This window comes from Bacillus sp. LJBS06, assembly GCF_016924995.1.
Lineage (GTDB): Bacteria > Bacillota > Bacilli > Bacillales > Bacillaceae > Bacillus > Bacillus stercoris.
The window spans coordinates 3,087,501-3,202,843 of record NZ_CP070483.1 but is presented as its reverse complement, the minus strand read 5'-3'; the positions used below and the strand labels follow the sequence as shown (position 1 = coordinate 3,202,843).

Annotated in this window: 104 protein-coding genes, 1 tRNA gene, 2 rRNA genes, 4 pseudogenes and 2 riboswitches (2 of these 113 cut by a window edge); of the genes and pseudogenes, 72 read left to right on the top strand and 39 right to left on the bottom strand. The window is 44.3% G+C overall.

What is annotated here, in order from left to right; genetic code table 11:
* The 6 genes in view from JQX68_RS16300 to JQX68_RS16275 are tightly spaced (at most 28 nt apart) and all read left to right on the top strand, a layout consistent with a single transcriptional unit that may run on beyond the window.
* Positions 1 to 439 carry the 3' portion of a 2,3-dihydro-2,3-dihydroxybenzoate dehydrogenase gene (locus JQX68_RS16300; protein ID WP_147772483.1) on the top strand. The gene continues 347 nt to the left of window position 1, outside the view, so the window shows 439 of its 786 coding nt (coding positions 348-786); its start codon lies beyond the left edge, outside the window; it ends in the stop codon at positions 437 to 439.
* Positions 440 to 464: 25 nt separating this feature from the next.
* Positions 465 to 1,661 carry an isochorismate synthase DhbC gene (dhbC, locus tag JQX68_RS16295; protein ID WP_147772482.1) on the top strand — a complete coding sequence of 399 codons (1,197 nt, stop codon included), beginning with the start codon at positions 465 to 467 and terminating at the stop codon, positions 1,659 to 1,661.
* A 28-nt stretch (positions 1,662 to 1,689) separates the two neighbouring features.
* Entirely contained in the window at positions 1,690 to 3,309 is a 1,620-nt protein-coding gene (locus JQX68_RS16290) for a (2,3-dihydroxybenzoyl)adenylate synthase (RefSeq protein WP_069150227.1), read from the top strand.
* 27 nt (positions 3,310 to 3,336) lie between these two features.
* Positions 3,337 to 4,275 carry an isochorismatase gene (locus tag JQX68_RS16285; protein ID WP_147772480.1) on the top strand — a complete coding sequence of 313 codons (939 nt, stop codon included), beginning with the start codon at positions 3,337 to 3,339 and terminating at the stop codon, positions 4,273 to 4,275.
* A 19-nt stretch (positions 4,276 to 4,294) separates the two neighbouring features.
* Complete coding sequence (gene dhbF / locus JQX68_RS16280) at positions 4,295 to 11,431, top strand: non-ribosomal peptide synthetase DhbF (RefSeq protein ID WP_147772479.1); 7,137 nt, start codon at positions 4,295 to 4,297, stop codon at positions 11,429 to 11,431.
* 14 nt (positions 11,432 to 11,445) lie between these two features.
* Entirely contained in the window at positions 11,446 to 11,655 is a 210-nt protein-coding gene (locus JQX68_RS16275) for an MbtH family protein (protein WP_014665214.1), read from the top strand.
* Positions 11,656 to 11,697: 42 nt separating this feature from the next.
* On the opposite strand, the gene JQX68_RS16270 is transcribed toward JQX68_RS16275, so the two are convergent.
* The 3 genes and pseudogenes from JQX68_RS16270 to adeR form a co-directional block, all read right to left on the bottom strand.
* Positions 11,698 to 12,375 carry a YukJ family protein gene (locus JQX68_RS16270; protein WP_147772478.1) on the bottom strand — a complete coding sequence of 226 codons (678 nt, stop codon included), beginning with the start codon at positions 12,373 to 12,375 and terminating at the stop codon, positions 11,698 to 11,700.
* Between the two features lie 111 nt (positions 12,376 to 12,486).
* On the bottom strand, positions 12,487 to 13,623 hold the full coding sequence (ald, locus tag JQX68_RS16265; protein ID WP_147772477.1) for an alanine dehydrogenase: 1,137 nt from the start codon (positions 13,621 to 13,623) through the stop codon (positions 12,487 to 12,489).
* Positions 13,624 to 13,724: 101 nt separating this feature from the next.
* Positions 13,725 to 14,994: pseudogene (adeR, locus tag JQX68_RS16260) on the bottom strand (sporulation transcriptional activator AdeR).
* Positions 14,995 to 15,503: 509 nt separating this feature from the next.
* Between adeR and JQX68_RS16255 the strand changes: the two are divergent.
* The 9 genes from JQX68_RS16255 to JQX68_RS16215 all read left to right on the top strand — a co-directional run bounded on the left by JQX68_RS16255 (position 15,504) and on the right by JQX68_RS16215 (position 27,659).
* On the top strand, positions 15,504 to 15,797 hold the full coding sequence (locus JQX68_RS16255) for a WXG100 family type VII secretion target (protein WP_003220661.1): 294 nt from the start codon (positions 15,504 to 15,506) through the stop codon (positions 15,795 to 15,797).
* Positions 15,798 to 15,866: 69 nt separating this feature from the next.
* Entirely contained in the window at positions 15,867 to 16,106 is a 240-nt protein-coding gene (yukD, locus tag JQX68_RS16250; protein WP_147772476.1) for an ESX secretion system protein YukD, read from the top strand.
* A gap of 14 nt (positions 16,107 to 16,120) precedes the next feature.
* The gene (gene essB, locus JQX68_RS16245; RefSeq protein WP_128422377.1) at positions 16,121 to 17,467 is read left to right on the top strand and encodes a type VII secretion protein EssB; all 1,347 of its coding nucleotides are present in this window, start codon (positions 16,121 to 16,123) and stop codon (positions 17,465 to 17,467) included.
* Positions 17,468 to 17,527: 60 nt separating this feature from the next.
* Positions 17,528 to 22,015, top strand: a complete 4,488-nt coding sequence (gene essC / locus JQX68_RS16240) for a type VII secretion protein EssC (protein WP_147772475.1) — start codon at positions 17,528 to 17,530, stop codon at positions 22,013 to 22,015.
* A complete protein-coding gene (esaA, locus tag JQX68_RS16235) occupies positions 22,012 to 25,236 on the top strand; it encodes a type VII secretion protein EsaA (RefSeq protein ID WP_147772474.1) in 3,225 nt (1,074 codons plus the stop codon). Before essC ends, esaA begins: the two co-directional genes overlap by 4 nt.
* Positions 25,237 to 25,267: 31 nt before the next feature.
* Positions 25,268 to 25,723, top strand: a complete 456-nt coding sequence (gene essA, locus JQX68_RS16230) for a type VII secretion protein EssA (protein WP_095432020.1) — start codon at positions 25,268 to 25,270, stop codon at positions 25,721 to 25,723.
* Positions 25,724 to 25,785: 62 nt separating this feature from the next.
* On the top strand, positions 25,786 to 26,517 hold the full coding sequence (locus tag JQX68_RS16225) for a (S)-benzoin forming benzil reductase (protein WP_136653694.1): 732 nt from the start codon (positions 25,786 to 25,788) through the stop codon (positions 26,515 to 26,517).
* Between the two features lie 197 nt (positions 26,518 to 26,714).
* Positions 26,715 to 27,245, top strand: a complete 531-nt coding sequence (locus tag JQX68_RS16220) for an HD domain-containing protein (protein WP_003244444.1) — start codon at positions 26,715 to 26,717, stop codon at positions 27,243 to 27,245.
* 177 nt (positions 27,246 to 27,422) lie between these two features.
* Positions 27,423 to 27,659, top strand: a complete 237-nt coding sequence (locus JQX68_RS16215) for a YuzF family protein (protein WP_003220677.1) — start codon at positions 27,423 to 27,425, stop codon at positions 27,657 to 27,659.
* Between the two features lie 40 nt (positions 27,660 to 27,699).
* Here JQX68_RS16215 and JQX68_RS16210 read toward each other — a convergent pair.
* A pseudogene (locus tag JQX68_RS16210) lies at positions 27,700 to 28,091 on the bottom strand (DUF2283 domain-containing protein).
* A gap of 114 nt (positions 28,092 to 28,205) precedes the next feature.
* On the opposite strand from JQX68_RS16210, the gene JQX68_RS16205 reads away from it, so the two are divergent.
* The 7 genes from JQX68_RS16205 (at position 28,206) to pdeH (ending at position 33,888) form a co-directional block, all read left to right on the top strand.
* Positions 28,206 to 29,315, top strand: coding sequence for an AI-2E family transporter (locus tag JQX68_RS16205; protein ID WP_014665200.1), 1,110 nt, complete (start codon positions 28,206 to 28,208; stop codon positions 29,313 to 29,315).
* Between the two features lie 59 nt (positions 29,316 to 29,374).
* Complete coding sequence (locus tag JQX68_RS16200) at positions 29,375 to 29,596, top strand: spore germination protein (RefSeq protein ID WP_014665199.1); 222 nt, start codon at positions 29,375 to 29,377, stop codon at positions 29,594 to 29,596.
* Between the two features lie 72 nt (positions 29,597 to 29,668).
* A complete protein-coding gene (locus JQX68_RS16195) occupies positions 29,669 to 29,917 on the top strand; it encodes a YueH family protein (RefSeq protein ID WP_014665198.1) in 249 nt (82 codons plus the stop codon).
* Between the two features lie 71 nt (positions 29,918 to 29,988).
* Complete coding sequence (locus JQX68_RS16190) at positions 29,989 to 30,387, top strand: YueI family protein (RefSeq protein WP_103030928.1); 399 nt, start codon at positions 29,989 to 29,991, stop codon at positions 30,385 to 30,387.
* A gap of 96 nt (positions 30,388 to 30,483) precedes the next feature.
* Positions 30,484 to 31,035 (top strand): cysteine hydrolase family protein, encoded by a 552-nt coding sequence (locus JQX68_RS16185; protein WP_014665196.1) that lies wholly within the window; start codon positions 30,484 to 30,486, stop codon positions 31,033 to 31,035.
* Between the two features lie 15 nt (positions 31,036 to 31,050).
* On the top strand, positions 31,051 to 32,523 hold the full coding sequence (locus JQX68_RS16180) for a nicotinate phosphoribosyltransferase (RefSeq protein ID WP_014665195.1): 1,473 nt from the start codon (positions 31,051 to 31,053) through the stop codon (positions 32,521 to 32,523).
* Positions 32,524 to 32,658: 135 nt separating this feature from the next.
* Positions 32,659 to 33,888, top strand: coding sequence for a cyclic di-GMP phosphodiesterase (pdeH, locus tag JQX68_RS16175; RefSeq protein WP_014665194.1), 1,230 nt, complete (start codon positions 32,659 to 32,661; stop codon positions 33,886 to 33,888).
* On the opposite strand, the gene JQX68_RS16170 is transcribed toward pdeH, so the two are convergent.
* Positions 33,864 to 34,232 carry a YuzC family spore coat inner layer protein gene (locus tag JQX68_RS16170; RefSeq protein WP_014665193.1) on the bottom strand — a complete coding sequence of 123 codons (369 nt, stop codon included), beginning with the start codon at positions 34,230 to 34,232 and terminating at the stop codon, positions 33,864 to 33,866. The genes pdeH and JQX68_RS16170 overlap by 25 nt on opposite strands.
* A gap of 114 nt (positions 34,233 to 34,346) precedes the next feature.
* Positions 34,347 to 34,472, bottom strand: a complete 126-nt coding sequence (locus tag JQX68_RS16165) for a hypothetical protein (protein ID WP_128422565.1) — start codon at positions 34,470 to 34,472, stop codon at positions 34,347 to 34,349.
* Positions 34,473 to 34,693: 221 nt separating this feature from the next.
* Between JQX68_RS16165 and degQ the strand changes: the two genes are divergently transcribed.
* From degQ to JQX68_RS16135, 6 genes are all read left to right on the top strand, one after another.
* Positions 34,694 to 34,834, top strand: coding sequence for a degradation enzyme regulation protein DegQ (degQ, locus tag JQX68_RS16160; protein ID WP_003220708.1), 141 nt, complete (start codon positions 34,694 to 34,696; stop codon positions 34,832 to 34,834).
* Between the two features lie 184 nt (positions 34,835 to 35,018).
* Entirely contained in the window at positions 35,019 to 35,918 is a 900-nt protein-coding gene (comQ, locus tag JQX68_RS16155; RefSeq protein WP_103750156.1) for a ComX modifying tryptophan prenyltransferase ComQ, read from the top strand.
* On the top strand, positions 35,906 to 36,073 hold the full coding sequence (comX, locus tag JQX68_RS16150) for a competence pheromone ComX (RefSeq protein WP_003242801.1): 168 nt from the start codon (positions 35,906 to 35,908) through the stop codon (positions 36,071 to 36,073). The genes comQ and comX overlap by 13 nt, the downstream gene beginning before the upstream one ends.
* 14 nt (positions 36,074 to 36,087) lie before the next feature.
* Complete coding sequence (comP, locus tag JQX68_RS16145; protein WP_205440345.1) at positions 36,088 to 38,397, top strand: two-component system sensor histidine kinase ComP; 2,310 nt, start codon at positions 36,088 to 36,090, stop codon at positions 38,395 to 38,397.
* Between the two features lie 80 nt (positions 38,398 to 38,477).
* Positions 38,478 to 39,122, top strand: a complete 645-nt coding sequence (comA, locus tag JQX68_RS16140) for a two-component system response regulator ComA (protein ID WP_003220716.1) — start codon at positions 38,478 to 38,480, stop codon at positions 39,120 to 39,122.
* An 18-nt stretch (positions 39,123 to 39,140) separates the two neighbouring features.
* Positions 39,141 to 39,521: a hotdog fold thioesterase gene (locus tag JQX68_RS16135; protein WP_069150216.1), complete on the top strand. Its 381-nt coding sequence runs from the start codon at positions 39,141 to 39,143 to the stop codon at positions 39,519 to 39,521.
* 38 nt (positions 39,522 to 39,559) lie between these two features.
* On the opposite strand, the gene mnhG is transcribed toward JQX68_RS16135, so the two are convergent.
* The 7 genes from mnhG to JQX68_RS16100 are packed head-to-tail and all read right to left on the bottom strand — an operon-like array spanning position 39,560 to position 45,328.
* Positions 39,560 to 39,934, bottom strand: a complete 375-nt coding sequence (gene mnhG, locus JQX68_RS16130; RefSeq protein ID WP_014665188.1) for a monovalent cation/H(+) antiporter subunit G — start codon at positions 39,932 to 39,934, stop codon at positions 39,560 to 39,562.
* A complete protein-coding gene (locus JQX68_RS16125) occupies positions 39,918 to 40,202 on the bottom strand; it encodes a Na(+)/H(+) antiporter subunit F1 (RefSeq protein WP_003228814.1) in 285 nt (94 codons plus the stop codon). The genes mnhG and JQX68_RS16125 overlap by 17 nt, the downstream gene beginning before the upstream one ends.
* On the bottom strand, positions 40,202 to 40,678 hold the full coding sequence (locus JQX68_RS16120; protein WP_014665187.1) for a Na+/H+ antiporter subunit E: 477 nt from the start codon (positions 40,676 to 40,678) through the stop codon (positions 40,202 to 40,204). The genes JQX68_RS16125 and JQX68_RS16120 overlap by 1 nt, the downstream gene beginning before the upstream one ends.
* Positions 40,679 to 40,683: 5 nt before the next feature.
* Positions 40,684 to 42,165: a Na+/H+ antiporter subunit D gene (locus tag JQX68_RS16115; RefSeq protein ID WP_147772472.1), complete on the bottom strand. Its 1,482-nt coding sequence runs from the start codon at positions 42,163 to 42,165 to the stop codon at positions 40,684 to 40,686.
* A complete protein-coding gene (locus JQX68_RS16110; RefSeq protein ID WP_003220730.1) occupies positions 42,158 to 42,499 on the bottom strand; it encodes a Na(+)/H(+) antiporter subunit C in 342 nt (113 codons plus the stop codon). The genes JQX68_RS16115 and JQX68_RS16110 overlap by 8 nt, the downstream gene beginning before the upstream one ends.
* Positions 42,499 to 42,930 (bottom strand): Na(+)/H(+) antiporter subunit B, encoded by a 432-nt coding sequence (locus JQX68_RS16105; protein ID WP_014665185.1) that lies wholly within the window; start codon positions 42,928 to 42,930, stop codon positions 42,499 to 42,501. The genes JQX68_RS16110 and JQX68_RS16105 overlap by 1 nt, the downstream gene beginning before the upstream one ends.
* Complete coding sequence (locus JQX68_RS16100; RefSeq protein ID WP_136653688.1) at positions 42,923 to 45,328, bottom strand: Na+/H+ antiporter subunit A; 2,406 nt, start codon at positions 45,326 to 45,328, stop codon at positions 42,923 to 42,925. Before JQX68_RS16100 ends, JQX68_RS16105 begins: the two co-directional genes overlap by 8 nt.
* A 230-nt stretch (positions 45,329 to 45,558) precedes the next feature.
* Between JQX68_RS16100 and JQX68_RS16095 the strand changes: the two genes are divergently transcribed.
* Positions 45,559 to 45,774 carry a hypothetical protein gene (locus JQX68_RS16095; protein ID WP_041521413.1) on the top strand — a complete coding sequence of 72 codons (216 nt, stop codon included), beginning with the start codon at positions 45,559 to 45,561 and terminating at the stop codon, positions 45,772 to 45,774.
* 34 nt (positions 45,775 to 45,808) lie between these two features.
* On the opposite strand, the gene maeN is transcribed toward JQX68_RS16095, so the two are convergent.
* The 7 genes from maeN to maeL form a co-directional block, all read right to left on the bottom strand.
* The gene (gene maeN / locus JQX68_RS16090) at positions 45,809 to 47,155 is read right to left on the bottom strand and encodes a sodium/malate symporter MaeN (protein WP_147772471.1); all 1,347 of its coding nucleotides are present in this window, start codon (positions 47,153 to 47,155) and stop codon (positions 45,809 to 45,811) included.
* Positions 47,156 to 47,307: 152 nt separating this feature from the next.
* Positions 47,308 to 48,267 (bottom strand): guanosine ABC transporter permease NupQ, encoded by a 960-nt coding sequence (gene nupQ, locus JQX68_RS16085; protein ID WP_147772470.1) that lies wholly within the window; start codon positions 48,265 to 48,267, stop codon positions 47,308 to 47,310.
* Positions 48,268 to 49,314 (bottom strand): guanosine ABC transporter permease NupP, encoded by a 1,047-nt coding sequence (gene nupP / locus JQX68_RS16080; protein WP_014665180.1) that lies wholly within the window; start codon positions 49,312 to 49,314, stop codon positions 48,268 to 48,270. It abuts the gene before it with no gap.
* Complete coding sequence (nupO, locus tag JQX68_RS16075) at positions 49,307 to 50,839, bottom strand: guanosine ABC transporter ATP-binding protein NupO (protein ID WP_147772469.1); 1,533 nt, start codon at positions 50,837 to 50,839, stop codon at positions 49,307 to 49,309. The genes nupP and nupO overlap by 8 nt, the downstream gene beginning before the upstream one ends.
* Before the next feature lie 74 nt (positions 50,840 to 50,913).
* Complete coding sequence (nupN, locus tag JQX68_RS16070) at positions 50,914 to 51,993, bottom strand: guanosine ABC transporter substrate-binding protein NupN (RefSeq protein ID WP_147772468.1); 1,080 nt, start codon at positions 51,991 to 51,993, stop codon at positions 50,914 to 50,916.
* Positions 51,994 to 52,462: 469 nt separating this feature from the next.
* Entirely contained in the window at positions 52,463 to 53,170 is a 708-nt protein-coding gene (gene maeM, locus JQX68_RS16065) for a two-component system response regulator MaeM (protein ID WP_014477821.1), read from the bottom strand.
* Positions 53,163 to 54,764 carry a two-component system sensor histidine kinase MaeL gene (gene maeL, locus JQX68_RS16060; protein WP_014665177.1) on the bottom strand — a complete coding sequence of 534 codons (1,602 nt, stop codon included), beginning with the start codon at positions 54,762 to 54,764 and terminating at the stop codon, positions 53,163 to 53,165. Before maeL ends, maeM begins: the two co-directional genes overlap by 8 nt.
* Before the next feature lie 177 nt (positions 54,765 to 54,941).
* Here maeL and JQX68_RS16055 point away from each other — a divergent pair, with 177 nt between their 5' ends.
* Positions 54,942 to 55,499 (top strand): YufK family protein, encoded by a 558-nt coding sequence (locus JQX68_RS16055; protein ID WP_014665176.1) that lies wholly within the window; start codon positions 54,942 to 54,944, stop codon positions 55,497 to 55,499.
* Between the two features lie 213 nt (positions 55,500 to 55,712).
* On the opposite strand, the gene JQX68_RS16050 is transcribed toward JQX68_RS16055, so the two are convergent.
* The 3 genes from JQX68_RS16050 to JQX68_RS16040 all read right to left on the bottom strand — a co-directional run bounded on the left by JQX68_RS16050 (position 55,713) and on the right by JQX68_RS16040 (position 59,322).
* Complete coding sequence (locus JQX68_RS16050; protein ID WP_147772467.1) at positions 55,713 to 56,126, bottom strand: thiol-disulfide oxidoreductase DCC family protein; 414 nt, start codon at positions 56,124 to 56,126, stop codon at positions 55,713 to 55,715.
* A 20-nt stretch (positions 56,127 to 56,146) separates the two neighbouring features.
* Positions 56,147 to 58,021, bottom strand: a complete 1,875-nt coding sequence (locus tag JQX68_RS16045; protein ID WP_080478269.1) for a transglycosylase domain-containing protein — start codon at positions 58,019 to 58,021, stop codon at positions 56,147 to 56,149.
* A gap of 92 nt (positions 58,022 to 58,113) precedes the next feature.
* The gene (locus JQX68_RS16040) at positions 58,114 to 59,322 is read right to left on the bottom strand and encodes a multidrug efflux MFS transporter (RefSeq protein ID WP_346266181.1); all 1,209 of its coding nucleotides are present in this window, start codon (positions 59,320 to 59,322) and stop codon (positions 58,114 to 58,116) included.
* On the opposite strand from JQX68_RS16040, the gene JQX68_RS21780 reads away from it, so the two are divergent.
* Positions 59,225 to 59,428 carry a hypothetical protein gene (locus JQX68_RS21780; RefSeq protein WP_014665172.1) on the top strand — a complete coding sequence of 68 codons (204 nt, stop codon included), beginning with the start codon at positions 59,225 to 59,227 and terminating at the stop codon, positions 59,426 to 59,428. The genes JQX68_RS16040 and JQX68_RS21780 overlap by 98 nt on opposite strands.
* A gap of 75 nt (positions 59,429 to 59,503) precedes the next feature.
* A complete protein-coding gene (gene kapD / locus JQX68_RS16035) occupies positions 59,504 to 60,121 on the top strand; it encodes a 3'-5' exonuclease KapD (RefSeq protein ID WP_014665171.1) in 618 nt (205 codons plus the stop codon).
* A 26-nt stretch (positions 60,122 to 60,147) separates the two neighbouring features.
* Here the strand turns inward: kapD and kapB are convergent, their stop codons facing one another.
* The 3 genes from kapB to patB form a co-directional block, all read right to left on the bottom strand.
* Positions 60,148 to 60,534, bottom strand: coding sequence for a kinase-associated lipoprotein KapB (gene kapB / locus JQX68_RS16030; RefSeq protein ID WP_040081977.1), 387 nt, complete (start codon positions 60,532 to 60,534; stop codon positions 60,148 to 60,150).
* Positions 60,535 to 60,579: 45 nt separating this feature from the next.
* Positions 60,580 to 61,866, bottom strand: a complete 1,287-nt coding sequence (gene kinB, locus JQX68_RS16025; RefSeq protein ID WP_147772465.1) for a sporulation sensor histidine kinase KinB — start codon at positions 61,864 to 61,866, stop codon at positions 60,580 to 60,582.
* A 126-nt stretch (positions 61,867 to 61,992) separates the two neighbouring features.
* Entirely contained in the window at positions 61,993 to 63,156 is a 1,164-nt protein-coding gene (gene patB / locus JQX68_RS16020; RefSeq protein WP_147772464.1) for a cystathionine beta-lyase PatB, read from the bottom strand.
* Between the two features lie 86 nt (positions 63,157 to 63,242).
* Here patB and JQX68_RS16015 point away from each other — a divergent pair, with 86 nt between their 5' ends.
* Positions 63,243 to 63,503 carry a YugE family protein gene (locus tag JQX68_RS16015; protein ID WP_014665167.1) on the top strand — a complete coding sequence of 87 codons (261 nt, stop codon included), beginning with the start codon at positions 63,243 to 63,245 and terminating at the stop codon, positions 63,501 to 63,503.
* A gap of 26 nt (positions 63,504 to 63,529) precedes the next feature.
* On the opposite strand, the gene JQX68_RS16010 is transcribed toward JQX68_RS16015, so the two are convergent.
* Positions 63,530 to 64,351, bottom strand: coding sequence for an alpha/beta fold hydrolase (locus JQX68_RS16010; protein WP_014665166.1), 822 nt, complete (start codon positions 64,349 to 64,351; stop codon positions 63,530 to 63,532).
* 147 nt (positions 64,352 to 64,498) lie between these two features.
* Here JQX68_RS16010 and JQX68_RS16005 point away from each other — a divergent pair, with 147 nt between their 5' ends.
* The 3 genes from JQX68_RS16005 to yugI all read left to right on the top strand — a co-directional run bounded on the left by JQX68_RS16005 (position 64,499) and on the right by yugI (position 66,754).
* Positions 64,499 to 64,999: an Lrp/AsnC family transcriptional regulator gene (locus JQX68_RS16005; protein ID WP_147772463.1), complete on the top strand. Its 501-nt coding sequence runs from the start codon at positions 64,499 to 64,501 to the stop codon at positions 64,997 to 64,999.
* A complete protein-coding gene (locus JQX68_RS16000; protein WP_014665165.1) occupies positions 65,000 to 66,160 on the top strand; it encodes an aminotransferase in 1,161 nt (386 codons plus the stop codon).
* Positions 66,161 to 66,361: 201 nt separating this feature from the next.
* Positions 66,362 to 66,754, top strand: a complete 393-nt coding sequence (gene yugI / locus JQX68_RS15995; RefSeq protein ID WP_003228864.1) for a S1 domain-containing post-transcriptional regulator GSP13 — start codon at positions 66,362 to 66,364, stop codon at positions 66,752 to 66,754.
* Between the two features lie 76 nt (positions 66,755 to 66,830).
* Here the strand turns inward: yugI and JQX68_RS15990 are convergent, their stop codons facing one another.
* Positions 66,831 to 67,067, bottom strand: a complete 237-nt coding sequence (locus JQX68_RS15990) for a DUF378 domain-containing protein (RefSeq protein WP_147772462.1) — start codon at positions 67,065 to 67,067, stop codon at positions 66,831 to 66,833.
* A 229-nt stretch (positions 67,068 to 67,296) separates the two neighbouring features.
* Here JQX68_RS15990 and JQX68_RS15985 point away from each other — a divergent pair, with 229 nt between their 5' ends.
* The 5 genes from JQX68_RS15985 to JQX68_RS15965 all read left to right on the top strand — a co-directional run bounded on the left by JQX68_RS15985 (position 67,297) and on the right by JQX68_RS15965 (position 72,094).
* Positions 67,297 to 68,460 (top strand): iron-containing alcohol dehydrogenase, encoded by a 1,164-nt coding sequence (locus JQX68_RS15985; RefSeq protein WP_014665164.1) that lies wholly within the window; start codon positions 67,297 to 67,299, stop codon positions 68,458 to 68,460.
* Positions 68,461 to 68,564: 104 nt separating this feature from the next.
* Positions 68,565 to 69,737, top strand: a complete 1,173-nt coding sequence (locus JQX68_RS15980; protein WP_040081985.1) for an iron-containing alcohol dehydrogenase — start codon at positions 68,565 to 68,567, stop codon at positions 69,735 to 69,737.
* 110 nt (positions 69,738 to 69,847) lie between these two features.
* Complete coding sequence (locus JQX68_RS15975; protein ID WP_003243401.1) at positions 69,848 to 71,200, top strand: glucose-6-phosphate isomerase; 1,353 nt, start codon at positions 69,848 to 69,850, stop codon at positions 71,198 to 71,200.
* A 59-nt stretch (positions 71,201 to 71,259) separates the two neighbouring features.
* Entirely contained in the window at positions 71,260 to 71,631 is a 372-nt protein-coding gene (locus JQX68_RS15970) for a hypothetical protein (protein ID WP_069150207.1), read from the top strand.
* 58 nt (positions 71,632 to 71,689) lie between these two features.
* Positions 71,690 to 72,094 carry a YugN-like family protein gene (locus JQX68_RS15965; protein WP_147772461.1) on the top strand — a complete coding sequence of 135 codons (405 nt, stop codon included), beginning with the start codon at positions 71,690 to 71,692 and terminating at the stop codon, positions 72,092 to 72,094.
* Here the strand turns inward: JQX68_RS15965 and kbfO are convergent.
* Positions 72,091 to 73,077 (bottom strand): potassium channel protein KbfO, encoded by a 987-nt coding sequence (gene kbfO, locus JQX68_RS15960; protein ID WP_147772460.1) that lies wholly within the window; start codon positions 73,075 to 73,077, stop codon positions 72,091 to 72,093. The genes JQX68_RS15965 and kbfO overlap by 4 nt on opposite strands.
* The gene (mstX, locus tag JQX68_RS15955) at positions 73,074 to 73,406 is read right to left on the bottom strand and encodes a biofilm formation protein MstX (RefSeq protein WP_014665158.1); all 333 of its coding nucleotides are present in this window, start codon (positions 73,404 to 73,406) and stop codon (positions 73,074 to 73,076) included. The genes kbfO and mstX overlap by 4 nt, the downstream gene beginning before the upstream one ends.
* A gap of 46 nt (positions 73,407 to 73,452) precedes the next feature.
* On the opposite strand from mstX, the gene JQX68_RS15950 reads away from it, so the two are divergent.
* The 7 genes and pseudogenes from JQX68_RS15950 (at position 73,453) to JQX68_RS15920 (ending at position 78,565) form a co-directional block, all read left to right on the top strand.
* A complete protein-coding gene (locus tag JQX68_RS15950; RefSeq protein ID WP_014665157.1) occupies positions 73,453 to 73,716 on the top strand; it encodes a YuzI family membrane protein in 264 nt (87 codons plus the stop codon).
* 40 nt (positions 73,717 to 73,756) lie between these two features.
* Positions 73,757 to 74,434 (top strand): zinc metallopeptidase, encoded by a 678-nt coding sequence (locus JQX68_RS15945; protein ID WP_014477803.1) that lies wholly within the window; start codon positions 73,757 to 73,759, stop codon positions 74,432 to 74,434.
* A 43-nt stretch (positions 74,435 to 74,477) separates the two neighbouring features.
* Positions 74,478 to 75,767 (top strand): hemolysin family protein, encoded by a 1,290-nt coding sequence (locus JQX68_RS15940; protein WP_147772459.1) that lies wholly within the window; start codon positions 74,478 to 74,480, stop codon positions 75,765 to 75,767.
* Between the two features lie 126 nt (positions 75,768 to 75,893).
* On the top strand, positions 75,894 to 77,558 hold the full coding sequence (locus JQX68_RS15935) for a glycoside hydrolase family 13 protein (protein ID WP_147772458.1): 1,665 nt from the start codon (positions 75,894 to 75,896) through the stop codon (positions 77,556 to 77,558).
* Between the two features lie 25 nt (positions 77,559 to 77,583).
* Positions 77,584 to 77,717 (top strand): annotated as a pseudogene (locus JQX68_RS15930) (hypothetical protein).
* On the top strand, positions 77,677 to 78,075 hold the full coding sequence (locus tag JQX68_RS15925) for a secondary thiamine-phosphate synthase enzyme YjbQ (protein ID WP_014665154.1): 399 nt from the start codon (positions 77,677 to 77,679) through the stop codon (positions 78,073 to 78,075). The pseudogene JQX68_RS15930 and the gene JQX68_RS15925 overlap by 41 nt, the downstream one beginning before the upstream one ends.
* Before the next feature lie 235 nt (positions 78,076 to 78,310).
* Positions 78,311 to 78,565: a hypothetical protein gene (locus JQX68_RS15920; protein WP_014665153.1), complete on the top strand. Its 255-nt coding sequence runs from the start codon at positions 78,311 to 78,313 to the stop codon at positions 78,563 to 78,565.
* Positions 78,566 to 78,578: 13 nt separating this feature from the next.
* Here JQX68_RS15920 and JQX68_RS15915 read toward each other — a convergent pair whose 3' ends face one another.
* On the bottom strand, positions 78,579 to 79,316 hold the full coding sequence (locus tag JQX68_RS15915; protein WP_014665152.1) for a protein-glutamine gamma-glutamyltransferase: 738 nt from the start codon (positions 79,314 to 79,316) through the stop codon (positions 78,579 to 78,581).
* A 158-nt stretch (positions 79,317 to 79,474) separates the two neighbouring features.
* Here JQX68_RS15915 and mcpB point away from each other — a divergent pair, with 158 nt between their 5' ends.
* From mcpB to rhaA, 10 genes and pseudogenes are all read left to right on the top strand, one after another.
* A complete protein-coding gene (gene mcpB, locus JQX68_RS15910) occupies positions 79,475 to 81,463 on the top strand; it encodes a methyl-accepting chemotaxis protein McpB (protein ID WP_147772457.1) in 1,989 nt (662 codons plus the stop codon).
* A gap of 177 nt (positions 81,464 to 81,640) precedes the next feature.
* Positions 81,641 to 83,629, top strand: coding sequence for a methyl-accepting chemotaxis protein TlpA (gene tlpA / locus JQX68_RS15905; RefSeq protein WP_147772456.1), 1,989 nt, complete (start codon positions 81,641 to 81,643; stop codon positions 83,627 to 83,629).
* 122 nt (positions 83,630 to 83,751) lie between these two features.
* Positions 83,752 to 84,795: pseudogene (gene mcpA, locus JQX68_RS21990) on the top strand (methyl-accepting chemotaxis protein); the annotation flags it as partial.
* Positions 84,790 to 85,740 carry a methyl-accepting chemotaxis protein gene (locus JQX68_RS21985; protein ID WP_411151589.1) on the top strand — a complete coding sequence of 317 codons (951 nt, stop codon included), beginning with the start codon at positions 84,790 to 84,792 and terminating at the stop codon, positions 85,738 to 85,740. The pseudogene mcpA and the gene JQX68_RS21985, both read left to right, overlap by 6 nt.
* 112 nt (positions 85,741 to 85,852) lie before the next feature.
* Entirely contained in the window at positions 85,853 to 87,841 is a 1,989-nt protein-coding gene (locus JQX68_RS15895; RefSeq protein WP_147772455.1) for a methyl-accepting chemotaxis protein, read from the top strand.
* A gap of 137 nt (positions 87,842 to 87,978) precedes the next feature.
* Entirely contained in the window at positions 87,979 to 90,048 is a 2,070-nt protein-coding gene (locus JQX68_RS15890) for a bifunctional aldolase/short-chain dehydrogenase (protein WP_147772454.1), read from the top strand.
* 57 nt (positions 90,049 to 90,105) lie between these two features.
* Positions 90,106 to 90,882, top strand: coding sequence for a rhamnose catabolism operon transcriptional regulator RhaR (rhaR, locus tag JQX68_RS15885; protein ID WP_014665146.1), 777 nt, complete (start codon positions 90,106 to 90,108; stop codon positions 90,880 to 90,882).
* 4 nt (positions 90,883 to 90,886) lie between these two features.
* Positions 90,887 to 92,347 carry a rhamnulokinase gene (gene rhaB / locus JQX68_RS15880; protein WP_147772453.1) on the top strand — a complete coding sequence of 487 codons (1,461 nt, stop codon included), beginning with the start codon at positions 90,887 to 90,889 and terminating at the stop codon, positions 92,345 to 92,347.
* A 14-nt stretch (positions 92,348 to 92,361) separates the two neighbouring features.
* Positions 92,362 to 92,676: an L-rhamnose mutarotase gene (rhaM, locus tag JQX68_RS15875; protein ID WP_041521411.1), complete on the top strand. Its 315-nt coding sequence runs from the start codon at positions 92,362 to 92,364 to the stop codon at positions 92,674 to 92,676.
* Between the two features lie 26 nt (positions 92,677 to 92,702).
* Positions 92,703 to 93,977, top strand: a complete 1,275-nt coding sequence (gene rhaA, locus JQX68_RS15870; protein WP_205440344.1) for an L-rhamnose isomerase — start codon at positions 92,703 to 92,705, stop codon at positions 93,975 to 93,977.
* A 40-nt stretch (positions 93,978 to 94,017) separates the two neighbouring features.
* Here the strand turns inward: rhaA and iolU are convergent, their stop codons facing one another.
* Positions 94,018 to 95,004 carry a scyllo-inositol 2-dehydrogenase gene (gene iolU, locus JQX68_RS15865; protein ID WP_040082004.1) on the bottom strand — a complete coding sequence of 329 codons (987 nt, stop codon included), beginning with the start codon at positions 95,002 to 95,004 and terminating at the stop codon, positions 94,018 to 94,020.
* A gap of 181 nt (positions 95,005 to 95,185) precedes the next feature.
* On the opposite strand from iolU, the gene JQX68_RS15860 reads away from it, so the two are divergent.
* From JQX68_RS15860 to JQX68_RS15850, 3 genes are all read left to right on the top strand, one after another.
* Positions 95,186 to 96,352: an AI-2E family transporter gene (locus tag JQX68_RS15860; protein WP_040082005.1), complete on the top strand. Its 1,167-nt coding sequence runs from the start codon at positions 95,186 to 95,188 to the stop codon at positions 96,350 to 96,352.
* A gap of 92 nt (positions 96,353 to 96,444) precedes the next feature.
* Positions 96,445 to 97,275 (top strand): undecaprenyl-diphosphate phosphatase, encoded by an 831-nt coding sequence (locus JQX68_RS15855; protein WP_040082006.1) that lies wholly within the window; start codon positions 96,445 to 96,447, stop codon positions 97,273 to 97,275.
* Positions 97,276 to 97,381: 106 nt separating this feature from the next.
* A tRNA-Ala gene (locus JQX68_RS15850) sits at positions 97,382 to 97,454 on the top strand.
* Between the two features lie 90 nt (positions 97,455 to 97,544).
* Here JQX68_RS15850 and cdoA read toward each other — a convergent pair.
* Positions 97,545 to 98,030: a cysteine dioxygenase gene (gene cdoA / locus JQX68_RS15845; protein WP_041521410.1), complete on the bottom strand. Its 486-nt coding sequence runs from the start codon at positions 98,028 to 98,030 to the stop codon at positions 97,545 to 97,547.
* Between the two features lie 500 nt (positions 98,031 to 98,530).
* Here cdoA and JQX68_RS15840 point away from each other — a divergent pair, with 500 nt between their 5' ends.
* The 3 genes from JQX68_RS15840 (at position 98,531) to JQX68_RS15830 (ending at position 101,444) form a co-directional block, all read left to right on the top strand.
* Positions 98,531 to 100,063, top strand: coding sequence for an MFS transporter (locus JQX68_RS15840; RefSeq protein WP_147772450.1), 1,533 nt, complete (start codon positions 98,531 to 98,533; stop codon positions 100,061 to 100,063).
* 160 nt (positions 100,064 to 100,223) lie between these two features.
* Positions 100,224 to 101,072 (top strand): exo-glucosaminidase LytG, encoded by an 849-nt coding sequence (gene lytG, locus JQX68_RS15835; protein ID WP_069150145.1) that lies wholly within the window; start codon positions 100,224 to 100,226, stop codon positions 101,070 to 101,072.
* 108 nt (positions 101,073 to 101,180) lie between these two features.
* The gene (locus JQX68_RS15830; protein WP_003222348.1) at positions 101,181 to 101,444 is read left to right on the top strand and encodes a YiaA/YiaB family inner membrane protein; all 264 of its coding nucleotides are present in this window, start codon (positions 101,181 to 101,183) and stop codon (positions 101,442 to 101,444) included.
* A gap of 36 nt (positions 101,445 to 101,480) precedes the next feature.
* Here JQX68_RS15830 and ktrB read toward each other — a convergent pair whose 3' ends face one another.
* The 4 genes from ktrB to gbsR all read right to left on the bottom strand — a co-directional run bounded on the left by ktrB (position 101,481) and on the right by gbsR (position 105,147).
* A complete protein-coding gene (ktrB, locus tag JQX68_RS15825) occupies positions 101,481 to 102,818 on the bottom strand; it encodes a Ktr system potassium transporter KtrB (protein ID WP_014665135.1) in 1,338 nt (445 codons plus the stop codon).
* Between the two features lie 6 nt (positions 102,819 to 102,824).
* The gene (ktrA, locus tag JQX68_RS15820) at positions 102,825 to 103,493 is read right to left on the bottom strand and encodes a potassium uptake protein KtrA (protein ID WP_014665134.1); all 669 of its coding nucleotides are present in this window, start codon (positions 103,491 to 103,493) and stop codon (positions 102,825 to 102,827) included.
* Between the two features lie 73 nt (positions 103,494 to 103,566).
* A riboswitch (cyclic di-AMP (ydaO/yuaA leader) is annotated at positions 103,567 to 103,715 on the bottom strand.
* 146 nt (positions 103,716 to 103,861) lie between these two features.
* Positions 103,862 to 104,407, bottom strand: a complete 546-nt coding sequence (gene bslA / locus JQX68_RS15815) for a biofilm surface layer hydrophobin BslA (RefSeq protein ID WP_014665133.1) — start codon at positions 104,405 to 104,407, stop codon at positions 103,862 to 103,864.
* 197 nt (positions 104,408 to 104,604) lie between these two features.
* On the bottom strand, positions 104,605 to 105,147 hold the full coding sequence (gbsR, locus tag JQX68_RS15810) for a transcriptional regulator GbsR (protein ID WP_134976666.1): 543 nt from the start codon (positions 105,145 to 105,147) through the stop codon (positions 104,605 to 104,607).
* Between the two features lie 198 nt (positions 105,148 to 105,345).
* Here gbsR and betB point away from each other — a divergent pair, with 198 nt between their 5' ends.
* The 3 genes from betB to JQX68_RS15795 all read left to right on the top strand — a co-directional run bounded on the left by betB (position 105,346) and on the right by JQX68_RS15795 (position 108,712).
* Positions 105,346 to 106,818 (top strand): betaine-aldehyde dehydrogenase, encoded by a 1,473-nt coding sequence (gene betB, locus JQX68_RS15805; RefSeq protein ID WP_069840211.1) that lies wholly within the window; start codon positions 105,346 to 105,348, stop codon positions 106,816 to 106,818.
* Between the two features lie 16 nt (positions 106,819 to 106,834).
* Positions 106,835 to 108,043, top strand: coding sequence for a choline dehydrogenase (gbsB, locus tag JQX68_RS15800; protein WP_040082527.1), 1,209 nt, complete (start codon positions 106,835 to 106,837; stop codon positions 108,041 to 108,043).
* A gap of 87 nt (positions 108,044 to 108,130) precedes the next feature.
* Complete coding sequence (locus JQX68_RS15795) at positions 108,131 to 108,712, top strand: MOSC domain-containing protein (protein ID WP_147772449.1); 582 nt, start codon at positions 108,131 to 108,133, stop codon at positions 108,710 to 108,712.
* A gap of 5 nt (positions 108,713 to 108,717) precedes the next feature.
* On the opposite strand, the gene JQX68_RS15790 is transcribed toward JQX68_RS15795, so the two are convergent.
* The gene (locus JQX68_RS15790) at positions 108,718 to 109,206 is read right to left on the bottom strand and encodes a DinB family protein (RefSeq protein WP_040082017.1); all 489 of its coding nucleotides are present in this window, start codon (positions 109,204 to 109,206) and stop codon (positions 108,718 to 108,720) included.
* 168 nt (positions 109,207 to 109,374) lie between these two features.
* Between JQX68_RS15790 and JQX68_RS15785 the strand changes: the two genes are divergently transcribed.
* Genes JQX68_RS15785 through JQX68_RS15775 form a run of 3 tightly spaced genes read left to right on the top strand, consistent with a single transcriptional unit; the run spans position 109,375 to position 111,988 of the window.
* A complete protein-coding gene (locus JQX68_RS15785; protein ID WP_040082019.1) occupies positions 109,375 to 109,899 on the top strand; it encodes an NfeD family protein in 525 nt (174 codons plus the stop codon).
* A gap of 20 nt (positions 109,900 to 109,919) precedes the next feature.
* Positions 109,920 to 111,449 carry a flotillin lipid rafts scaffold protein FloT gene (floT, locus tag JQX68_RS15780; RefSeq protein WP_014665126.1) on the top strand — a complete coding sequence of 510 codons (1,530 nt, stop codon included), beginning with the start codon at positions 109,920 to 109,922 and terminating at the stop codon, positions 111,447 to 111,449.
* Between the two features lie 17 nt (positions 111,450 to 111,466).
* The gene (locus tag JQX68_RS15775; RefSeq protein ID WP_014665125.1) at positions 111,467 to 111,988 is read left to right on the top strand and encodes a GNAT family N-acetyltransferase; all 522 of its coding nucleotides are present in this window, start codon (positions 111,467 to 111,469) and stop codon (positions 111,986 to 111,988) included.
* 40 nt (positions 111,989 to 112,028) lie between these two features.
* Here JQX68_RS15775 and thiT read toward each other — a convergent pair whose 3' ends face one another.
* The gene (gene thiT / locus JQX68_RS15770; protein ID WP_014665124.1) at positions 112,029 to 112,607 is read right to left on the bottom strand and encodes an energy-coupled thiamine transporter ThiT; all 579 of its coding nucleotides are present in this window, start codon (positions 112,605 to 112,607) and stop codon (positions 112,029 to 112,031) included.
* A gap of 99 nt (positions 112,608 to 112,706) precedes the next feature.
* Positions 112,707 to 112,808: riboswitch (TPP riboswitch) on the bottom strand.
* Positions 112,809 to 113,274: 466 nt separating this feature from the next.
* Between thiT and JQX68_RS15765 the strand changes: the two genes are divergently transcribed.
* A 16S ribosomal RNA gene (locus tag JQX68_RS15765) occupies positions 113,275 to 114,823 on the top strand.
* Positions 114,824 to 114,993: 170 nt separating this feature from the next.
* Positions 114,994 to 115,343 (top strand): 23S ribosomal RNA (locus JQX68_RS15760); it runs 2,578 nt beyond the window's last position.
* The 16S and 23S rRNA genes sit together here, the layout of an rRNA operon.

Genomic DNA, 115,343 nt, shown 5'->3' with positions numbered 1-115,343 from the left:
TTCGACTGGCGTATTTAACGCCTCGCGTTCAGTCAGCAAATATATGATGGACCGGAGATCTGGTTCGATCGTAACGGTCGGATCAAATGCTGCGGGTGTGCCAAGAACATCTATGGCGGCATATGCATCTTCAAAGGCTGCGGCTGTGATGTTTACGAAATGCCTTGGCCTTGAGCTTGCAGAATACAATATTCGCTGCAACATCGTCTCTCCCGGATCAACGGAAACAGACATGCAGTGGTCATTATGGGCCGATGAGAATGGAGCGGAGCAAGTCATAAAAGGTTCACTTGAGACATTTAAAACAGGGATCCCGCTCAAAAAATTAGCCCAGCCTTCGGATATTGCGGATGCAGTGCTCTTTTTGGTTTCTGGCCAGGCAGGGCATATTACGATGCATAATTTATGCGTAGATGGCGGCGCGACGTTAGGCGTGTAACTGAATTTAAAGGAGGTTCATGAGAATGTTGGAACAAAACGTAATACCAGAAACAAAAGCGGAGCATTTGCTTCGTGAGTATCAGCCGGGTGCCTTTTTCTTAGCTTCTCCTCATCGCGTACTGTTAGCGAAAGGCATATGTGAAATCGTACCGGGGGCAGACGGGCAAAATCAAATGGAAACCCTTTCTGTCCGTATTGCTGAGACGCTGCGTCAGGCAAAGCGATCGGGGCAAAGCCGTCCGCTTGTTGTCGGGGCCGTTCCATTTGATCAAGTAAAAGCAGCGCGGCTCGTTGTTCCTGAAGAAGTTCGCTGGTCAGGACCGCTTCAATTTGACTATGCGGAGAAGGAGCAGCAATGTGAGCATACATATCACATAGAGCCTGTTCCGGCACCGGAGGATTATAAAAATGGTGTGGAACAAGGGCTGGCACGCATTGCCGATGGAATACTCAGCAAAATCGTTCTGTCCAGGTCGCTGCAGCTGACATCGCCTGAACCGATTCAGACGGATGAGCTGCTTCGCCATCTGGCTCAGCATAACACGCATGGCTACACATTTGCCGCAGACGTGTCCAGTCAGACGGAAACATCTCCCCGCCGAACATTGCTCGGTGCAAGTCCGGAGCTTCTCGTTTCAAGGATGGGAACTCAGGTCGTTTCCAATCCATTAGCCGGTTCAAGGCCGCGCAGTGATGATCCTGTTGAAGACCAGCGCCGGGCAGCTGAATTGCTTGCTTCCGAAAAGGATCTTCATGAGCACGCGGTTGTGGCTGACGCAGTTGCGGCAGCGCTAAGGCCTTTCTGCCGGACGCTAGAGGTTCCGGAGAAGCCTTCACTGATCAAAACAGAAACGATGTGGCACCTGTCCAGCGTGATTAAGGGAGAGCTTTCCGATCCATCTGTAACCGCACTTGAATTGGCGGCGGCACTTCACCCGACGCCGGCGGTCTGCGGAACACCGACTGATCTTGCAAGAGAAGCGATTCTCAGCATTGAGCCGTTCGACCGCGGTTTCTTTACCGGCATGGTCGGCTGGTGTGACGATGCGGGTGACGGAGAATGGATCGTGACGATCCGTTGTGCTGAGGCGGAAGATCGCTCACTCCGCCTGTATGCGGGAGCTGGTGTTGTTGCCGGATCAAAGCCAGAGGACGAGCTTCAGGAGACATCCGCAAAGTTTCGGACAATGCTTCGGGCAATGGGTGTGAATCACTTATGATCAGAATGAATTGCTGGAGGGATACAATATGCTGAATGGATTTACTCCTTGGCCTGAAGAGGTAGCTGAGATATATCGGAAAAACGGCTGCTGGGCCGGCGAGACGTTTGGAGATTTGTTAAGAGACCGGGCAGCCAAATATGGCGATCGCATTGCGATTACATGCGGGAACACCCATTGGAGCTATCAAGAGCTTGACACAAGGGTTGATCGTCTGGCTGCCGGATTTCAGAAGCTTGGCATTCAACAGATGGATCGTGTCGTGGTGCAGCTGCCAAATATCAAAGAGTTTTTTGAAGTCATTTTCGCGCTTTTCCGCCTGGGGGCGCTTCCAGTCTTTGCGCTGCCTTCTCATCGAAGCAGTGAGATTACATATTTTTGCGAGTTTGCTGAAGCGGCTGCATATATCATTCCCGATTCTTATTCTGGTTTTGACTACCGTTCACTTGCCAGACAGGTTCAAAGCAAGTTGCCGACGTTGAAACATGTCATTGTCGCGGGTGAGGCAGAGGAATTTTTGCCGCTGAATGATTTGCATACAGAACCTGTAAAACTGCCTGAAGTCAAATCTTCAGATGTGGCGTTCCTCCAGCTTTCTGGCGGGAGCACCGGGCTATCGAAACTGATTCCGAGGACTCATGACGACTACATTTACAGTCTGAAGCGGAGTGTCGAGGTCTGCTGGCTCGACGACAGCACGGTGTACCTGGCCGCTCTGCCGATGGCGCACAATTATCCGCTGAGCTCACCGGGGGTTCTCGGCGTATTATACGCTGGAGGAAGAGTGGTTTTATCTCCTTCTCCAAGTCCAGATGACGCATTTCCTTTGATTGAACGCGAAAAGGTCACGATAACCGCTCTTGTTCCGCCTCTTGCGATGGTATGGATGGATGCGGCATCCTCACGCCGTGACGATTTATCCAGCCTTCAAGTGCTGCAGGTCGGCGGTGCCAAGTTCAATGCTGAAGCCGCGCGAAGGGTAAAAGCTGTTTTCGGCTGCACGCTGCAGCAGGTGTTCGGAATGGCAGAGGGGCTTGTCAATTATACGAGATTGGATGACCCTGAGGAGATCATTGTCAATACCCAAGGAAAACCGATGTCCCCATATGATGAAGTGCGTGTTTGGGATGATCAGGATCGCGATGTAAAACCTGGTGAAGCAGGCCACTTGCTAACGCGGGGACCGTATACAATTCGAGGTTACTATAAGGCGGAAGAGCATAATGCTGCTTCATTTACTGAGGACGGTTTTTACCGTACGGGTGATATCGTCAGGCTGACACCAGACGGCTATATTGTCGTTGAAGGCCGTGCGAAGGACCAAATTAACCGTGGAGGAGAAAAGGTTGCGGCTGAAGAGGTAGAAAATCATTTGCTGGCGCATCCGGCTGTCCATGATGCGGCAATGGTCTCCATGCCTGATCAATTTCTTGGCGAAAGATCCTGTGTGTTTATTATTCCCCGGGATGAAGCCCCGAAATCCGCAGAGCTCAAAGCTTTTTTGAGAGAGCGCGGACTGGCGGCATATAAAATTCCCGACCGTATAGAATTTGTCGAATCCTTCCCGCAGACAGGGGTAGGAAAGGTAAGCAAAAAGGCCCTTCGTGAAGCCATTGCTGAGAAGCTTCTTGCAGGGGCAAAAAAATAAAACAACAATTTGAGAGGAAGTGTTCAAATGGCTATACCTGCCATTCAGCCGTATCAAATGCCGACAGCGTCTGATATGCCCCAAAACAAAGTATCATGGGTGCCTGATCCAAATCGGGCTGTCTTGTTAATACACGATATGCAAAACTATTTTGTTGATGCTTTCACAGCTGGAGCGTCTCCGGTAACAGAGCTTTCAGCGAATATACGAAAGCTGAAGGATCAATGTGTTCAGCTTGGGGTTCCTGTTGTCTATACCGCGCAGCCGGGAAGCCAAAATCCGGCTGACCGGGCGCTGCTGACAGACTTTTGGGGCCCGGGATTAAACAGCGGTCCTTATGAGGAGAAAATTATACCCGAGCTGGCACCGGAGAATGATGATCTTGTGCTGACAAAATGGAGATACAGCGCGTTTAAGAGAACGAACCTGCTTGACATTATGCGCAAAGAGGGACGCGATCAGCTGATCATTACCGGAATTTACGCCCATATTGGCTGTCTCGTTACAGCATGTGAGGCATTTATGGAGGATATAAAAGCCTTTTTTGTGGGAGATGCAGTTGCTGATTTTTCGTTAGAAAAACATCAAATGGCGCTGGACTATGCGGCTGGACGCTGTGCATTTACCGTGATGACTGACAGTCTTCTTGATCAGCTGCAGAACGCGCCGGCAGACGTTCAAAAAACGTCAGCAAACACCGGCAAAAAAGAAGTGTTTACATGTGAGAATATCCGTAAACAAATTGCTGAGCTTCTGCAAGAAACACCGGAAGACATTACAGATCAAGAGGATTTGCTCGATCGTGGTCTAGATTCGGTAAGGATCATGACATTGGTGGAACAATGGCGCCGTGAAGGGGCAGAGGTGACTTTCGTGGAATTGGCTGAACGCCCAACGATCGAAGAATGGCAGAAATTGCTCACAACCCGCAGCCAGCAAGTGCTGCCAAACGCGGATTATTTATAAAAGGAGGGTAAACAAACGGATGCCTGATACAAAAGATCTTCAATATTCTTTGACCGGGGCGCAAACTGGCATATGGTTTGCTCAACAGCTTGATCCGGACAATCCAATCTACAATACGGCAGAATATATAGAAATCAATGGACCCATCAATATTGCTCTTTTTGAAGAAGCTTTGCGGCACGTGATCAAGGAAGCGGAATCGCTGCATGTCCACTTCGGTGAAAATATGGACGGGCCATGGCAGATGATAAACCCGTCTCCGGATGTACAGCTGCACGTCATTGACGTCAGCTCTGAGCCTGATCCGGAAAAAACAGCATTAAACTGGATGAAAGCGGATTTGGCAAAGCCGGTTGATTTAGGAGATGACCCTTTGTTCAATGAAGCTCTGTTTATTGCCGGGCCTGATCGTTTCTTTTGGTATCAGCGCATTCACCATATAGCGATCGATGGCTTCGGTTTTTCACTGATAGCCCAGCGTGTGGCAAGTACATATACCAAGCTTATAAAAGGACAAACAGCTAAGGATCGTTCCTTTGGGTCTCTCCAAGCCATTTTGGAGGAGGATACAGATTATCGCGGATCAGAGCAGTATGAGAAGGATCGTCAATTCTGGCTGGACCGTTTTGCAGATGCACCTGAAGTTGTGAGCTTGGCTGATCGGGCGCCAAGAACATCTAACAGTTTTCTTCGTCATACGGCATATCTGCCTCCGTCTGATGTAAACGCGTTAAAAGAAGCGGCGCGCTATTTCTCAGGAAGCTGGCATGAAGTTATGATTGCGGTGTCAGCTGTTTATGTGCACCGTATGACCGGCTCTGAGGATGTTGTGCTCGGCCTGCCCATGATGGGAAGGATAGGTTCCGCATCACTGAATGTACCGGCTATGGTGATGAACCTTCTCCCTCTTCGGCTGACTGTCAGCTCTTCGATGAGCTTTTCTGAACTGATTCAGCAAATTTCCCGGGAAATCCGCAGTATTCGGCGACATCATAAGTATCGCCATGAAGAGCTTCGGCGTGATCTGAAATTGATAGGAGAAAATCATAGATTATTTGGCCCTCAAATCAATCTCATGCCGTTTGATTATGGTCTCGACTTTGCCGGGGCCCGGGGCATAACGCATAATCTTTCAGCCGGTCCTGTTGATGATCTATCAATCAATGTATATGACAGAACAGATGGCAGCGGGCTGCGAATTGATGTTGATGCGAATCCCGAGGTATACAGCGAGTCTGATATCAAGCATCATCAGCAGCGTATCCTGCAGCTGCTGCAAGCGGCTTCAGCTGGGGAGGACATGCTGATTGGGCAAATGGAGCTTTTGCTGCCAGAGGAGAAAGAACAAGTCATTCATAAATGGAACCATACGGAAAAATCCGAGAAGCTGGTCAGACTCCAGGACATGTTCGAAAAACAGGTAGTTCATACGCCAGAACGTATCGCTCTTATGTGTGATGACATTCAAGTCAACTATCGAAAGCTCAACGAAGAGTCAAATCGCCTTGCGCATCTGTTGATTGAAAAAGGCCTTGGTCCGGAGCAATTTGTCGCTTTGGCGCTGCCGCGTTCTCCAGAGATGGTGGCTTCAATGCTTGCTGTGCTCAAGACTGGTGCGGCGTATCTCCCGCTTGATCCGGAGTTTCCTGCCGACCGTATTTCTTACATGCTGGAGGATGCGAAGCCTTCATGCATCATAACGACTGAGGAAATAGCAGCCAGTCTGCCTGATGACCTGGCTGTACCGGAGCTAGTGCTTGATCAGGCTGTTACCCAGGAGGTTTTAAAACGCTATTCGCCTGACAATCCGAATGTATCGGTTTCTCTTGACCATCCTGCGTATATTATCTATACATCAGGATCAACCGGAAGACCGAAGGGCGTCGTTGTGACACAGAAAAGCTTAAGCAATTTTCTGCTGTCCATGCAGGAGGCATTTTCTCTAGGAGAAGAAGACAGGCTGTTGGCTGTGACGACTGTCGCTTTTGATATTTCAGCATTGGAGTTATATCTTCCGCTGATTAGCGGTGCGCAAATCGTGATCGCAAAGAAAGAAACGATCCGAGAGCCACAGGCATTAGCTCAAATGATTGAAAATTTCGATATCAATATCATGCAGGCAACACCGACACTATGGCATGCTTTGGTGACGAGTGAACCTGAGAAACTTCGGGGGCTTAGAGTGCTTGTCGGAGGTGAGGCGCTGCCGAGCGGTCTTTTGCAGGCGCTTCAAGACCTTCATTGTTCAGTCACGAATTTATACGGTCCGACTGAAACAACGATTTGGTCTGCAGCAGCTTTTCTTGATGAAGGGCTGAAGGGCGTTCCGCCGATTGGCAAACCGATTTGGAATACGCAGGTGTATGTGCTTGATAACGGTCTGCAGCCGGTGCCGCCGGGGGTTGTCGGCGAGCTTTATATCGCAGGAACCGGCTTGGCCAGAGGTTATTTCCACCGCCCTGATTTAACGGCTGAGCGTTTTGTTGCAGATCCATACGGACCGCCGGGGACTCGGATGTATCGGACCGGAGACCAGGCTCGCTGGCGCGCTGATGGGTCTTTGGATTATATCGGGCGGGCGGATCATCAAATCAAAATTCGCGGATTCCGAATTGAACTCGGAGAAATTGATGCCGTGCTTGCCAAGCACCCGCACATTGAACAGGCAGCGGTTGTCGTACGGGAAGATCAGCCGGGAGACAAACGATTGGCGGCTTATGTAGTCGCTGATTCTGCTATCGATATTGCCGAGCTTCGCCGTTATATGGGGGCCAGTCTTCCTGATTATATGGTACCGGCGGCGTTTGTGGAGATGGACGAGCTGCCGTTAACACCTAATGGCAAGCTTGACCGGAAAGCACTGCCGGCACCAGATTTCAGCACATCTGTCAGTGATCGGGCCCCGCGGACTCCTCAGGAAGAGATATTGTGTGACTTGTTTGCAGAGGTTCTCGGTTTGGCACGTGTCGGTATCGATGACAGTTTCTTCGAGCTTGGCGGTCATTCTCTTCTCGCAGCCCGACTGATGAGCCGCATTCGCGAGGTAATGGGAGCCGAACTTGGTATCGCCAAGCTCTTTGACGAACCGACAGTAGCCGGTCTCGCTGCCCATCTTGATCTGGCGCAGAGTGCACGTCCCGCTTTGCAGAGAGCTGAGCGGCCTGAAAAGATCCCGCTATCATTTGCCCAGCGCCGGCTATGGTTCCTACATTGTCTGGAAGGACCGAGTCCTACTTATAATATTCCGGTTACTGTCCGTTTGTCGGGTGAGCTGGATCAAGGAGTGCTGAAAGCGGCACTTTATGACCTCGTCTGCCGTCATGAAAGCTTGCGGACGATCTTCCCTGAAACACAGGGGACATCCTATCAGCATATTTTAGATGCCGACCAAGCCCATCCTGAGTTACATGTTACTGAAATTGCTGAGAAGGAGCTTTCTGATCGGCTTGCCGAAGCTGTACGCTACAGCTTTGATCTTGCAGCTGAACCGGCCTTTCGTGCCGAGCTTTTTGTGATCGGTCCTGACGAGTACGTGCTCCTTCTTCTCGTCCATCATATTGTCGGGGACGGCTGGTCCTTAACACCGCTGACCCGAGATCTTGGGACGGCTTATGCGGCTCGCTGCCACGGAAAAGCTCCCGAATGGGCGCCTCTTGCTGTGCAGTATGCGGACTATGCGCTTTGGCAGCAAGAACTGCTTGGAAACGAGAATGATCCAAATAGCTTGATTGCCGGACAGCTTGCTTTCTGGAAAGAAACCTTGAAGAACCTGCCTGATCAGCTTGAACTGCCAACCGATTATTCACGTCCGGCTGAGCCGAGCCATGATGGGGATACGATTCATTTTCGTATTGAGCCCGACCTTCACAAGCGCTTGCAGGAGCTGGCTCGCGCAAATAGGGTGAGCCTATTTATGGTGCTTCAATCCGGTCTCGCTGCTTTATTGACAAGGCTTGGGGCGGGTACCGACATTCCGATCGGCAGTCCGATCGCGGGACGGAATGATGATGCGCTGGGCGATCTTGTAGGGCTGTTTATCAATACATTGGTGCTCAGAACCGATACGTCCGGTGACCCAAGCTTCCGTGAGCTTCTTGACAGAGTGAGGGAAGTGAATCTGGCAGCCTATGACAATCAGGATCTGCCGTTTGAGAGACTTGTAGAGGTGCTCAATCCGGCTCGTTCGCGTGCGACGCATCCTTTGTTCCAAATCATGCTTGCGTTCCAAAACACACCGGATGCTGAACTGCAACTTCCTGACATGGAGAGCAGCCTGCGAATCAACAGTGTCGGTTCTGCCAAGTTTGATTTGACGCTGGAAATCAGTGAAGATCGCCTTGCTGACGGGACACCAAACGGAATGGAAGGACTGCTTGAATACAGCACTGATCTTTTCAAGCGGGAAACGGCTCAGGCTCTTGCTGACCGATTGATGCGCCTGTTGGAGGTTGCCGAGTCTGATCCTGACGAGCAAATCGGAAATCTGGATATTCTTGCGCCAGAGGAACGCAGCAGCATGGTGACAGATTGGCAAGGTGTATCTGAAAAGATTCCGCACGCATGTTTACCTGAGCAGTTTGAGAAACAGGCTGCTTTACGTCCTGATGCCATTGCCGTTGTTTATGAAGATCGGGCACTGAGCTATGCAGAGCTGAATGAAAGAGCAAATCGGCTTGCCCGCATGCTGATTAGTGAAGGTGTCGGGCCGGAGCAATTTGTGGCATTGGCACTGCCCCGATCATTGGAAATGGCTGTCGGACTACTGGCGGTGCTGAAAGCGGGAGCAGCTTATCTGCCTCTTGATCCGGATTATCCGGCTGATCGAATTGCTTTTATGCTAAAAGATGCACAGCCCGCGTTTATCATGACGAATACTAAAGCTGCAGAGCACATTCCGCCAGCGGACAACGTGCCGAAAATCGTACTAGATGATCTCAAACTGGAAAAGAAACTAAACACATACCCAGCTGATAATCCGGATAATACGGACCGGATCCAGCCGCTTACGCCTTTGAATACGGCGTATGTCATTTATACATCCGGCTCAACTGGTGTTCCAAAAGGTGTGATGATTCCTCACCAAAACGTAACGCGTTTATTTGCAGCGACCGAGCACTGGTTCCATTTCAGCTCAGACGATATCTGGACCATGTTCCATTCCTACGCTTTTGACTTTTCAGTGTGGGAGATTTGGGGTCCTCTGCTGCATGGCGGGCGTCTCGTGATCGTGCCTCATCACGTCAGCAGATCGCCAGAAGCATTTCTGCGCCTGCTTGTCAAAGAGGGTGTGACCGTTCTGAATCAGACACCGTCCGCTTTCTATCAGTTTATGCAGGCGGAACGGGAACAGCCGGATCTCGGACAGGCGCTCAGCCTGCGCTATGTCATTTTTGGCGGAGAAGCGCTTGAACTCAGCCGTTTAGAGGATTGGTATAACCGCCACCCTGAAAATAGCCCGCAGCTTATCAATATGTATGGTATTACAGAAACAACCGTGCATGTGAGCTATATCGAATTAGACCGAAGCATGGCAGCTTTACGGGCAAACAGCTTGATCGGCTGCGGCATTCCCGATCTTGGTGTATATGTGCTGGATGAGCGCCTGCAGCCGGTGCCGCCGGGGGTTGCCGGAGAGTTGTATGTATCAGGAGCGGGGTTAGCACGAGGCTATCTAGGCCGGCCTGGTTTAACATCTGAACGCTTCATAGCTGATCCATTCGGTCCTCCAGGCACTAGGATGTACCGCACTGGGGATGTGGCCCGCCTCCGCGCTGATGGTTCTCTTGACTATGTCGGCCGCGCCGATCATCAGGTGAAAATTCGGGGATTCCGGATTGAACTGGGAGAAATTGAAGCAGCGCTCATTCAGCATCCGCAGCTTGAAGATGCGGCAGTGATCGTTCGTGAGGATCAGCCGGGAGATAAACGGTTGGCAGCTTATGTCATCCCTTCGGAAGAAACATTTGATACGGCGGAACTGCGCAGATATGCTGCTGAGAGATTGCCGGATTACATGGTGCCTGCTGCCTTTGTGACGATGAAAGAATTGCCGCTGACACCGAATGGAAAGCTAGATCGTAAAGCGCTGCCCGCTCCGGATTTCGCAGGGGCAGTGACAGGACGCGGACCGAGAACGCCGCAGGAAGAAATTCTCTGTGACTTGTTTATGGAGGTGCTTCACTTGCCGCGTGTCGGCATTGATGATCGTTTCTTTGATTTAGGCGGACATTCCTTGCTTGCTGTACAGCTCATGAGCCGCATCCGCGAATCCCTCGGCGTTGAACTCAGCATCGGCAACCTATTCGAAGCGCCGACTGTTGCCGGGCTTGCTGAAAGACTTGAAATGGGATCAAGCCAAAGCGCTCTTGATGTTCTGCTGCCGCTCCGAACAAGCGGAGACAAGCTTCCTTTATTCTGTGTGCATCCGGCAGGGGGGCTCAGCTGGTGCTATGCCGGTTTGATGACGAATATAGGAACGGATTATCCGATCTATGGCTTGCAGGCACGGGGAATCGGGCAGCGCGAGGAGCTTCCGAAAACACTTGATGACATGGCGGCCGATTACATTGAACAAATACGAACGGTCCAGCCGAAAGGCCCGTACCATCTGCTGGGCTGGTCCCTGGGCGGGAATGTCGTTCAAGCGATGGCCACCCAGCTGCAAAATCAAGGAGAAGAAGTTTCCCTATTGGTGATGCTGGATGCCTATCCAAACCACTTCCTTCCTATAAAAGAGGCGCCGGATGATGAGGAAGCGCTTATTGCCCTTCTGGCGTTAGGCGGGTACGATCCAGACAGCTTAGGGGGCAAACCGCTAGATTTTGAAGCAGCAATTGAGATTCTTCGCAGTGACGGCAGTGCGCTTGCGAGCTTGGATGAAACGGTCATTTTAAATCTGAAAAATACGTATGTCAATTCTGTCGGCATTTTAGGCTCCTATAAGCCGAAAACCTTCCTTGGAAATGTTTTATTTTTCAGATCAACAATCATTCCTGAATGGTTTGATCCGATTGAACCTGATTCGTGGAAGCCTTATATTAACGGACAGATTGAACAAATCGACATCAACTGCCGTCATAAAGATTTATGTCAGCCGGAACCGCTAGCTCAAATCGGCAAGGTTCTCGCTGTCAAATTGAAAGAGTTACATCAATAAGGGAGGAGAAATAGATGGCAAATCCTTTTGAAAATGCGGATGGCACCTATTTGGTGCTGATCAACGAAGAAGGCCAATATTCCCTATGGCCCGGTTTTATAGATGTGCCGAGCGGCTGGACAGTCGTTCATGAACAAAAAGGGCGTGAAGCTTGTCTAGACTATATCCAATCACATTGGAGAGACATGAGGCCAAACAGCCTAAAGACTGTTGAAAATGTGTAATCGCATAAAAAGAGACTGCGGCAAGCAGTCTCTTTTTCTATTTTACGCAGACGTTTGGGTATGATCACAATCTCTGACCGGGTTTCCGTTTTCATCTGTACACCAAGATTGGGATAAAAACGCTAAAAACACAGCGGCCCACTGATCGGCAAACTGAATCAGAATGCCCCCGTCATGCCAAGAACCGTTGTCTTTTTTCCAGCGGGTATCCATTGCATTCCCTTGATTCATATGGATATTGTGCATGCCGTTGGTCGGGGTAAAGCCGAATATTTTATCTGCAGCCTGTTCAGGTCCGAATTTGGAACCGAATATATAAACCGGCGCTTTCTCATCTTGCGCTTTCTTCATATACGTTTCAATAAAATCATTTAAATCATTATCAGGCCCCGTGATTTCATGCGGCAAAGGCTTCATTTCTCCCGGGTCAAACAAATTGCCCCGCACGTAATCAAGCGCCACTTCACGGTTTCCCTCATTGATCCTTGTATATCCATACGGCATGTTCGGAAGGATGGTAATCGAGCTCGAATCAAACTGATCGTCAGCCAAATACAATACTTCAGATTCTTCAGAACTGGACATCACATTGATGGCGCACCTGTAATACGTATTCTCTTCACCGAGCACTTTGACTTGGAAATGAGGACTGTCATCATCGGTTTCACGCTTCATGTCTAAGACAATGCCTTTTAACACGCCATATTGCTGAACAGCCATATGAATCCTCCTTTATGATCAACTTCATAATCATAATTCGTGAAATGATCTCTTTTTCCTTTTAAAAGATAAAAAAAGCCTGCAGAAATCTTTCTGCAAGCTCAATGTGAATTAAGCGCCCGCCACAGATGATTCATCCTGTAAAGCTTTCTCGGCAGGAACATATTCATAGCCTAGATCCCTCGCTACAGCTTCATAAGTTACGTGTCCGTTTGCGGTGTTTAAACCCGCTCTCAGTGCCGCATTGTCTGCGAGCGCTTTTGCTGCCCCTTTGTTCGCGATTTGCAGCGCGTATGGAACTGTAACATTAGTCAGAGCGATTGTTGATGTGCGAGGAACAGCGCCCGGCATGTTCGCTACAGCATAGTGCACAACACCGTGTTTTTCATATGTCGGCTGGTCATGTGTAGTGATATGGTCGACCGTTTCGACGATGCCGCCTTGGTCGATTGCTACATCAACAATGACTGAACCAGGTTTCATTTGTTTTACCATTTCCTCAGTCACAAGAGTCGGAGCTTTAGCACCCGGAATTAATACTGCGCAAATGAGAAGATCCGCTTCCGCCACAGCATCAGCAATATTGACCGGATTAGAAATTAACGTTTTAATTTGATGGCCGAAGATGTCATCAAGCTGGCGCAGGCGGTCTGCGTTTAAGTCAATGATCGTCACATCTGCACCGAGTCCGACAGCCATTTTCGCCGCGTTTGTCCCGACCACGCCTCCTCCGATAATCGTTACTTTTCCGCGAGAAACGCCCGGCACCCCGGCAAGCAAAATGCCTTTTCCGCCTTTAGGTTTTTCTAAGAATTGAGCTCCGATTTGCGCTGCCATTCTGCCCGCAACCTCGGACATTGGCGTGAGAAGAGGCAATGTCCGGCCTTCACTAACCGTTTCATATGCGATGGCAGTTACTCCTTTATCCTTCAAGGCCTGTGCAAGCTCAGGCTCAGCTGCTAAATGAAGATACGTAAACAGCACAAGACCTTTGCGAAAATAAACATATTCTTCCGGCAGCGGTTCTTTTACCTTCATGACAATTTCGGCGTCCCAGACCTGTTTCGGATCAGCAATGATTTCCGCTCCTGCTGACTCATAGGCTTCATTTTCAAATCCGCTTCCAAGGCCCGCGCCTGTTTCAACCAGCACTCGGTGGCCGTTTGAAATGAGCTGTGAAACGCCTCCAGGTGTTAAAGCGACACGGTTTTCATTGTTTTTTATCTCTTTAGGAACCCCTATGATCATATCTGTCTCCTCCTGTATCTGTAATATTTTTAGTGTAGCTCGATATTTTGGAAAATTCTTTGTTTGATTAAGAAAATAAAAAAACATGGATTTGTGAAATTTCACAAATCCATGTGCCGAAGTTTAATATCTAAATAGATGGTGAATTTTTGATTCACATTTTTTAAATCAATTTCAGCGATTTGGCTGATTCGCTTGAGGCGGTAATTCAGCGTATTAACGTGTATATTTAACAGCTTGGAAGCCGTATTCACGTTACTGTCTGCTTCAATAAAGCGCTCTAGCGTCTCTACCAGATTTGACTGGTGATCACGGTCATATTGTTCCAGTTTGGAAAGCGAGTAATTATCATAGCCCGCCAGTTTCCGTTTTTCATATAAGACATCTAAGTATTGATAAATGCCTAACTCAGAAAAGCTGAAAAGATGTTTGGTCTCTTCTGCGAACCGTTCCTTCGCTTTTAAGACGGACAATGCCTCCTGATAGGAGCGGGAGACAAAAGAAATAGAGCTGTATATTCCGCCGAAAGCGATAGAAACGTCTTCTATTTTATACCGCTCCTTCAGCTGTTTTTGCGTACTGAAAGCAAACTGTTTTAAATCTTGAAAAGGATGATCTGTTTTGGGTGCGGTTAATATAATCAGTTCATTAGAATCTACGGTCGCCAGCAACACGTAAACCTGCTGGGTCGTTTCCTGTAAATATTGCAGCTGCTGTTCGATTTTTTCAGTCAGCTCACCGTTTATGCGGATGATCATAACGGAAAATTCTGAAGGAGCGGCCATTCCAAGCTTATGGAACCCATCCGCCATGTCGTCCTCCTGATGGATGTGTCCAGTCAGCATTTTCCAGAAAAATTCTTGGCTGCGTTCTTCATTTTTTGTTTTTCTGATTTGAAGTTTAAGAAGCTTGTTTCTCACTGCTTTTGCCGCCATTTGCAATGTCATCAGGTCATCATCAGACAATGTTTTTTGGATCTCAAGCGCCCATATGAAGCCAAGCACTTGGTTGTTTTTCCAAATCGAAATAGCGACGCGATTGCTCAGCCCGACTTCATCGATTTGCTTGACTCTGATCGGCTGGTCCGTTTTTAAGAGAGCAGGAATTGTCCCGTCTTTCCACAGCTTGTTAATCACCTTCTCCGGTACCCTTCTGCCAATAATGGTAGACGTCCGGGCAGGGTCTGTGCAGTCGCTGTGTGTACTGTAGGCAAGCAGCTTGTGGTTAACATCCTCTATGGTGATCGGGCACCGCAGAACATCGCTGATATGATCAGCCACATCTTCAAGTCTGTCAAAACTATATTTAAACGGATCATTCGGCATGGTCATAAATCTCCCTACTTTTTCGTGCTTGATTTCTCTTTGACATCTCATCCCCTTCCTTTTATTATGATTGTTGTTGTTTGTGAAAATCAACAACAAAGAAAAACACTTACATGAGAGAAACGTTCTATATACATGTGGCGGTGAATCGCCTTTTTCAAGTACAGTTGTATGCCTTATATGATACGAAAGCTTATTCTATTAATCTTCTAAGAGAGTCATCGGAGGCGGGACTGATTAAGGAAAGAAAAAACTGAACCTTTCAGAAATGGTGCTGTAGCATCAAATATTCTGAAAGGTTTTTTTTGGGAGTTGGAGAATCATTTGGGTCTTTTGGATTATTCGGAGGATGAAAAGAAGATTAAGAAAATAAACCTATTTACTTTACAATATATGTTATTTTTAAGTGGTTCGAGGTAAACCATTGGACTCATTTTGTAAAATTAAAACATATTTGTTTGACTATGCCGAAAAACTGTTTTTATAATAATGACGTTCTAAAAATAAGTGAATTAGCCCATATTTAGGCTGATGGCACAGGAGGTAATGAGGAATATGGCAGGATTAATTCGTGTCACACCCGAAGAGCTAAGAGCGATGGCGAAGCAATACGGCGTTGAAAGCCAAGAAGTATTAAATCAGGTTGATCGTTTAAACCGAATGATCTCTGATTTGAAAAGCATGTGGGAAGGTGCTTCAAGCGAAGCGTTCGCAGATCAATACGAGCAGCTCAAACCTTCATTTATCAAAATGTCAGATTTGCTTCAAGATGTGAATCAGCAGCTTGATCAAACAGCAAATACACTTGAGTCTACTGACCAAGACATCGCAAATCAAATCCGCGGATAACAGTATGAAAGGGAAGGAGCGCCTGATTCAGAAGAAGACGGCGCTCTTTCTATGTAAGGGTGATCCTAAATGTATATTGATATTACTATAGATTTGAAACATTATAACGGCAGTGTCTTTGATCTCAGATTGTCAGATTACCACCCGGTGAAAAAAGTAATTGATATTGCTTGGCAGGCCCAAAGCGTATCTTTGCCTCCGCGCGAAGGGCACTGGATCAGAGTGGTTAACAAGGATAAGGTGTTTTCCGGAGAATGCAAGCTGTCTGATTGCGGCATTACAAACGGAGACCGGCTTGAAATATTATGAAAGGATCTGGTTGAATGTCAGGTAAACAAAAATCGTATTTAGAAAACCAATTAGAAGCCGTTGCCGAGAAAACAGATGCCGGCTATACATTTACCTTTCAGCGGGAAAAAATAAAGCTTCTGGACGGTCTTGAAGCTAATGTGATCAAAGATGTAAATCCATTTTTTCATAAAGAGATCGACGTGACAGATGATGAGGTCATCATCACAATCCAACCTCCCTCCTCCTATAAAGCATTCCGCTTCATGAAAGCTAAGGATAAAAAAAGCAAATGGCAGTTTGCCTATCAGCTTGTTCAAGCCGTGCAGCAGCACAATTTGTCGAGGCTGAATGTGATTGTCGCTCCGGAAAACATTGTATTCGATAAAGGGCTGACGCCTTATTTTCTCCATTATGGAGTAAAAGAAAGCATCCCTCCTTACGAGCATGATGAGGAAAGAGTGTGGCGGGAGCTGAAAGCGGCAGCGGCTTTGGCGGTTGACGGCGCTTTTGCATTTGAAGACTATCTGAAATTCAATGAAACGCTGACGTTCTCCCCAGAGGCTAAAGCGATATTGGATGCGAAATCCTATGATGGCCTGCTTGAGCTGATTCAAGCCCATATTGATGAGCTCGAAGCCAAAGCAAAAACATACATACATATCCCGAAAAAGAAGTGGAACATCCAGCGATATATCGGCCTGGGGCTCATTGTTTTGCTTGTACCGGCCCTTATTTACTCGATGTACGCCTTATTTTTCGCGCAGCCAAAGCACCAGGCAATAGTGGACAGCAACCGCGCTTTCTTAAACAAGCAGTACAGTGAAGTCATCAGCACATTGTCCAAGTACGATGCGGAAAGCCTGCCTGAATCAGTGCAGTATCAGCTGGCGACGTCTTATGTTGAGGTCGAAAATCTGGGGAGTGCAAAAACTAAAAATATAGAAAATAATTTAGTCACCCTTCAATCAGACCCTCAGCATTTCTTGTACTGGATTGATTATGGTCGAGGAGAATACAAAGAAGCGATCAGTATCGGCCGTAAGCTTGAATACAATGATTATATTTACTTTGCCCTTGCTAAATATAAGCAGCAGCTTTTATCTGAGGATACAAATGATGAAGACATACAGAAAGAACTTGATTCAGTAAATAGTGAACTTGAAAAAGCGCAAAAAGAACGTCAAGACAATAAACAGTCTAATTCTGATACATCATTAGTCGATACTAGCGAAGAACAGACACAAACAGACGAAGAAAAACAACAAGCGGAAGAAAAAGCCGCAGCAGAGGAAAAAGCGAAAAAAGAAGAACAGAAGAAAAAAGAAGAACAAGAGAAAAAAGAAACAGAAAAGAAAGATGAGAAAAAAGATGACAAATAACGTGAGACATGAATCGCAGGTCATCGCATGTTGCTATTCGGCCGTTAGGGGGTTCGCCATTTGAGTCTATTATGGGTTTTTTACCAAAATAACGTTCAAAAATTAAATCTGTCTAACCTCCCGTCGTCTCATCCGGTGACCATTGGGCCTGATGTGAAAGATTCCGTTACGATCAGCGCCATTCCATTTAATAGCGGAGTCATTTCTCTTCAAAGAAAGGAATCCGGCGGCCAATACGAAGTTTTCCTGGGAAATGATTGTCTCGGCATGATTGAGACGGATACATCATTTACTCTTCAAACGGATCAGCAGGATATACGCTTGATATTGACGGGCAGTGAACCTGAGAAATCTGTTTATTTTACGGGAAACCGGGATGAAATTGTATGTTCCTCAGAAAAAACGAATGCAGATATTTATCTGAATCCGCAAGATTTTGCATTTGCAGAACAAAGCACGTTTTCTTTGCTTCGTGCCGGCGGCAACTGGTCGGTTCGCCCTGAAAGCGGAACGATCTTCTTGAACGGAGAGAAGATCAACGCCAATACGCCGCTTATGCCGGGGGATGAAATCTTCTGGAACTTCACCCAAATGAGTGTGACAGAACAAGACCTTTTAGAAATCGTTCATTTTGCCCAGTTTGAAACAGCGTTAACAGAAACAGTCAAACCGAGTACAGAGATGCAGAAAAAATATCCGCAATACAGAAGAACGCCGCGGATGGTGTACGATCTGCCGGATGACCGCGTTTCCTTTAGTTTTCCCTCTCAGGAGAGCGATCAAACCAACAGAGGGCTGTGGCTCGTCATCCTGCCTCCGCTTGTGATGCTGATCGTGATGGGCGTAGTCGCCATCATCCAGCCGCGCGGCATATTTATACTTGTTTCTTTGGCGATGTTTATGATGACTCTCATTACCTCGACAGTGCAATATTTTCGGGATAAGAATCAGCGGAAAAAACGCGAGGAAAAACGGGAGCGTGTATATAAGCTTTACTTAGACAATAAACGGAAAGAGCTTCAGGCACTTGCTGAGAAGCAAAAGCAGGTTCTTGAATTTCACTTTCCTTCATTTGAAAAAATGAAATACTTAACAAGTGAAATCAGTGACCGAATCTGGGAAAAATCACTTGAAAGCAAGGATTATCTTCAGCTGCGGCTTGGGACGGGAACAGTCCCCTCGAGTTATGAAATCAATATGAGCGGCGGAGACTTGGCGAATCGTGATATCGATGACCTCATGGAGAAATCACAGCACATGCAGCGTGTCTATAAGGACATCCGCAATGCGCCGGTTACGGTCGATTTGGCGGAAGGTCCGATGGGGCTTGTCGGTAAATCCCAAATTGTAAAAAATGAGATTCACCAGCTGATCGGACAGCTGTCGTTCTTTAACAGCTATCACGATTTGCGTTTCGTTTTTATTTTTCATGAAGAAGAGTATAAAGACTGGGAGTGGATGAAGTGGCTTCCGCAATTTCAAATGCCCCATATTTATGCAAAAGGATTTATTTATAATGAGCAAACGCGAGATCAGCTTCTGTCTTCGCTTTACGAATTGATCAGAGAGCGCGATCTCGAAGATGACAAAGAAAAACTGCAGTTCAAACCGCATTTTGTATTTGTTATCACGAATCAGCAGCTGATCTCTGAGCATGTCATTCTCGAATATTTAGAAGGACAGCATGAGCATCTGGGCATCTCGACAATTGTCGCTGCGGAAACAAAGGAGAGCCTGTCGGAAAACATTACGACCCTTGTCCGCTACATCAATGAGCATGAAGGCGACATTTTAATTCAAAAGAAAAAAGCGGTAAGAATCCCGTTCCGTCTCGATCATCATCAGCGTGAGGACAACGAACGGTTCTCACGCACGCTGCGGACGCTGAACCACCAGGTCGGCATCACGAATTCCATTCCGGAAACGGTATCGTTCCTGGAGCTTTTTCATGCGAAGGAAGTAAAAGAAATCGGCATTCAGCAAAGATGGCTGACGAGCGAATCGTCGAAGTCGCTGTCAGTGCCGATCGGCTATAAAGGGAAAGATGACATTGTGTATCTGAACCTTCACGAAAAAGCACACGGTCCGCACGGCTTGCTTGCCGGGACAACGGGATCTGGGAAAAGTGAATTTCTCCAGACCTACATTCTGTCACTTGCAGTGCATTTTCATCCGCACGAAGCGGCTTTCTTATTAATTGACTATAAGGGCGGAGGAATGGCGCAGCCGTTCCGCAACATTCCCCACCTCCTAGGCACGATCACTAATATTGAAGGAAGCAAAAACTTCAGTATGCGTGCGCTTGCTTCCATTAAAAGCGAGCTGAAAAAAAGGCAGCGTCTGTTTGACCAGTATCAAGTCAATCACATCAATGACTATACAAAGCTGTACAAGCAGGGGAAAGCAGAAGTGGCGATGCCTCACTTGTTCTTAATCTCTGATGAGTTTGCCGAGCTGAAAAGCGAGGAGCCAGATTTTATCAGGGAGCTTGTCAGCGCCGCACGTATCGGGCGAAGCCTCGGCGTTCACTTGATTTTGGCGACACAGAAGCCAGGCGGCATCATCGACGACCAGATCTGGAGTAACTCGCGCTTTAAAGTAGCGCTCAAGGTCCAGGATGCCACTGACAGTAAAGAAATTTTGAAAAACAGCGATGCCGCAAACATTACCGTAACAGGCCGCGGATATTTGCAGGTCGGAAACAATGAAGTCTATGAGCTGTTCCAATCTGCATGGAGCGGGGCGCCTTACTTAGAGGAAGTCTACGGAACAGAGGATGAAATCGCGATCGTCACAGATACGGGTCTGATTCCGCTTTCTGAGGTTGATACCGAAGATATTGCGAAAAAAGACGTTCATACTGAAATTGAAGCTGTCGTTGACGAAATTGAACGCATCCAAGATGAAATGGGAATCGAGAAGCTGCCAAGCCCTTGGCTGCCGCCGCTTGCGGAACGTATTCCGCGCACTCTTTTCCCTTCAGACGAAAAAGACCATTTCCACTTTGCATATGTCGATGAACCTGATTTGCAAAGACAGGCGCCGATTGCTTATAAGATGATGGAAGACGGAAATATCGGCATATTCGGCTCTTCGGGCTACGGAAAATCAATTGCAGCCGCGACGTTCCTGATGAGCTTTGCGGACGTGTACACACCTGAAGAGCTTCATGTCTATATCTTTGATTTCGGTAACGGAACGCTTCTGCCATTAGCGAAGCTCCCGCATACCGCGGATTACTTCCTGATGGACCAGTCAAGAAAAATTGAAAAGTTCATGATTCGAATCAAAGAAGAAATTGACCGACGTAAACGTCTGTTCAGGGAAAAAGAAATCAGCCACATCAAAATGTACAATGCGCTTAGCGAAGAAGAGCTTCCATTCATTTTCATCACCATTGACAACTTTGACATCGTCAAGGATGAGATGCATGAGCTTGAATCGGAATTTGTCCAGCTTTCCAGAGACGGACAGAGCTTAGGGATCTACTTCATGCTGACGGCAACGCGTGTTAATGCTGTCCGCCAGTCATTGTTAAATAACTTGAAAACAAAGGTTGTCCATTATCTCATGGATCAATCTGAGGGATATTCCATTTATGGCCGTCCGAAGTTCAATCTTGAGCCGATCCCGGGGCGCGTCATCATTCAAAAAGAAGAGCTTTATTTCGCCCAAATGTTCCTGCCTGTTGACGCTGATGATGATATCGGCATGTTCAATGGGCTGAAATCAGACGTTCAGAAACTTCAAGAGCGCTTTGCTTCAATGGAGCAGCCGGCACCGATTCCGATGCTGCCTGAGAGCTTGTCGACGAGAGAATTTTCTCTCCGCTTCAAGCTGGAACGCAAGCCTTTATCTGTACCGATCGGGCTTCATGAAGAAACAGTCAGCCCAGTCTATTTTGATTTGGGCAAGCATAAGCACTGCCTGATTTTAGGCCAGACTCAGCGCGGGAAAACAAACGTCCTAAAAGTCATGCTTGAACATCTGATTGATGATGAGACCGAAATGATCGGCCTGTTTGACTCGATTGATCGCGGCTTATCTCATTATGCGAAGGAATCAGATGTTTCATATTTGGAAACGAAAGAAGATATTGAGCAGTGGATTGAAACAGCAGAAGATATTTTCAAAACAAGAGAAGCCATGTATGTAGAAGCCGTCCGCCAAGGAGACGCGCACAATCTGCGATTCTCACAAGTGGTGTTGATGATTGACGGGATAACGAGATTCCAGCAGACGATTGATACGAGAATACAAGACCGTCTCGCTAACTTCATGAAATCATACGCTCATCTTGGCTTCAGTTTTATCCCGGGTGGTAACCACAGCGAATTCTCAAAAGGCTATGACTCCTTGACGACTGAGATGAAGCAAATCCGCCACGCGATTCTGCTGATGAAAAAATCTGAGCAAAATGTCATTCCTCTCCCGTACCAAAGACAGGAGCCTGAGATTCAGCCGGGCTTCGGATATGTTGTGGAAAACGGGAAGGAGCAAAAAGTTCAAATTCCTTTATGTTCTGCTGAAAGGGAGAGTGCTAGATGACAGAACAACGAAAAAGCTTGATCAAGTTAATATCCGCCGTCATCATCATTTTGCTGTTGCCGGTTTTGTTTTTCCGATTTATCGGAGACGATCCGACGAAAAAAGCAGTCAATTCCACCCGGCAAATCGCGGTGGTGAATGAAGACACTGGCGTATTGAGTGATGAGGTAAAGTCTGATGAAGAGGACAAATCCGCCCAGTTCGGCAAGGAAGTAGCGGCTGTTCTGGGTGAACGGCCTGATTATTCGTGGACGGTCGTAAACCGAAGCGCGGCTGAGACCGGTCTCGCTTCAAAGAAATACGATGCGATCGTCTATATTCCCTCAGACTTCTCAAAAAACATTTTGAGCTATGACAAAGACCATCCACAAAAAGCAACGCTGGAATTCAGCATTCAGGATAACCTGAATGCGGTCAACAAAGAAAAAGTTCAGCGTGAGCTTGAGGATGCCCAAAAGACAATGAACAAAAAAATGTCGGCCTTATACTGGAATTTTGTGTCGCAAAAAGTGGACAACATCAGAGGAGAATTTGACAAAATCGTCAATAAAGAATCTGAATTCCAGAATGTCATGTACAACTTTTACAAACCAAGCTCTAATGATTTAGCAGGTGAAATCAAACAGCAAAAAGACTTAATCGATGAGCTGAAGAAATCAATGAATGAAGCGCAAGGCACGACAAAAGAAAAAGCTTCTACAGCGGAGGAAGCAAAAAACACGCTGAAAGAATTCATTGATACAGTTGAAAGATATAAAGAATATCAAGAGAATCAGAAAAAGCTGCTTTTGGCAGCCCAGGATTCAACACAGCAGCAAATCCGGACAGGCCTGGACGCCATCCAAGCTCAGCAAAAGGCGAATCAGTTCAGCGAACGCATGAGCGGATTGGCAACTGGGATCAGCCAAGCGAAGACACAGCTCGGACAAACCAGCAATGTGCTGGCAAACGCCCAGCAAATCAGGGAGGGCCAAGTGCCTCAGCAGGAACTTGGCATGGCGAAGATCCAAAGTGATTTAATCGATCAATATCAGGCCGCATCAAGACAGGCAGCACTAAATCAGGTTTATGAATTGCTTGTCCCGGCACGTCAGGCATTGACAGTTGCGAAAGGGGACGACCCAGTCATAGACGATGGTTCTGACAACAATGATAAAGATAAAGACCCGAAAGAAGAAGATCCTGAAGAACTGAAAATCGATCTTGAAAAACAGCGTGAAGAACTGAAAAATATCGCTGCTGATATTCAGGATATTTCAGATAACCTAAAGGAGCCTGAAAAAGAGGATCCAACACCGGAGGACCCGGGTACTGAACCAGACGATCCGCCCACTGATAATCCAGAAAAACCTGATGACGGGGGCAGTACAAAGCCTGATGATACACAGGGCGACACAGGGAACGATAATAACAGCAGTGATGCCGGTAATGACGGACAAACGGACGGCGGTACTCAGGATCAAGAGCAGCAGCAGGGAACAGACGGTCAGGAGCAGACCGGCGGTGCATCAGACAGCGGAAAAACTGAAACAGGCGCTTCTGCCGAACAGACTGCATCATCTGATTCAGCCCTTCAATTGATCAAGCTGGCAAATGAAGACGGAACCGGAGATTCAGGAAATACCGGTAGCGGCGGAGATACGACGGAGCCTGGGGACCAAGATCAACCAGGAAACGGCGACATTTCTGATATTGCCAAAGCAAAAGAACAGCTCAGCAAAGCGTCTGAGCGAATCAAGCAGATTGAAGAACAGCTCAAAGAAAAAGAAACTGCCCATAATGAAGAGCTGAAAAAGAAGTTAGAGGAACTAAAAGAGCAAATGGACGGTCTCAATGATGAAATTGATGACCTGAAGGACAAAGTGAAAAAGCTCGAAGGTAAACTTGAAAATCTCGAAGCGAAACGGAAGCGGGAATTTGAAGGGATTTACAGTGCGATTCGCGAGCTTGAAAATAAAGATCAGCTTCAATTCTCAGGAGAAATCAATACAGAAAGCATCTCCGCTTTAATGAGATACTATAAATATTTGTCTGTTTATGACTCTGTATTATCAGGTACGATAGACAGTGCTGCAAAAGCCGGCGTTATTGACGGCCAGCAGGGCAACGTCAAATCCGTACTGGCTCTCTCACCTGAAGAATCAGCCAGCTGGGAAGCTCTCAAAAACAACACGATGCAAACTGATGAAGACATTAACAGCTTCATCGACGGAATGACCAAATTTGCGGACGACTACAGCGGCTATATCCGCGACTCTCAAGCAGGTGTTCTCGACGAACTAACGAACATCTCTGAAAGTGCCGCAAAAGCGACAGAACAGCTGGTAACGGGCGCAACGCAGGAATCTGCGACGTTCAGCAACGATGGACTGTCTGGCACAATGGCACTGAATGTCCAAGATACGGTTGGCCAGGAAGTGCTGCAAATGTCAGACATGATGGGTTCATTGTCTGATCGCCAGTCAGGCATCATTGATTACACAACCAATATGCAGCAAAGCGTCAATGATGTTCAAGCAAAAGCCGACACCTTAAACAACAACTGGGGGAAAAATGTCGCCTCCACGAAACTCGTGCGCAATGACGTATACGGCATACTCGGAAATACATTAGTAGACGGGCAAAACAATGGCTATGTGTATGATTACTTGGCGAATCCGCTTAAAATCAGCGGAGAGGTTCCGGAAGAGAAAACTCAGACGGTACCGCCGGTTGTCATCCTTGTCATTGTGTTGATCAGCAGTCTGTTAATCGGCTATTTTAGCTCGTATTACCAAAACGCGCCGCTTCTCGTCAAAGGAGCGCTATTCGGAATTCTGAATATCCTTGTCGGACTCATGATCAGCTTGTTCGGTTTGAATATTTATTCACTGCCGGACGATCAGACGATTAAGTGGTCAGTGTTTACGATTCTATTGCTGGTCGCAAGCTCTGCCTTCATCCGGACGGCGTTCAGATTCGGATCGATCCCTGGATGGGTTGCTTCAGCGGCAATGATTCTATTCTATGTTGCACCGCTTATTGATTTGATCATGCCGAACTTTACATTTGAAGATCCGGTTTCGAAAGTGTATATCGACATCCAGTACGGTACTGGGCACTTGTTTACAATGGGAATAACAGTTCTGCTAATCATTACGGTGATTGCCGCGGCTCTGCCGCTGATTATTCGGCTGATGGCTGAACACACAGCAGAAAGCGATGAAACGTATGAAGCGTAATCGCAGCATGGAAAAGGGGATCATGATTTGTATGCTCTCCTTTTCCCTTTTCATACCCTCTGCCGCCGCTGCCCAAACCGAAGAAAATACAGATGTCGCCCCAAACCAGTATCAGAAAAAAGACATCGAAATTGATACGAATTATTTACATGAAGATACCTACTATGAAGAGAAAACAGAACTGCCTGAGGAACAGAAGGATATCTCTTTTGATAAACCGAAGGACAAGGACGCCGAGCTGATAAAAGGTTTGTTTACATCAACAAATGCCCAGGATTCCAACACGATTGCGGCCCAGTCCAAACAGCTTGGAATTACATTTGCTGAAAAGCCAATGACAAAGGCGTCATCAACGGAAACAGAGAATGAACAAGAAACATCATCATTGCTGCTGCCGATGATCTATGTCGTACTGATCCTGCTCGGAATTGCAGGTATCGTGTTCCTCATCCCAAAAGTCACAGCGCAGGAAAACAAGAAAGCATAGGCCGCGTGCTTGTGTTGTGTAAAAGCGGTGCCGTACAATAATAACGGAAAAGGAGGTTTCCAATGGAACTTTATATCATCACCGGAGCGTCAAAAGGGCTGGGTCAAGCCATTGCATCACAGGCTTTAGAGAAGGGCCATGAAGTCCATGCCTTATCCAGAACGAAAGCGGATGTGTCTCACGAAAAACTGACGCAGCATCAAATAGACCTCATCAATCTTGAAGAAGCTGAACAGCAATTTGAAACATTGCTCTCATCCATCGATCCAGATCGTTATTCTGGTATTACCCTGATCAATAACGCCGGAATGGTAACGCCGATCAAACGCGCCGGCGAAGCGTCTCTTGACGAGCTTCAGCGCCATTATCAGCTGAACCTGACTGCACCCGTGCTTTTGAGTCAGATGTTTACAAAACGATTTGCTTCATACAGCGGCAAAAAAACGGTTGTCAACATTACATCAGGAGCCGCCAAAAATCCATATAAGGGATGGAGCGCGTATTGCAGTTCAAAAGCCGGGCTCGACATGTTTACGAGAACATTCGGATTTGAACAGGAGGATGAAGAGCTGCCAGTGCACATGATTTCGTTTTCACCAGGTGTGATGGACACTGAGATGCAGGCCGTCATCCGTTCTTCATCGAAAAAGGATTTCCACCACATTGAACGGTTCCGGAAATTAAATGAAACAGGAAGCCTTCGCAGTCCGGACTTTATTGCCGGCACGCTGCTTTCTTTATTAGAAAAAGGGACGGAAAACGGAAGAATTTATGATATGAAAGAGTTTTTGTAGAGCAGATATTTTCTGCTCTTTTTTTTATAAAAAAAGGCTGCAGCCAGAGCATTTATTGAACAGCGGCATATACTGACTGAAACGCTGCTTTTAGGGTATAACAATGATGATAAGAAGATCAAAATGATGTGACATAAGAATTGAGTTTCTCTGCAAATTATGTTAGGATTCTAAAAATATCTAAAGGAGGGGTTTCCATGAGAAAGGTTACATTAATGGATGTTTTCACCCATCCAATTGCACAAAAATATCTTCAGCGTTCCGGCGTGGCACATGCGATTGCCTGCGCTTATCATGCATACAGGCTGTCTGTGAAGGCTGACATCAATCCTGATTTAGCAGCAAAAGCAGCACTGCTTCATGACATCGGCCATTATGAATGGTATACAGACGGAAAGTGGGATTATGAGAAATACAAAAGAAATGACATCCATGCCATTAAAGGGGCAGAACGGGCGCATAAGCTTCTGATTCGGCTTGGCGAGGAACCGAAAGCGGCAAAAGAAATTGCCCTAGCCATTTTGCTTCATACAGATTCCTATTTGCCTGAAGGCGAATTAGATAAAAACACGCTGCAGCAGATTGTCAAAAAAGCGGACGAACTGGATGAAGAACCGGGTGGCCACCATCATTACCGCCAAATTGATCCTTCAACCGCACGAAAAAAAATAGAAAAGCTGGACCAATTAATCGACCAAGCCCAGGCATCCGTGATAAAGCCTGTATAAGTACGGAACAGCGGCCAGCTTTCTTCGCTGTCTCCGCTTCATCGACACTTCCTTTACACCCGCTTCCAAACGTATTCTCCTAAAATCTCCGCACCCCTTTGTTTTATCAGGGAAGCCTGTGTCATTATCCATAAGCGCGGCATAAGCTGAGATAAAACACACAAAGGGGATAAAAGTATGGTCAACCAAGGTAGTCCGCAACTGGTCTCTTTAGTCGATCCTTATGTCTATCAGACCATTAAAAAGCTCATCGGCTCAAGGTTCGTTATACAGACAGTACGAGATACGGTCAGAGGCAGACTGATCGATGTAAAACCTGACCATATCACAATTGAAGGAGCCCGAAATTCTGTTTGTTTGATCAGAATCCAGCACATGATTTCCGTCACGCCAGATTACAGTGAGCGGGTCTAACAGTGCTTGCGCATGAAAAATAGGCGTACACCGGGACGTCCTATTTTTCAGTTAAGCGCTGTAAAAACGCCACTGGAATACATTGTTCCGTCAAGGTCAAAACCGGCAAATTCCTGATAGTCACCATCTAAAAAACAGAAAGTGACGCCGTACACCGTATAGCAGGAACAGACTGAAGCATGCTGGCAGACCCGAAATTGATAACCGTCTGAATCTTTTACATACAGCCGGGATTTCCCGGCAAATGGGGCACAGAGGCGTGCTGCCTCACCAAAACATTCGAATCCGGCGATTTTGCCGTCTTGGCTGATATCCAGCAGGGGACAATCATTGACTCTGAGCTCCGCAGTCCGTACATTCCTGTTCTTTTTTCAAAGGAAGAACATAGATATAAGCCAGTTCTGAATCTGTATCGTATGTCACGGCCTTCATTCACCAACCTCCTTTCATTATATTAAGAGTTCTGATATGAGTTCATTTTTGTTACAATGATGGGGTATAAGTTCTTTTATCTGACAGACAAAGAAAAACTAGGAGGAACAAAGCTTGTTGAAATCAAAAGTCCATTTTTGGACATTGCAGATTTTATTTGTTTTGCTGATTATTTATGTAGCAACAAAAGTTTCATTTGTATTTCAGCCGTTCATTGTTTTTATCTCGACATTGTTTTTCCCGATGCTGATTGCGGGAATTTTGTATTTCATATTTAATCCGGTCGTCCGCCTGCTTGAGAAAAAAATTCCGCGGACATTATCCATTCTATTGATCTATTTACTGTTTATCGGTTTGCTTGCCTTCGTTTCAGCGTCAGTCGGGCCTGTCATCACATCCCAGGTGACCGGGCTGTTCAACAACCTTCCTGATTACATAAAACAGATTCAGGCGCTGACAAAGGATTTGTCTCATTCCCAATGGTTTACCTGGATGATGAATCAGGATTATGTATCAATATCAAAAATTGAACAGTCATTGACAAGCTTTCTCCAAAACCTGCCGCAAAATATCACGTCCAGTTTATCTGCGGTGTTTGGCGTTGTGACAAACATCACGCTTGTTATTATTACTGTTCCATTTATCCTTTTTTACATGCTGAAAGACGGACACCGCTTTCCGCATTTGGCGGTAAAAATTCTTCCGGCTTCTTATCGGACAGAAGGCTTAAAGATTTTTAAAGATTTATCAGATACGCTTGCGGCTTATTTCCAGGGACAGCTGTTAATCTGTCTTTTTGTCGGAACAGCGTGCTTTATCGGCTATTTAATTGCCGGACTGCCGTATGCCCTGATTCTTGGGATTGTTATGGCGATTACTAATATCATTCCTTATGTCGGGCCTTTTCTCGGTGCCGCGCCGGCTGTTATTGTCGGTTTTATGGACTCGCCGGCTAAAGCGCTGTTTGCGATTATTGTGGTTGTCATCGTTCAGCAGCTGGACGGAAACCTGCTGTCCCCTCTTGTAATCGGAAAACGGCTGAATACGCATCCGCTTACGATTATTTTGCTGTTAATCGGTGCGGGAAGCTTCGGCGGAATTCTCGGCATGATTTTAGCGGTGCCGGTTTATGCGGTAGTGAAGGCGTTCTTCCTGAATATTGTCCGCTTGATCAAACTGCGCCAGCGGTCACGCCTCGAAGAAAACGCAAAGCCCGCTGAATAGGCGGGCACCATTTGCGGCTCTTTGCATATGATGCTGTAAATCAATGCGGAGGTGGGGAAATGCCTGCGATTGTGGGGCCGATTTATATCATGTCAGTTTCGGGTAATGCTGCGGCAAGCTTTGGAGACGTATTTGCGATTTCGCCTAAAAGCGTCGCTCATTCAGGGGCGGGGTCAGGCGCATTTCAGCTTGGTGATTTTGTGAAGATTAACAACCAAACGAGTAAAACTCTCTTCAAAGATGCCGATATCATTGATGAAACAGTTTCGTTTAACGGGTAACAGCCTTTTCATAAGAGGCTGTTGCTTTTTTATTGTATAATATGGGTAGTCTTTGAATAGAGAGGTCATGTTATGAAAATCAGAAAAGCAAATATCAATACGCAAACCGAAATGATCACGGACGTGTATCTGCATGAAAACAGAAAAGAACTGCGCACGCTTGTAGCGGTCCCGCAGCTGGAGTGGAGCACGATCATTTCCTATGAAGAAGATAAAGCAACTCTGCCTGAACGGCTGGAAGCTTCGTTGCGCCGGCATACAGAGGAAGCCCCTGCTGGTGAGCTGGCAAAAAAAATCATTCATTGGGTAACAGAAATGTAAACCGCGTTTGAAAGTTTAGCTCCTGCCTGATCAGGTGATAATGAAAACAAACAAGACGGGAGGACAGGCTTTTGGGTGAAGATAAAATGGATCTCTATTTGCAGCAAGGAATGTATGGACCTTTGGAGACAAAGCCTGACGAGCGCCATTTGTTTTTAGGCTCTTTAAGAGAAAGAGTCGTTTTGGCATTGACGAAAGGACAAGTGCTTAGAAGCAAACCGTATAAAGAAGCGGAACACGAGTTGAAAAACAGCCATAACGTCACCCTTTTGATTAATGGAGAGCTTCAGTACCAGTCTTATTCTCCTTATATCCAAATGGCGAATCGATACGGAGTGCCCTTCAAGATTGTATCTGATCTTCAGTTTCATACGCCTTTAGGCCTCGTCATTGCGGCTGACATCGCTGTGAATCGTGAATTGATATATATTCAGGACGACATTTATAATCGGTCAGTGCTGAAATCTTAAGAGACAAACGGGCCGTTTGTCTTTTTATTCATGGCAATTCACTTACAACTGGAGATAAGATATAATGTTCTCATACTGATGGCGGGGAGGCCGGCTATGAAAAAAGCACTTATTTGTATTGATTATACGAATGATTTTGTGGCGAGTGACGGAAAATTGACCTGCGGGGAGCCCGGCAGAATGATTGAAGAGGCGATCGTCAATTTAACCGAAGAATTCATCACAAACGGTGATTACGTCGTATTAGCAGTAGATTCTCATGATGAAGGGGATCAATATCACCCCGAAACCCGTCTTTTTCCTCCGCATAATATAAAAGGCACGGAAGGAAAAGATCTGTACGGAAAGCTTTTGCCTCTATATCAGAAACATGAACATAAACCGAATGTTTACTACATGGAAAAAACGAGATATTCTGCTTTTGCGGGAACTGATTTAGAGCTCAAACTCAGAGAGCGGCAGATTGGCGAACTGCATCTTGCCGGTGTCTGCACAGATATTTGTGTGTTACATACGGCCGTTGACGCATACAACAAAGGTTTTCAGATTGTTGTGCATCAACAGGCTGTTGCCAGCTTTAATCAGGAGGGGCACGCATGGGCTCTTTCCCATTTTGCAAATAGCATCGGAGCGCAAGTGGCAGAGTAAGGAAGGGGAAAAACAGTGTTAGAGTACGGATTTAAAGATGACAGCCTGTCATTGCATACAGACCTTTATCAGATCAATATGGCGGAAACGTACTGGAGAGACGGCATTCATGAAAAGAAAGCGATTTTTGAGCTGTTTTTCAGAAGGCTTCCGTTTGAAAATGGCTATGCCGTATTTGCGGGCTTGGAAAAAGCCATAGAGTATCTGGAAAATTTCAAGTTTACGGATAGCGATTTGAGTTATTTACAAGATGAACTGGGGTACCAAGAAGATTTTATCGAATATTTGCGCGGCTTGACTTTTACAGGTTCACTTTACTCCATGAAAGAAGGAGAGCTTGTTTTTAATAATGAGCCGATTATGAGGGTGGAGGCGCCCCTGGTTGAAGCGCAGCTGATTGAAACGGCTCTGCTCAACATTGTGAACTATCAAACATTAATCGCAACAAAGGCTGCCCGGATTAAAGGCGTCATCGGTGATGAAGTTGCGCTTGAATTTGGAACAAGGCGGGCACATGAAATGGATGCGGCCATGTGGGGAGCGAGAGCAGCCTTAATCGGCGGCTTTAGCGCGACAAGCAATGTAAGAGCCGGAAAGCGCTTTAATATCCCGGTTTCCGGCACACATGCGCATGCGCTTGTGCAGGCTTACCGCGATGAATATACAGCCTTCAAAAAATACGCGGAAACGCATAAGGATTGCGTCTTTTTAGTCGACACGTATGATACGCTTCGTTCAGGCATGCCGAATGCGATTAGGGTTGCCAAGGAATTTGGCGACCGCATTAATTTCATTGGCATCCGCCTGGACAGCGGCGATTTGGCGTACCTGTCAAAAAAAGCCCGTAAAATGCTTGATGAAGCAGGATTTACAGATGCGAAGGTGATTGCTTCAAGCGATTTGGATGAGCACACCATTATGAATTTAAAGGCTCAGGGAGCGCGCATTGATGTCTGGGGTGTCGGTACGAAGCTGATCACTGCCTATGACCAGCCGGCTCTCGGCGCAGTTTATAAACTCGTTGCCATTGAGGAAGACGGGAAAATGGTCGACACGATCAAAATTTCATCCAATCCTGAAAAAGTGACGACACCGGGCAGAAAGAAAGTCTACCGAATTATCAATCAGTCCAACCATCATTCTGAAGGCGATTATATCGCGCTTTATGATGAGCAGGTGAATGATCAGAAGCGGCTCAGAATGTTCCATCCGGTCCATACATTCATCAGCAAATTTGTCACAAATTTTTATGCGAAGGATCTTCATGAGCTGATTTTTGAAAAGGGAATTCTTTGCTACCAAAACCCTGAGATTTCAGACATACAGCAGTATGTGCAGGATAACCTCAGCCTGCTTTGGGAGGAATATAAAAGAATCAGCAAGCCGGAGGAATACCCGGTTGATTTAAGCGAGGACTGCTGGAGCAATAAAATGCAGCGGATCCACGAAGTAAAAAGCAGAATTGAAGAAGAGCTTGAGGAAGAATAAATAAAAACTGGCCTTTCGTTCGCGAAGGGCCAGTTTTTTTATGAATATATTATTTTTCATGTTTAGACAATTTTCGTCAAAATATTTGATATACTTAGGGGTGAAAGCCGCGCGTATTGTAAGGGGGATTAATCAATGAGGGTGTTTGTTGCAAGACAGCCTATTTTTAATAGAAAAGAACAGGTTGTTGCTTATGAACTGCTGTATAGAGAAAGCGAAGAGAACGTATATAGCGCTAAAGACGGCGATCAGGCAACAACAGATTTGGTGATCAACAGCTTTTTAAACATCGGAATTGAGAAGCTGACGGAAGGAAAACGCTGTTTTGTTAATTTTACGGAAAGCCTGATGTTTTCGAATCTTCCCACCTCCTTCAATCCGAAACAGCTTGTCATTGAAATCCTTGAAGATATACCGATCACGCCGGCCCTCATTTCTAGATGCAAAGAATTGAAAAAAATGGGGTATATGCTGGCGCTCGATGATTTTTATGCAATAAACCCGCAAAATGAGGACTTATTGGAAAAGCTCATGAGCTATATTGATATATTGAAAATTGATTTTCTCAAAACAACACGAATGGAACGCAGAAAAATTTTGCAAACCTACAGCTGCAGCGGCTTAATTTTTTTAGCAGAAAAGGTAGAGACCCGAAAAGAATATAAACAGGCAGTTCAAGATGGCTTTCAATTATTCCAAGGCTACTTTTTCAGCGAGCCGCGCATCATCAGCGGGCATGACCTGTCGACTCATTTTTATTCTTACTATGAACTGCTTAACGAACTGAGCAAAGAGCAGCCTAACATAAAGCGTGTAACAGAGTACATAGAGCGGGATTTATCACTGTCCTATCAAATTTTAAAATTTTTAAACTCATCCCACAGCCGTTTGAGCCAGAAAATTGAAAGCATTCAGCAGGCCATTATGCTGCTTGGATTTAATGAAATCAAACGGTGGATCTATATTCTTTCCTTTAAGGATTTAAGCAGAAAAGGGCATTCCAGCAAGCACGAAATCATTAAGATTTCTTTGATAAGAGCAAAGCTTTGCGAGCTGCTGGCGAGGAAGGCATCCCGGCCGCAGCCTGCTTCTTATATGCTGATCGGAATGTTTTCTCTCATAGACACGCTCCTGCATAGAGAAATAGAGGAAATTGTACAAGAATTGCCTTTGAAAGATGAAGTCGGGCAAGCGTTATTAGGCCATCAAAACGACTACTACCAAATGCTTGAGCTTGTGAAATTAATTGAAAGCAACAACTGGGACACTTGCTCGGAATTAGGCAATCAACTGGACAAAGAAGAAGCGTATGAATGTTATCTTGAGGCTCTGGAATGGTGTCATAATCTTATGGACGCAAAATGATTGCGGTCCTCTGACCACCGCAAAGCAAGAATCATTCGGCTTTGCGTGCCGATAAGGCTGATATAGATGCCGTCGGGATTAAAGACCGTATCCACTTCATGCCGGACGCCCATTTGTTTGATCAGGCGCTTTATGGTTTGTTTATCGGACTGCTCGGCTGCGGTCAGAATGCGGCGCGAGAGCTCCCGCGAGCCCGCAATGCGGCTGAGCACCAGCTGAGCATCCGCAAAAATCCCTGCGGCCTGCTTCGCTGAACGGATAAAAGTATCTATATTGGAGGCAGGAGCGGGCGGACGGCGTATCTCATACGGATACACGTAAAACCAGGGATAACGATATCTCATGGGAGCACCTCACACAAAAGTGGTGTTTCTATATGTATAGATCCCCATTTGCTGAATATGACAAAGCGAAAAGACCACAACTTTAGCGTTGCGGTCTTTTTCGGTGTTTGTCGGTCAGGAAACGCCAAGAATCGCATATTCAATTTTGAAAATACGGTATGAAGGACTATAGTCTTGCTTAATAAAAATGTGAAACACGTTAAAATCAAGGGAATTAAGAATCTTTCTCAATTTGAGCAGAAATATCCGCTCTTGCCCATAGAAAAATAGTCCCGTTCTTGTTGTGATCTCTTTGAGTATAAGGACCTATTGATATTTGCGGTGTCACGCAGGATCTTTTTGCATACTTTTCGGTGAAAAATGAGCCGAAAGCAGATACACTATTAGTAACAGATCAAATACCTAGGACTCGTTCACCATACACAATTCATTGATCTTTCAAAAAAAGGAGTGTGGAAACGATGGAAAAGAAACTTGAAGAAGTAAAACAATTGTTATTCCGACTCGAACTTGATATTAAAGAAACGACAGATTCATTACGAAACATTAACAAAAGCATCGATCAACTCGATAAATACAATTATGCAATGAAAATTTCGTGAAAAAGACTTGGAAACAAGTCTTTTTTTTCGTTCTATCCATACAATTAATGGATAAAGTATTATATGATTGTTAAAAAACGAAAAACCTGCTGTCCTTTAAATGTTCCATTTAGTAAAATGGAATGGGAGGGGGGAAGTCGTTATTGAGCAGATATGTTTAGATTCTGTCCGGATCAAGGAGAAAATGAAGGAGATTGTGGAGCAAAACATATTTAACGAGGATTTGTCACAACTTCTTTACTCATTTATTGATTCTAAAGAAACATTCTCCTTTGCTGAATCCACAATCTTACATTATGTTGTTTTTGGAGGGGAGAATTTAGATGTTGCAACAAGGCTTGGCGCGGGAATAGAAATTCTTATTCTTTCATCAGATATTATGGATGATCTTGAAGATGAAGATAATCACCATGCATTATGGATGAAAATTAATCGCTCGGAGTCGTTAAATGCAGCACTTTCCTTGTATACAGTAGGATTAACGAGTATTTATTCATTAAATAACAATCCTCTAATTTTTAAATATGTTTTAAAATACGTAAACGAGGCCATGCAAGGTCAACATGACGATATCACTAATAAATCTAAAACAGAAGATGAAAGTTTAGAAGTAATTAGATTAAAATGTGGAAGTCTGATTGCACTAGCAAATGTAGCAGGTGTTTTATTGGCTACAGAAGAATATAATGAAACAGTTGAAAGATATTCCTACTATAAAGGGATTATAGCTCAAATTTCTGGAGACTATCATGTTCTTTTATCCGGAAATCGCAGTGATATTGAAAAAAACAAACATACACTGATTTACTTATATCTTAAGCGCCTTTTTAATGATGCTTCGGAAGATTTATTATACTTAATTTCACATAAAGACTTATATTATAAATCGTTACTTGATAAAGAGAAATTCCAAGAAAAATTAATTAAAGCGGGAGTTACTCAATACATTTCGGTATTATTGGAAATATATAAACAGAAATGTATTTCTGCTATAGAACAATTAAATTTAGATAAAGAAAAAAAAGAGCTAATAAAGGAATGCTTATTAAGTTATACAAAGGGGGATACAAGATGCAAGACCTAATTAACTACTTTTTAAATTATCCTGAGGCTTTAAAAAAATTGAAAAATAAAGAAGCTTGCCTTATAGGTTTTGATGTGCAAGAAACTGAAACAATAATTAAAGCTTATAATGATTATTATCTGGCTGATCCAATAACCCGTCAATGGGGTGATTAATAGGTGGATTAATATTGAAGAACTTAATAAAAAAATTCACAATAGCTGTAATTGTTTTGAGTATCCTTTATATAAGCTATACAACTTATATCAGTATGAATGGAATTATTATTGGGACTAAGATTCATAAAAATGATAAAAGTCAATTTATGATAGAAGAAATATCGGAATCTTCATATGGACAATTTGTTGGTCTGAGACAGGGAGACATCATATTAAAAATTAATAAAGAAAAACCTTCAGACAAACATTTGAAATGGGGATATTTGAGTCATATTAACAGTCTGGATATTTTGAGAAGTGGAAAAAAGATTCATCTCAAAGATTTTGATTTAGTTACTCTAAATAGACCTTATAGTTTTTTTCTGTTCGTACTTCCTTTGGTTTTTTATTTTTTAAGCATAATATGTATTTTTTATATACTTAAAGTAAATAAAAAAAGGAGATCATTTGCTGCCTATATTCTTATTCTATTGTTATTAGACATTTCGATAGCATATATAAGTGCAGGTGGGCCATTTAGAGGACATATAATCAATCGGTATATTAACTTGTTTACTTTTATATCTTCTCCTATTCTTTATCTTCAATTTATACAAAGATACCTTGGAGAAATAGGTAAAACTTTTTTGAATAGAATCTATTTTCTTTATATCATACCAATATTTAATCTTGGTATTGAGTTTTTTCAAGACTATTTACAAGTAGATATTGATTTTTTAGCAACTCTTAATTTGGTTTCTTTTGCAACTTTGACTCTATTTTCTTTTTCAGCGATATACTTACATCTTAATAAATATAAATATGCTGAGCATTCGTTTATTCTTAAATTACTAATTTTAACAAACACTCTTTCATTTGCGCCTTTTTTGATATTTTTTGTTCTTCCAATAATATTTACAGGTAATTATATTTTCTCGGCATTAGCTTCGGCGTCATTACTAGTACTAATTCCGTTCGGGTTAGTATACCAATTCGTAGCCAATAAGATGTTTGATATAGAGTTTATCTTAGGAAGAATGAGATACTATGCTCTACTCGCCATGATACCAACTCTTCTAATAGTTGGTGCATTAGTTCTGTTTGATGTAATGGACATCCAGATGAACCCTGTGCGTCAAACTGTATTTTTTTTCGTTGTCATGTTCGCTGTCTTTTATTTTAAAGAGGTCATGGATTTTAAATTTCGGTTAAAACGTTTCTCCGAAAAATTCAACTATCAGGACAGTATTTTTAAATATACTCAGCTAATGAGGGGTGTAACTTCTCTTCAACAAGTTTTTAAAGAACTGAAAAATACTATACTGGATGTTTTGCTTGTAAGCAAAGCTTATACCTTTGAGGTTACTCCTGATCAAAAAGTGATATTTTTAGATAAGCATGAAATTGGACCGGACTGGCATTTTTATCAAGAGGAATTTGAAAACGTAACTTCAGAAATCGGGAAAATTATTGAAGTCAATCAGGGTTTTCTTATGAAAGTTGGTGAACGAGGCGGAAGTTCTTATGTTCTGCTTTGTTTATCTAATATTAACACTCCTCGGCTAACACGGGATGAGATATCATGGTTGAAAACACTATCTTTCTATACAAGTGTGTCCATGGAAAATGTCATGCATATTGAGGAGCTCATGGAACATTTGAAGGACTTAAAACAAGAGGGAACCAACCCCATCTGGCTGAAAAAGCTAATGTTTGCAATCGAAGAAAAACAGCGTTCAGGACTCGCCCGCGATCTCCACGATTCGGTTCTTCAGGACTTGATTTCCTTAAAACGCCAGTGTGAGCTGTTTTTGGGTGATTTTAAAAAGGATGACAATCCGTGCCGTGAAGAAGTGCAGGACAAGCTTGTACAGATGAATGAGCAGATGTCAGATGTGATTTCGATGACGAGGGAGACGTGTCATGAGCTGAGGCCGCAGCTTCTGTATGATCTTGGATTGGTGAAGGCGCTGTCGAAGCTGGTGGCGCAGCAGCAGGAGCGGGTTCCATTTCATATCCGTTTAAATACCGGCAGATTTACGGCTTCCCTTGATCTGGATTCGCAGCTGAATTTATACCGGATCATTCAAGAGTTTCTGTCTAATGCGGTCAAGCACTCTCAGGCGACGGATGTGCTGATTATGCTCATCAGTATACAAAACAAAATTGTTCTTCATTATGAGGACGATGGCGTTGGGTTTGACCTTGAAAAAAATACTGAACATTCCATGAGCATGGGGCTTTCTGGCATTAAGGAGAGAGTCAGGGCTTTAGATGGGCGCCTTCGGATTGAAACGAGTGAAGGAAAGGGCTTTAAGGCTGATATTGAAATCGAATTGTAATGGATTTATAACGGAAACGACTTGGCACAGGCCAAGTCTTTTTTATAAAATGGAAAAGAGTGAGTAAAAGGGAGGAAAACATGAAAAAGATACTAGTGATTGATGACCATCCGGCTGTCATGGAAGGCACCAAGACAATTTTGGAAACGGATTCGAATTTGTCTGTTGATTGTCTCAGTCCTGAACCGAGTGAACAGTTTATCAAGCAGCATGATTTCTCGTCATATGATCTCATTTTAATGGATCTGAATCTGGGCGGCGAGGTCAATGGGATGGAGCTTTCTAAACAGATTTTACAAGAGAATCCTCATTGTAAAATTATCGTGTATACCGGTTATGAGGTCGAGGATTATTTTGAGGAAGCGATTCGTGCGGGTCTGCACGGTGCCATCAGCAAAACGGAATCTAAAGAAAAGATCACCCAATACATATACCACGTACTCAACGGAGAAATTTTAGTCGATTTTGCTTACTTTAAACAGCTGATGACTCAGCAAAAAACAAAGCCGGCTCCTTCCTCTCAAAAAGAACAAGATGTGCTCACACCTAGAGAATGCCTGATTCTGCAAGAAGTTGAAAAAGGATTTACAAACCAAGAAATCGCAGATGCCCTTCACTTGAGCAAGCGGTCCATAGAATACAGCCTGACATCAATTTTCAATAAGCTGAATGTCGGTTCCCGGACGGAAGCGGTTTTGATTGCGAAATCAGACGGTGTACTTTAAATGTTGGGGGGTGTAGAGATGGATATGAAGCACACATTGCTTGAAGCGCTTGGTATTGAGATTGTTGAAAACACAGCGGAACGATGCGTTGCGGTCATGCCGGTGGATCATCGGACGGTACAGCCGTTCGGATATTTGCATGGAGGCGCTTCAGTGGCCCTGGCGGAAACCGCGGCGAGCGCAGGTGCACAGAACCTGATTGATCATACAACGCAAGCTTGTGTCGGTTTGGAGATTAACGCCAACCATTTAAAATCTGTTAAGGAAGGAACGGTAAAGGCGGTAGCCGAGCCCGTTCATATAGGCAGAACGACGATTGTCTATCATATTCACATATATGACGAGCAAGAGAGGCTAATCTGTATATCCAGATGCACGCTGGCTGTCATCAAGAAATAAAAAAACAGCCGGAACTCTGCCTGTCCGGCTGCTTATTTTTATAAATAAGAATCCTTTTTTCGTTTTATCACAAAGTTTCTGATTCCGTTATAGTCATCCTGTACACTTCTCTCATCAAGCTTGACGCCGGAGTTATACGCAGCACGGCAGATCAAGTGTCCGCCGATAGGCGACGTAATAAAGATAAAGAGAATTCCAAGCAGGATTTTTGCGGAGAGTTCCCCTGACACAAACCACAAATAAAAGAAGACACCGAGCAGAATCATATTGACCCCCAATGTTGAGCCTTTAGAAGCAGCATGAGAGCGTGTAAACACATCTGGAAGGCGAAGCACTCCGAATGATGCAATGAGGCATACAAGAGCGCCAAGCAATATGAATACAGCTACAACGACCTTAGCGGTTTCGATCATTTTCGATAATCTCTCCTTTCTCCAGGAACTTGGAAAATGCAATTGTTCCGATAAATGATAAAATCCCCAGCAGCAAAATAATATCCAAAAACGCACTTGTTTTCAGCAAAATGGAGACAAGCGCCGTGATCGCGATCAGATTGATGCCGATAGCATCCAGAGCCACGACCCGGTCGGGCACAGTCGGCCCTTTAATGACACGAATGACATACAAAAAGGTAGACACTGCCATAATGCCGAGCGCGATTTGCAGGATCAGCGTAAACATCAGCGGCTCACCTCCTGTATGGCTTTTTCAAAAGACTCCCGAATATCAAAAATCGCTTTTTCCGCATCCTCGATATCCATTGCATGAATATAAAGTATTGTTCTGTCATCAGAAATATCCATCACCAAGGTTCCCGGCGTTAATGTAATGAGCAGGGAAAGCAGGGTGATTTCCCAATCTTTCGTCAGTTCAGTTTTAAAAGCAAAAATGCCCGGTCTGATATTCATTTTTGGTGATAAAACGGACTTCATCACGCTGACATTGGCAAGGTACAGTTCCTTTATAAAAATGAAACAGAGCTTGATGATAGAAAACATTTTCCATAGATAAAACTGGCGAGTGAAAAAGCGCCGGAAGAAAAAGAGAGAGAGCATTCCCAGAATATAGCCTGTAATGAATCCTGCGGCGCTTGGACTGTTGCTTAAGAACATCCAGCAAAAAGCGAGAAACACATTTAATAAAATTTGAAATGCCATGCGATCTACTCCTTCAGAACAGCTTCAATATATTTTTCCGGATTCAGCAGCGTCTCGGCCGCTTGATCAACGTAAGGCGACACCCATTCTGTACCCAATCCGAAGAGAAGAGACAGCAAGAGAAAAATAGCTGCCGGATAAAGAAGCCCTTTAGCTGTTCGATGATTTGGTTTTGGCGTTTCTTTTTCTTCGCCCCAAAACGCATGTATAAAGATCCGCAGCACAGAGTACAGGACAAGCAGACTCGAAAGCAGAATCAGCATGGATATCGTAAATTCACCTTCTGCGAAGCCGCCCTCCGCAATTTTAAATTTGCCGACAAATCCGCTCAGTGGCGGAATGCCAGCAAGAGAAATAGCGGAAATGAAAAACATCCATCCAAGAACAGGATAGCGTTTGATCAGTCCGCCCATTTTATGCAGGCTCGCAGTTCCAGTCAATGCGATCAGCGTGCCCGCCAGCATAAACAAAGCGCCCTTAATCAGCATATCGTGAATCAGATAGTAAATGGCGCCTTGAATGGATGCGGGGGTGTGTACTGCCACACCAAACAAAATCACGCCGACAGCGGTAATAATGTTATAGATCACAATTTTCATGACATCTGAATAAGCGAGTGAACCGATTACACCGAAAATCACAGTCAGCGCCGCCAGCCAAATCATCAGCTGATGGGTAAAGGCTGTATCGTGAATAAAAATTAATGTGAAAACCCTCGTAATCGCATATAATCCGACTTTTGTCAGCAAAGCGCCGAACAATGCGGAGATTGCCGCCGGAGGCGCGTAATAAGAGCCTGGAAGCCAAAAGTAGAGGGGGAAAATTCCGCCCTTCATGCCAAATACCAAAAGCAGCAGGACACCAATCACAGTGATCAGCCCGGTTTGTCCTGATTCAGTGATTTTTACGCTAAGATCCGCCATGTTTAACGTGCCTGTTACCGCGTATAAAAACCCGACACCTATGACGAACAGGGCAGACGATACGATATTAAACACAATATATTTAAGGGATTCCCGCAGCTGAATTTTTGTGCCGCCTAATACAATCAGCATATAGGAAGCAATAAGCAGAAGCTCAAAAAATACGTACATATTAAATAAATCGCCTGTTAAAAACGCCCCGCTGACGCCGGCAAGCAAGAACTGCACGCCGGAGTAATAAAAGGAACGCTCACGTTTTTCACCGACGGAACGGAAGGAATAAAGCCCAACCAATAAACCGATGACCGCTGTTGTGAGAACGAGCAGGCTGGCGAATTGGTCTGCGACGAGCACAATGCCGTACGGTGCTTTCCAGCCGCCTAAGCTAAGTGTTTGGATACCTTTTGTGAAGACAGTCTGTACAAGTATGCCGCTGATCACAATCCCGATAACCGATGCCGCAGTGCTGAAGACCCGCATGAGCATAAGATTTTTCGTCATGAAAATCAGCAGAATGGCCGACAGAAGCGGGATCAGGATTGGCAAAATAACAAAATTATTCATGTTGATCATTTCCCCTCATTTGATCCATATCGTCCGATTTCAATTCCTGATAAGCGCGAAAGGCCATGACCAGGATGAATGATGTAACGCCAAATGAAATGACAATTGCCGTCAAAATCAGGGCTTGCGGAAGCGGATCGACAAATGATTTGGCATGCTCGCTCAATATCGGAGCGGCGCCTTTCTTTAATCCTCCCATAGTCAAAAGCATTAAATGAACGCCATGGCTTAACAGTGCTGTTCCGATAATGACGCGAAGCAGGCTTTTAGACAGCAGCAAATACGTAGCAGCCATGAAAATAATACCGGCTAATACAGCCATTAAGATTTCCATTATTCTTCCTCTCCAATCGTTTGAATAATGGTCATCGTAATGCCTACGACAACAAGATAAACGCCTAAATCAAATATCGTCGCCGTGGCGAGCTCCGTTTTCCCAAAGATCGGCAGCTGAAAGTATCCGAATGTGTGGGTTAAAAAAGGAGCCCCGAAGACAAAGGAGCCAACGCCTGTTAATACAGCGAGCAGAAGGCCGGCTCCCGCGACATAAATGAAATTAACCGGCAAAAGGGAGCGCACGGTTTTTAAATCATATGCCAGGAGCAATAGAACGATGGAAGAGGACGTGATCAGTCCGCCGACAAAGCCTCCTCCGGGCGCGTTATGCCCTGATAAAAATAAATAGAAAGAGAAAAGCAAAATGATAAAGGATACAAGTTTTGTCGCAGTCTGAAGAATTAAGTCATTTGTTTTTTGTTCATTCACCGCTTTTCCCCTCCTCTTTTACTTTTGTTTTAATCATGCTGTAAATGCCGAGAGCGGCTATTGTTAATACCGTAATTTCAAACATTGTATCAAATCCCCTGAAATCAACGAGGATGACATTGACGACATTGTCCCCTCCGCCGAGATCGTGGCTGTGTTTTACAAAGAAGGATGCAATGCTGTCTTTTGTCCGCTGGCTTGAGGATGCGATGCCGAGCAGAGTAACGATCGTCCCAACTCCTAAAGAAATGATAAAATTTGTCATCCGGAACGTTCTCGTTTTTGTTTTCAATCTCAGTTTCGGCAAATGATAGAAGCAAAGCAGAAACAGTGCCACAGAAATCGTTTCAATGACAAGCTGAGTCAATGCCAAGTCCGGCGCTCTGAAAATGACAAAAAACAATGCAAGCGCATAACCGACAACACCAAGTGAAATGATCGCCGTCAGTCTTGACCTGGCAAAAACAGTCGCCACTGTGGCGCTGATCATGACAAGCGTCAAAATGATTTCGTATACGCCGATTTTAGCCATGCCTTCTGTTGTAAAGGAAAATCCGCCTTTGATGACAAAAGCTCCGCCCATCAGAATGATGAAACCAGCGAAGATATACAGCAAATAATCTCTTAAAAACCCGGTCATATATTGTTTTGTGACCCGGTAAGAGCCTTTCTCCATCAGAGTTAAAAGCTTATCGTATAACCGGTTGAGTGTGAGTTTTGAAGGAAACAGTTTATAGATTCCCTTCCACTTATTCAGGGATAAATAACCGATTGTTCCGATCACAACAATACCCGCAGTCATGAGCAATTCCGTTGTAACCCCATGCCACTGTGAAATGTGAACGTGGAATTTCTCATGGCCGTCCAGCAGTGTCGGATAGATTGAGTTCATCGCAGGCTCTATCAGGCTGTACGACAAGATATTTGGGAAAAAGAAGAGACTGACAGCTAAAGCGACAAGAATGACCGGCGATACGAGCATGCCGACAGGCGCTTCGTGAGCCGGTTTTTCAAGCTGCTCAGGCTGGTAATTTCCTCTGAATGTTTTAAACAGCAATTTCATGCTGTAGATAAACGTAAATACACTTCCGATCCAGGCGAGAACAGGGAACAGAATGCCCCATGTCTGCACGTTGAACAGATCAAAATGTGCTACGCGAAGCATGCTTGTGAAAAACATTTCTTTACTCAAGAATCCGTTAAACGGCGGAAGTCCGGCCATTGAAAATGTTCCGATTAAAGAAATGGTAAACGTAATCGGCATAATCACCATCAGGCCGCCTAGCTTTCGGATATCCCGTGTGCCTGTTTCGTGATCGATAATCCCGACAGCCATAAACAAGCTTCCTTTAAAGGTAGCATGGTTGATTAAATGGAAAATGGCAGCCATGGCGGCAACTGTATAATATTCTGTATGGCCGTAATGAAGGGCTGCAGCGCTGGCTCCGAGCATAGAGATGATCATACCGAGCTGGCTGACAGTTGAAAATGCCAAAATCGATTTTAAATCAGTTTGTTTCACGGCATGGAATGAGCCCCAAACCATCGTAAAGAGCCCGACGAGGGATACGATCCAAAACCATTGGGCTGAAAAGGCGAAAATTGGACTGAATCTCGCAATTACATAAATGCCGGCTTTTACCATAGTGGCTGAATGGAGATAAGCGCTGACAGGCGTCGGAGCTTCCATCGCATCAGGGAGCCAGATGTAAAAAGGGAATTGCGCGGATTTCGTAAATGCACCTAATAAAATGAGAATCATAGCCGGGATAAACAAATCATGGCCGGCAATTAATTGAACCTGATGAATCATCTCTCTAATACTGAAGGAATCCGTTATCAAATAAAGGAGAATAAATCCGCCAAGCATGCACAGCCCGCCGCTGACCGTAATCAAAAGTGATTTGGCGGCGCCGTAGCGCGACTTTTCTCGCTTATACCAATAGCCGATCAGCAAAAAGGATGAAAGGCTTGTAAGCTCCCAGAACATGTAGAGGACCATGACGTTGTCTACAAGAACAACGCCGAGCATGGCGCCCATAAACATCAATAAGTAGACATAAAAGGGCCCAAGCTGTTCTTTTTCTTTCGATAAATAAAAAATACTGTAAAGAGTGACCAAAGAGCCGATGCCTGTGATCAGCAAGGCGAATAATAACCCGAGGCCGTCTATATAAACGGTAAAATTAATGCCGAGTGAAGGAATCCACTCTAATACCGACCGAAGTGTTTCTCCAGATTGTGTCATCCTGATCATGGGGAGAAAGTATATAAACAGCAAGACGGGCAGGACTAACACAAACCAGCCCGTATGCACTCTTTTTGCGTATTTTGCCAAGAATGGAATGATAAAAGCAAATAAAAAAGGCGATAAAATAGCAAAATGTAAGAGCTGCAAAGTAAGACCTCCTTTTTCTCGTTCTCAATTGAAAAATGCGCTATGTATGAAATATACGGTCAAACGACCTAGTCCAAATTATATCGCACTTTTCTGCAAGCTGCCACGCTTCGAACTGCTGAAATTGATTTTTATGAGTTCTTTTGACCTCAAAATAAGTCTAACAAAAAAGAGGTTATTTGTATATTTAAAATCATTCCTGATCAAGCTGAATGTAAGGAGCTGGTCATGTGAAAAGAAAAATAGTGATGTGCTCAGGTTTATTCTGCTCAGTATTTACAGGGGCATTCATGTTGAATCAATATGACGGGCGCAGCAGTGTGGCTGCTCGTGATGAGTGGGAGCTGTATTTACTGGAGCATCACCTGTCAGCCAGAATGAGTGAGACGGAATCAAAGGATCTGCCGTTTGGTCCGCGAGAGTATATTCGGATTGTAAATAGATAAAAAAGAGTTCCGTATAAAACGGAACTCTTTCTGTTTATGAAGTGAAAAAACGAAGCAGAACTGTCGCGCAAATCACTGTGCCTGCACCGCCGAGACGTGTTGAAATTTGGGCAAACGGCATAAGGCCCATTCTTCCTGACGCTGATAAAATGGCAACATCACCCGTTCCGCCGAGACCGCTGTGGCAGCAGGTAACGATTGCGGATTCAACCGGGTACATGTTCATCAGCTTGCCCACAAAATATCCAGAACTAATCATCGCGATTACAACTGAAATACAAATGATGACAAACGGAATAGAAATCACAGACGCCACGTCATCCAACGGAATAAAGAGGATGCCGAGACCGACCATGAGCGGCCATGTAAAGCTTGAAGAAATAAACTTATAAAGCTGGTAAGCGCCTTCTTCCATTTTTTTCGGAAGAATATTCGCATACTTGACAGCCGCTGCTGAAATAATCATTAAAATCGCGCCTGGAATGAAGATGAACTTCTCCAATAACCCGCCGAAAATAAAGAATGTACACGCGAGCAGAACTCCAGCTCCCATGAGTTTGAAATCAATTTTTGCTTCGGCTTCTTTTTGATTAAAAATCTCATTTGCTTTTTTAGATTTTACGAGGCGTCCGTTCCCATTAAGATCTGGACGCTTATCGCCAAGCTTTTTCATTAAGGCTGCACATATGATAGCAAAAACGTTTCCTATAATAGCGGCTGGGACCAGCTGAGACACAAACACATCAGCGGATGAGCCCAGTATTTGTGAATAGGCGATTGAAAGCGGCAAAATTCCTTCACCTATTCCCCCGGCAATAATCGGGACAACCACAAAGAAAAAGGAATCATAAGCACTGTAGCCAAAAATAAATCCGACAAGAATGCCTGCTGCAACGGCCGCGATCGTTCCTGCAACCAGTGGAACGAACATTCTGATAAACCCCTGTATTAAAACAATTCGATTCATACCGAGGATACTTCCCACTACAAGGCAAGCGATATAGAAATAAAGGAAATTAGACGTTTTCATCAAGTTGGTTACAGCGTCTAAAGATGTTGAATTCAGTACATTGTAAAAGACTAAAAATGAAGGAACAAATAAAGATAAAATAGCAGGGCCGCCAATATCCTTCAATATCGGTATACGTTGGCCTATGTCTCCAAGATATACACCAAGAATCATGATGATGGCAAACCCGCCAAGCATATTTGCCGGCAGCTCATTGTAATAGGCTGCAAGAATAATAATAATAGCTAACACTGTGTATAATGGCAGAGGAATCACACCGATTTCCCAAGCCCAGATTTTTTGAAACAGGTTTTTCTCCTGTGGGTCTTTTTGCTCAGGTGAAATTGTCCCCGTTTTTGGAATTGCTCCCATGTCATACACCCCCATGTATTGTTTGTTACAGTCTACAAGAAAGCGTTAACACTTCATATTTTTTTAAGTTAAAAAACCAATAAACAATTAAATTAAGGGGGTCTTTTGAATTAGAAAAAACCCTGAGAAGCGTCTTCCCAGGGGAGAATGTTTTATCTTTTTCCTTTAATATAAGGCACACCATTGGCTTTTGGCGCATCTGCCCGCCCGATAAAGCCGGTTAAAGCGAGAATCGTTAAGACATAAGGAGCCATCAGCATATACACATTTGGTATGTCTTTAAAGAGAGGGAGCAGCGATCCAATGATGCTTAAGCTTTGGGCGAATCCGAAAAACAGGGCGGCCCCCAGCGCCCCAATCGGATGCCATTTTCCAAATACAAGCGCTGCCAGTGCGATAAAGCCTTGTCCGGAGATGGTAGAGTGCGTAAAATCAAGCGCAATCGTGGAAGCATATACGCCGCCGCCGAGACCGCCAAATAATCCGCTGATCATCACGCCGATATAGCGCATTTTATATACGTTGATTCCCATCGTATCGGCTGCCATCGGATGCTCTCCGACAGAACGGATACGGAGGCCGAACGGCGTTTTAAACAGGATAAACCAAGAAAGAAAGGCAAGTGCTATTGCAAGAATAGACGTATAATAAACATCCGAAAAGAAGATCTTTCCCAAAATAGGGATATCGCCCAAGCCAGGAATTTTTGTCTTATAAAAAGGTTCTGGGATTTTGTCTGTCTGCGCTTTGCCGTAGATCAGCTTGACGATAAATAAAGTTGCCCCAAGCGCCAGCATGTTAATGGCGACACCGCTGACTGTCTGGTCGGCGCGAAATGAAATCGCCGCTGCCGCGTGAATCAGTGAGAACAGCACGCCTGCTGCCATGGCGGCGAGGAGTGAAAGCCATGGTGCGGAGGCACCTAATTCCTGACCTAAAAATAAATTAAATAACACGCTGGTGAACGCCCCGATAATCATGAGGCCTTCTAGACCGATATTCACAACACCTGATCTCTCGGAAAACACGCCGCCGAGAGCAGTTAAAATAAGCGGGGCCGCATAAACGAGTGTGGCTGGGACAATGATAGATAAAATCTGCACAAAGTCCACTTAATTCGCCCCCTTTTTCTTCAATTTGCCCATGACAAAACGAATCGCATAGCTTGAAGCCACAAACAGAATAATAATAGCAATCACAATGTCGACAACCTCTGATGGGACGCCTGATTCAATCGGCATATTTAACGCGCCGATTTTCAGCCCGCCAAGCAGGCATGCTGCCAGTACAACGCCGATGGCTGTGTTTCCCCCGAGAAGAGCGACCGCGATACCATCAAATCCTACGCCGGTAAATGCGCCTTTCACTGCTGCGTATTCGAATGTTCCCAGGCCTTCCATAGCTCCGGCAAGTCCTGCAAAAGCACCGGAGATAAGCATGGAGGTCATGATATTCTTTCGCACGCTCATGCCGGCATACTGGGAAGCGTGCTGGTTAAACCCGACGGCCCGGAGCTCAAATCCCTTTGTTGTTTTGTTGATGATAAACCACATGATAACTGCTGCGAGAAGGGCAACGATGATCCCAAAATGCAGCCGTGAGTAATCGGTGATCTGTTCAAGAATCGGAGAGCGGAGGGAGGCGGATTCTTGAATTTTTCCCGTCTTATCTTGATGATCTGTCAAGACGTTTGAAATGATGTAATTGGTCATATGCAGTGCGATATAATTCATCATAATGGTGACAATGACTTCATGAACATAGAAGCGCGCTTTCAAAACGCCGGGAATAAAACCCCATAATCCTCCTGCAGCTGCCGCTGTAAGCAGTGCGAGCGGCAAGTGGATATATGCTGGTCCGTCAAACGCCGTACCGACCCAAACAGCTGCTGTCCAGCCGACGAGCAGCTGGCCCTCCACACCGATATTAAAGAGTCCGGTTCTGAATGCAAAAGCCACAGCCAATCCGGATAAGATATAAGGCGTAATTTGCCGGATGGTTTCACCGACATAATAGATTTCTCCGAATATCCCATTCCACAAAGCTGAATATCCGCTGATCACACTGTAGCCGCTCGCAAGCATAATCAGCGCTCCGGCTGCAAGACCGAGAATGATTGCGATGAGCGGCACGAGTAAATGAGAGAGTCGTTTAACCATTTGCTTTCCCCGCTTCCTTTTGCGTGCTTCCTGCCATCAAGAGACCTAGCTCCTGTTCGGTGGTGTCCTGCGGATTGACACTGGCGATAATGCGTCCTTCAAAAATAACGGCGATTCTGTCACTGAGATTCATAATTTCTTCAAGCTCAAACGAGAGGAGAAGAACGGCTTTCCCGGCATCACGCTGTTCAATGAGCTTTTTATGGACAAATTCAATAGCTCCGACATCAAGGCCTCGAGTCGGCTGGGCGGCGATTAATAAATCAGGATTTCGGTCTACTTCCCGCCCGATAATCGCTTTCTGCTGGTTTCCGCCTGACAATGCCCGCGCGTGTGTGTATTCATCCGGCGTTCTGACGTCGTACTCGCTGATCAGGCTGCGCGCTTTTTTGTACATTTCACCTTTATGTAAAATGCCCAATGCTGAATACGGCTTTTTGTAATAGCTTTGCAGCACGATATTCTCTCCGATTGGAAAATCAAGGACGAGACCGTGCTTATGGCGATCCTGAGGAATATGTCCGATTCCGGATTCAGTAATTTTTCTTGGCGTCAGGTTTTGGATCTGTTTTCCGTTTAAGGTGATGGTTCCTGAATCTGTTTTGCGGAGTCCTGTTATCGCTTCAATCAGCTCCGATTGCCCGTTTCCGTCGACGCCGGCTATGCCGAGTATTTCTCCAGCTTTGACTGAAAGCGACAAATTCCTGACCGTCTCAAATCCGCGGGTATCCTTTACAGTGATGCCGTCAATCGCAAGCACTTCCACTCCCGGCTGAGCAGCTTTCTTTTCGGTTTTGAACGATATCTCGCGGCCAACCATTAGACTGGCGAGTTCGTCTTGGTTTGTATCACGGACATCAAGGGTTTTGATGCCTTTTCCTTTGCGGATAATCGTAACGCGGTTACAAATCTCCATAATCTCTTTCAGCTTATGGGTGATTAAGATGATAGACTTCCCTTCATTGACCAGGTTCTTCATAATTTGCATCAGTTCCTTGATTTCATGTGGCGTCAAAACAGCCGTCGGTTCATCAAAAATGAGAATGTCGGCACCGCGGTAGAGGGTTTTTAATATTTCTGCGCGCTGCTGCATACCGACTGATATGTCAGCTACTTTTGCTTCTGGATGGATTTGCAGGCCGTATCGATCGGAAATATCCTGTACCTCTTGAACTGCACGCTTCCGGTCAATTCTGCCAAACTTCTTTGGCTCTTTCCCGAGAATAATATTTTCAGCAACTGTAAAGGTGTCAACAAGCATAAAGTGCTGGTGCACCATTCCAATACCGAGGTCATTCGCTTTGTTCGGACTGTTGATGTGCACCTTCTCGCCGCGCACCCGAATGTCACCCCGCTCCGGCTGATATAGCCCGAAAAGGACATTCATCAACGTTGATTTCCCCGCTCCGTTTTCACCGAGCAGCGCGTGTATTTCACCTTTTTTGACTTGAAGATTGATATTGTCATTGGCGACGATACCAGGAAACTCTTTGCGGATATTGAGCATTTCAATGACATATTCCATTGATTGACCGCTCCTTTATTCAAAATAAAAGAAAAACAAGGGATAAGGGCTCGACCTCCTTATCCCTGCGATTCTTATTCAGCTTTGAAGGTTTTCAGCTCTTTCTCAGTTGCCGGGACTTCCAACCCGTCGATGATTTTTTTCTTCCATTTATCGATCTCTTTGATCACATCATCCGATAGATTTTGTTTAGATGGAGAAATGCCGACTCCGTCTTGATCAAGCCCGTAGGTAAGTGTTTCGCCACCTGGGAACTTTCCGTCGCTCGCTTTTTTCGTTAAATCTTCAACCGCTGTATCTACTTTTTTAACCATGGAAGTGAGGGTGACATTATCATCAGTTCCTTCTACCTGGCCTTCTGCGTATTGGTCTTTATCAACACCGATGACCCAGACATTGCGTTTTGGATCTTCTTTTTTCAGGTTTTTCGCTTCAGTAAAGACACCTGTGCCAGTGGCTCCTGCTGAGTGATAAATAACATCTACACCTGATTTATACATGCTTTCGGCGGTTGCTTTGCCGACATCGGCTTTATCGAAACCCCCTGCATATTTCACTTCCACAATGGCTTTAGGGCTTACAGCCTTCACACCGGCACGGAAGCCGACCTCGAATTTTTTGATTAACTCTGATTCCATGCCTCCTACAAAGCCGATTTTTCCTGATTTGCTTGATAGGGCTGCGGCCACTCCGACGAGAAAGGAGCCTTCCTGTTCTTTAAACGTAATACTTGCGACGTTGTCTTTATCGACAACAGCATCTATAATCGCAAAATTTGTATTTTTGCGCTGATCAGCAATTTCACTGATTGAATCCTCCATTAAGTAGCCGACTCCGTAAATCAAGTCAAAATTTTCACGTGCCAATTTATTTAAGTTCGTTGTATAGTCTGCATCAGATTTGGATTGAAGGTAGTCATAACCGTTTTTTCCTTTTTTCAGACCGTTTTCTTTCCCGAAGGCTTGGATGCCTTCCCAGGCTGATTGGTTGAAAGATTTGTCATCCACTCCGCCTACGTCAGTAACCATCGCTACACTGAATTTGTTTTTGTCTTCGCCGGAGCCGTTGCTTTTTTCACTGTTTCCGCATGCTCCTAATATGGTGCCTGCTGCGATCACAAGGGACATCGCCAATCCAATTTTCCGTTTATTCAAGATATAACCCCCCAGAAAAATTTGGTTCAAAGCTGATCCGGCCAGTCATGTGATGGGCTGTCCTGAACAATTTCTTAGAATCAATAAAATTTTCTGATAATAACAAATGGAATGCGCTGAGACAGTTCTATTCTTCCCTGAATAGGCGTGGTGTGAGTATTTCCTTCGAAAGGCGGGGAAGAGAAGGATGCGGAAGGTGTTCCGGGCGGAAAACCGTGACATCTTTTTCTGAAGTAAGACTTATGACTTAGTTTTCGGGATCAACTAACCAATCATAATTTATCATTTAACTTATAAGAAATAAATAGAAATTTGCACAATTTTTTTAAAAGTATCTATTTTTAGAATTGTTTGCTCAAAAATAGAAAAACCTTTATTATTCTTGTATAACTTACCAACAATACAATCAAGCGTCTTGGCAAGAGATATGACAAAAAAACGCACTGCTCGGAGCAAGCAGTGCGTTTTTTTATAGATATTGTTTTATTCCGTTAAGGTTACTGTTGTTTACGTTGTACTGAAACACTGGTCTTCCAATCGTTCCGTACGCCATTTCTACATTCAGGACCTGTATATCTTCAAGAAATTTTAAGTATTTTCGTATGGATACTTGAGAGATTTCTGTGTGCTTTGCTAAGTCTTCTGTCGTAAAAGATTCATTTTCAAATGACTGGATACTGGACCAGATCAGCTTTAGCGTGCTTTTTGTCAGGCCTTTAGGAAGCTGTACTTTTTCTGTTGCTTCTTTCTTTTGAAAAAGCTCGGCGTCGAGTTCTTTTTGACTCATGTTGCGATGGGTTGAATACACCTTTTGTTTTCGTCTGTAATCAGACAGAGCCGTTTGGAAACGTTCAAATTCAAACGGTTTGATTAAATAATCGACAGCTCCGTAACGAAGTGTTTTTTTGATCACGTCAAGCTCGCTGGCCGCTGAGATGACAATCACATCAACCGCTTCATTTTGGGCTCTCAATTCCGTCAGCAGTTCCAGCCCGTTTTTCCCCGGCATATAAATATCAAGCAAAATGAGGTCGATATGATGCTCGCCTAAGATATGCAACGCGCTTTGAAAGGAAGAAGCGATGCCTTTCAGCTGAAAGCCATCTATTTGGCTTAAGTATCGTTTATTTAATTCACCCACCATGGGGTCATCTTCAACTATTAGTACATTAATCATGATTTTCCTCCTTCGGTTCGTACGGGATGCGAATACTGAATGTCGTTCCTTCATTCTTTTCGCTTGTGAGGATCATTTGGCCCTTTAAATTTTCGATGCTTTGCTGTGTGAAATAAAGGCCGAATCCCCGGTTTTTGCCCTTTGTTGAATAGCCTTGTTCAAATACTTTGGCTTGGTCTTCTTCTGACATGCCTGCTCCAGTATCGGTAATTTCAATGTCCAGTATGCTGTTATGAAAGCGCATGGACATGGTGATTTGTTTTTTCGGCATATCGGCAACGGCGTCAAGGCCATTGTTGATGAGATTTCCGATAATTGTAATGAGTTCATGGATGACAGATGGGTCTGCCGCGTTCGGGATGACACCGTTGCATTCAATATCAAGATTTGCGCCCTGCTCACGTATGAAGCTTTGCTTTCCGAGCAGAAAACCGGCCAGTACGGAGCTTTTGACATCATTTATAATTTCACTTGTTTCTGATTTTTGCTGTATGGCTATATCTTTAATATAATCTCCAAGATCATCATACTCTTTCAGCTGGACGAGACCTAATATCACATGCAGTTTGTTCATAAATTCATGAGACTGCGCTCTCAGTGCGTTTGCATACATTTTAACACCTGATAGCTGTTCAGCTAAATGTTTTACCTCGGTCTTGTCTCGGAATGTCGCAATCGCTCCGACAGTTTGTCCTTTCAGCTGGATAGGAACTTCATTAAACACAAGCTCCAACCCGTTAATGCGGACGTCTCTATCTTGAAGAGGTTTTTTTGTCTCAATAACCTTTTTCAAGCGGCTTTTCGGCAATATGTCATCTACATCCTGATCAATGGGATTTGTGTTGATGCCCATTTTGACGAATAGCCGCTTTGCTTCCGCATTGGCAAGTTTGATTTTGCCGTGTTCATCGACAGCGAGTATTCCTTCCTTCGTCGATTCCAGCATCGCGCTCCGTTCTTCAAGGAGAGTCGCAATTTCATAAGGTTCAAGTCCGTACATGATATTTTTTACCGTACGGGCGACGATAACAGCTCCGATTACACCGACGAAGATGCTGACGCAGATAATGAAGTAAAGCGGCCGTAAGCTATGGCTGATCACTTCATCAATTTCATTTACGGTGATGCCGACCGCGACTGCACCGACCTGTTTTCCATTCTCCGCGTAGACAGGGACGAACGCTCTCTGCGATTTCCCGAGCGTGCCAGAGGCTGTGCTGATATGGACATGCCCTTTTAATACCTCAGATTCATCACCGCCCCTGAATTTTTTTCCGATTTTGCTCGGGTCAGGATGGGTTTTGCGAATACCGTTCATATCCATGACGACAACAAATTCCGTGCCGGTGATTTTCTGAACCCGCTTTGTGTAGCTCTGCAGTTCCTTTAGTTTTTTTCCGCTTTCTAAAGCAGCGGCTGTCATCGGCGCTTCTGCTACCATTTCAGCAGTCTGCAGCGCAGTGGCCTTTTCCTGGTCTCTAATCCGTTTGGTCGTTTGGGCACCGACTGTGAAAAATGTAATGAGCAATGCGATTAATACAACGATACAAACAAATATGGTGAGTCTGGTTTGCAGTTTTAATGTTTTTTTCATATAAAACTTCCTTACGTTTTATGATTCCTGCGTACTACTTTACTCTCAAAATGCTGCTTTGTGAAGATTTGGGACCGTAATTCGTAAAAAGGAGAAAAAATGGAATAATTTATCTTGTCAATGTGTTTTAAGTCCTCCATAATAAATGAGGTAGATTATAGAAAGGGACTTTTTTATATGAAAAATACTTATTTGACAGGATATTTTCCGCTGATTGCGATCCTGCTTTTTAGTTCGTCCTTATCCATCTCAACTTCACTTTATGCGTTGAAGATGCTGTCTTCATTTGGAATGTACGATGGAATGCTCGATTATTTTTCAGAGAAAGGGATCAGGCTTGCGTTATTTGCTGCCTTTGCACTTTTATATTTTATGGTTCTGTCCGCTCTGAAGTTGATAGCAAATACCGTGACTGAGCTGTCATTGCTGTTTTTTGCTAATGATCCGGAAGGGAACAACCTGAAAAAACTCAGAATGGGTTCCATGATTTATTTGGGCGGCGGGATTTTATCCTTTGTGCTCTTGCAAAACGTCATATGGATTGTGATCTGGTTTGCGGTCGTTACACTGGCTTACTTTGTGTTTACTGTATACCGGATTTATTCGACGCTTTCTCTCATGTCATTAATCGGATTTATTCTATTGGAACTGCTGTTTTGGTTTACCTTTGTTATCGGTATTCTGTTCATATTTATCAAGCTTTATAATAGCATAATGGCTAGCTTACCTGTGTAAGCTAGCCATTTTTGCGTATCGGCAAACCCTTGCATTCGCGGTCAGACTTGCGCTTCGGTACTCTATACGCAATGAAACGGCGTCTGGAATCCACAATCATCACATCCTGGGAAAATCTGCTCCGATCACGCTGATAAGATGACAAAAACCTAAAACGAAGCCGTTTTAGGTTTTTGTCGACACTCTGTGATGGCTAGCTTCCTAGCCAATTTTTTATGGTAAAAATCTTTTTTTAATAGAAGGGGAGGGGAGCATACATTCATTTTTTTTGCCAAACCACTTATAGCGGTTTTTGGCAATGAAAGAATAGACCATATCTCTGACAGGCTTCGGCACGGCGAAAAACAGGACGAAGAGCCGCCATGGGCCTCGCAGATGCCTGAAAACCTTAATGGCTGCAGTTGATTTTGTGTACACTTGGCTATCTTCAATAAAGACAAAGCTGTCAAACCGATCAGTCGGAAGCCCGCTTTTTTTCAGCAGGTTTTGTCCTGTTTCCGACTGCAGCGATGTGAAAGAAATCAATCCGTCCGGATCACGTTTAATGATAAATTGCACGGCGCCATTGCATAAATTGCAGACGCCGTCAAACAGCAAAACGCGATTTGGAATTTGTTCTGAAGTCACCCGAGATCCCCTCCGATCCTTTAATAAGCAGCTTGCAGCGTTCCTTTCCAGATGGAAAGCTGAGGGCTGATGCTGTGAAGATATTCAACGCTGGTCGGTGTATCCTTTCCGACCCAAACCCCCATTGTATACGTATCTGTCAGGCCGACAAACCACATATCGTGATAATCATTTGATGTACCGGTTTTACCGCCGATGTAAGGCGCATTGAAATATGCTTTTTTCCCTGTTCCGCTTTTCACAACGGAAGACATCAGTTTTTTCAGCTGCATGTTCGTGCGTACGCTGAATATTTGAGTCGCTTTATCATTCCATTTATAAAGCGTTTTTCCTTTAAGGTCTGTCACCTTTGTAATCGCATGGCTCGGCGTATAGCTTCCGCTGTTGCCAAATGTCGTATAAGCCTTTGTCATCTCAAGAGGCGTCATGCCGTTTGTAAATCCGCCAAGCGCCGCCGGAAGAAGATAGTCGCTGTTGACAAGTTTGGCAAAATGATACGGCTCAATATAACTGAATGCCTTTTGGATGCCGACGCGGTCGAGCATTCTAATGGCCGGTGTATTATAAGAATTTTTAAACGCCGTATCAAGCGTCACTGTGCCGTACGTGCGGTTATTGTAGTTTTGCGGACAGTAATCTTTGCTGCAAAACTTGCTGGCATCAATGGTGCTGCTTGCTGTCGCTCCGGTCTGTTCAATATAAGGGCCGTAATCAAGAAGCGGCTTAATGGATGAACCCGGCTGTCTGTATGCCTGGTAGGCACGGTTAAAATCATATTTTTGATAGTTTTTCCCGCCGGACAGAGCAATGATTTGATGCGTCTGGTGATTAATCACAGCCGCTCCGCCCTGCACGCCCGCATACGGGAGCTTGGAATTCATTTGTGCCACAACTTGATTTTGCATGTACGGATTAAGTGCAGTATAAATTTTCACGCCGTCTTTCATCAGAGTGCTGACTCTTGCGGACAGCTCATTCTCGATTTTTTCTTTTTGTTTTCCTGACGCTTTCTGAAGGCGTTTATCAAAGCCTTCTGATTCAGACACCAGCTGAGTGAATTCATCGTTAACGTAGGAAACGTAGTCAGGATATTTGTCTTCTCTTTTTTCAACATCCAGTTTGATTTTTTGTTTGACGGCTTTTTTCAGCTCTTTGTCTGTAATGACCCCGGCATCTTTTAGCCCTTTAAGCAAACGTTCTTGACGGCTTTTCGTGTAGTCAAAATGCTTGAGAGGATCATATAATGTAGGGTTATTAGGTATAGCGCAGATAAAAGCCATTTCTCCCACTGTGAGAGATTTCAACGGTTTGCTGAAATAGAATTGAGCCGCTGAACCGACGCCGTAAACACCATTGTTGAAATAAATAGTATTTAAGTAAGCTTCAAGAATTTCATTTTTCGTATACTTTTTCTCAAGCTGATAGGAATACGCGAGCTCTGTCAGCTTGCGGCTGAAGGAGCGTTCGTGGCTCAAATACAAGTTTCTTGAAAGCTGCTGTGTGATGGTGCTGGCGCCCTGGTCAATTTTCTTGTCTTTTACGTTAGAAGCAGTTGCCCGCACCATTCCCATAAAGTCAAAGCCTTTATGCTCGTAAAAATGTTTGTCCTCAGATGTTAAGAAAATCTGTTTGACTTCCTCGGGAATCTTGTCAAATGGAACGAGCACGCGGTTTTCGTGGTCGCTGACGATTTCCGAGACAAGGGAGCCGTCCCTGTCATACATGTAGCTGTTCTGAACAAGGCTGATATCTTTCAGATTAATATTTTTATCAAGCACCTGATCCAGGGACTTCATTTGTTTGACTTCTTTTCCGGAAGCGATAACTGTAAATGCAAACAATGGGATTATGCAAAGGAGCAAAATCCATCCGATTATTTTTCGTAACATGGTCACTCTCTTTTCTCCTAAATTCTAGCCATATCGTACCATTCTTTTGAGATTACGAGAAGGTTAAATTTAGAAGATTCCTCAGTTTTTTATCGGAATCAGCTTGCTTTGGCATAGGAATCCTTCTGGAGTTTCGGCATGATCCAAAGCATACAGGCGCCGGCGAAAAAGAGAAACGCTGTGACATAAAAGGTGGCCGAAATCGTAAAATGGCTCGATATGATTCCGCCGAGAAGAGGCCCGAGCACGTTTCCTAAAAAGCGAAAGCTGACATTGTAGCCGAGAACTTCTCCTTGAATGCTGCCGGGGGCCTGAACGCGGATCGCGGCCGTGATGCATGGCAGCAAACCGCCCATCGCCATTCCGAACAAAAATCTGAAAACAAGGAGAACGCTGAGTGAGGACGCGAGCGCCTGCGGAATAAAAAAGAAAGAAGCGGCGAGCAAAAGTCCGATTAAAATGCGGCGGTGGCTGTAGCGGTCGCCAAGATCACCCCATTTTCTAGCCAGAAGCAAACTTCCGAGTCCCGTTGCTGAAAATGCCATGCCGGAGAAAAAGGCAAGATTGACAGGCCCGTGCAGCTCATTTACATATAAAGCGAGCAACGGCTGGATACTGAAATTGCCTGTTTGGATCAGCATGGTTAACAGCATCATGACCCACAGCGCCGGCTGGTGAAAAATATAGGAGAGCACTTCTTTTCTCGAGTAAGACGTACGTTTGGCTGTTTTCTCTGCAAGAGGTTTTTCTTTGACGCCAAATAATACGAGAAGAACAGATGAGAAAATCACAAAGGATGTGATAAAAAAGGTATACGTAAAGCCGAAACGATCAGCAAGCATGCCTCCCAAAAGCGGGCCGAACAAGCTTCCGGACACTTGCCCCATTTGCAGCGTGCCAAGTGTTTTGCCGGCTGAGCTCTTCGGAGTCTGTGCCGAAATCATCGCAAGAGATGTCGGGATGAATCCGGTTACAAGACCCATTGCCATACGCAGAAAAAACAATTGGTACACCGATGTAACAAAGCCCATTAAGAAAATGCTGAGGGCAATGCCTGTTCCGGTTGCCATAAGGATTTTCTTGTATCCGCGTTTGTCTCCGAACCGTCCCCAAAACGGGGATACCAAAAACGCCATGAGAAATGTAATACCGAACACATAGCCGCTCCATCTTTGCACAAAGCCGTTTGAAAAAGAGCTGAGCGACTCAATGTATAAGGAGAGAAAAGGAACGATCATCGTAGTGCTAGCGGAAACAAAAAAGTTCGCCAGCCACACAATGACAAAGTTTTTCTTGCGGGTAGAAATAACATCACCTTCTTATTATTTCGGGTTCCTTACTAATTATAAAGAAACGATTCACAATTTAAAAGAAACAAAGCGGCTGGGAAAATTCATTATTTTTAGAAAATGAAGAAATGTCGAGAAGGGGAATTGATATACTATAAAGATAGCATTTTCTGATCGGAGGAAAGGCAGGTGTAAAAAGGTGACGACAAACAGCTTACTCATTATTGACTTCGAATTTACAATGCCCGACGGAAAGTACAGTCCGCAAAACTTCTTCCCGGAAATCATTGAAGCCGGAATTGTAAAGTCGATTGATGATGAAGTAGTTGAGACGTTTTCTAGCTATGTGAGACCGAAAAAGTTCCCGAAGCTTACGAAACGCTGCAAGACATTTTTAAAAATCACCCAAAAACAGGTAGACGAAGGAATAAGATTCGAGGATCTCATCCGTAAACTAAACGAGCTTGATCCTGAGAAAAACAGCACAATTATTACGTGGGGAAACATGGATATGAAAGTGTTGAAGCAAAACTGTATGTTTAACCATATCCCATTCCCGTTTAAGGGAGAAATGAGAGATTTATCGCTTGAATACAAAAACTTTTTTGGAGACCGGACATTGACGGGTTTATGGAAAGCTGCTGAAGAGTATGGAGATTCCGGAACTGGCACCCATCATAAAGCGCTTGATGATGCTCTCACAGCATATAAACTTTTTAAGCTTGTTGAGCAGGATAAGCAGTATCTCGAAAAGCCAAAACCGCCCACAATTGGCGAAAGAATCGATTTAACCGAACTGTTCAAGCGCGCGACGTAAAAAACCCAATCTTTTGTCAGACTGGGTTATGGCCGATTGAAATATTCTTTTTCTAAAGTGTCCAGATTATGTAGGGAGCGCTTTGCCCACTCCGAACCATCCTCATTCAATTTGGCTCTCAGCTGTGCTGTCGCCTCCCGCAGAGATTTTGTATAATCCGGCACTTCACCATCATATGGCTTCACCATATGGTGGGGGATATTGGTCTGTTCACCGTATGCGAGCGCTTTTCTCTCATGAAAAAACGGCACATCCGCCTGTTTTGGATGATGAAGGTCTCCTTGGGCGGGGTGGGTAAGAACCGCTTTTACTTTCACTAAATAATGCTGCGGCCTGCAAGCCGTAATTTCTCCTATGTATACACCTGTTTTGTAAAATCCTTTAACAATAGAGCCTGTCTCAAACGTGCTCATCTGTCATCACCTCGCATTTATTCTATTAAAGTTCCAAGCGATTTGCTAGTGAGGAAGATCAGCGGGAAGCTTAATTGTCACCGTAGTGCCTTTTTGAAAGCTGCTGTTAAATGAAATGGTCCCGTGATGATGTTCAATAATGGAAAAGGTTACGGTAAGGCCGAGTCCCGTTCCGTTCGTTTTTAAGGAATAATAAGGTTCGCCGAGTTTTTGCATTTGATGGTCAGTCATCCCGACCCCATTATCTGTGATGTTAATCATGATCGTATGGCCGTTTCTTTTGGCCGATATGCGGATCATCCCCTTCCCGTGAGGAACCGCTTCAATACTGTTTTTCATCAGGTTGATGACAGCTTGCTTCAGCTTTTTCGCGTCCCCGTATATCAAAAGGTCCGGTTCTGTTTCAGCCTCGACGGTTACTGACTTGTAATTGGCATACGACACCATAAGGTTGCTTGTCTCTTTAATAAGGGCAGATAAATCAAAAACCTCTTTTTCATATAATTGCTGTTTCGCCATATCGAGATAGTTTGTGATAATGCCTTGTGCCCGGTCAAGCTCTGACAGTACAAGCTGTTTGTAATCCGCACTCGACTTGTTTTGCAGGGTTTCGTCATTAAAAAGCAGCTGGACAAACCCGCGGACAACTGTCAAAGGATTCCTGACCTCATGAGCGACGCTCGCTGCCAGTTCGCTCACAATCGTCATTTTTTCAGAATGGATAAGCTGTGAGCGCAAGGCGATATTTTCGGCGATGCTTTCGATAATATAGATGCTTAATAGAAGAACACTGGAGCGGAAAAGCCCTGAGACTACCGCCTCGTAAACGAAAATTCCTGATTTTTGAAAATTTAAAATATTTAAGGCGGAAAGAATCCAGCTGGAGGCGAAAAATAGGAAAATCTCCAAGCAGCTGATCAATAATGACAGCAGCAGTTTTTTCGCTTTGGACATAAATGGCCATTTTTTCTGAAATAGGATTGGGATAATGATAAGAAAAGGCAGCAAAGTAAAAACAAATATTGCGGAAGGTTCGTAAAAAAGCAGTTCAAAACATAGGACAGATGCAGCGACTGTGAGTCCGGAAGCGGTGCTAATGTAAAATAAACAAATGATAACGGGAATCATCTGAAGGCCGTATTGTATGTAGTCCATTTCATGAATCGGGAAAAGAATGCATAAAACGGAGGCGCCGCAGGCGAAGAGCGTGACCAAACCGCTGTTTATTTTTGGCACAAGAATCGCAGGTTTTCCAAGCCAAAACACTTGGTAAAGAAGAATAGGAAACAAAATAAAGCAGATATGCAGGAGATAGTCTTTTAGAATTTCCATTCGTGTGAAATCCTTTCGTATAAAATATGAATCTATTATAACACTAAATATTAGAAGTAAAATATAAAATTCCTTTATTAAGAACGCCTTTACGAATGAAGACGTAAAGGCGTTTCAGTGCTATATTTATGATAATGCGGTTTTGATGCGGTGCAGGCCGTCCTGCAGGGTTGCGAGAGAACATCCCGCGTTTAGGCGCATGAATCCTTCTCCGCCAGGCCCGTATTTCGTCCCGGGCTCTAGGATGATCTTTCCTATTTTTAGCATTCTTTGCTGAAGGTCTGTGTCGGACAAGCCGTAAGCGCTAAAGTCGAGCCAGATCAGGTATGATGCATCCGGTTTCATCATTTTGACCTTCGGCATCTCGGAGCTCAAAAAGGCTTCCGCTTCGGTCATGTTTTTCTCAAGGTAAGAGATCAATTCATCAAGCCACGGCCCGCCTTTTGAGTATGCGGCTTCGATTGCAGTGACGGCAAACGCGTTTAATCCGCCTAAACCATTGCGCTGCAGGCTTGCAGAAAACTTGGCGCGCTTCAGGCGATCGGGAATCATGATTGCCGAAGCCTGCAATCCGGCGATATTGAATGTTTTGCTTGGCGCAACACATGTCACGGAAAGATCAGCGAAATCGTCAGAGAGCGAAGCAAACGGCGTGTGTTTGTGTCCGTACAGCATTAAATCGGAATGGATTTCATCGGATACAACTGTGACGCCATGCTTAAGACACAATTCGCCCAGCTTCAGCAAATCTTCACGGCTCCATGAACGACCAGAAGGGTTATGAGGATTGCATAAAATAAACAATGTAACGCTTGGGTCACTAAGCTTCGTTTCCAAATCTTCAAAATCCATTGCATATGAGCCGTCTTTTTCTAGCAAAGGATTATGTAAAATGTGCCGGCCGTTTTTCTCAACCATATGGTAAAAAGGCGTATAAACAGGAGGTTGTACAACGACTTGATCGCCAGGCTCCGTGAAAGCTTGTACCGCCATGCTCAAAGCCGTTACAATGCCCGGGCTGAATGTGATGCTATCCGGATTCACCTTCCAGCCGTGCCTGTTTTGCATCCATGCGCACACCGCATCCTTCGTTTTTTGATCCGGAGCCGTATAACCGAAAATTCCGTGTTCAAGGCGCTCTTTTAATGCTTCAGTTATCGCTTCCGGCGCGCGAAAATCCATATCCGCCACCCACATCGGGAGTGCGTCTGTCACGCCGAATAATTCGCCTGTTTTGTCCCATTTGACCGATTGGGTGCCAAGGCGTTCTTCTCGTTTATCAAAGTTCATTCTGTTACCTCCTCATGTATGTTTATTCTTCTAAGCTTCACTATGATAAGATAGAACTGCAAATTTTATTATAAGCGGTGATGAATATGGAAGAAAGTCAAGCGGTGGGGGAAATGATCAAGATCATTGCCAAATGGGACCCGTTTAAATATGGTGAAGAGTTTTACGAAACGGAGGCAGTTGATGTCGTGCAGGCGGTCTATGATGAAGACGACCCCGCCCTGCTGGCGAAACGCATTCAGCATATATTTGAAACTTCTTTTGAACAAACGCTGCCGATCGACAGCTGCCGGGAAGTGGCTGGCCAGCTTTTATACATTAAAAACAGCAGCTCCTGCACACTTTAAAAAACCGGTTCAGCACCGGTTTTTTTCTATTTGATAAAATCAGCAATGTGTTCGGAAACAAGCTCAGGCCGTTCTTCAGGCACCAGATGTCCGGTTTGGCTAAATGAGTATAGCACGGAATTAGGCAAATCCGCGTGCAGCCGTTTACCGATCTCCATTGGGACAATTCGATCCTCCTCGCCCCAAATCAATAATGCAGGCTTGTTCATTCTCTTCAATTGTTCGGGTTCTAAATCTCCTTCTCTGTGGCGGATAAACCTTGTCATGGCTTTGAAAATCTGCTCGTCCTGAAACGGTCTGCCATAGCCGTCAATCATCTCCTCATCAATCAGCGATTTGTCATGCACAACATTTAATAAATTTTTCATCACGCCTTCTTTCGAGAGCCAGCGCTTGATATATAGATGAAAATACGGAATATGGGTCCCGAAAATGATCGTTGGATGTGAGCGTTTTAAATATCCTGAACTGCAAAGCAGCACAACCTTTGAAAAAAGCTCTGGTTTTTGGAGAGCAGCAGACAATGATATTTGTCCGCCCATAGAATGTCCGATAAGCACAGCTTGTTTCACTTGCAAGTGCTCCAAAATCCCAATGACAAGCTTTGCGAGGTTTTGATAGGTATAGATAAACGTTCTTGATTTTTCAGATTGGCCGAAAGGAGGCAAATCAAGCGCGATGATATCGTACTTGTCCCGAAGGAGAGGGATTATTTTTCTGAAGCTGAAAGCAGACGATAAAAAACCGTGTACGCAGACCAGCGTTTGCCTGCCAGGATTTTGATAATGTTCGTAATACACATTGACTCCATCGACCGTAAACCGCCTTATTGGTGAAACCGCCTCCATTCTGTGTCACTCCCTTTTTTTGATGTTTGTATTGTGCCCTGAAATTGTCAATTCTAGCGGAAGTTTCTCCTCGTTTTTTCTTAGCATTCGTCAAAAAACGTGATATAATGTCATGAGATTTCTTGACATTGCAAAGGTGTGAATCAAATGAAGTTGACAGAAAAAGAAACAGAAATATTAGAAATTTTAGACGAAAACAGCCGCGCCGATTTAGAAACCATTGCAAAGATGGCGGGCATCCCAGTACATGAAGTAAAAACGATTATTGACAAACTGGAGAAAGAAAAGGTTATTATCGATTATTCCGCTATGATTGACTGGCGAAAAGTTGACGGACATGAGGGCGTTACGGCCATGATTGACGTCAAAGTAACGCCGAAGCGGGGAGTCGGTTTTGATGAAGTGGCGGAACGAATTTACCGATTCCAAGAGGTTGAATCAGTTTACCTGATGTCAGGCGTGTACGATTTGTCTGTCGTAATTCGCGGCAATTCGATGTCTGACGTAGCGCGTTTTGTTTCAGATAAACTGTCAACGCTTGATTCCGTTGTATCTACGACAACCCATTTTATCCTGAAAAAATACAAGCATGACGGCAAAGTGTTTGAAACAGGAGACGACGACAAAAGAATCGTGGTGTCCCCGTAAATGACTTCGTATTTATCAGACTATGTACAACAAATAAAACCATCAGGCATCCGCAAATTCTTTGATTTGGCGGCAACGATGGAAGGCGTCATTTCTTTAGGTGTCGGAGAGCCTGATTTTGTTACCGCGTGGAATGTCCGTGAAGCAAGCATTCTCTCGCTTGAACAAGGATATACGTCATACACGGCCAATGCCGGTTTATACTCATTGCGAGAGGAAATCAGCCGTTATTTGAGCAACAGGTTTGACCTTAGCTACTCGCCAGATAATGAGCTGATTGTGACAGTAGGGGCAAGTCAGGCTTTGGATATTGCGATCCGTGCTCTTGTGAATCCAGGTGAGGAAGTCATCATACCTGAGCCATGTTTTGTGGCGTACGATGCGCTTGTTTCTTTGGCAGGCGGTATCCCGGTTCATGTTCATACAACAGCAGACAAAGGGTTTAAAGCAACGGCCGCTGATTTTGAAGCGGCAGTCACTGAAAAAACAAAGGCCATTCTCATCTGCTCACCATCGAATCCGACAGGTTCGGTTTATTCGAAGGAAGAACTGAATGCGATTGCTGAGTTTGCCAAAAAACATGATGTCATTGTCTTAGCCGACGAGATCTACGCGGAGCTGACATATGATGAGGAATTTACAAGTATAGCGGCATTACCGGGAATGAAGGAACGGACGGTCGTCATTTCAGGCTTTTCAAAAGCATTTGCGATGACGGGCTGGAGGCTTGGTTTTGCTGCAGCACCATCCATGCTTCGGGATGCAATGCTTAAAATCCATCAATATGCGATGATGTGCGCGCCCGCAATGGCGCAGTTTGCCGCCCTTGAAGGCCTGAAGAACGGCATGGAAGACGTAGAAAAAATGAAAAAAAGCTATCGAAGAAGACGGAATCTGTTTGTAGAATCTCTCAATGAAATCGGTCTCAGCTGCCATCACCCGGGCGGCGCTTTCTATGCTTTTCCATCCATTAAAAGCACGGGAATGAGCTCAGAACAGTTTGCAGAAGAGCTTCTGACGCAGGAAAAAGTGGCAGTTGTTCCGGGAAGCGTGTTTGGACCGAGCGGTGAAGGATATATCCGCTGTTCATACGCAACCTCGATTGAACAGCTTCAAGAAGCATTAGTCAGAATGAAACGCTTCCTCCACAAAACAACATAAAAAAAGATACGAACCTTTTGTTCGCATCCAATAAAAGGGGGGAATACTAGAAAGCCTTTGGTATTTTCAGTTTACCCCCTTTTTGCCGTGCACAAACCTGATTTTTTATAAAAAAGATTTCTTTGCGAAAATAAGACATGTGTGATATAATTTTAAATTGCGTATAAACAGATATTTAATTTAACTTAGGAGTTGTTATGAATGGCAGCAAAATTTGAAGTGGGCAGTGTTTACACTGGTAAAGTTACAGGATTACAAGCGTATGGTGCGTTTGTTGCATTAGATGAAGAAACTCAAGGTTTAGTACACATTTCTGAAGTGACTCACGGTTTCGTAAAAGATATCAACGAGCACCTTTCAGTTGGCGACGAAGTACAAGTAAAGGTACTTGCTGTTGATGAAGAAAAAGGAAAAATCAGCCTTTCAATTCGTGCGACACAAGCTGCGCCTGAGAAAAAAGAAAGCAAACCAAGAAAACCTAAAGCTGCGCAAGTAAGCGAAGAAGCTTCTACACCACAAGGTTTCAACACATTAAAAGATAAGCTTGAAGAGTGGATCGAAATGTCCAACCGCAAAGACCTTATCAAAAAATAAGTATGAAAAAAGCACCGGACAGGAATGTTCGGTGCTTTTGCTTTCATGCAAAATCCTATTTCAGCGTATTGATATCCTATCGCATTTCAGGATTTGCTGCTTCTTCACTTGATCTTTCCTCGTTTGGCTTAAATAGCAGACCGAGGTTGATTAAGCCGGCGATTCCGACAAGTCCGTAAATGATTCGGGAAAGGGCTGACCCTTGGCCGCCGAAAATAGCCGCTACTAAGTCAAATTGGAAAAATCCGATCAGTCCCCAGTTAATAGCGCCAATGATGGTTAATACAAGACAAATTCTCTGAATGGTACTCATGTTTTGCAACCTCCTCCATGAATTATTAAAACAGTTATAGATTGTGACATATTGGAGAATCTATACATGCTTTCTCCATATGAGGGAAACTGGCCTGCCCTCGCTTATATCAGCTTCTTTCCCAGCGTTTTGCAAGATAAAACCATCAGATATGCTGAGAGGCGAGAGCTGATTGCTTTACATGTGGTGAGGACATTCTGCATAATAAAAAATCTAAGGAGGAGATGTCATGCAAAACTTTACATACTGGAATCCGACCAAATTAATTTTCGGGCGCGGCGAAGTGGAAAGACTTCCGGAGGAACTCAAACCTTACGGGAAAAACGTATTGCTTGTGTACGGAGGCGGCAGCATTAAACGCAGCGGCCTGTATGATCAAGTGATCGAACAGCTGAATAAAGCCGGAGCGACCGTGCATGAATTAGCAGGTGTGGAACCGAATCCGCGTGTGTCGACTGTTAATAAGGGTGTTGCCATCTGTAAAGAACACAACATTGATTTCTTACTGGCTGTCGGAGGCGGAAGCGTCATCGACTGTACAAAAGCGATTGCTGCAGGAGCAAAGTATGATGGTGATGCGTGGGATATCGTCACGAAAAAACATCAGCCAAAAGATGCTTTGCCATTCGGAACGGTATTGACTCTCGCTGCGACTGGTTCTGAAATGAACTCAGGCTCTGTTATTACAAACTGGGAAACAAAAGAAAAATACGGCTGGGGAAGCCCGCTCGTATTCCCTAAATTCTCGATTCTTGATCCGGTGAATACATTCACTGTACCTAAAAACCACACGATCTACGGGATGGTTGACATGATGAGCCATGTATTCGAACAATACTTCCATCATGTATCAAACACGCCGTATCAGGACCGCATGTGTGAATCACTTCTTCGTACAGTTATTGAAACAGCGCCTAAGCTGATCAATGACCTCGAAAATTACGAATTGCGTGAGACGATTCTGTACACAGGAACAATCGCATTAAACGGCATGCTTTCTATGGGTGCAAGAGGGGATTGGGCTACTCATAATATTGAACATGCAGTATCAGCCGTTTATGATATTCCGCATGCCGGGGGACTGGCAATTCTGTTCCCGAACTGGATGAGACACACATTGTCTGAAAACCCTGCCCGCATGAAACAGCTTGCAGTTCGTGTGTTTGGTGTTGAAGAAGCAGGTAAAACAGATGAAGAAATCGCACGTGAAGGTATCGATAAACTGTCTGCATTCTGGACAAGCCTTGGCGCTCCGAACCGTCTTGCTGATTATGATATTAATGATGAGCAGCTTGACACAATCGCTGACAAGGCAATGGCTAACGGTACATTCGGCCAATTTAAATCACTCAACAAAGAAGATGTGCTGTCAATTTTGAAGGCATCTCTATAAAAAAAGGGGAAATAGCCGTTTGGCTGCTTCCCTTTTTCTTTTTGTCAAACTTATGTTACAATGGAAAATCTGTTTTTCAAGCCAGCATTATTGGAGGTTTTACTATGGAAAATTTCACTTATTATAATCCGACAAAGCTGATTTTTGGAAAAGGTCAGCTTGAACAGTTAAGAAAAGAATTAAAACGATACGGCAAAAATGTCCTGCTTGTGTACGGAGGCGGAAGCATTAAGCGCAACGGCCTTTATGATCAAGTCACAGGCATTTTAAAAGAAGAGGGTGCTGTTGTTCATGAGCTGTCAGGTGTTGAGCCGAATCCGCGACTTGCGACAGTGGAAAAAGGCATAGGCCTTTGCAGAGAACATGGCATTGATTTTCTGCTTGCTGTCGGCGGAGGCAGTGTCATTGACTGTACAAAAGCGATTGCAGCGGGCGTCAAATATGACGGTGACGCTTGGGATATATTCAGCAAAAAAGTAACAGCGGAGGATGCGCTGCCATTTGGTACTGTTTTAACGCTTGCTGCAACAGGCTCTGAAATGAACCCTGATTCCGTGATTACAAACTGGGAAACAAACGAGAAATATGTGTGGGGCAGCAATGTGACTCATCCGCGTTTCTCAATTTTAGATCCTGAAAATACGTTCACGGTTCCTGAAAATCAAACAGTATACGGCATGGTTGACATGATGAGCCATGTATTCGAACAATACTTCCACAATGTTGAAAACACGCCGCTTCAGGATAGAATGTGCTTTGCTGTTTTGCAGACGGTCATCGAAACAGCTCCTAAGCTTCTTGAAGACCTGGAAAACTACGAGCTTCGTGAAACGATTTTGTATGCTGGTACAATCGCTTTAAACGGCACGCTCCAAATGGGCTACTTTGGTGACTGGGCTTCTCATACAATGGAACACGCCGTTTCAGCTGTGTATGATATTCCACATGCTGGCGGTTTGGCGATACTGTTCCCGAACTGGATGAGATATACGCTTGATACAAACGTAGGCCGCTTCAAAAACCTCATGCTCAACATGTTTGACATTGATACGGAAGGCAAAACAGATAAAGAAATTGCGCTTGAAGGAATCGATAAACTGTCTGCTTTCTGGACAAGCCTTGGCGCGCCTTCCCGTCTTGCTGATTACAATATCGGAGAAGAAAAGCTTGAGCTGATTGCTGATATCGCAGCCAAGGAAATGGAACACGGCGGCTTTGGCAACTTCCAAAAACTGAACAAAGATGACGTGCTTGCCATCCTTCGCGCGTCTCTATAACCCCAAAGGGCGGAATCCAGTCATTCCGCCTTTCTTCATGACTTGATTTCACAGATAAGTTCATATAAAGTGAAAGATGAAAACATTATACCGTTATGGAGGGACAAGCAATGACGCATGTACGCTTTGACTACTCAAAAGCGTTGACTTTCTTCAACGAACATGAACTTACATACCTGCGGGACTTTGTAAAAACTGCACACCATAATATCCATGAAAAAACAGGCGCGGGCAGCGATTTTCTAGGCTGGGTGGACCTCCCTGAACATTATGATAAAGAAGAATTCGCGCGCATCAAAAAAAGCGCGGAAAAAATCAAATCTGACTCTGATGTATTGCTTGTTGTCGGCATCGGCGGTTCTTACCTTGGGGCGCGGGCAGCGATTGAAGCGCTGAATCACGCGTTTTATAACACTTTGCCAAAAGCAAAACGCGGCAATCCGCAAGTCATTTTTATCGGAAACAACATTAGTTCATCTTATATGAGAGACGTCATGGATCTTCTTGAAGATGTTGACTTCTCTATTAATGTCATTTCTAAATCAGGCACGACAACTGAACCTGCAATCGCTTTCCGTATTTTCCGCAAGCTTCTTGAAGAGAAATACGGTAAAGAAGAAGCGAAAGCGCGGATTTATGCAACAACAGATAAAGAGCGCGGCGCATTAAAAACGCTTTCTAACGAAGAAGGCTTCGAATCATTCGTTATCCCTGACGATGTCGGCGGCCGTTATTCAGTCTTAACAGCTGTAGGCCTCTTGCCGATTGCTGTCAGCGGCGTCAACATTGACGACATGATGAAAGGCGCCTTGGATGCGAGCAAAGATTTTGCAACATCTGAACTGGAAGATAACCCTGCATACCAATATGCGGTTGTTCGCAATGTCCTTTATAACAAAGGCAAAACGATCGAAATGCTCATCAACTACGAACCAGCGCTTCAATATTTTGCGGAATGGTGGAAGCAGCTGTTCGGAGAAAGTGAAGGGAAAGATGAGAAGGGCATTTATCCTTCTTCAGCCAACTATTCAACAGACCTTCATTCTTTAGGCCAGTATGTACAAGAAGGCCGCAGAGATTTATTCGAAACGGTGCTGAACGTAGAGAAACCTAAACATGAACTGACAATCGAGGAAGCGGATAACGATCTTGACGGCTTGAACTATTTAGCCGGTAAAACGGTTGATTTCGTTAACAAGAAAGCATTCCAGGGCACAATGCTTGCCCATACTGACGGAAATGTTCCGAACTTAATCGTTAACATTCCTGAGCTGAATGCATATACTTTTGGATACCTTGTATATTTCTTCGAAAAAGCCTGCGCGATGAGCGGTTACCTTCTTGGCGTCAATCCGTTTGACCAGCCTGGTGTAGAAGCGTACAAAGTCAATATGTTTGCATTGCTTGGCAAACCTGGCTTTGAAGAGAAAAAAGCAGAGCTTGAAAAACGTCTGGAAGATTAATGTGACAAAGCTGACTGGCATATTGCCGGTCGGCTTTTTATAAAATCAGAAAGGTGCTGATGTTCATGAAACAAGTGGTTAAACATCTCATCATTGCCGGCTTTTCTGCAGCTCTTTTAAGTATCCTTATCTCCTTTGATGCTGTGTATACAGATGTTTCTTCAAGCTTTGGCGGCACGCTGTCACATTTTTTCATCCACGCCTTTCTTCTCGTTGGTTTGCCGCTTGCGCTTTTTACCGATGCGGTACATCGGATTTTGCATTTAAAACGAACCCATACTCTTTTCACTAAATTAGGACTCTATGCAACGGTTGTTTATGTGTCTTGGGATTCAGCTGCAGGGCTTGCTGCGGCAATGGCTGTTTACTTCTTGATTGAATGCGCTTTCTTTTTTGTTGGACGCGCGAAAGAAACAACGATTTCCATGTAGGCGCCTCTGAATGAAGTCTTGTTCGGCAGGACAGGATAAGTGAAAAAGGGGCATTTTGATGATACCAATACCTTCAGCGATAGATGGGCAGTCTTTTCTGCTTCAAGAACTGGAACAAGTGATGAAGCCGCTCGGTTATGTGATAAACGGCGGCTGGGAATACGATCATGGCTACTTTGATTATAAAATTGATGATAGAGACGGCTATTTATTTTTGAGAATTCCTGTCAATGCGGTACAGGGCAGTCTCGATGAACGCGGGGCGGCCGTCCGGATCGGTACGCCGTTTATGCTGAGACAGGTGTTTCAGACGGATGTTGATGATCAAGCCGAGGGAGGGCCTTTCCAATCACTGTTTAATCAATTTTCCGAACCGGAAAGGCGGGACGCGGAAATTGATCCGGCATTTTTGGATATCGGCGTCTCTCTCGTAAAAGAATTGGAGGATGTTCTGCTGCATTAGATGGCAAGGAATTGGTCTGTTTCGAGTACCGTGTATGTAAGAGGAGGGGAAATCATCGGCCCCTCCTCTTTTTGTACACCTATAATTGTTTTGTTGTGATCCAGGAAATAGAGAACGCAGGTTTTGTAAGCCGCTCCCTTTAGTTCATCAGGAACAGCAAGAAGCTCTGCATGCTGGTCGAGCGGCAGCTTAATTCCGTTCTGCTGTTTCGACGGCCGTAATTTGACTTGGTAATGCTGCAGCATCGCCCGGCTGATAAACTCTGATGTTCCGATGATTTGGTTTGCGCCTGCCCGCTCCGCATTAGTGACAAAACGGTCAGTCAAAATCTCGACGATGCAGTAAGCAAGGGGATTAAGCCCTTTCACAGATAAAAGAGTCAGCACTGACAGCATATCTGCTTCAGTTTCACTTTTATACTGATCGGCTGTAATCATCACTGATTCCGCTTCAGTAATATTGGCCCGTTTCAGTGTCTCGTCATCGGCAGCGTGCCCGCGTATGAAATGGACGTTTTCGATCAGCGGGCCTTCTGTTAAAGATTCATCGATTAGCACGACTGTTTTGGAAGGGGCCGCAAGCTGAAGGTCCTTCAAAAGCCGGTTTGTTTTTTCATTCCACCCGATCAGAATGACGTGGCCCCGGCCTTTGTAAGCAACTTTTCCTTCGATGTAGCGGTGCTGTCTGCTGAATGCGGCCGCTGATAACGTTGCGAAATATGCAGTGACAAAGCTTGCGCCGCTCAAAATCAGCAGAATTCCAGCTGCCTGACCCAGCGGCGTGTGCGGCACATAGTCTCCATAACCGACTGTCGAAACCGTAACGACAGCCCACCAAATGCCTTCAAATACCGAAGTAAACTGCTTCGGCTCAAGTATATAAATGATTTGGCCGAACAAAAGAATCAGACATAAAATAATAACCCCGATTCGGATAAATAACGGCCATCTAAGCCATGAAATAAATATCCGATTTGATTTCATTCTTTTTCTCCTTCTTCAGATACTGAAATGGATAAAATTTGTTTAATGATTGTATTTAATTTCTCATTTAGCTTTTCCTGGCCGTACATATCTCGAGCCTGCTTCATTAACTCGGCTGTATCGTCGTCAAGCTGAATAAGCGGCTCATCAATTTCTGATTCATTATAAAGCTGAATAAACGCGTCCAATCCTTCATTCATCCGGTCGATTGCTGTGCTCAGCTGTTCCTTTTCCTCACTCGTTACTTTCATAGCTTCCATCACACCCGTGCTTTTTTCTAACAGTATGTCCCACTTCCGATGATGTTTTTCAAAAAATGAACAAAACATATAAAAACGGATTTCTCCATAAACTAAAACAAAAAGGATGAAAAAGATGACGATCTTTCAAAGAACGATCGTGGTTTTGATCGGTACGCAGCTGGCGGCATCCGCGGTGATTTTGTTTATTTTCGATTTAAACTCATATAATCACTTTTCCGGCAGCTTCTCCTGGCTTCATTTTCTGAAAGAACTGGCCGGCAGTTTCGCCTTGTATTTGTTTTCAGCAGGTCTGTTCTTTTTGCTGATTGGATTGTGTGCTCCGAGCCGGAAGAAAAAGCGCATTTCTGTACACGGGAAAGAAAACTCATTAAAATAATCGTAATAGAGAAATGATCATGGAAAAAGGATGATGAAAAATGCTGTTTATATTTTTAACAATAGCCGCATTGGGATTGTCGTTTTGGGCACAATTTAAAGTGAAGAGCAACTTTGAAAAATATTCAAAAGTGGAAGCCTCAAGCGGACGTACAGGGGCAGAAACAGCAAGACGGATTTTAGATATAAACGGTCTTTACGACGTGCCGGTCGAACCGGTAAGAGGCACTTTAACAGACCATTACGACCCGACAAGACGGGTGGTGCGTTTATCTGAGCCGGTCTATTACGGCCGCTCAATTTCCGCCATATCCGTAGCTTCCCATGAAGTCGGACATGCCTTGCAGCATCAGGAGTCATATGGTGCGCTTGTGATAAGACATAAAATCTTCCCAGTCGTGAATTTTGCATCCGGTGTAGCTCCTTTGCTTTTCTTAGGAGGCATGCTTCTCGGAAGCCTGAATTTGATCGGGCTTGGCATCATATTATTTTCAGCGGCTGTCTTTTTCCAGCTGATTACATTGCCTGTCGAATTCAATGCAAGCTCACGCGCGAAGCAGATTATTGTGTCAGAAGGATTTATCCGAAACAATGAAGAAAATGGGGTAAATAAAGTGCTGAGCGCTGCTGCCTTAACGTATGTGGCCGCGGCCCTGGTTTCCCTGTTTGAACTTCTTCGTTTTGTGATGATCTTCTTAAACGGTCGTGATGAGAATTAACGTTAAGGAGGTGGCCCCTTACCATTTATGGTAAGGGCTTTTTTTGCTTATTTTACAATTGATCGCCATTTTTGTTTTGATTGGCATTACGGCTGTTTTCGTTGCAGCGGAATTTGCGATCGTCAAAATCAGAGGTTCAAAAATCAATCAGCTCATCGAAAGCGGTGACAGCCGGGCGCTGGCCGCACATAAAATCATCTCCAATCTTGACGAGTATTTATCAGCCTGCCAACTCGGGATTACGATTACAGCACTCGGCCTTGGATGGCTTGGTGAACCTACATTTGAACGTTTTCTTCATCCCTTATTTACAATGACAGGCATGCCGGAACCGTTTAATCACATTGTCACATTTGTAGTTGCATTTATTATCGTCACTTTTTTGCATGTGGTGATGGGGGAGCTTGCCCCGAAAACGGTTTCTATTCAAAAAGCTGAAGCTGTAAGCTTATGGATTGCAAAGCCGCTCATCTGGTTTTATAAAATCACGTACCCGTTTATTAAGGCATTAAACGGCTCTGCAAGCTTTCTTGTGAAGTTGTTTGGCTTTCATTCAGTAAAGGAGCACGAGGTTGTCATCAGCGAAGAGGAACTAAGGCTGATTCTTTCAGAAAGCTATGAAAAGGGAGAAATCAATCAGTCTGAATTCCGCTATGTAAATAAAATTTTTGAATTCGACAACCGGGTAGCGAGAGAGATTATGATTCCGCGGACAGAAATTGCCGTCATCTCTCTTGAGCAGTCGCTTGAAGAGGCGATTCATCACATCATTAATGAACGATATACACGCTACCCTGTCATCAAAGATGACAAGGATCATATTTTAGGGATCATCAACAGCAAAGATATGTTTAAAGCTTATTTTCTCGGCCAGCCGATAAAGCTGGAGCAAATCATGAGGCCCGTTATCAGGGTCATTGAAAGCATTCCTGTTCAGCAGCTGTTAATCCGCATGCAGAAGGAGCGGATTCACATGGCGATTCTCGTAGATGAATATGGGGGAACGGCGGGACTTGTCACTGTCGAGGATATTATCGAGGAAATCGTCGGGGAAATTCGCGATGAGTATGATCAGGATGAAACACCGCACATCCTGAAAAAGGGCGAGCACCATTATGTGATGGATGGAAAAGCGTTAATAGACGAAGTAAATGACCTGCTCGACATTGCGATTGAAAATGAAGAGATTGATACGATTGCAGGCTGGCTTCTAACGCAAAAAATGGAGCTGAAAGCAGGAGACGTCATACACGCGGAAGGCTGTGAATTTAAAATCCTCGACGCCGAAGATCATCACATCCGTTTTGTAGAAATAAAAAAAACCGAATTTTGATAAAAAACAGCCGGGAACGAACGGCTGTTTTTTGTGTCATCAAAGTCATTTCTTAAAAAGCAATGCTGTGAAGCCTTTTTTCTACATAGGATATATAAGACCGGTACACTGGGAAGGAGTGGCTGTATGAAAAAGGCTTGGTGGAAGGAAGCGGTTGTTTACCAAATTTACCCCCGCAGTTTTAAAGATTCAAATGGTGACGGAATCGGGGATATTCAAGGAATCAGATCTAAACTTTCTTACATAAAAGAGCTGGGCGCTGACGTCCTTTGGATTTGCCCGCTGTATGATTCACCGAATGCCGATAATGGCTATGATATTAGGGATTATCAAAACATATTAAACGATTTTGGCACCATGACAGATTTTGACGAGCTTCTTGGTGACATTCATGATCTGGGCATGAAGCTGATTATGGATCTCGTTGTGAACCATACAAGCGACGAACATCCATGGTTCATAGAATCCCGTTCATCTATACACTCGGATAAGCGCAACTGGTATATTTGGAAAGACGGCAAAAACGGAAAAGCACCGAACAATTGGGAAAGCATTTTCGGCGGGCCGGCTTGGGAGTATGATCAAAAGACAGGCCAGTACTATCTTCACCTTTTTGATAAAAAACAGCCTGATTTGAATTGGGAAAATGAAAAGGTGAGGAATGCCGTTTATGACATGATCAATTGGTGGCTTGATAAAGGAATTGACGGATTTCGGGTGGATGCCATTACGCATATTAAGAAAAAAGAAGGGCTTCCCGACATGCCGAATCCAAAGGGACTGGATTATGTTCCTTCCTTTCCTTATCATATGAATGCTCACGGCATTATGGATTTGTTAACAGAGCTGAAGGAAAACATATTTTCCCGCTATCCGATTATGACGGTCGGCGAGGCAAACGGCGTCTCTGCAAAGGAAGCTGCTGATTGGGCTGGAGAAAAAAACGGCATATTCAACATGATTTTTCAATTTGAGCATCTTGGCCTGTGGGATGTAGAGATCGATGAAAGCATTGATATTGCCTCATTTAAACGAATTTTAACTGACTGGCAGGACAGTCTTGAAGGAATTGGCTGGAATGCTTTGTTTATGGAGAATCACGACCAGCCCCGTTCAGTTTCTGTCTGGGGAGACGACGGAGTGTACCTGAAAGAAAGTGCAAAAGCGCTGGCTGCTGTTTATTTTCTCATGAAAGGCACGCCGTTTATTTATCAAGGACAGGAACTCGGGATGACGAACGTGGCATTTCCGTCTATTGAGGACTATGATGATGTCGCAATGAAACGCCTCTATAAAACAAAAATAGCGAAAGGCGCATCACACGAGGACGCGATGAAGGTTGTCTGGAAAAAGGGAAGAGACAATTCACGAACACCTATGCAATGGAACGCAGATCCATACGCCGGATTTTCTGAGGCCAAGCCGTGGATCGGAGTCAATGAGAATTACAAATGGCTGAATGCTGAGGCGCAAAAAAACGATAATACATCCGTTTACCATTTTTACAAAAGCTTGATCAAGCTGCGCCAAACATATGATGTTTTTATCAACGGCACATACGAGCTCATTTTACCGGAAGATCAGCAAATCTTTGCATATCTTCGAAAAAACGAGAGCCACACTGCACTGATTGCAGCCAATCTGACTAGAACACCGGCGTTATTCAAGCAATCTGGATGGCCATTGTCATCAGATGCCCTTGCCTTGTCAAATATTGAAACAGAGCCGCACAAGCATATGACATCAATACTCTTAAAGCCGTATGAGACAAGAATATATCTATGGGGCTAAACTCCAGCCTTAGACTGGAGTTTTTTTGTTTTATCAGGTTTATGAGAGCGGTTTAACAGGAAAAAAAGAACACAGAACGAATTAAGCAAATAGAGCGGACAAACGAAAGGAGAAACAAATGCTGAAAACACTGCAAATCAAGACTTCCAAACGAGATGAAATGATTGATATCACCCGTGAGGTGGATGCGTTTCTTCAAGAAACAGGTGTAACGAGCGGCGCAGCGCTGATTTACTGTCCACATACGACGGCGGGCATTACAATTAATGAAAATGCCGACCCGGACGTCAAAAAAGATATGCTCAGAAGGTTTGATGAGGTATATCCGTGGGAACATGAGCTCGACCGCCACATGGAGGGCAATACAGCTGCACACATGAAGTCGAGTACGGTCGGCGCTTCACAGCATGTCATTGTGGAAAACGGCCGGCTCATTCTTGGAACGTGGCAGGGCATTTATTTCTGCGAATTTGACGGCCCTCGCACCCGGACATGTTATATCAAAATCATGGGGTAGCAGGTTGTTTTTTATGATGAAACATTTTCGCTGACATAAGCGCTGAAAGCCGGAGGGCTCGTCTCACGTAATGAAGGCGCGCTTGACATTCGAATATCTCAGTCCCGACATCTCAAAAAGCAAATCCAGATGTAGATTTAAAAAATTGAAGGGAGCAGACACGGATGCTTTACGGGCCTGCTGACGTGAAGACACTGTTTTGCGAATGTAACTTGATAAAACTGAGGTGACAGATATGAACATTCTTCAATACTCTTATAAAAAAAGAGGGAAAATTGAGTTTGTATTTGAAGGCTGGCCTCACTCAAAAGTTACAATGGCTCCAATCAAAGGCTACTATTTTGTCCGCTTTATCAAATGGAGCAGCCTAGATCCAATCGTGACAAGAAATGACCTTGAAAAAATGGAGTGGGCTGCGAACCAATATTTAGGCACAGCCCCTTTCTATCGAAAACGGAAGGCATTTGAAACCCCATCGTCCCGAAAATAGGCGATGGGGCTTTTTAGCGGACGATGCGGAAAAGAGACGGAACATCCAGTCTGGTCGCCTGAGACAGAAGATAGGCTGACTGTAAGGCTCCTCTTCTCCTAAATGAATTCAGCTTATCAATAATTTGCTGTCCGTTTAAGATTCCAAGACCATGGGCAAAATATTTATCCTCCCCCAGTAAAATCACATTTTCGCCTCTCCATTGGGCTTTTTGCGGATCAAATTCAGGATTCTTAAAATACAAACAATCACCAAGGAAAAAATGATGTCCTGTTTCTGTATATATCGGCAGTTTCTCATAATGCCAATCATATAAAATAATTCTGTCAAAGCTGGCATCGAATTTGTCTTCCCCGATTGTATCGATTAAGGCCAAGTAATAAATAACAACGATTGCGGTTGCGCATTCAAACGCGTAAAAAGGGCCGTTCTCTGCAATGTCCCGAATCGCTTTTGAAGGCGGCATTCTGTATTTCAGCTCCAAGGCGCCCTCCGGTGAAACCCTCCAATACGCTGTATTCCCGTATGTTTTCAAAAAAGTGGCAAACTTCGCCCCGCTTTTGTGCAGTGTCTTTGCCGCTGCGACAATATTCATCCGCAGTTTCAGCTCAAACATCAGTTCAGCAATTGAATGATAATCAAACTGAACAGGCGTCTCAATCATCTCTTTTAAGAGCGGATTCAGATTTTGATCAATCTGCCAATTTTCAATATCCTGGGGACGGAGCAATTGTCCTGATACAATAATCATGTTTAGCCCCCCTTGTTTTTTATAAGATATGCAAAGGGCTTGGGCAATGAAAGCTAAAAAGACTGAAGACTGCCAAAAAGAACTTCTTCCAATTTTTATTTTAAAACTTTTTTAAGCAGCCGATATATACTGTATCAAACCTGAAGGAGCAAGTAGACATGAAGACTTTTATCAATTGGTTGAAGAAACCGTCTATTTCAAAGAAATTAATCGTCTCATTTATTGCGATTCTCATTATCCCTATTCTTATATTAGAATTTAGTTCTTACCGAAGCGCCAGCGGAAAGCTGGATGAGGAAATGATGGGGAATGCGAAAAACAGTGTCGATACATTTAATACAACCGTTACAAATGATCTGGGAGAAAAAGCGAAAGCAGTTACCTTTTTCAGTGAATCTCTTAAAAGATCCGCATTCAAAGGAAAATCGAATCAAGAAGAGATCAAAGCTAAATTTTCACAATACGTATCTATTAATCAGGGCGTAGCCAGAATTTATGGAGGCGCAGATAACGGCACTTACGTACAAGCGCCAAAAGAGACATTGCCGGACGGATACGACCCTAGACAACGCCCTTGGTACCAGGATGCGATGAAGGCCGGCGGTGAAATTGTCGTGACAGATCCTTACGTGGCTGCGAGTGACGGAAGCATGGTCATTACCATTGCACAAGAGCTGAAGGACGGATCAGGCGTTGTCGCCATGGATATTACCATTGATAAATTGTTAGAACAGATGAAACAAATCAAGGTCGGAAAAGAAGGCTATGCTTTCATTGCAACAAAAAACAAAACCTACGTCGCACACAAGAACCATAAGGCTGGAGAAAAGCTGTCAGGCGACTGGGTAGCCAAAATGTATGCGAATGACAGCGGTGAGCTCAAGTACACTCTGAATAACGAAGATAAAAAGATGACCTATACTACAAATGAACTGACTGGTTGGAAAATAGTCGGCACTATGTATATGGATGAAATTAAGGATGCCTCAAAGTCTGTGCTGGTAACGGGCATGATCGTGCTGATTGCCTCCATTGTGGCAGGCGGGATTTTAATTCTGTTTATTGTTCGTTCGATTACAAAACCGTTAAAACGTCTTGTTCAATCATCGAAAACGATCAGCAGAGGGGATCTGACCGAAACGATCGAAATTCATTCAAAGGATGAGCTAGGGGAGCTAGGAGAAAGCTTCAACGAAATGGGACAATCCCTCCGCTCTCTAATCAGCGCAATTCAGGACTCGGTGAACAATGTGGCCGCATCTTCCGAACAGCTTACCGCATCTGCCGGACAGACAAGTAAAGCCACCGAGCATATTACGATGGCGATTGAGCAGTTCTCAAACGGAAACGAAGAGCAAAGTGAAAAGGTTGAATCCAGCTCTCATCAGTTGAACTTAATGAATGAAGGACTCCAGCAAGTCTCACAAACATCGTCAGATATTACAAAGGCGTCTATCCAATCAACGGAAATCGCCGGAACAGGTGAAAAGTTTGTGCAGCAGACAGTCGGCCAAATGAACTCGATTAATCAATCTGTTCAGCAGGCTGAAGCTGTAGTCAAAGGCTTAGAAGGAAAATCAAAAGACATTACAAGCATTTTGAGAGTCATCAACGGCATCGCTGACCAAACAAATTTGCTTGCATTAAACGCGGCTATTGAAGCGGCGCGTGCCGGAGAGTCAGGCCGCGGTTTCTCTGTCGTAGCGGAGGAAGTGCGCAAGCTGGCTGTGCAATCAGCCGATTCAGCAAAAGAAATTGAAAAGCTGATCCAAGAAATTGTCGCAGAGATTGAAACCTCCCTTCACATGTTTAAAGAGGTTAATCAGGAAGTGCAATCCGGACTTATTGTCACAGACAATACAAAAGAAAGCTTCCAGAGCATTTTCAGCATGACAAACGAAATCGCGGGCAAGCTGCAGACGATGAATTCCACCGTCGAGCAGCTGTCAGGCCGTTCACAGCATGTTTCAGCAGCAGTCAGCGGCATTGCAGACGTGTCGAAAGAAAGCTCGGCAAGCATCCAGGACATTGCCGCATCAGCTGAGGAACAGCTTGCTTCCATGGAAGAAATCAGTTCATCAGCGACCACTCTTGCGCAGATGGCAGAAGAGCTTCGCGATCTGACGAAACAATTTAAAATCGAGTAAAAGCCGAAAAACAGCGCTGATCAAGGCGCTGTTTTTTCATGTGGTAAACATTAACAAAGTCCTAGTCTATACGGTGAGTTTTGAACTATTTTTCATTTTTACCTCTATTTTCAATGTAATTTAAAGGAAGTTCTGTCGATATAATTTGTAAATTATTGAAAGAAGGTTCAAAAGGAAATGAAAAAAACACTCACCACTATTCGCAGATCATCAATTGCAAGGAGACTTATCATTTCTTTCCTGCTGATCTTAATTGTCCCGATAACCGCCCTTTCGGTAAGCGCTTATCAATCAGCAGTTTCCTCACTTGATGTACAGATGACGCAAAGCGCCAAGGAAAATGTTCAAATATTAGATCACATTATTGATGATAAAATCAGAACGACTGAAAAGAGCCTCGCGTATTTTAGCGATTGGGCGACGGCAGATAAGTTTCAGGATAAAAAGAAAACAGAGCTGAAACAGGAATTTAAACAATTTATCCAAATGAATGATAATGTCGCTGCGGTATTTTCCAGCAGCAAAGACGGGGAATTCACACGTTATCCGTACGCTGACATGCCAAGTGACTTTAATGCTTTGGAAAGAGATTGGTACAAAGAAGCAATGGACAATAAAGGCAAAACAATAGTCACTGAGCCTTATGAATCGATTTCATCAGGAAAAATGGTCGTCACCATCGCCCGTCAAACAGTGGATGGATCAGGCGTTGTCGCCATTGATATGAAAATTGACGACTTAGTCACTACCGCGAAAGGAATCAATATTGGAAAAGAAGGCTATGCTTTTATCTTGAGCCAAAACAAGAAAGTCATCGCCTACTCTGGAGAAAAAGCAGGAACAGAGCTAAAAGGGGACTGGGTTGATAAGCTTTACAAGGATAAAAGCGGGGACTTTGAATATTCGTACAAAGGCAAAAAGAAAAAAATGGCGTTTGCCACTAGCGAAACAACAGGCTGGAAAATCAGCGGCACGATGTATGCAAACGAGATTCACGATGCTGCAAGCAGGGTTCTGATCATGGCTTCAGTCGTTCTGGCGATTGCCATCGCAGCCGGAATGACGGCGATTTACTTTGTGATTCGATCCATCACAAAGCCATTGGGACGCATTGTCGCATCAGCTGAAAAAATCAGTGAAGGCGATCTGACCGAAACGATTGAAATCAATTCAAAAGATGAACTTGGCGTTCTAAGCGAGAGCTTCAATCATATGGCACACTCACTTCGCTCGCTCATTCACGGAATCAAAGACTCAGTAGAACACGTTGCCTCATCGTCCGAAGAGCTGACTGCATCGGCAGACCAGACAAGCAAAGCCACTGAGCACATTACGATGGCTATCGAGCAATTTTCAAACGGGAGCGAAAGCCAAAGCGAGAAAATAGAAACGACAACTGAACAAATTAATGAAATGAATGACGGATTGGCAGAGCTGGCGCGGGCGGCCGCAGTGATTACAGAGACATCAGCAGATTCAACCGAAGTGTCAAGTAAAGGGGAGACACTCGTCCAGAAAACAGCCGGCCAAATGAACACAATTGACCATTCTGTAAAAGCAGCGGAACAAGTGGTGAAAGGGCTGGAGATCAAATCAAAGGATATCACAAATATTTTGCGTGTTATCAACGGTATTGCGGATCAAACCAATCTTTTGGCCTTAAATGCCGCTATTGAAGCTGCCAGAGCGGGTGAATATGGCCGGGGCTTCTCAGTCGTCGCTGAGGAAGTGAGAAAGCTCGCGGTACAGTCGGCTGACTCGGCAAAAGAAATTGAATCGCTGATCAGTGAAATAGTAAAAGAAGTCCACACATCATTGAACGTGCTTCAGTCCGTAAACAAAGAAGTTGAAACAGGGCTTGTCATGACGGACGAAACAAAGCAGAGCTTCAAACATATCTCGCAAATGACCAATCAGATTGCTTCCGAGCTGCAAAACATGAATGCGACGGTTGAGGAGCTGTCGGCGGGAGCACAAGAAATTTCCGCAGCTTCAAATGATATCACAGCCATTTCTAAGGCAAGCTCGGACGGTATCCAAGATATCGCCGCTTCAGCTGAGGAACAGCTGGCATCCATGGAGGAGATCAGTTCATCAGCACTGACGCTTGAAAGAATGTCTGAAGGACTCCGTGATCTGACAAAACGATTTAAGGTAGATAAATAATAGGTCTAAAAGACTATCTATTTATGGGAAATTAGTTACTTTTGTTAAATTTCTTCTTTTTTGCTGTATATATTTACCCATTTCCAGCCGATATGAAGGGTAGTATAAAAAAGGAGAAATGAATGATGAAAAAAATACTCCAACTCATAAAACAAAGATCAATTACACGGAAGCTTCTCGTTTCCTTTCTGTCGATCCTCATCATACCGGTTGTCATATTGGCGATCTTTGCGTATCAATCGGCTAGCAGCTCGCTCGACAGACAGATGATGGGGAGCGCATTAGAAAATGTACAGCAATTAAACGAAATCATTAACACCAGCATCGGCGAAAAAGAAAACAGCGCTGCTTACTTCAGCGAATGGCTGACAAAAGATAGATATAAAGCAAAAAGCAATGCAAGCATTGAAGAGAAATTCTCACAATATATCAGCATTAATAAAGATGTAGAGTCCATTTATACTAGTGACGAAAACGGGCGATTTACCCGTTACCCGGATCTCCCGATGCCGAGCGGCTACAATCCGGTTGAACGCGACTGGTACAAAAAAGCGGTTGCGAATAAAGGAAAAGTCGTTGTGACAGATCCTTATAAAACCGCGTCTACAAATACGATGGTTGTGACAATCGCCCAGCAGACAAAAGATGGTTCAGGCGTTATCGCAATCAACATGACCATTGAAAATCTGTTGAAAACAACCAAAAAAGTCAACATCGGCACACAAGGCTACGCATTTATCATGACGAAGGACAAAAAAGTTGTCGCACATCCTAATGAAAAATCAGGAACTGAATTAAAAGGCGACTGGCTCGATAAGATGCTGAATGCTGATAAAGGCGATTTTCAATACACCATGGACGGCGATAAGAAAAAAATGGCCTTTGACACAAACAAGTTAACGGGATGGAAGATCGGCGGCACCATGTATTTAGACGAAATTCACGAGGCAGCCCAGCCTGTTCTTCACCTTGCTTTAATTGTCTTGGCCGCAGCTATTATCATAGGGATTATCGTCATGACTTTGATCATTCGGTCGATTACAACACCGCTGAAACAGCTTGTCGGTTCCTCTAAGCGGATCAGCGAGGGAGATTTGACGGAAACCATTGATATTCGTTCAAAAGATGAATTGGGCGAGCTCGGCAAAAGCTTTAACAATATGGCGGCGTCACTTCGTTCTCTCATACACGCCATCCAGGATTCGGTAGACAATGTTGCCGCTTCCTCTGAGGAGCTGACCGCATCTGCTGCGCAAACGAGCAAGGCAACAGAGCATATTACATTGGCGATTGAACAATTTTCTAACGGCAATGAAAAACAAAACGAAAATATTGAAACGGCAGCAGAGCATATTTATCAAATGAATGACGGGTTGACGAATATGGCTCAAGCTTCTGAAGTCATCACAGATTCATCTGTTCAATCGACGGAAATTGCAAGTGAAGGCGGCAAGCTTGTTCACCAAACCGTCGGCCAAATGAACGTCATTGACAAGTCCGTTAAAGAAGCGGAGCAAGTTGTACGCGGATTGGAAACGAAATCGAAAGACATTACAAACATTTTGCGTGTGATTAACGGCATCGCAGACCAGACAAACCTGCTTGCCTTAAACGCGGCAATTGAAGCAGCCCGTGCAGGCGAGTACGGCCGAGGCTTCTCTGTTGTAGCGGAAGAAGTAAGAAAACTGGCAGTACAGTCAGCAGATTCAGCAAAAGAGATTGAAGGATTAATCATCGAAATTGTGAAGGAAATTAATACATCTCTCGGCATGTTCCAGTCTGTCAATCAAGAGGTGCAGACCGGACTTGATATCACAGATAAAACAGAAATGAGCTTTAAGCGCATTTCTGAAATGACGAACCAAATCGCCGGCGAACTGCAAAATATGAGTGCGACGGTTCAGCAGCTTTCAGCCAGCTCCGAGGAAGTGTCGGGAGCGTCTGAGCATATTGCATCGATTTCCAAAGAAAGCTCAGCACATATTCAAGATATCGCTGCGTCAGCTGAAGAGCAGCTTGCTTCCATGGAAGAAATCAGCTCGTCTGCAGAAACCCTTTCGTCTATGGCGGAAGAGCTTCGCGATATGACTAACCGATTCAAAATCGAATAATAAGCCTTAACACCCAAGCATGTTGCGCTTGGGTGTTTTTTTTAGTTTTTTTATTAAACCTTTTATCCTAGTTGACGATATTAGATTTAGCTTAAAGGAGGAGTCAACAGGAATGGGAAAATTCATACAATGGATCAAACAGCCATCGATCAGCAAACCGCTAATCGCTGCGTTTCTGGCAGTGCTTATTTTGCCGGTTGGGGTTTTAGCATATTTCAGTTATCAATCAGCTTGGAACGCACTGGACAGGGAACTAACCAATAGTGCAGCGGGAAACGTTGAAGAACTCAATAGCACCCTGCAAAACAAATTGAATAATAAAGTGAAAGCAGTAGATTATTATAGTGAGACAATCGATAAAGACCTATTGCTAGGCAAAAACAAAACCTTACTGAAAGAGAAATTTAAGCAGTACACGACACTTAACGACGATGTAGGCGCGATCTATGCTGCTTCAGAAGATAAGAAGCTTTACAAATATCCGGACAGCGGTATTCCGAAAGGCTTCGATCCGACAGGACGTGACTGGTACAAACAGGCCGTTGCGGAAAAAGGACAGGCTGTTTTCTCAGAACCGTATACTGATGAAGCAACAGGGAATACCGTTGTCACAATTTCAAAACAATTAAAAGACGGGTCAGGGGTTATAGCGCTTGATTTAAACCTGGATGAGGTGCTTACTGCATCACAGAGAATCAAAATCGGTAAAGAAGGCTATGCATTTATTACGACAGGCAACAAAAAATATATCGCCCATCCGACGATTAAGCCTGGGACAACCGGCTCCGGCGATTGGACAAACCAAGTATATTCCAAAAATGACGGCTCCTTTGAATATACATTCGAAGGCAAAGAAAAGAAAATGGCCTTTACGACAAATAAATTGACTGGCTGGAAAATCGCGGGCACTTATTTTGTCAGTGAATTGCAAGATGCTTCAAGCCCGGTGCTGAACACTGCGATTATCATTCTATGCGTGTCTATTGTAATCGGCGGCATACTCATACTCTATATTATTCGTGCCATTACCAAGCCATTAAGAAAACTTGTCTCGACGTCTGCAAAAATCAGCAGCGGTGATCTCACAGAAGTCATTGATATTCACTCGAAAAACGAGTTTGGTCAGCTTGGCGAGAGCTTTAATGAAATGTCTGCATCATTGCGTTCTGTAATCGGCGTTATTCAAGCGTCTGTCGAAAACGTCGCCTCATCTTCTGAGGAACTGACGGCAAGCGCAGCTCAAACGAGTAAGGCAACTGAACATATTACACTCGCCATCGAACAGTTCTCAGATGGCAACGAGGCGCAAAGTGAGAAACTGGAAACGAGCTCAAATCACCTTTCTCAAATGAATCACGGGATTTCAAAAGTGGCACAAGCCTCTTCAACCATTACGAAATCATCGATTCAGTCCTCTGAGGCAGCGGGCAGCGGCGAGAAACTGGTGGAACACACAGTCGGCCAAATGAAAACAATCGACCAATCCGTTCAACAAGCGGAAGCGGTTGTAAAGGGCCTTGAAACAAAATCGCAAGACATCAACAGCATCTTGAATGTGATTAATGGCATCGCTGACCAAACCAACCTGCTGGCATTAAATGCTGCGATTGAGGCGGCAAGAGCGGGAGAATACGGAAGAGGCTTCTCAGTAGTTGCGGAAGAGGTCAGAAAACTTGCCGTGCAATCAGCAGACTCCGCCAAGGAAATTGAAGGATTAATCCAAGAGATTGTCAGAGAAATCAGCACTTCCCTTTCGATGTTCCAATCTGTGAATCATGAAGTAAAAGAAGGTTTGCAGATTACTGACAAAACAGCGGAAAGCTTTAAACAAATCTATGAGATGACAACCCAAATTTCCGGCGAATTGCAAAACTTGAACGCGACGGTTGAACAACTATCAGCCGGATCACAGGAAGTGTCAAGTGCTGTTGAAGAAATTTCTGCAGTGGCGAAAGAAAGCTCAGCAGGCATTCAGGATATCGCGGCTTCGGCGGAAGAACAGCTTGCGTCCATGGAAGAAATCAGCTCTTCAGCGGAAACGTTGGCAAACATGGCGGAAGAACTTCAGGACATTACGAAAAAATTTAAAATTGAATCATAAAGAAACGCGAAAGCGGCATATTCTGCTGCTTTCTTTTTTTATTGAAAACAAAAATAAACAAAAATAATTCAAAAACAAACGAAGATCATATATAATGAAAACGGATACAAATAAAAGGGTATGGAGGAATATCAAATATGGTGAAGCATATATGGGATTCAGACCGAGCTGCAAAGCTGCCTAAAGGTGTAGAGGAATTGGTGTACAGGTCCAATTTGATCGGATCAGACCGCACTGTTTGCAACTGGGGCGGGGGGAATACATCTATGAAAACAACGGAAAAAGATTTTAGAGGCCGTGAAATAGAAGTCATGTGGGTAAAAGGAAGCGGTTCAGATTTGGCAACAATGAAAGCGCATAACTTTACCGGTTTGAAATTAGATGATATCCGCCCACTGATTGAAAGGGACCAAATGTCAGATGAAGAAATGGTAGATTACCTGTCTCATTGTATGATTGACAGCAAACATCCCCGCCCTTCAATTGAAACACTATTACACGCTTTTCTGCCATACAAGCATGTTGACCATACCCATCCAGATGCGATTATCAGCATATGCTGCGCAGATAATGGAAAACAGATCGCTGAAGACATTTACGGAAACCGGTTTGTATGGGTGCCATACGTCCGCCCTGGATTTGCTTTGTCTAAAATAATCGCTGAAGGCGTAGCGAACAACCCTCACGCCGAGCTTGTGTTAATGGAGAAACATGGCTTAGTCACTTGGGGAGAGACGTCTGAAACATGTTATCAAAAAACGATATCCATCATTCAAGAAGCCGAGCAGTATATTAACGACCGTATCAATCAGCATGAGGTATTCGGAGGCAAAAGATATCAGCCGCTGCCGGAAGATCGCAGAAAACAAATATTGGCTGAGATCATGCCTGTGATCAGAGGAACTGTAAGTGAAGAAAAGAAACAGATCCTTTCCTATGATGATCATGACGACGTCTTGGAATTTGTAAACAGTGTTCAAGCGCCAGCACTTTCGCAAATCGGTGCGGCATGCCCGGATCACCTTGTTCACACAAAAAGGGTTCCGCTGTACATTGATTGGAATCCGGAAACTCAAGATGTTCACAAGCTTGCGGATCTGATCAAGTCAGGAGTCGAGCGCTTTACGTCAGAGTATCAGGCTTACTTTACACGCAATCAGCAGGATGGGGATCAAATCTTTGAATCCGCTCCGCGGGTGATATTGATTCCTGGAATCGGAATGGTGAATACAGGAAAAAGCTATACCATGTCTAAAGGAAGCGGGGCCTTATATCGGAGGGCCATCGCCGTTATGAAAGGAGCAACAGCTCTGGGGCAATTTGTTTCTTTAAATGAAAATGAATCCTACCATGTCGAATATTGGCCGCTTGAACTATATAAACTTACGCTTGCCCCGCCGGAAGCAGAATTTTCCCGTAAAGTAGCGCTGATAACTGGAGGGGCTGGCGGAATCGGCAGTGCAGCATGCCGCCGATTTGCAGCTGAGGGAGGGCACGTAATCGCAGCTGATCTGAATATAGAAGGTGCACAGAAAATTGCCGGGGAAATAAACGATGCGTACGGAGAAGGGCGTGCAATGGCTGTCAAAATGGATGTGACAAAGGAAAAAGACGTACAGTCAGCTTTTGAACAAGCGGCACTTGCTTACGGCGGCATTGATATCGTCATCAATAATGCCGGGCTGGCCACATCAAGCCCATTTGACGAAACAAGTCTAAAAGAATGGAATCTTAATATGAATGTTTTAGGAACAGGCTATTTCCTTGTAGCCCGTGAAGCGTTTAAACAGATGAAACAGCAAAATAGAGGCGGAAGCATGGTATTTGTCGGATCGAAAAATTCGGTTTATGCGGGGAAAAACGCCTCTGCCTACAGCTCGGTTAAGGCGCTTGAAACCCATTTAGCAAGATGCATTGCTGCAGAAGGCGGAGAATATGGCATTAGGGTCAACTCCGTTTTACCGGACGCGGTTCTTCAAGGATCGGCAATCTGGGGTTCAAGCTGGCGTGAGGAACGAGCCGCGGCGTACGGGATTGAACCGGATCAGCTGGAAGAACATTACCGGAAACGGACTGCATTGCTCGTCAATATTTACCCGGAGGATATTGCCGAAGCCATTGCATTTTTCGCTTCTTCTAAAGCCGAAAAAACAACGGGCTGCATGCTCACGGTAGACGGCGGCGTCCCTGCTGCTTTTACGCGTTAGAAATATGCTATGATAAAAATTATAAGATGGATTACGATATGAGGAAGGGCGTTACTGATGCTAGTAGCAGAACGGCAGCAAAAAATAGTGGAAATAGTGAATACGCGTTCAAGCATCCGCGTTGCCGAATTAAGTGACATATTTTCAGTCACAGAGGAAACCATTCGGCGTGATCTTGAGAAGCTTGAAAAAGAACATAAACTGAGCCGGAGTCATGGAGGAGCGGTCAGTATTCAGCAGAAGGAATCAGAAATTCATTTTTCTGAACGGGAAATCACAAATGTCATCGAAAAAAAAGCTATTGCTCACGAAGCGGCCAAATATGTAAAAAGCGGAGACCGAATTATTCTCGATGCAAGCACAACCGCCTGGTACATGGCGAAAATACTCCCTGACATTGAGCTCACCGTGATTACAAACTCAATGAAAGCAGCCATTGAACTCAGCAATAAAAAAAACATATCAGTCATTTCAACAGGCGGCATTTTGCTGGAAAAATCATTATCATTTGCCGGCCCGTTAGCAGAACGTTCACTTGAGACCTATCATGTCAATAAAACCTTTCTGTCATGTAAGGGATTTGATGTAAACAACGGGATGAGTGACTCAAATGAGTGGCAGGCGCTGCTCAAAAAACGGATGATCGAAAGGTCAGACCAGACCATTTTGATGGCCGATTCAAGCAAATGGGGGAACCGCGAGTTTTCACATATCGCCTCGCTGCAAGATGTCAGCCGCGTTATTACAGATTCTGGACTTGATCCGGCATCGGTAAAAGCTCTTGAAGACAAAAAGGTGAAGGTGACAGCTGTTCCTCTTCCGAAGAGAGGGTGAAAGAATGATTTATACTGCCATTGATATAGGCGCATCAAGCGGGAGAATCATGGTAGGTGAACTGAAGGAAGGGAAGCTTGACATACAAGAGATTCACAGATTTGCTAACGGTTTTAGTCAAAGAGACGGGCATTGCTTTTGGGATATTGATCATTTGCTAAAACAAATCCTGCAAGGACTGCAAAAAGTAAAAACGCTTGGACATGAACACTGCACCATTGGCATCGATACATGGGCAGTTGATTATGTCTTGATGGATGAAAAAGGAAATCGGTTGCGCGAAGCAATATCCTATCGTGATAGAAGAACAGATCATACAATAGACAAACTGGAACATACCCTCTCGAAGGCTAAAATTTATCAAAAAACAGGAATACAATTTCAGCCTTTCAACACGATCTATCAATTGTATGAAGAAAACCGTGAGCTGCTGAAAAAGACAGATAAAATTGTGATGGTTCCTGATTATTTAGGCTATTGCTTAACCGGAAAAGCTGTAACAGAAATCACGAATGCGTCCACAACACAGCTTTTAAACGTCTCAACGGGAAAGTTTGATCCTGAATTGCTTGAAGCCGTGTCTGTTTACGAACAGCAATTTGCCCCGTTGACTGAACCGGGGTATGAGCTCGGGAAGCTAAGAAATGACTGGTTTCCGGATTATGATCTCCCGGCGTGCAAGGTGATGACAGTCGCAACACATGATACGGCCTCGGCCGTCATCGCGGCGCCTGGTGTAAGTGATGGCTGGGCGTACATCAGCAGCGGAACATGGTCGTTAATCGGGATTGAAAACAAAACACCGATAATAACTGATCTGGCTTTGAAAAACAACTATACAAATGAACGCGGCGCAAACAACACCATTCGCTTTCTCAAAAACATTATCGGCATGTGGGTGATACAAGAAGTAAGACAGCAGTTACAAGCAGATTACTCTTTCCAGCAGCTTGCAGAAGAAGCCGAAAAAACAGAACCATTCCAGCAATTTATAAACTTAAATGATAAACGCTTCCTCAATCCAGAAAACATGATAATGGAAATACAGCATTATTGCAGAGAAACCCGCCAAAAGATTCCCCGCACTGCAGGCGAACTTGCCTGCTGCATCTACAGCAATTTAGCCATCATCTATGCGATAGCCATCAAAGAACTCGAAACGATCACAGAAAAACCGATCGATCAGTTTCATATCATCGGCGGCGGAGCCCGGAACGATTTCTTAAATCAATTAACGGCAGACATGAGCGGAAAAGCGGTATACGCAGGACCAGTAGAGGCAACCGCCATAGGAAATCTGCTGATGCAAATGATTGCTGCAAAAGAAGTCAAAGACATAAAAGAAGCCCGGCAAGTCGTCAGAAATTCCTTTCCGATCAAAGTGTTTACACCCAAAGACATTGACAGAAGCACGATCATTCAGTCATTTCAGCAAACTGTTTTGAAAGCGCTATCTAAAAAATGAAGAGGTGACAAAGTTTGAAAAGAAAAGCCAGTATCATGTTTGTCCATCAAGACAAGTACGAAGAATACAAGCAGCGGCATGATGACATTTGGCCTGAGATGGCAGAAGCACTCAAAGCTCATGGAGCCCACCATTATTCCATTTTTCTAGATGAGGAAACAGGCCGGCTTTTTGCATATTTAGAAATAGAGGATGAAGGGAAATGGAGAAAGATGGCGGACACGGAAGTTTGCCGGAGATGGTGGAAAACGATGGCGCCCTTAATGAAAACAAATTCGGATTTCAGTCCTGTTTCTATAGATCTAAAGGAAGTTTTTTATTTGGATTAAAAAACTGAAATAAGGGAGAGAGCTGCATGACCATAAAAGCCAATTATGACAGTGCAAAACAGGCATATGAAAAATGGGGGATTGATGTTGAAGAGGCGCTTCGGCAATTAAAGCAAGTGCCCATTTCAATCCACTGCTGGCAGGGTGACGACATTGAAGGCTTTGAAGTAAATAAGAGCGAGCTTTCAGGCGGAATTGATGTGACCGGCAATTATCCCGGAAAAGCGCAAACGCCTGAAGAATTAAGAAGAGATTTGGAGAAGGCTCTTTCTCTCATTCCTGGAAAACACCGTGTGAACCTTCATGCGATTTACGCAGAAACTAACGGGGAAGAGACAGCACGTGACGAGTTGAAGCCGCAGCATTTTGAAAACTGGGTAAAATGGGCAAAAGATTTAGGGCTAGGTTTAGATTTCAATCCGACCTTGTTTTCGCATGAGAAAGCGGCTGATGGACTCACCCTTTCACACCCTGATCCGGATATCAGAGAATTTTGGATCAGGCATTGCATCGCGTGCCGCCGTATCGGAGAATACTTCGGGAAAGAATTAGGCACCCCTTGCTTGACGAATATTTGGATTCCCGACGGCTATAAGGATGTCCCGAGTGACAGGCTGACACCGCGTAAAAGATTAAAAGAATCACTGAATCAGATTTTCGCAGAAGAGATCAGTGAACAACACAATCTCGATTCAGTTGAAAGCAAGCTGTTCGGGCTTGGTTCTGAATCATATGTTGTCGGATCTCATGAATTTTATTTCGCCTATGCTCTGACGAATCATAAGCTTTGTTTACTTGATACAGGCCATTTTCATCCGACTGAGACGGTATCAAACAAGATCTCGTCCATGCTGCTTTTTACAGACAAGCTTGCTTTGCACGTATCTCGGCCAGTTCGCTGGGACAGCGACCATGTAGTGGTTTTGGATGATGAATTGAGAGAAATCGCTCTTGAAATTGTGCGTAATCAGGCTCTTGAGAAGGTCGCCATCGGTCTGGATTTTTTCGATGCCAGCATTAACCGTGTAGCGGCCTGGACCATCGGAACGAGAAATATGATCAAAGCTTTATTGTATGCCTTGCTTCTTCCGAACGGCTATTTAAAACAATTGCAGGAAGAGGGCCGCTATACAGAAAGGCTGGCCCTTATGGAGGAATTCAAAACATATCCTTTCGGAGCCATCTGGGATTCCTACTGTGAACAAATGGGCGTGCCGGTAAAAGAGACATGGCTGCATGATATCAAAGAGTATGAACAAGAGGTGCTTTTAAAAAGGAAGGCGTCTTCTCCGATTGCCTAATAAAAAATCCGCCGCGTCATTTGTACGCGGGCGGATTTTTTTAAGCATGATCAGCAGGGTACACAATCCCCATTTGCTTTCTTGCTTCTTCCATAATTTTTGCGGTGATCAAAGATCGTTCAAATGTATTTTCTTCAGATTCCTGCTTATTCTCTTTTATGAGCGTGACAAATTCTTCTGCTTCATAGAACATCGCCGGTTTAGGGTCAGGGATCGCAATGTTTTCAAGGCGGCCGTCGCGGTAGCGGATTTCAACACGTTCAGGCCGGTGAATCGTATCAATTACAATCGTTCCGTCTTCACCTTGGATTTCCGCCGGGGCATATGAAGTAGAGATTTTAGAATGCATCAGAACAGCTTCGAACCCATCGTAAGACAGAATGACAGTTCCCTCTCCATCTACTCCGGAAGATAAAGCATATCCATTTGCTTTTACATCCTTCGGCTCGCCAAACAGCACAACAGCCGGATAAATACAATAGACGCCAATATCCATTAATGACCCATTGGAAAGCTCAGGCTGAAACGCATTCAAAACAGTTCCGTTTCTGAACGCGTCATACCGTGAGGAGTATTGACAGTAGCTTGCGGTAAATCTGCGGACAGTGCCGATTTTATGCAGATGTTTTTTCAGCTCTTTGAAATTCGGCAGGAAAGTGGTCTTCATCGCTTCCATGAGGACAACGCCGTTTGCCTTAGCCGCTGAGATCATCTCTTCTGTTTCTCTTGTATTTGAAGCAAACGGCTTCTCACAAAGCACATGCTTGCCGTGGTTCATAAAGAGTACGGCTTGTTCCTTGTGAAGAGCGTTCGGGCTGGCTATGTATACGGCATCAAAACAATTGCTCTCCGCCATTTCCTGAAGGTCTGAGAAGGTATGCGCAGCATTGTGTTTAGCAGCAAACTCAGCAGCGCGTTCAGCCGATCTTGAATAAACGGCAGTCAGCTGAAAATCTTCTATATCCGCTGCTGACTCAAGAAAGCGGTCTGTAATCCAGTTGGTTCCTATTATCGCAAAACGTATCACTCGTATCGCTCCTTTTGCATGATATAGCTAAATTATAGCTTAAAAAGAACAAAATCACATGATAGAGATAAATAGAATGTGACAACAGAGAAAGCTTTTCCAGCAATTAACGGTTTTTATTTTTCATTATAGGGACGATAGTGTACAATTTAACTAAACTATGTATGACGGAGGAACGATAGTGGAGACGTTGCAAACATGGAGCGGCAGATTCAAGCGATTCTTCTTGGACAATAAGTTTGTTTTATTTTTGCTTGTGCTGCTGCTGATTGGTTTAAATATTCTTGTATTTACAAAAACATCATTTATTTTCACCCCGATTATTGTTCTGCTCAAAACAATTTCACTTCCGATTATTTTGACAGGCATTGTTTTTTATCTGTTAAATCCAGTCGTCGATTTCCTGGAGAGAAGAAGAATAAGAAGAATCTATTCTATATTGCTGTTATATCTATTGATTATCGGGCTGATCACGATCACAATCGTGTCCATCATCCCCTTTTTAAAAGAACAAATTATGAGTTTGATTGACAATATCCCGAGATATGTCGACGTCGTAGAAGACCAGACGAAACAGCTGATCGGCAGCAATTTCGTCAATCAGGCCCAGCAAACGATGAACATTAATATATCTGATCTTGCTACAAAGGTTTCGGATCAGGCAGCGACGATCGTAAACAGCACCTTTACCGGCGTTGGGAATTTTATCGGCGCGCTGACTGAGATTATCATTTCGATCGTCACGGTTCCGTTTATTCTTTTCTATTTGCTAAAAGACGGAAAAAAATTACCGGTCTACATACTGAAGTTTGTGCCGACTCGATTGAAAGAACAGACATATACAGTCTTAAGTGAAATGAATCATCGGTTAAGCTCTTATATCAGAGGCCAGATCATTGTCAGCTTCTGTATCGGGTTTTTGCTGTTTATCGGTTATTTGATTATCGGCCTGGATTATGCTTCATTGCTCGCAGTCATTGCAGCTTGTACAAGCATTGTTCCATATTTAGGGCCAACGATTGCCATTACGCCTGCAATTATCATCGCCATAGTGACATCGCCGCTCATGCTGCTTAAGCTGGTGATCGTTTGGACCATTGTTCAGCTGATTGAAGGGAAGCTGATCTCTCCGCAAATTATGGGGAAAAACCTTCACATCCACCCGATCACGATTATTTTTCTGCTGTTAACAGCCGGCAAACTGTTTGGTGTTGTTGGAATCATTCTTGCGATTCCGGGCTATGCAGTCGCCAAAGTCATTACCACACATTTATTTGACTGGTTTAAAATGAGGTCACATTTATACGACGAAGAAAAAAATGAAAATATGCCGGGTCATAAAGTGTGATTTTCGTTTATAGTTATATAAGACGGGCTTTCCATTTATGGGAAGCTCCCGTTATGTAAAAAAATAAATGTCTAATGGGGAGAATCAAAATCATGACTCTATGGGAATTGTTTGTAGCCGCCATTTTAGGAATCGTAGAAGGATTAACAGAGTACGCGCCGGTTTCTTCGACAGGACATATGATCATAGTAGACGACATCTGGCTTAAATCAAGTAATCTGATGTCAGAAGAAGCTGCTAATTCATTCAAAGTAGTTATTCAGCTAGGCTCCATTTTAGCAGTAGCTATCGTGTTTAAAGACCGAATTTTAAATTTACTCGGCTTGAAAAAAAATATTACAAGCGACCAGAAGCAGGGACATAAATTAAGCATTGCCCAAATTGCTGTCGGGCTCGTTCCCGCTGCTGTTCTTGGCTTTTTGTTTGAAGATTACATTGATGAATATTTATTTTCCGTTAAAACTGTGGCCTTCGGTTTAATCGCGGGGGCAATCCTGATGCTTTTTGCTGACTGGGTGAATAAGCGGAAAACAGCGACAGACACCCTCGACCGCATTTCCTATAAACAGGCGATAGCAGTCGGCTTATTCCAATGTCTTGCCCTTTGGCCGGGTTTCTCACGTTCAGGTTCAACCATTTCCGGAGGTGTTATTCTCGGGTTAAACCACCGAGCGGCAGCCGATTTTACGTTTATTATGGCGATGCCGATCATGATGGGAGCAAGTTTTCTGAGCCTTGTGAAGCATTGGGACAGCTTAAGCTCGGATTTGATGCCGTTTTTCATCGTCGGCTTTATCTGTGCCTTTGTTGTCGCGTTGTTTGTCGTTCGTTTCTTCTTAAGACTGATTAATAAAATCAAACTCGTCCCATTTGCAATCTATCGAATTATTCTCGGTGTGATTTTACTTTTAATCATGATGTAAGACGAAAAATAAGGCTCATCCCGAGCCTTATTTTTTCTGTCAATTCAAGAGGAAACAGCTTGTTTTTCAAAAAAAAATCATCTATAATAAACATGACGTTACATACGGGGCCATAGCTCAGCTGGGAGAGCGCTACGCTGGCAGCGTAGAGGTCAGGGGTTCGAGCCCCCTTGGCTCCATACCTGTAAACCCTTATTCGATAAGGGTTTTTTTGTTTTGAGAAAAAGGTTCATTCTCTGAATCCTCCAGTTGAACAGTTCATCTGTCAATCATGAATTTTCCAAGACACCCCTTTGTTCTTCAAAGACCGTCATGTCTTTCAAAGGGGGTGAGTAGACATGAAGAGACACCATTCGTTCGGACGTCGGATTGGACATTTTGTGAATTAAACCTTTAGTTGAAATAAGGCATTCTCCTTCGTGGACAAAGTATGAATTGGAGAGTTCTGCGTGTTCGCCGGTTGAGCGATAGATAGAATTAAGGAGTTTTCCTTCTAGCACCATTGCACAACCAATAGATTGGCCATGATCGTGGACGGTTGTCTCCTCGTTAGGCGGAATGTGAATTACGATAATCTCCAACTCATTGTTACGATAGATGGCATTTCGGCCGTAGGCGTATTGGTCTGGCTCCTTAATATACGGTTGACTCAATTGTGCTGCGTTTGGAATTTGTTTTAATGATGTTGCTAAATCTTTAACCGATGGATTTTTCAAGCCGCCAAAAATATCTTGGATACACTCATACAGTTCCATTCGTTTTGCCTCCCGGAAAAAATAAAAATTTCCTAACATTGGTATTTCACAGATTAATTCATGGTATTTACCCATATACAAATTAGAGGCGGCAAACGCCCAGTGAACACAAAAAAATGTGCGGCCAATACGTTGGTTTATCACCAACCTATTCGAGCTTATTAGTTGGAATAGGGGGATGAAAGGATTCAAGCTGCCTGCTTTGATTTTTGATTCACTTGAAGGAACAAGCGAGGAGTTTTAGGCTCTTATACACAATATCGGGGCAAAAACTGTTTATGTTGGAGCTTGAAATTTGCGCCATTGACAAAACACAGTCGGTTTGAAATAATATTTGATTATATGTTCATTTGTTCATATATTTATAATAAAATAATATCATTTCCCCTGAAAGGGAGAATATTAGAATGAAAGCTAATGGTATGCGAAAATCTATTAGCTTCTTTTGTTTTCGAAAAATGGTGTATTTCGCATGTATTCATATAGGAAGGAATGACAACATGAAGACAAAACACTATTGGGTGATTTCTTTGCTCGCCGTTTTAGCGGTCGGGCCGGGATTGATGTCTAACACGGCATTGTCGTCAGTTCAAAGCCTTGTTCAGAAAGCGGTTGGAACAAGTGTCTTCACATCAGTAAATCCAATATTGATCGGAAATATGGCCTTTGCCTTGTTAGTTCCGACAGGACCGCTGCTGAGGAAAAAATTCGGTGCTCGTCCCGTCTACCTTGGTTCATTACCTGTTTTTATACTAGGCTCACTGCTCATCGCATTTTCAAACGATATTGCATGGATGGCGGCAGGACGCTTTTTACAGGGAGCGGCAACAGGTGTCATGCTGATGATTATGATTCCAATGCTTGTACTGTCATTCCCGATTGAACGCAGGAACTATGCCCTGCTTGTGCTGATTGGGGGCTTTTATGGTTCTGTTATCATCGGCACGATCATGGGAACGATTGCAACAAGCTATGGGCATTGGAGATGGCTGTTTATCACCTTTGGCACATTGTCACTGATCGGTGTCGCGGTGAGCTATTTCTTTCTCCATGACGAACATCACGGAGCAGCGTCGCAAGAACAGCCCCTTGATCGTGCGGGAATTCTTTTATCTGTTCTCCTTGCCGCAGCCTCAGCGGTTTCATTCATTTTTCTGCAAAAATGGGGGCTTTCATCGGGTTATGTATGGACAGGTTTCGGTGTGACGTTATGTTTGCTCATTGTTCTATTAATAGTAGAATATAAAGTGAAAAATCCCTTCATTTCTATTAAACTAATGCTTCTCCCAAAACCGGTGCTCGGGTTATTGATCATAGCTGCAGGGACGATAACGGTAGCTGTCAGCCTGTCTGCTTTTCAAGGCTTGCTCCGTCAAATGTATGATATTTCTCAGGAGCAGCTCATTCTTTTAAACTTGACTCTTTTAATCGGGGTGGCGATCGCGGCCATTTTAAGCGCTCTGTTTTATGATAAAGTCGGACCAGGGATGCTTGGTATTATTGGCGGACTTATTCTCGTCTTTGTAAATTTTCAATGGCTGCATATGCAGGATCAATCGTCTCTCTCTATGTTCGCAGCACTGTTTATCATGCTGGCAGCGGGAACAGGCCTGACAGTCGCCGCAGGGCTGATGGGAGCTGCCATGGGAGGACCGCTGCCTGATTTGGTCAAGAGAATGACAGCTGTCCAGTTTTTAAGGTTGTTTGTCTATATGGGGGTTCCCATTCTCATCGGTTTTTTCACGAAAAAAGATGCTGCCAGACAAAACGGTTCGGTACAGGATTCTATGATGACTGCTTATCATGATCTCTTTTTCATTTCTTTTATCCTCAGCGTTCTGCTCGTCTGCCTGTCATTTTGTATGAATGCTACAGGAATGGGGCACAAGCTTGCACATAAACCACATGACCAAGCAAAAACAGCTCCGGAACCGGCCGTTTCAGGACAGGGATTGTCGAATGCAACTGTCAAATCACATCAAGTAATCAATGATACAGAATATCGGAATGCACTCAGAAATTTGCAAAAGTAGAAACGTGATAAAAACCTTTTCCTTTCACGAAAAGGTTTTTATTATGCAATCTTTTCCCAACTTTATCCCTAAAGAATTGAAAAATATTAGAAGTGCAAGTAAAATTCTAAAAGGTAGATTCTTTTACATTCGTAATCTCTTAATTCGAAGGAAGGTTTTCATGGCCCGTAAAAAATTGAAAAAACGTAAACTCTTCATTTCACTATTTTTCATTGTATCGATTCCGCTAGCTCTGTTTGTTTTAGCGACAACTTTATCAAAACCGATTGAAACATCTAAAGAAACTGAAGAAATTGATGAACAGCAAGTATTTATAGACAGCCTGTCCGGGCATGCCCAAATTTTGTATGAAAAATATCATGTCCTCCCCAGCATCACAATCGCTCAGGCCATTCTCGAATCTGACTGGGGGAACAGCGAGCTGGCTGCTAAGGCGAACAACCTTTTTGGCGTGAAAGGAAATTATAAAGGCCATCACGTTACGATGGAAACGGACGAAGTTGAAAAAGGGAAAAGAAAAACCATTCGTGCGAAGTTTCGAAAATACAGCACGTTTTTTGAATCGATGGATGACCATGCCCAATTGTTCGTCCGCGGCACATCGTGGAATAAAAAGAAGTATAAACCTGTGCTTGAGGCTGGAGATTATAAGGAAGCTGCTACTGCACTGCAAACAGCAGGATATGCTACAGACCCTGACTACGCTCATAAAATCAGCGCTATTGTGGAAAAATACGATTTGGATGAGTACGATAAGGTAAACCCATCCCTCAAATCAGTGGATTTACATGCTTCCATTAAAGATAGTGCCGTTCAAGACGTATGGTCCAAGCCTTCTACTGATGATCGGTCTATAAGGCTTACCTCTGCCCAATCTTACGTCGGCAAAGATATAAAGGTTGTGTCTAAAAAACAGAAAGGCCAGTCTGTATGGTATCAATTCCAAATCAATAATAAACTCATCGGCTGGATTGATGATTCCGCTGTTGAAATAAAGGAAGCAACCTAAGTCCTTTTTACTGGTATTTTTAATTCTTTGTTCCATTCCGGGGAATTTGAGGTATAATATTCCACGACAGTTAACACTAATTAACTATGCTTTTGGGAGGGAACAAAGGTGCAGAAATATAGACGCAGAAATACGGTTGCCTTTACCGTATTGGCTTATTTCACTTTTTTTGCAGGAGTATTTTTGTTTAGTATCGGACTCTATAATGCTGATAACCTGGAACTCAATGAAAAAGGTTATTACATCGCTGTTATGATACTCGTAGCTGTTGGTGCGATTCTTACACAAAAAGTGACCCGTGATAACGCAGAGGACAACGAGATCATCGCAGAACAAGAAAAAAGACAAAATCAATCTCATATCGAATCATAAAAAAATCCGGCGATTGCACGCCGGATTTTTTTGATATCACCCTGTAAACACTTCGCCGTCAGGGTATCGAATATTTGATTGCTCTGTTTTTGCGAAGGAAAACACGAACGTTAAAGGACCAATTCTTCCGATGAACATGATGACAATGATGATACACTTGCCAGCTGTTGTCAGTTCAGGAGTAAGCCCCATCGATAGACCGACAGTTCCGAAAGCGGAAAAGGTTTCAAACACAATGTGAATAAACGGCGCTTGTTCTGTGATCGTCAGGGCGAATATCCCTAAAAACACGATGAACAAACCGGTGACGCTCACAGCTAAAGCCTTAATGATTACCGGATATTTGATGGAGCGGCGGAAAATCACCGTTTCTTTTTTACCTCTCAAGTAAGCAATAACAGATGTTAAAATCACGATGAACGTAGTCAGCTTAATGCCGCTCGCCGTAGAAGCGCTGCCTGCTCCGATAAACATCAATAATAAAGTAAATACAATGGTTCCTTCTCTCATACTTCCAAAATCAAGGGAGTTGAAGCCTGCGGTTCTCGGCGTCACTGCCTGAAAATAGGAAGCCCATAGTTTATCCCCTATATGCAGGTGACCTAGTGTGCCAGGGTTGCTGTACTCTAGAATAAAGATCACAAGCATAGCAATCGCATTCAACATCAGCGTTCCTGTAAGCATAAGCTTTGTATGTAAGGAAAAAGCTTTGAAACGCCGATTTTTCATAATGTCAAACAGAACCGTAAATCCGATCCCCCCTGTAATAAATAAGAAAGTAATCACAAGGTTCACTGTAGGGTCCCCAACGTAGCTCATCAAATTATCAGGCCACAGCGAAAACCCGGCATTGTTAAAAGCAGAAATCGCGTGAAACAGACTGGCAAACAATCCAGATGACCAGCCATACTGAGGCACAAGCCGGATGGATAGGATGAGTGCTGCTATCAATTCAATACTGATCGAGAACAGAAACAGGACTTTGACAAGGCCAATGACGCCGCCGATTGTCGGCTGGTTTAAGGCTTCCTGAACCAGCATTCGTTCTTTCAACCCGATTTTTTTCCCTAATATCATGACGATCAAAACAGCAAACGTCATAAATCCAAGCCCGCCGATCTGAATCAGCCCCATGATGACAGTTTGCCCGAAAAGTGTAAATTCTGTACCGGTATCGACAACTGCAAGCCCTGTAACGGTTGTAGCGGAAGCTGCAGTAAAAAGGGCATCGATCCATGACAATGGCTTCAGTGTAGAAAACGGAAGCTTCAACAGCACAGCCCCGATGATAATGGTTAGGAAAAAACCAATTGCAAGCACTTGAGGCGGTGTAAACCGAACCCATTTGATCACTTTATCCTTTTGAAGTGTCACCTTTGTCTACATCCCTTCGTTTTCAAAACGTTTAATATCCTTTTTGTGTCCCATGATCACCAGGCAATCCTGCTCGTGAATGATGTCTTCAGGTGCGGGAGAAAGACGGATATCTCCATGATGTTTAATGGCCAGGATCGTGCAGCCGTACTTTGCTCTCACATTCAGGTCAATAATTGATTTTGAATCAAGCTTTCGCGTTGCCAGCAGCTCGACAATACTGTAATCATCAGATAAATCAATGTAATTCAAAACGTTTTCGTCAGAAAGGCTTTGTGCGATCTTGACACCCATGTCCTTTTCAGGGTGGATAATACGATCCGCGCCGATTTTTTCAAGCACCTTATGATGATAATAGTTTTGAGCCTTCACCCAAATATTTGGAATATCAAACTCCTTTAATAATAAGGTGGTCAGCGTACTCGCTTGAATATTCGCTCCGATGGCAACAATCACATATTCAAAATTGCGTATTCCTAATGAAAGCAATTCGTTTTCTTCGGTGGCGTTGGCAATTACCGCATGAGTGGCGTAAGAAGCATAAGCATTGACCTTTTCTTCGTTGATATCAACTGCAAGGACTTCGTGTCCCATTCTGTGCAGCTCTTTGCAAATGCTGCCGCCAAACCGGCCCAGCCCGATCACGGCAAATTGCTTATTTTTTATTCTTCCCAATGTTCATAACTCCCTTAGTAAAATTAACGTTTTTTTAAGAAAAAAAGACCATTTCGAAGAATGGTCGCAATAGACCTCCTCTCTGTATACGCCTACGAGGTTAGCTGTCGGATTAGGGATTCAGAGTACCCCCTCTTACTTAGTAAGATTCACCCCAAGGCTGTTAATAAAACAGCCAATCGTTGGTTCCCCCGTTCGTGTTTGATTAAGCGGTAAAAGAGACTGTATGAAATTGAACACTCAAGAATTTACTCCTGTTTCTAGTGTTTGTCAATTTAAATTTTAAACCAGAAAAAAGATAACTGAAATGAGAGAAAAAAGGGGAGGGGAAAACGCAAAAAAAGACCGGTGTTAACCGGTCTTTTACATTAGTTGCAGCCGCATGGCTGAGTCGGAGGAGTACTGCGCTTAGCCACGTCAATGCTGGCTTCTGCGTAAAATTTATTTCCGATGCTCAATGATTTATTCTCCGCGCGGAAAGTATATGTACCAGCGGCAGGAAGTGTTTTGTTATTCAGTTTTAATTTGAATTCGCCAGCTCCTAACAAATCAAGTGCCAAAGGAATTCTCACTGTTTTCCCATTATTGAGGATCTGTGTTTCACGCAAGGCATTACCGTTCATTGTGTCCTTCGTATTTGCAGTAAATCCGCTTGGTAACGTAAATTCCATCACGCCAAGGCTGAGAAGCGTGTTTGGACGGTAAGTCAATTCGATATCTGAGAAAGACCATTCCGTTTTGCTGGCGCCAGTGATTGTTGCGAACAATGACGCTGTAGACTGTGTTCTCATAGTAGATTCAGTATGAGCTTTAGTTGATGTAGATTCAGCCGCGAAAGAAGCTGTTGGTGCAGAAACGAGTAACCCGAGACTTAAAGCACTAATTGCCAAAGAAGATAATAATTTGCGTTTCATAATAAAATTCCCCCTAAAAATTAATAAATTAAACAGGCCTGCCCGCTCTTCACCTCCTCTGAAAGGCCAAATACAAATTTTACCTACATAAAATTACCATCAAATATTTTGGAAGTAAATGGGGTGTTTTTCCCGTATTTTTCAAATTTGTAGTAGTTACACTAAAAAAACGCCTGGTTTCCCAGGCGTTTGCTGTTTTACTTTGTTTCGATCGGTATAAATTTAAAAATTTCTCCGCTCTGCACCGCTTCAGCAAGCCGCTTCAGCCAGTCGTAGTAAGCTTTAGAGCTTTCCAGCTGATCATATAACTGCAGCGCTTCATTTTTGCTATCCTTATCGAGATCTTCCTTGCTTAAAACCTTTTGTAAATCAGCCTGAGCTTCTTCGATCGCTGCTACATTGACTTGAACCTCCCGCTCCCATTTAGGGGGAAAGAAATTTGTGAAAAATTTAAAGAAATCTTTTTCAGCTACAAATGTATGCTTGCGGATGCCCCGGTGAAATGTTTTTTTCACTACGTTTAAGTCTTGAAGCTTTTTGACGCCTGTGCTCATGCTTGGTTTGCTCATTTGCAACTCCTCACGCATTTCGTCAAGCGTCATCTCATCCCTCATATACATCGTCCCATATAAAATCCCGACACTGCGGGTAATTCCGTAAAGATCCATCGTTTCAGCAATGGAGTCAATAACAAGATCCCGAGCCTGTTCTATAGCTGCAAATTCTGGATTTTCATCCATACTGACCCTCTTTTCCTTTAGAAAGTTAAATTCGTTAAGTTATTTCTTTATGTTCTTTATCTTAACGAAACATAAGGAAAAGTCAAAAAGAAAAATCGAAAAGGGGCTTTGACAGTTTAAAAACCGTATGTTAGATTAAGGTTGTTAAAAACATTAAATTTTTATTTAACAAACTTTATTTACGTCAAGGAGGCTTATATGAGTCAAACATTTTACATTGACGGAGAATGGATCAGTGCGGAAAAAGGACAGATCCGGAGCATTATCAATCCATTTAATCAAGAAGAAATTGCAACTGTAAGCGAGGGAGGGCGAGAGGACGCCATCAAGGCAATCGCAGCCGCGCGCAGAGCATTTGACAAAGGAGAATGGTCTTCATTATCCGGGCTTGAACGCGGGAAGATTGTTCTGAAAATTGCGGAATTAATCAGACGCGATCTTGAGGAACTGGCAGAGCTTGAATCTCTTGATACAGGAAAAACACTCGAAGAAAGCAAAGCCGATATGGACGATATCGCCAATGTTTTTCAATATTACGCCGGCTTGGCTGACAAAGATGGCGGAGAAATCATTTCATCTCCGATTCCTGATTCAGAAAGCAAAATCATTAGGGAGCCGATTGGGGTTTGCGGCCAGATCACTCCATGGAATTATCCGCTTCTTCAAGCGAGCTGGAAAATCGCACCTGCACTGGCTGCAGGAAATACAATCGTCATGAAGCCGAGTGAGATTACGCCGCTGACGACAATCAAAGTCTTTAAACTGATGGAAGAAGCCGGCGTTCCAAAAGGTGTCGCCAATCTTGTCCTTGGACCGGGAGCTACAGTGGGCGATGAGCTTGCCGCAAACAAAGACGTCGATTTGATTTCGTTTACAGGCGGAATCGAAACAGGCAAAAAAATCATGCGGGCGGCAAGCGGAAATGTCAAAAAAATCGCCCTTGAACTTGGCGGGAAAAACCCAAATATCGTTTTCAAGGACGCGGATTTAGAAGTTGCGGTTGATCAGGCATTAAACGCTGTATTTTTCCACGCTGGCCAAGTATGCTCTGCAGGCTCTCGCTTGCTTGTTGAGGACGCCATTCATGATCAATTTTTGGCGGAGCTGGTCAAACGGGCAAAACGCATAAAACTCGGAAACGGTTTTCACGCAGAGACAGAAAGCGGTCCGCTTATTTCGGCGGAGCACAGGGCAAAGGTAGAAAAATATGTAGAGATCGGAATAGAAGAAGGCGCGAAGCTTGAGACAGGAGGCAAACGCCCGGAAGACCCAGCGCTTCAAAATGGCTTTTTCTATGAACCTACTATTTTTTCAAACTGTAAATCTGACATGAGAATCGTACAGGAAGAGGTTTTCGGTCCTGTTTTGACAGTCGAAACCTTTAGCTCTGAAGAAGAGGTAATTGAGCTTGCGAATGATACCATCTACGGCCTGGCCGGAGCGGTATGGTCAAAAGATATTGAAAAATGCGAACGGGTAGCAGCCCGTTTGAGAATGGGAACTGTTTGGATCAACGATTTTCATCCGTACTTTGCACAGGCGCCATGGGGCGGCTATAAGCAATCCGGGTTCGGACGCGAGCTTGGAAAAATAGGCCTTGAAGAATACACAGAAGTCAAGCACGTATATCGCAATACAAAACCGGCAGCGGTTAACTGGTTCAATTCATAAGAGGGGGAGATTGATGATGACATTAAATATGAAGGTAGAAAGTATGCAGAAATTCCACACATTTGAAATTCCGACTGTCATTAAGCACGGAATCGGAGCCATCAAGCATACGGGTGAGGAAGTAGCTGCACTGGGCGTTTCAAAAGCGCTCCTTGTCACAGACCCAGGGATTTATAAAGCTGGCGTAGCTGATCCTGTTATCGAATCACTTAAAGAAGCAGGCATTGAAGTGGTGCTCTTTAATAAAGTGGAGCCAAACCCGCCTGTCCGTCTGGTGAATGAAGGATCTGAGCTTTACAAAAAAGAGAACTGTAATGGCTTGGTGGCAGTTGGAGGCGGAAGCTCCATGGATACAGCAAAAGCAATCGGAGTAGAAGCAACTCACGAAGGAAGCGTGCTTGATTATGAAGCGGCAGATGGGAAAAAACCGCTGGAAAACCGCATTCCTCCACTGACGACAATTCCCACTACGGCTGGAACAGGATCAGAAGTAACACAATGGGCGGTGATCACAGATGAAGAAAGAGAATTCAAATTCAACACGGGCGGTCCGCTGATTGCAGCGCACTTGACCATCATTGATCCTGAGCTTCATGTTTCAATGCCTCCGCATGTAACTGCCATGACGGGAATTGATGCGCTTGCTCATGCTATTGAGTGCTATACAATGAAGTTTGCGCAGCCAATTACGGATGCAGTTGCCTTAATGGCAATTGAATATGCCGCTCATTACATTAAAAGGGCATTTGCTGACGGAGAGGATCTGGAAGCAAGATACGGAATGGCGCAGGCTGCAATGCTTGCCGGTCTTTCTTACGGCAGTGAATCAGCTGGCGCGGCTCACGCGATGAGCCAAACGCTTGGCGGTATTATCCCAGTCGCTCACGGCCAATGTGTGGCGGCGATGATGGGTCCTGTCATGGAATACAACTGGAAGGGCTATCCTGAGAAGTTTGCACGGATTGCGAAAGCCTTCGGTATTGATACAAGCAAGATGACAACAGAAGAAGCTGCGAAAGCATCTGTCAATTGGATGTATGATCTGGTCAAAGAATTAGAAGTGCCGACTTTAGAAGAGCAGGGAGTGTCACCTGACATGATCGAACGCTTGTCTAAAGAAGCAATGAAAGACCCGCAAACCTTCGGAAATCCTAGAGATTTAAATGAAAAAGCATACAACTGGATCTACAAGCGCTGCTTTAACCTTACGCCTAAAACGGTATAATCAAAATCCCGCTCCTTTACAGAGCGGGATTTTTTGGGATAATGAAGCATAGATGGAAATTTTAGATGAGAAGGAAGGTGCCAGCTGATGTGGAAGCGTATGACCGCAAAAGCAGAAGGCTTATATATTGCAGATACAGAAAGCTTCGTAACAAAGCAAATGGACAAGCTTGATTTTGAATATGGCGGCATCCCCGGAGACTTGCATTTTGGCCTGACCAAAAAAGCGGGAGCCAGAGAACCAATGTTTTCAAGAGGGACTGAAATTTTCAACCGCAGACAAATTTCAATTGTTTCAATAGAGGAATGTAACGAAATCGCTTTAAAAATGGGAGTGCCGAGGATTTTGCCGGAATGGCTCGGGGCGAATGTGGCAGTCAGCGGTATACCAGATCTTACTACATTAAAAGAAGGAAGCCGGATTGTTTTTCCGAGCGGAGCCGCTCTGCTGTGCGAGGGCGAAAATGATCCGTGCATTCAGCCGGGAGAAGTCATTCAGTCTTATTATCCGGACAAGTCGAAGCTGGCGCCGGCTTTTGTCCGTCACGCACTGGGCATAAGAGGGATTGTGTGCATTGTTGAGAGACCCGGAGCTGTTTACGAAGGTGATGAAATAGAAGTTCACTCCTTTCAGCGGAAAGTCAAACCACGAAAAGCAGAAAGGGTCTGAACAAATCAGGCCCTTTCTATCTTTTCTTTAATTTCTTTCATTTGGCTGAGGTGCCGTTTTTCATGATGGCCGATAAAATCGATCCACTGTCTGACAGTCAGCTCTTGAAACACAGGATGCGGAAGCACTCTTTCAAAATCTTCTTCTTTCAGAGAGGCAATCGTGGCTGTCAGCTGCTCTCTTACAACATCAAGCTCGCGTTTCATTTGGCTGCCTGAAATAAAATCATGCGCAGGTTCAAGATGACTCGGAGCTTTCCGTTTATTATTTCTGTTCTGTGCCACCTCAAGCGGTTTTTCTTCAATTTCTTTGATAGGAGCGTCCTTTACACGTTCCTTCAGCATTTTTTGTGCTGTCATATCGATTTTTTTCAAATGGTCAAGAACTTCCCGTATACTCCATTCATCAGCAGAAGGCTTTTGGTTCAGCTTTTCGTCAGAAAGTCCTTTCAATTCGTTCCACGTTTCTAATCTGGCTTCATTAAAGATACTCATCATATCTCCTCCTAAAATGACATTACCATATATATAAGCAATTATCATTTATAAAGCACTTCAAAATAGGTTATTTGTCTTAAAATTTTGAAACTTTTCCTGCGTTGTCTCGTATAAATGGTAACGGCAGCCGTTCATCAATGCATTGATGAAGAAAGGATGAGGGAATTGGAGTTATTTGGTGTACCTATACAAACGATTTATCTTTATACGCTTATGATTGCCGGCAGTCTTACGCTGTTATTTCTGTTTTTCGGAGATGTATTTGCAGGACTGTCGGAAGGTATTCCGTTTCTAAATCCGACATTAGTGCTCTCATTTTTCACATGTTTTTCAGCAGGCGGATATATAGGCGAGCTCGTATTGCCGCTGTCAAGCTTGCTGATTGCGCTTTTATCTTGCATCCTTTCAATCATGCTGGTGATATTGCTTCACATCTTTGTGCTGGTTCCATTATCATCCGCGGAAGAATCATTGGCATATAGAGAAGATGATCTAAGAGGGAGAGTCGGTAAAGTCATTACAGCTGTTCCAGTTGACGGGTTTGGCGAAGTGGTCATTGAAGGAATAGGCGGCACCATTTCAAAGTCAGCGGTCAGTTTTGATAATCAGCAAATCAGTTACGGGACAACGGTGTTGGTCGTAGATATTAGCAATGGAGTTCTTTCTGTTACTCCGCATGAATCCATTTAAAACACAAGGAGGAATTTGATATGACAATGCCGATTATAATGATCATCGGAGTTGTATTCTTTTTATTAATTGCACTAATAGCTGTGTTTATTACAAAGTATCGTACAGCAGGGCCTGATGAAGCGTTAATCGTAACGGGGAGTTATCTGGGCAATAAAAATGTTCATGTCGATGAAGGCGGCAACCGTCTCAAAATCGTCCGCGGCGGAGGAACCTTTGTCCTTCCCGTCTTCCAGCAGGCTGAGCCGCTAAGCTTATTGTCAAGTAAACTTGATGTTTCGACACCTGAAGTCTATACAGAGCAAGGAGTGCCTGTAATGGCTGATGGAACTGCGATTATTAAAATCGGCGGTTCTATAGGAGAAATCGCTACAGCAGCCGAACAATTTTTAGGAAAATCAAAAGACGACCGTGAGCAGGAAGCGCGGGAGGTTTTAGAAGGCCACCTTCGTTCCATTCTCGGCTCAATGACAGTAGAAGAAATCTATAAAAACAGAGAAAAATTCTCTCAAGAAGTGCAGCGTGTCGCTTCACAGGATCTCGCGAAAATGGGGCTTGTAATCGTCTCGTTTACCATTAAAGATGTACGTGATAAAAACGGTTATCTTGAATCATTAGGGAAACCGAGAATTGCCCAAGTAAAACGCGATGCTGATATCGCAACAGCAGAGGCTGATAAAGAAACCCGGATTAAGCGGGCAGAAGCCGATAAAGATGCAAAGAAATCTGAACTTGAACGGGCGACGGAAATCGCTGAAGCTGAAAAAATCAATCAGCTCAAAATGGCTGAATTCCGCAGAGACCAAGATACGGCAAAAGCGAATGCTGACCAAGCATATGATTTAGAGACAGCCAGAGCGCGCCAGCAAGTCACAGAACAGGAAATGCAGGTTAAAATTATCGAACGCCAAAAGCAAATAGAACTAGAAGAAAAAGAAATTCTTCGCCGTGAACGTCAATACGACTCAGAGGTGAAGAAAAAAGCCGATGCAGACCGTTATTCTGTTGAGCAGTCCGCAGCAGCTGAGAAAGCCAAACAGCTAGCGGAAGCCGATGCCAAGAAGTACAGTATAGAAGCAATGGCAAAGGCTGAGGCGGAAAAAGTAAGAATTGACGGGCTAGCCAAAGCAGAAGCTGAAAAGGCAAAAGGAGAAACAGAGGCTGAGGTTATCCGCCTGAAAGGTCTTGCAGAAGCGGAAGCAAAAGAGAAAATTGCGGCTGCCTTTGAACAGTACGGGCAGGCGGCGATTTTCGATATGATCGTCAAAATGCTTCCGGAATACGCGAAACAAGCAGCGGCTCCTCTTTCAAATATTGATAAAATCACCGTTGTAGATACAGGAGGAAGCGGTGAATCAAGCGGCGCAAACAAAGTAACCAGCTATGCAACGAACCTAATGTCAAGTCTGCAAGAAAGTTTAAAAGCATCCTCAGGAATTGACGTAAAAGAAATGATTGAGAACTTTTCAGGAAAAGGAAACGTAAAACAAAGCATTAATGAATTAACAAATGAAATCAAAGAAGCCAAAACGGTCCAAAAATCAGAGTAAGGAAAGGACAGAACCGGATGGTAACTGTACGTGAAGCGAGATTAGATGATATAAAGGACATTGCAAAGGTGCATGTAGACAGCTGGAGGACAACATACCACGAAATTATCCCGACTGATTATTTAAACAGCCTGAACTATAAGGAATTTGAAGACAAATGGAAAAGCCGCTCGTTAAAGGGAGTATTTGTTGCCCAGGATGAAAAGGATTCAGTATTTGGCTTTGCTTCATTTGGACCTATCCGCTCTGAACAAGAAGGCTATGACGGCGAGCTATATGCTATTTACCTTCTGGAAGAGCACCAGCGGCAAGGTGCAGGGAGGGCGCTCTTAACAAAAGGAGCAGAGTTTTTGCTTCAACATGGCTTTTCGAGCATGTTTGTTTGGGTCATTGAGCAGAACCCCTCGATTATATTTTATCAGTCCTATTCTCCTGAAAGAGTATCGGAGGACAGCTTTGAAATTGCCGGAGTAAGGCTGAAAGAAGCGGGCCTTGGCTGGCCGGATCTTTCTGCTTTAAAAACACTTCTTAACAGATAACAAAAATCCCCCAGCGGAATTCGCTGGGGGATTGTCACTTTTAAGCTTTGTCAGCTTTGAGTAAACGCGGTGCTGTCATAAATAATAAACATAGGACAATGGCGCAAATAATGAATGAAGGAACCATATAAGTCGCATTATAAGTTAAAGAATAAATCCATACCGGCGTTCCTTTTGGAGCGAAGCTGCCGAAAAACACAGCTCCTGAAATGACATGCGCGGCATAGCGCAGGAAACTGCCGATAAAAACTGCGCTGACCACTGAAACAATCAATTTCCCTTTTGTTTTTGCTACAGCGGCTTTACGGACAGAAGAAGCGAAACAGCCGCTTATGCCGATTGCTGCGAACGCGACAATGTAATCTAATAATAGCTGTACAGGATGTTGTGCAAACAGGTTTCCGATCGCTATTTGTACGAGGCCTGTCAACAAACCGGTAGTAAGGCCCGCTTTGACACCCCAGCGAAACGAAATCAAAAAGATCGGAATCATCATGATGGAGACCGAGCCTCCTTGAGGCATGCTAAGAAACATTCCTGAGACAATGTCTAAAATAACGGCTGCTGCTGTCATAATGGCAATTTCAATAAGGCGAACCAGTTGCTTAGATTGATCCATAAATATCTCCTTCCATTGACAGACAACCAAAAGGACAACAAAAAAGCAGCACGCGGAAGGATGAGAAAAGTTCCACGCACTGCTTTACGATCTGCAATTCATTTGACTTTGCCACATCCCTACGCCAGCGTTAACTAACAGGTTCAAAGGGTCAGAACGAAACCGCTCACTCTCAGCTTTAATGCTCCCCTTGTGGTCATCAGTATTTAGTTCGTTTCTACTATACAAGAAAACGAAAAAAACAACAAGATCGCATGACTGATATATATGTTCTTTTAAGAAAATTATATGATACACACGCTTTAGAAATCATGGCGAGGATTATAGTTTATTTGTTTTATAGATTTTTTTAAAAAAACTATTGCAATAAATAAACACAGGTGTTATATTATTAAACGTCGCTGATGCACAGTGGACACAAACAAAAAGCTTCAACAATAACGCGAAAAAAGTTGTTGACAAAAAAGAAGCTGAATGTTATATTAGTAAAGCTGCTTCATTAAGAAGTGACGAAATGATCTTTGAAAACTAAACAAGACAAAACGTACCTGTTAATTCATTTTTATAAATCGCACAGCGATGTGCGTAGTCAGTCAAACTAGGGCCTGCACGACGCAGGCTACACAGGTGTCGCCGCAGGATGCGGTGAACTTAACCTGTGATCCATTTATCGGAGAGTTTGATCCTGGCTCAGGACGAACGCTGGCGGCGTGCCTAATACATGCAAGTCGAGCGGACAGATGGGAGCTTGCTCCCTGATGTTAGCGGCGGACGGGTGAGTAACACGTGGGTAACCTGCCTGTAAGACTGGGATAACTCCGGGAAACCGGGGCTAATACTGGATGCTTGTTTGAACCGCATGGTTCAAACATAAAAGGTGGCTTCGGCTACCACTTACAGATGGACCCGCGGCGCATTAGCTAGTTGGTGAGGTAATGGCTCACCAAGGCGACGATGCGTAGCCGACCTGAGAGGGTGATCGGCCACACTGGGACTGAGACACGGCCCAGACTCCTACGGGAGGCAGCAGTAGGGAATCTTCCGCAATGGACGAAAGTCTGACGGAGCAACGCCGCGTGAGTGATGAAGGTTTTCGGATCGTAAAGCTCTGTTGTTAGGGAAGAACAAGTACCGTTCGAATAGGGCGGTACCTTGACGGTACCTAACCAGAAAGCCACGGCTAACTACGTGCCAGCAGCCGCGGTAATACGTAGGTGGCAAGCGTTGTCCGGAATTATTGGGCGTAAAGGGCTCGCAGGCGGTTTCTTAAGTCTGATGTGAAAGCCCCCGGCTCAACCGGGGAGGGTCATTGGAAACTGGGGAACTTGAGTGCAGAAGAGGAGAGTGGAATTCCACGTGTAGCGGTGAAATGCGTAGAGATGTGGAGGAACACCAGTGGCGAAGGCGACTCTCTGGTCTGTAACTGACGCTGAGGAGCGAAAGCGTGGGGAGCGAACAGGATTAGATACCCTGGTAGTCCACGCCGTAAACGATGAGTGCTAAGTGTTAGGGGTTTCCGCCCCTTAGTGCTGCAGCTAACGCATTAAGCACTCCGCCTGGGGAGTACGGTCGCAAGACTGAAACTCAAAGGAATTGACGGGGGCCCGCACAAGCGGTGGAGCATGTGGTTTAATTCGAAGCAACGCGAAGAACCTTACCAGGTCTTGACATCCTCTGACAATCTTAGAGATAGGACGTCCCCTTCGGGGGCAGAGTGACAGGTGGTGCATGGTTGTCGTCAGCTCGTGTCGTGAGATGTTGGGTTAAGTCCCGCAACGAGCGCAACCCTTGATCTTAGTTGCCAGCATTCAGTTGGGCACTCTAAGGTGACTGCCGGTGACAAACCGGAGGAAGGTGGGGATGACGTCAAATCATCATGCCCCTTATGACCTGGGCTACACACGTGCTACAATGGACAGAACAAAGGGTAGCGAAACCGCGAGGTTAAGCCAATCCCACAAATCTGTTCTCAGTTCGGATCGCAGTCTGCAACTCGACTGCGTGAAGCTGGAATCGCTAGTAATCGCGGATCAGCATGCCGCGGTGAATACGTTCCCGGGCCTTGTACACACCGCCCGTCACACCACGAGAGTTTGTAACACCCGAAGTCGGTGAGGTAACCTTTTAGGAGCCAGCCGCCGAAGGTGGGACAGATGATTGGGGTGAAGTCGTAACAAGGTAGCCGTATCGGAAGGTGCGGCTGGATCACCTCCTTTCTAAGGATATTATACGGAATATAAGACCTTGGGTCTTATAAACAGAACGTTCCCTGTCTTGTTTAGTTTTGAAGGATCATTCCTTCGAAACGTGTTCTTTGAAAACTAGATAACAGTAGACATCACATTCAATTAGTAATACAAGATATCACATAGTGATTCTTTTTAACGGTTAAGTTAGAAAGGGCGCACGGTGGATGCCTTGGCACTAGGAGCCGATGAAGGACGGGACGAACACCGATATGCTTCGGGGAGCTGTAAGCAAGCTTTGATCCGGAGATTTCCGAATGGGGAAACCCACCACTCGTAATGGAGTGGTATCCATATCTGAATTCATAGGATATGAGAAGGCAGACCCGGGGAACTGAAACATCTAAGTACCCGGAGGAAGAGAAAGCAAATGCGATTCCCTGAGTAGCGGCGAGCGAAACGGGATTAGCCCAAACCAAGAGGCTTGCCTCTTGGGGTTGTAGGACACTCTGTACGGAGTTACAAAGGAACGAGGTAGATGAAGAGGTCT

Excerpts from the sequence above, each read along its gene's own strand:
- JQX68_RS15985 (WP_014665164.1), top strand. The coding sequence starts at position 67,297 with ATGCAAAACTTTACATACTGGAATCCGACCAAATTAATTTTCGGGCGC.
- JQX68_RS15975 (WP_003243401.1), top strand. The coding sequence starts at position 69,848 with ATGACGCATGTACGCTTTGACTACTCAAAAGCGTTGACTTTCTTCAAC.
- maeN (WP_147772471.1), bottom strand. The coding sequence starts at position 47,155 with ATGGGAGCAATTCCAAAAACGGGGACAATTTCACCTGAGCAAAAAGAC.
- mnhG (WP_014665188.1), bottom strand. The coding sequence starts at position 39,934 with ATGATCGAAACCGCTAAGGTCGTTGTAGCTGTATTCATATTGCTTGGC.
- JQX68_RS16270 (WP_147772478.1), bottom strand. The coding sequence starts at position 12,375 with ATGGCTGTTCAGCAATATGGCGTGTTAAAAGGCATTGTCTTAGACATG.
- JQX68_RS16110 (WP_003220730.1), bottom strand. The coding sequence starts at position 42,499 with ATGGAAATCTTAATGGCTGTATTAGCCGGTATTATTTTCATGGCTGCT.
- essB (WP_128422377.1), top strand. The coding sequence starts at position 16,121 with ATGTCAGGTAAACAAAAATCGTATTTAGAAAACCAATTAGAAGCCGTT.
- JQX68_RS16055 (WP_014665176.1), top strand. The coding sequence starts at position 54,942 with ATGAAAAATACTTATTTGACAGGATATTTTCCGCTGATTGCGATCCTG.
- yugI (WP_003228864.1), top strand. The coding sequence starts at position 66,362 with ATGGCAGCAAAATTTGAAGTGGGCAGTGTTTACACTGGTAAAGTTACA.
- JQX68_RS15840 (WP_147772450.1), top strand. The coding sequence starts at position 98,531 with ATGAAGACAAAACACTATTGGGTGATTTCTTTGCTCGCCGTTTTAGCG.
- comA (WP_003220716.1), top strand. The coding sequence starts at position 38,478 with ATGAAAAAGATACTAGTGATTGATGACCATCCGGCTGTCATGGAAGGC.
- comQ (WP_103750156.1), top strand. The coding sequence starts at position 35,019 with ATGAAGGAGATTGTGGAGCAAAACATATTTAACGAGGATTTGTCACAA.
- pdeH (WP_014665194.1), top strand. The coding sequence starts at position 32,659 with ATGAGGGTGTTTGTTGCAAGACAGCCTATTTTTAATAGAAAAGAACAG.
- maeL (WP_014665177.1), bottom strand. The coding sequence starts at position 54,764 with ATGAAAAAAACATTAAAACTGCAAACCAGACTCACCATATTTGTTTGT.
- JQX68_RS15945 (WP_014477803.1), top strand. The coding sequence starts at position 73,757 with ATGCTGTTTATATTTTTAACAATAGCCGCATTGGGATTGTCGTTTTGG.
- mcpB (WP_147772457.1), top strand. The coding sequence starts at position 79,475 with ATGAAGACTTTTATCAATTGGTTGAAGAAACCGTCTATTTCAAAGAAA.
- JQX68_RS15890 (WP_147772454.1), top strand. The coding sequence starts at position 87,979 with ATGGTGAAGCATATATGGGATTCAGACCGAGCTGCAAAGCTGCCTAAA.
- kapB (WP_040081977.1), bottom strand. The coding sequence starts at position 60,534 with ATGAGCACGTTTGAGACAGGCTCTATTGTTAAAGGATTTTACAAAACA.
- rhaA (WP_205440344.1), top strand. The coding sequence starts at position 92,703 with ATGACCATAAAAGCCAATTATGACAGTGCAAAACAGGCATATGAAAAA.
- JQX68_RS15970 (WP_069150207.1), top strand. The coding sequence starts at position 71,260 with ATGTTCATGAAACAAGTGGTTAAACATCTCATCATTGCCGGCTTTTCT.
- lytG (WP_069150145.1), top strand. The coding sequence starts at position 100,224 with ATGGCCCGTAAAAAATTGAAAAAACGTAAACTCTTCATTTCACTATTT.
- JQX68_RS16115 (WP_147772472.1), bottom strand. The coding sequence starts at position 42,165 with ATGAATAATTTTGTTATTTTGCCAATCCTGATCCCGCTTCTGTCGGCC.
- JQX68_RS16220 (WP_003244444.1), top strand. The coding sequence starts at position 26,715 with ATGAGAAAGGTTACATTAATGGATGTTTTCACCCATCCAATTGCACAA.
- rhaB (WP_147772453.1), top strand. The coding sequence starts at position 90,887 with ATGATTTATACTGCCATTGATATAGGCGCATCAAGCGGGAGAATCATG.
- rhaR (WP_014665146.1), top strand. The coding sequence starts at position 90,106 with ATGCTAGTAGCAGAACGGCAGCAAAAAATAGTGGAAATAGTGAATACG.
- JQX68_RS16185 (WP_014665196.1), top strand. The coding sequence starts at position 30,484 with ATGAAAAAAGCACTTATTTGTATTGATTATACGAATGATTTTGTGGCG.
- JQX68_RS16275 (WP_014665214.1), top strand. The coding sequence starts at position 11,446 with ATGGCAAATCCTTTTGAAAATGCGGATGGCACCTATTTGGTGCTGATC.
- JQX68_RS15775 (WP_014665125.1), top strand. The coding sequence starts at position 111,467 with ATGGTAACTGTACGTGAAGCGAGATTAGATGATATAAAGGACATTGCA.
- kinB (WP_147772465.1), bottom strand. The coding sequence starts at position 61,866 with ATGGAAATTCTAAAAGACTATCTCCTGCATATCTGCTTTATTTTGTTT.
- mstX (WP_014665158.1), bottom strand. The coding sequence starts at position 73,406 with ATGTTTTGTTCATTTTTTGAAAAACATCATCGGAAGTGGGACATACTG.
- JQX68_RS15980 (WP_040081985.1), top strand. The coding sequence starts at position 68,565 with ATGGAAAATTTCACTTATTATAATCCGACAAAGCTGATTTTTGGAAAA.
- JQX68_RS15855 (WP_040082006.1), top strand. The coding sequence starts at position 96,445 with ATGACTCTATGGGAATTGTTTGTAGCCGCCATTTTAGGAATCGTAGAA.
- tlpA (WP_147772456.1), top strand. The coding sequence starts at position 81,641 with ATGAAAAAAACACTCACCACTATTCGCAGATCATCAATTGCAAGGAGA.
- JQX68_RS21985 (WP_411151589.1), top strand. The coding sequence starts at position 84,790 with ATGGCGGCGTCACTTCGTTCTCTCATACACGCCATCCAGGATTCGGTA.
- kbfO (WP_147772460.1), bottom strand. The coding sequence starts at position 73,077 with ATGAAATCAAATCGGATATTTATTTCATGGCTTAGATGGCCGTTATTT.
- JQX68_RS16255 (WP_003220661.1), top strand. The coding sequence starts at position 15,504 with ATGGCAGGATTAATTCGTGTCACACCCGAAGAGCTAAGAGCGATGGCG.
- JQX68_RS21780 (WP_014665172.1), top strand. The coding sequence starts at position 59,225 with ATGTATAAGGAGAGAAAAGGAACGATCATCGTAGTGCTAGCGGAAACA.
- JQX68_RS15915 (WP_014665152.1), bottom strand. The coding sequence starts at position 79,316 with ATGATTATTGTATCAGGACAATTGCTCCGTCCCCAGGATATTGAAAAT.
- JQX68_RS16005 (WP_147772463.1), top strand. The coding sequence starts at position 64,499 with ATGAAGTTGACAGAAAAAGAAACAGAAATATTAGAAATTTTAGACGAA.
- thiT (WP_014665124.1), bottom strand. The coding sequence starts at position 112,607 with ATGGATCAATCTAAGCAACTGGTTCGCCTTATTGAAATTGCCATTATG.
- JQX68_RS15920 (WP_014665153.1), top strand. The coding sequence starts at position 78,311 with ATGAACATTCTTCAATACTCTTATAAAAAAAGAGGGAAAATTGAGTTT.
- esaA (WP_147772474.1), top strand. The coding sequence starts at position 22,012 with ATGACAGAACAACGAAAAAGCTTGATCAAGTTAATATCCGCCGTCATC.
- JQX68_RS15790 (WP_040082017.1), bottom strand. The coding sequence starts at position 109,206 with ATGAGTATCTTTAATGAAGCCAGATTAGAAACGTGGAACGAATTGAAA.
- yukD (WP_147772476.1), top strand. The coding sequence starts at position 15,867 with ATGTATATTGATATTACTATAGATTTGAAACATTATAACGGCAGTGTC.
- gbsB (WP_040082527.1), top strand. The coding sequence starts at position 106,835 with ATGACATTAAATATGAAGGTAGAAAGTATGCAGAAATTCCACACATTT.
- gbsR (WP_134976666.1), bottom strand. The coding sequence starts at position 105,147 with ATGGATGAAAATCCAGAATTTGCAGCTATAGAACAGGCTCGGGATCTT.
- JQX68_RS16000 (WP_014665165.1), top strand. The coding sequence starts at position 65,000 with ATGACTTCGTATTTATCAGACTATGTACAACAAATAAAACCATCAGGC.
- JQX68_RS15795 (WP_147772449.1), top strand. The coding sequence starts at position 108,131 with ATGTGGAAGCGTATGACCGCAAAAGCAGAAGGCTTATATATTGCAGAT.
- bslA (WP_014665133.1), bottom strand. The coding sequence starts at position 104,407 with ATGAAACGCAAATTATTATCTTCTTTGGCAATTAGTGCTTTAAGTCTC.
- JQX68_RS16120 (WP_014665187.1), bottom strand. The coding sequence starts at position 40,678 with ATGGCATTTCAAATTTTATTAAATGTGTTTCTCGCTTTTTGCTGGATG.
- dhbC (WP_147772482.1), top strand. The coding sequence starts at position 465 with ATGTTGGAACAAAACGTAATACCAGAAACAAAAGCGGAGCATTTGCTT.
- degQ (WP_003220708.1), top strand. The coding sequence starts at position 34,694 with ATGGAAAAGAAACTTGAAGAAGTAAAACAATTGTTATTCCGACTCGAA.
- JQX68_RS16125 (WP_003228814.1), bottom strand. The coding sequence starts at position 40,202 with ATGTTTACGCTGATCCTGCAAATCGCGCTCGGCATTATGGCAGTGTCT.
- cdoA (WP_041521410.1), bottom strand. The coding sequence starts at position 98,030 with ATGGAACTGTATGAGTGTATCCAAGATATTTTTGGCGGCTTGAAAAAT.
- JQX68_RS15950 (WP_014665157.1), top strand. The coding sequence starts at position 73,453 with ATGACGATCTTTCAAAGAACGATCGTGGTTTTGATCGGTACGCAGCTG.
- JQX68_RS16170 (WP_014665193.1), bottom strand. The coding sequence starts at position 34,232 with ATGAGATATCGTTATCCCTGGTTTTACGTGTATCCGTATGAGATACGC.
- JQX68_RS15965 (WP_147772461.1), top strand. The coding sequence starts at position 71,690 with ATGATACCAATACCTTCAGCGATAGATGGGCAGTCTTTTCTGCTTCAA.
- JQX68_RS16135 (WP_069150216.1), top strand. The coding sequence starts at position 39,141 with ATGGATATGAAGCACACATTGCTTGAAGCGCTTGGTATTGAGATTGTT.
- JQX68_RS16215 (WP_003220677.1), top strand. The coding sequence starts at position 27,423 with ATGGTCAACCAAGGTAGTCCGCAACTGGTCTCTTTAGTCGATCCTTAT.
- patB (WP_147772464.1), bottom strand. The coding sequence starts at position 63,156 with ATGAACTTTGATAAACGAGAAGAACGCCTTGGCACCCAATCGGTCAAA.
- JQX68_RS15990 (WP_147772462.1), bottom strand. The coding sequence starts at position 67,067 with ATGAGTACCATTCAGAGAATTTGTCTTGTATTAACCATCATTGGCGCT.
- essA (WP_095432020.1), top strand. The coding sequence starts at position 25,268 with ATGCTCTCCTTTTCCCTTTTCATACCCTCTGCCGCCGCTGCCCAAACC.
- floT (WP_014665126.1), top strand. The coding sequence starts at position 109,920 with ATGACAATGCCGATTATAATGATCATCGGAGTTGTATTCTTTTTATTA.
- JQX68_RS16195 (WP_014665198.1), top strand. The coding sequence starts at position 29,669 with ATGAAAATCAGAAAAGCAAATATCAATACGCAAACCGAAATGATCACG.
- JQX68_RS16290 (WP_069150227.1), top strand. The coding sequence starts at position 1,690 with ATGCTGAATGGATTTACTCCTTGGCCTGAAGAGGTAGCTGAGATATAT.
- nupP (WP_014665180.1), bottom strand. The coding sequence starts at position 49,314 with ATGGTTAAACGACTCTCTCATTTACTCGTGCCGCTCATCGCAATCATT.
- JQX68_RS15895 (WP_147772455.1), top strand. The coding sequence starts at position 85,853 with ATGGGAAAATTCATACAATGGATCAAACAGCCATCGATCAGCAAACCG.
- comX (WP_003242801.1), top strand. The coding sequence starts at position 35,906 with ATGCAAGACCTAATTAACTACTTTTTAAATTATCCTGAGGCTTTAAAA.
- JQX68_RS16285 (WP_147772480.1), top strand. The coding sequence starts at position 3,337 with ATGGCTATACCTGCCATTCAGCCGTATCAAATGCCGACAGCGTCTGAT.
- JQX68_RS16015 (WP_014665167.1), top strand. The coding sequence starts at position 63,243 with ATGGAAGAAAGTCAAGCGGTGGGGGAAATGATCAAGATCATTGCCAAA.
- betB (WP_069840211.1), top strand. The coding sequence starts at position 105,346 with ATGAGTCAAACATTTTACATTGACGGAGAATGGATCAGTGCGGAAAAA.
- dhbF (WP_147772479.1), top strand. The coding sequence starts at position 4,295 with ATGCCTGATACAAAAGATCTTCAATATTCTTTGACCGGGGCGCAAACT.
- JQX68_RS16225 (WP_136653694.1), top strand. The coding sequence starts at position 25,786 with ATGGAACTTTATATCATCACCGGAGCGTCAAAAGGGCTGGGTCAAGCC.
- JQX68_RS16010 (WP_014665166.1), bottom strand. The coding sequence starts at position 64,351 with ATGGAGGCGGTTTCACCAATAAGGCGGTTTACGGTCGATGGAGTCAAT.
- JQX68_RS15925 (WP_014665154.1), top strand. The coding sequence starts at position 77,677 with ATGCTGAAAACACTGCAAATCAAGACTTCCAAACGAGATGAAATGATT.
- maeM (WP_014477821.1), bottom strand. The coding sequence starts at position 53,170 with ATGATTAATGTACTAATAGTTGAAGATGACCCCATGGTGGGTGAATTA.
- JQX68_RS16200 (WP_014665199.1), top strand. The coding sequence starts at position 29,375 with ATGCCTGCGATTGTGGGGCCGATTTATATCATGTCAGTTTCGGGTAAT.
- JQX68_RS15935 (WP_147772458.1), top strand. The coding sequence starts at position 75,894 with ATGAAAAAGGCTTGGTGGAAGGAAGCGGTTGTTTACCAAATTTACCCC.
- ald (WP_147772477.1), bottom strand. The coding sequence starts at position 13,623 with ATGATCATAGGGGTTCCTAAAGAGATAAAAAACAATGAAAACCGTGTC.
- nupO (WP_147772469.1), bottom strand. The coding sequence starts at position 50,839 with ATGGAATATGTCATTGAAATGCTCAATATCCGCAAAGAGTTTCCTGGT.